This is a genomic window from Streptomyces sp. NBC_01334, from assembly GCF_035983595.1.
Classification (GTDB): domain Bacteria; phylum Actinomycetota; class Actinomycetes; order Streptomycetales; family Streptomycetaceae; genus Streptomyces; species Streptomyces coriariae.
In genome coordinates, this window is record NZ_CP130718.1 from 1 (window position 1) to 114513 (window position 114513).

Annotated in this window: 95 protein-coding genes and 8 pseudogenes (1 of these 103 only partly in view); 51 read left to right on the forward strand and 52 right to left on the reverse strand. The window is 70.5% G+C overall.

Annotation, left to right across the window (positions count from 1 at the left end; genetic code table 11):
• Positions 1–527 precede the first annotated feature (527 nt).
• From OG736_RS00005 to OG736_RS00045, 9 genes are all read left to right on the forward strand, one after another.
• A complete protein-coding gene (locus OG736_RS00005; RefSeq protein WP_327180482.1) occupies positions 528–923 on the forward strand; it encodes an ankyrin repeat domain-containing protein in 396 nt (131 codons plus the stop codon).
• Between the two features lie 43 nt (positions 924–966).
• A complete protein-coding gene (locus OG736_RS00010; RefSeq protein WP_327180483.1) occupies positions 967–1491 on the forward strand; it encodes an SMI1/KNR4 family protein in 525 nt (174 codons plus the stop codon).
• Positions 1492–1512: 21 nt separating this feature from the next.
• Positions 1513–3921, forward strand: coding sequence for a DEAD/DEAH box helicase (locus tag OG736_RS00015; RefSeq protein WP_327180484.1), 2409 nt, complete (start codon positions 1513–1515; stop codon positions 3919–3921).
• A gap of 190 nt (positions 3922–4111) precedes the next feature.
• On the forward strand, positions 4112–4786 hold the full coding sequence (locus tag OG736_RS00020; RefSeq protein WP_327180485.1) for a TnsA-like heteromeric transposase endonuclease subunit: 675 nt from the start codon (positions 4112–4114) through the stop codon (positions 4784–4786).
• A 53-nt stretch (positions 4787–4839) separates the two neighbouring features.
• Positions 4840–6999: a TnsB C-terminal domain-containing protein gene (locus tag OG736_RS00025; protein WP_327180486.1), complete on the forward strand. Its 2160-nt coding sequence runs from the start codon at positions 4840–4842 to the stop codon at positions 6997–6999.
• Positions 6993–8015: a TniB family NTP-binding protein gene (locus tag OG736_RS00030; protein ID WP_327180487.1), complete on the forward strand. Its 1023-nt coding sequence runs from the start codon at positions 6993–6995 to the stop codon at positions 8013–8015. The genes OG736_RS00025 and OG736_RS00030 overlap by 7 nt, the downstream gene beginning before the upstream one ends.
• 106 nt (positions 8016–8121) lie before the next feature.
• Entirely contained in the window at positions 8122–11064 is a 2943-nt protein-coding gene (locus OG736_RS00035; protein ID WP_327180488.1) for a Helicase associated domain protein, read from the forward strand.
• Positions 11065–11111: 47 nt separating this feature from the next.
• Positions 11112–13253, forward strand: coding sequence for a P-loop NTPase fold protein (locus OG736_RS00040; RefSeq protein ID WP_327180489.1), 2142 nt, complete (start codon positions 11112–11114; stop codon positions 13251–13253).
• A gap of 44 nt (positions 13254–13297) precedes the next feature.
• On the forward strand, positions 13298–13882 hold the full coding sequence (locus OG736_RS00045) for a hypothetical protein (protein WP_327180490.1): 585 nt from the start codon (positions 13298–13300) through the stop codon (positions 13880–13882).
• A gap of 531 nt (positions 13883–14413) precedes the next feature.
• Here the strand turns inward: OG736_RS00045 and OG736_RS00050 are convergent.
• Positions 14414–15124: a PRC-barrel domain-containing protein gene (locus OG736_RS00050; protein ID WP_327180491.1), complete on the reverse strand. Its 711-nt coding sequence runs from the start codon at positions 15122–15124 to the stop codon at positions 14414–14416.
• Between the two features lie 991 nt (positions 15125–16115).
• Positions 16116–16881: pseudogene (locus tag OG736_RS00055) on the reverse strand (transposase family protein).
• Positions 16882–17247: 366 nt separating this feature from the next.
• On the opposite strand from OG736_RS00055, the gene OG736_RS00060 reads away from it, so the two are divergent.
• Complete coding sequence (locus OG736_RS00060) at positions 17248–17757, forward strand: hypothetical protein (protein WP_327180492.1); 510 nt, start codon at positions 17248–17250, stop codon at positions 17755–17757.
• A gap of 58 nt (positions 17758–17815) precedes the next feature.
• Here OG736_RS00060 and OG736_RS00065 read toward each other — a convergent pair whose 3' ends face one another.
• On the reverse strand, positions 17816–18073 hold the full coding sequence (locus OG736_RS00065; protein WP_327180493.1) for a hypothetical protein: 258 nt from the start codon (positions 18071–18073) through the stop codon (positions 17816–17818).
• Positions 18074–18923: 850 nt separating this feature from the next.
• On the opposite strand from OG736_RS00065, the gene OG736_RS00070 reads away from it, so the two are divergent.
• Complete coding sequence (locus OG736_RS00070; RefSeq protein WP_327180494.1) at positions 18924–19838, forward strand: NADP-dependent oxidoreductase; 915 nt, start codon at positions 18924–18926, stop codon at positions 19836–19838.
• Between the two features lie 34 nt (positions 19839–19872).
• The gene (locus tag OG736_RS00075) at positions 19873–20352 is read left to right on the forward strand and encodes a MarR family winged helix-turn-helix transcriptional regulator (RefSeq protein ID WP_327180495.1); all 480 of its coding nucleotides are present in this window, start codon (positions 19873–19875) and stop codon (positions 20350–20352) included.
• A 345-nt stretch (positions 20353–20697) separates the two neighbouring features.
• Here the strand turns inward: OG736_RS00075 and OG736_RS00080 are convergent, their stop codons facing one another.
• From OG736_RS00080 to OG736_RS00090, 3 genes are all read right to left on the reverse strand, one after another.
• Positions 20698–21621: a hypothetical protein gene (locus tag OG736_RS00080; protein WP_327180496.1), complete on the reverse strand. Its 924-nt coding sequence runs from the start codon at positions 21619–21621 to the stop codon at positions 20698–20700.
• Between the two features lie 23 nt (positions 21622–21644).
• On the reverse strand, positions 21645–23237 hold the full coding sequence (locus OG736_RS00085; RefSeq protein WP_327180497.1) for a hypothetical protein: 1593 nt from the start codon (positions 23235–23237) through the stop codon (positions 21645–21647).
• A gap of 277 nt (positions 23238–23514) precedes the next feature.
• Positions 23515–24474, reverse strand: a complete 960-nt coding sequence (locus tag OG736_RS00090; protein WP_327180498.1) for a helix-turn-helix domain-containing protein — start codon at positions 24472–24474, stop codon at positions 23515–23517.
• Positions 24475–24710: 236 nt separating this feature from the next.
• Between OG736_RS00090 and OG736_RS00095 the strand changes: the two genes are divergently transcribed.
• From OG736_RS00095 to OG736_RS00110, 4 genes are all read left to right on the forward strand, one after another.
• On the forward strand, positions 24711–25556 hold the full coding sequence (locus tag OG736_RS00095; RefSeq protein WP_327180499.1) for an SDR family oxidoreductase: 846 nt from the start codon (positions 24711–24713) through the stop codon (positions 25554–25556).
• Between the two features lie 73 nt (positions 25557–25629).
• Complete coding sequence (locus OG736_RS00100) at positions 25630–26112, forward strand: nitroreductase family deazaflavin-dependent oxidoreductase (protein WP_327180500.1); 483 nt, start codon at positions 25630–25632, stop codon at positions 26110–26112.
• 400 nt (positions 26113–26512) lie between these two features.
• Positions 26513–27493 carry an aldo/keto reductase gene (locus tag OG736_RS00105; RefSeq protein WP_327180501.1) on the forward strand — a complete coding sequence of 327 codons (981 nt, stop codon included), beginning with the start codon at positions 26513–26515 and terminating at the stop codon, positions 27491–27493.
• 162 nt (positions 27494–27655) lie between these two features.
• The gene (locus tag OG736_RS00110; protein ID WP_327180502.1) at positions 27656–28195 is read left to right on the forward strand and encodes an NAD(P)H-dependent oxidoreductase; all 540 of its coding nucleotides are present in this window, start codon (positions 27656–27658) and stop codon (positions 28193–28195) included.
• 204 nt (positions 28196–28399) lie between these two features.
• On the opposite strand, the gene OG736_RS00115 is transcribed toward OG736_RS00110, so the two are convergent.
• Together OG736_RS00115 and OG736_RS00120 are read right to left on the reverse strand one after the other, a co-directional pair.
• Positions 28400–28642 (reverse strand): hypothetical protein, encoded by a 243-nt coding sequence (locus OG736_RS00115; protein ID WP_327180503.1) that lies wholly within the window; start codon positions 28640–28642, stop codon positions 28400–28402.
• A gap of 418 nt (positions 28643–29060) precedes the next feature.
• The gene (locus OG736_RS00120) at positions 29061–29774 is read right to left on the reverse strand and encodes a type III effector protein (protein WP_442816982.1); all 714 of its coding nucleotides are present in this window, start codon (positions 29772–29774) and stop codon (positions 29061–29063) included.
• A gap of 109 nt (positions 29775–29883) precedes the next feature.
• On the opposite strand from OG736_RS00120, the gene OG736_RS00125 reads away from it, so the two are divergent.
• From OG736_RS00125 to OG736_RS00140, 4 genes and pseudogenes are all read left to right on the forward strand, one after another.
• Positions 29884–30318, forward strand: coding sequence for an Hsp20/alpha crystallin family protein (locus tag OG736_RS00125; protein ID WP_327180505.1), 435 nt, complete (start codon positions 29884–29886; stop codon positions 30316–30318).
• 101 nt (positions 30319–30419) lie between these two features.
• Positions 30420–30815 carry a DUF2267 domain-containing protein gene (locus OG736_RS00130; RefSeq protein WP_327180506.1) on the forward strand — a complete coding sequence of 132 codons (396 nt, stop codon included), beginning with the start codon at positions 30420–30422 and terminating at the stop codon, positions 30813–30815.
• 151 nt (positions 30816–30966) lie between these two features.
• Complete coding sequence (locus OG736_RS00135) at positions 30967–31362, forward strand: DUF2267 domain-containing protein (protein WP_327180507.1); 396 nt, start codon at positions 30967–30969, stop codon at positions 31360–31362.
• A 972-nt stretch (positions 31363–32334) separates the two neighbouring features.
• Positions 32335–32796 (forward strand): annotated as a pseudogene (locus tag OG736_RS00140) (hypothetical protein); the annotation flags it as partial.
• 1015 nt (positions 32797–33811) lie between these two features.
• Here OG736_RS00140 and OG736_RS00145 read toward each other — a convergent pair.
• Positions 33812–34282, reverse strand: coding sequence for an SPW repeat protein (locus tag OG736_RS00145; protein WP_327180508.1), 471 nt, complete (start codon positions 34280–34282; stop codon positions 33812–33814).
• Between the two features lie 306 nt (positions 34283–34588).
• Between OG736_RS00145 and OG736_RS00150 the strand changes: the two genes are divergently transcribed.
• The gene (locus OG736_RS00150; protein WP_327180509.1) at positions 34589–35014 is read left to right on the forward strand and encodes an SRPBCC family protein; all 426 of its coding nucleotides are present in this window, start codon (positions 34589–34591) and stop codon (positions 35012–35014) included.
• A 331-nt stretch (positions 35015–35345) separates the two neighbouring features.
• On the opposite strand, the gene OG736_RS00155 is transcribed toward OG736_RS00150, so the two are convergent.
• The 4 genes from OG736_RS00155 to OG736_RS00165 form a co-directional block, all read right to left on the reverse strand.
• Positions 35346–36218, reverse strand: coding sequence for an SDR family oxidoreductase (locus OG736_RS00155; RefSeq protein ID WP_327180510.1), 873 nt, complete (start codon positions 36216–36218; stop codon positions 35346–35348).
• Positions 36218–36679: a DUF5133 domain-containing protein gene (locus tag OG736_RS47135; RefSeq protein ID WP_442816983.1), complete on the reverse strand. Its 462-nt coding sequence runs from the start codon at positions 36677–36679 to the stop codon at positions 36218–36220. Before OG736_RS47135 ends, OG736_RS00155 begins: the two co-directional genes overlap by 1 nt.
• Positions 36673–37551 carry a SigB/SigF/SigG family RNA polymerase sigma factor gene (locus OG736_RS00160; RefSeq protein ID WP_327180511.1) on the reverse strand — a complete coding sequence of 293 codons (879 nt, stop codon included), beginning with the start codon at positions 37549–37551 and terminating at the stop codon, positions 36673–36675. The genes OG736_RS47135 and OG736_RS00160 overlap by 7 nt, the downstream gene beginning before the upstream one ends.
• A 421-nt stretch (positions 37552–37972) precedes the next feature.
• Positions 37973–40246, reverse strand: coding sequence for a catalase (locus tag OG736_RS00165; protein WP_327180512.1), 2274 nt, complete (start codon positions 40244–40246; stop codon positions 37973–37975).
• 384 nt (positions 40247–40630) lie between these two features.
• On the opposite strand from OG736_RS00165, the pseudogene OG736_RS00170 reads away from it, so the two are divergent.
• From OG736_RS00170 to OG736_RS00180, 4 genes and pseudogenes are all read left to right on the forward strand, one after another.
• A pseudogene (locus tag OG736_RS00170) lies at positions 40631–40987 on the forward strand (integrase); the annotation flags it as partial.
• A gap of 47 nt (positions 40988–41034) precedes the next feature.
• The gene (locus OG736_RS00175) at positions 41035–41496 is read left to right on the forward strand and encodes an SUKH-4 family immunity protein (protein ID WP_327180513.1); all 462 of its coding nucleotides are present in this window, start codon (positions 41035–41037) and stop codon (positions 41494–41496) included.
• A gap of 159 nt (positions 41497–41655) precedes the next feature.
• Positions 41656–41889 carry a DUF5959 family protein gene (locus OG736_RS47140; protein WP_442816984.1) on the forward strand — a complete coding sequence of 78 codons (234 nt, stop codon included), beginning with the start codon at positions 41656–41658 and terminating at the stop codon, positions 41887–41889.
• Complete coding sequence (locus tag OG736_RS00180; protein WP_327180514.1) at positions 41802–42050, forward strand: DUF5959 family protein; 249 nt, start codon at positions 41802–41804, stop codon at positions 42048–42050. The genes OG736_RS47140 and OG736_RS00180 overlap by 88 nt, the downstream gene beginning before the upstream one ends.
• Positions 42051–42568: 518 nt before the next feature.
• Here OG736_RS00180 and OG736_RS00185 read toward each other — a convergent pair.
• The 3 genes from OG736_RS00185 to OG736_RS00195 all read right to left on the reverse strand — a co-directional run bounded on the left by OG736_RS00185 (position 42569) and on the right by OG736_RS00195 (position 43653).
• Entirely contained in the window at positions 42569–42850 is a 282-nt protein-coding gene (locus OG736_RS00185) for a hypothetical protein (RefSeq protein ID WP_327180515.1), read from the reverse strand.
• 129 nt (positions 42851–42979) lie between these two features.
• Complete coding sequence (locus tag OG736_RS00190) at positions 42980–43264, reverse strand: Lrp/AsnC ligand binding domain-containing protein (protein WP_327180516.1); 285 nt, start codon at positions 43262–43264, stop codon at positions 42980–42982.
• The gene (locus tag OG736_RS00195; protein WP_442817148.1) at positions 43192–43653 is read right to left on the reverse strand and encodes an Lrp/AsnC family transcriptional regulator; all 462 of its coding nucleotides are present in this window, start codon (positions 43651–43653) and stop codon (positions 43192–43194) included. Before OG736_RS00195 ends, OG736_RS00190 begins: the two co-directional genes overlap by 73 nt.
• Here OG736_RS00195 and OG736_RS47145 point away from each other — a divergent pair.
• Positions 43547–43849, forward strand: a pseudogene (locus tag OG736_RS47145) (EamA family transporter); the annotation flags it as partial. The gene OG736_RS00195 and the pseudogene OG736_RS47145 sit on opposite strands and share 107 nt — an antisense overlap.
• Positions 43850–43882: 33 nt before the next feature.
• On the opposite strand, the pseudogene OG736_RS00200 reads toward OG736_RS47145, so the two are convergent.
• The 7 genes and pseudogenes from OG736_RS00200 to OG736_RS00230 all read right to left on the reverse strand — a co-directional run.
• A pseudogene (locus tag OG736_RS00200) lies at positions 43883–43975 on the reverse strand (type B 50S ribosomal protein L31); the annotation flags it as partial.
• Positions 43976–44035: 60 nt separating this feature from the next.
• Positions 44036–44200 carry a 50S ribosomal protein L33 gene (gene rpmG / locus OG736_RS00205; protein ID WP_327180518.1) on the reverse strand — a complete coding sequence of 55 codons (165 nt, stop codon included), beginning with the start codon at positions 44198–44200 and terminating at the stop codon, positions 44036–44038.
• A gap of 392 nt (positions 44201–44592) precedes the next feature.
• Positions 44593–45807 carry an MFS transporter gene (locus OG736_RS00210; protein ID WP_327180519.1) on the reverse strand — a complete coding sequence of 405 codons (1215 nt, stop codon included), beginning with the start codon at positions 45805–45807 and terminating at the stop codon, positions 44593–44595.
• 252 nt (positions 45808–46059) lie between these two features.
• Positions 46060–46428 (reverse strand): annotated as a pseudogene (locus OG736_RS00215) (bifunctional 5,10-methylene-tetrahydrofolate dehydrogenase/5,10-methylene-tetrahydrofolate cyclohydrolase); the annotation flags it as partial.
• A 499-nt stretch (positions 46429–46927) separates the two neighbouring features.
• On the reverse strand, positions 46928–47425 hold the full coding sequence (locus OG736_RS00220) for a GNAT family N-acetyltransferase (protein WP_327180521.1): 498 nt from the start codon (positions 47423–47425) through the stop codon (positions 46928–46930).
• A complete protein-coding gene (locus tag OG736_RS00225; protein WP_327187475.1) occupies positions 47422–48720 on the reverse strand; it encodes an RNA-guided endonuclease InsQ/TnpB family protein in 1299 nt (432 codons plus the stop codon). Before OG736_RS00225 ends, OG736_RS00220 begins: the two co-directional genes overlap by 4 nt.
• A 227-nt stretch (positions 48721–48947) precedes the next feature.
• Complete coding sequence (locus OG736_RS00230) at positions 48948–49316, reverse strand: PPOX class F420-dependent oxidoreductase (protein ID WP_327180522.1); 369 nt, start codon at positions 49314–49316, stop codon at positions 48948–48950.
• 225 nt (positions 49317–49541) lie between these two features.
• Between OG736_RS00230 and OG736_RS00235 the strand changes: the two genes are divergently transcribed.
• On the forward strand, positions 49542–49664 hold the full coding sequence (locus OG736_RS00235; protein WP_327180523.1) for a hypothetical protein: 123 nt from the start codon (positions 49542–49544) through the stop codon (positions 49662–49664).
• Positions 49665–49697: 33 nt separating this feature from the next.
• Here the strand turns inward: OG736_RS00235 and OG736_RS00240 are convergent, their stop codons facing one another.
• Positions 49698–50939, reverse strand: coding sequence for a hypothetical protein (locus tag OG736_RS00240; protein WP_327180524.1), 1242 nt, complete (start codon positions 50937–50939; stop codon positions 49698–49700).
• Between the two features lie 233 nt (positions 50940–51172).
• On the opposite strand from OG736_RS00240, the gene OG736_RS00245 reads away from it, so the two are divergent.
• The gene (locus OG736_RS00245) at positions 51173–52222 is read left to right on the forward strand and encodes an aromatic acid exporter family protein (RefSeq protein WP_327180525.1); all 1050 of its coding nucleotides are present in this window, start codon (positions 51173–51175) and stop codon (positions 52220–52222) included.
• Positions 52223–52337: 115 nt separating this feature from the next.
• On the opposite strand, the gene OG736_RS00250 is transcribed toward OG736_RS00245, so the two are convergent.
• Positions 52338–53027: a GAF and ANTAR domain-containing protein gene (locus OG736_RS00250; RefSeq protein ID WP_327180526.1), complete on the reverse strand. Its 690-nt coding sequence runs from the start codon at positions 53025–53027 to the stop codon at positions 52338–52340.
• 220 nt (positions 53028–53247) lie between these two features.
• On the opposite strand from OG736_RS00250, the gene OG736_RS00255 reads away from it, so the two are divergent.
• The 3 genes from OG736_RS00255 to OG736_RS00265 all read left to right on the forward strand — a co-directional run bounded on the left by OG736_RS00255 (position 53248) and on the right by OG736_RS00265 (position 55376).
• Entirely contained in the window at positions 53248–54069 is an 822-nt protein-coding gene (locus tag OG736_RS00255) for an SDR family oxidoreductase (RefSeq protein WP_327180527.1), read from the forward strand.
• A gap of 187 nt (positions 54070–54256) precedes the next feature.
• A complete protein-coding gene (locus tag OG736_RS00260; protein WP_327180528.1) occupies positions 54257–54742 on the forward strand; it encodes a hypothetical protein in 486 nt (161 codons plus the stop codon).
• A gap of 91 nt (positions 54743–54833) precedes the next feature.
• Complete coding sequence (locus OG736_RS00265; RefSeq protein ID WP_327180529.1) at positions 54834–55376, forward strand: DUF1707 SHOCT-like domain-containing protein; 543 nt, start codon at positions 54834–54836, stop codon at positions 55374–55376.
• 69 nt (positions 55377–55445) lie between these two features.
• Here OG736_RS00265 and OG736_RS00270 read toward each other — a convergent pair whose 3' ends face one another.
• Together OG736_RS00270 and OG736_RS00275 are read right to left on the reverse strand one after the other, a co-directional pair.
• Positions 55446–56264, reverse strand: coding sequence for an SGNH/GDSL hydrolase family protein (locus OG736_RS00270; RefSeq protein ID WP_327180530.1), 819 nt, complete (start codon positions 56262–56264; stop codon positions 55446–55448).
• A 265-nt stretch (positions 56265–56529) separates the two neighbouring features.
• Positions 56530–58857, reverse strand: coding sequence for a coiled-coil domain-containing protein (locus tag OG736_RS00275; protein ID WP_327180531.1), 2328 nt, complete (start codon positions 58855–58857; stop codon positions 56530–56532).
• Between the two features lie 194 nt (positions 58858–59051).
• Here OG736_RS00275 and OG736_RS00280 point away from each other — a divergent pair, with 194 nt between their 5' ends.
• The 4 genes and pseudogenes from OG736_RS00280 (at position 59052) to OG736_RS00295 (ending at position 62861) form a co-directional block, all read left to right on the forward strand.
• Positions 59052–59198, forward strand: a complete 147-nt coding sequence (locus OG736_RS00280) for a hypothetical protein (RefSeq protein ID WP_327180532.1) — start codon at positions 59052–59054, stop codon at positions 59196–59198.
• Between the two features lie 837 nt (positions 59199–60035).
• Positions 60036–60245, forward strand: a pseudogene (locus OG736_RS00285) (hypothetical protein); the annotation flags it as partial.
• A 239-nt stretch (positions 60246–60484) separates the two neighbouring features.
• Positions 60485–62119: a type 1 periplasmic-binding domain-containing protein gene (locus OG736_RS00290; protein WP_327187878.1), complete on the forward strand. Its 1635-nt coding sequence runs from the start codon at positions 60485–60487 to the stop codon at positions 62117–62119.
• A gap of 469 nt (positions 62120–62588) precedes the next feature.
• Positions 62589–62861: a hypothetical protein gene (locus tag OG736_RS00295; protein WP_327180533.1), complete on the forward strand. Its 273-nt coding sequence runs from the start codon at positions 62589–62591 to the stop codon at positions 62859–62861.
• A 969-nt stretch (positions 62862–63830) separates the two neighbouring features.
• Here OG736_RS00295 and OG736_RS00300 read toward each other — a convergent pair.
• From OG736_RS00300 to OG736_RS00315, 4 genes and pseudogenes are all read right to left on the reverse strand, one after another.
• Complete coding sequence (locus tag OG736_RS00300) at positions 63831–64121, reverse strand: hypothetical protein (protein WP_327180534.1); 291 nt, start codon at positions 64119–64121, stop codon at positions 63831–63833.
• Between the two features lie 76 nt (positions 64122–64197).
• Complete coding sequence (locus tag OG736_RS00305) at positions 64198–65454, reverse strand: cytochrome P450 (protein WP_327180535.1); 1257 nt, start codon at positions 65452–65454, stop codon at positions 64198–64200.
• A 34-nt stretch (positions 65455–65488) separates the two neighbouring features.
• Positions 65489–66403, reverse strand: a complete 915-nt coding sequence (locus OG736_RS00310; protein ID WP_327180536.1) for an aromatic prenyltransferase — start codon at positions 66401–66403, stop codon at positions 65489–65491.
• Positions 66404–66680: 277 nt separating this feature from the next.
• Positions 66681–67505: pseudogene (locus OG736_RS00315) on the reverse strand (polyprenyl synthetase family protein); the annotation flags it as partial.
• 479 nt (positions 67506–67984) lie between these two features.
• Between OG736_RS00315 and OG736_RS00320 the strand changes: the two are divergent.
• The 4 genes from OG736_RS00320 to OG736_RS00335 all read left to right on the forward strand — a co-directional run bounded on the left by OG736_RS00320 (position 67985) and on the right by OG736_RS00335 (position 72285).
• Positions 67985–68884, forward strand: a complete 900-nt coding sequence (locus OG736_RS00320) for an aromatic prenyltransferase (RefSeq protein WP_327180537.1) — start codon at positions 67985–67987, stop codon at positions 68882–68884.
• Between the two features lie 281 nt (positions 68885–69165).
• The gene (locus OG736_RS00325) at positions 69166–69633 is read left to right on the forward strand and encodes a TetR/AcrR family transcriptional regulator (RefSeq protein WP_327180538.1); all 468 of its coding nucleotides are present in this window, start codon (positions 69166–69168) and stop codon (positions 69631–69633) included.
• Between the two features lie 72 nt (positions 69634–69705).
• Positions 69706–71250, forward strand: a complete 1545-nt coding sequence (locus OG736_RS00330) for a DHA2 family efflux MFS transporter permease subunit (RefSeq protein ID WP_327180539.1) — start codon at positions 69706–69708, stop codon at positions 71248–71250.
• 435 nt (positions 71251–71685) lie between these two features.
• Positions 71686–72285: a hypothetical protein gene (locus OG736_RS00335; protein ID WP_327180540.1), complete on the forward strand. Its 600-nt coding sequence runs from the start codon at positions 71686–71688 to the stop codon at positions 72283–72285.
• Positions 72286–72537: 252 nt separating this feature from the next.
• On the opposite strand, the gene OG736_RS00340 is transcribed toward OG736_RS00335, so the two are convergent.
• Positions 72538–73788, reverse strand: coding sequence for an AfsR/SARP family transcriptional regulator (locus tag OG736_RS00340; protein ID WP_327180541.1), 1251 nt, complete (start codon positions 73786–73788; stop codon positions 72538–72540).
• 330 nt (positions 73789–74118) lie between these two features.
• On the opposite strand from OG736_RS00340, the gene OG736_RS00345 reads away from it, so the two are divergent.
• Positions 74119–74682 carry a GNAT family N-acetyltransferase gene (locus OG736_RS00345; protein ID WP_327180542.1) on the forward strand — a complete coding sequence of 188 codons (564 nt, stop codon included), beginning with the start codon at positions 74119–74121 and terminating at the stop codon, positions 74680–74682.
• A 260-nt stretch (positions 74683–74942) separates the two neighbouring features.
• Here OG736_RS00345 and OG736_RS00350 read toward each other — a convergent pair whose 3' ends face one another.
• The 5 genes from OG736_RS00350 to OG736_RS00370 all read right to left on the reverse strand — a co-directional run bounded on the left by OG736_RS00350 (position 74943) and on the right by OG736_RS00370 (position 80817).
• Positions 74943–76529, reverse strand: coding sequence for a class I adenylate-forming enzyme family protein (locus tag OG736_RS00350; protein ID WP_327180543.1), 1587 nt, complete (start codon positions 76527–76529; stop codon positions 74943–74945).
• 434 nt (positions 76530–76963) lie between these two features.
• Positions 76964–77959, reverse strand: a complete 996-nt coding sequence (locus OG736_RS00355; protein ID WP_327180544.1) for a class I SAM-dependent methyltransferase — start codon at positions 77957–77959, stop codon at positions 76964–76966.
• Positions 77956–79113: a DegT/DnrJ/EryC1/StrS family aminotransferase gene (locus OG736_RS00360; RefSeq protein WP_327187476.1), complete on the reverse strand. Its 1158-nt coding sequence runs from the start codon at positions 79111–79113 to the stop codon at positions 77956–77958. Before OG736_RS00360 ends, OG736_RS00355 begins: the two co-directional genes overlap by 4 nt.
• 27 nt (positions 79114–79140) lie before the next feature.
• A complete protein-coding gene (locus OG736_RS00365; RefSeq protein ID WP_327180545.1) occupies positions 79141–79683 on the reverse strand; it encodes a cupin domain-containing protein in 543 nt (180 codons plus the stop codon).
• Between the two features lie 66 nt (positions 79684–79749).
• Positions 79750–80817, reverse strand: a complete 1068-nt coding sequence (locus OG736_RS00370) for a type III polyketide synthase (RefSeq protein ID WP_314225108.1) — start codon at positions 80815–80817, stop codon at positions 79750–79752.
• A gap of 449 nt (positions 80818–81266) precedes the next feature.
• Between OG736_RS00370 and OG736_RS00375 the strand changes: the two genes are divergently transcribed.
• The gene (locus OG736_RS00375; protein WP_327180546.1) at positions 81267–82586 is read left to right on the forward strand and encodes a multidrug effflux MFS transporter; all 1320 of its coding nucleotides are present in this window, start codon (positions 81267–81269) and stop codon (positions 82584–82586) included.
• Positions 82587–83278: 692 nt separating this feature from the next.
• Here OG736_RS00375 and OG736_RS00380 read toward each other — a convergent pair.
• The 7 genes from OG736_RS00380 to OG736_RS00410 form a co-directional block, all read right to left on the reverse strand.
• Entirely contained in the window at positions 83279–83890 is a 612-nt protein-coding gene (locus OG736_RS00380) for a hypothetical protein (protein WP_327180547.1), read from the reverse strand.
• A gap of 348 nt (positions 83891–84238) precedes the next feature.
• Positions 84239–85636: a helix-turn-helix domain-containing protein gene (locus OG736_RS00385; RefSeq protein ID WP_442816985.1), complete on the reverse strand. Its 1398-nt coding sequence runs from the start codon at positions 85634–85636 to the stop codon at positions 84239–84241.
• Positions 85637–86036: 400 nt separating this feature from the next.
• A complete protein-coding gene (locus OG736_RS00390; protein ID WP_327180549.1) occupies positions 86037–86393 on the reverse strand; it encodes a DUF3099 domain-containing protein in 357 nt (118 codons plus the stop codon).
• A 305-nt stretch (positions 86394–86698) separates the two neighbouring features.
• Positions 86699–88474 (reverse strand): cytochrome bc1 complex cytochrome b subunit, encoded by a 1776-nt coding sequence (gene qcrB / locus OG736_RS00395; RefSeq protein ID WP_327180550.1) that lies wholly within the window; start codon positions 88472–88474, stop codon positions 86699–86701.
• Between the two features lie 408 nt (positions 88475–88882).
• Positions 88883–90424, reverse strand: coding sequence for an FAD-dependent oxidoreductase (locus OG736_RS00400; RefSeq protein WP_327180551.1), 1542 nt, complete (start codon positions 90422–90424; stop codon positions 88883–88885).
• An 805-nt stretch (positions 90425–91229) separates the two neighbouring features.
• Positions 91230–92669 (reverse strand): nitrosuccinate lyase, encoded by a 1440-nt coding sequence (pcaB, locus tag OG736_RS00405; protein WP_327180552.1) that lies wholly within the window; start codon positions 92667–92669, stop codon positions 91230–91232.
• Positions 92666–94672 carry an FAD/NAD(P)-binding protein gene (locus OG736_RS00410; protein WP_327187477.1) on the reverse strand — a complete coding sequence of 669 codons (2007 nt, stop codon included), beginning with the start codon at positions 94670–94672 and terminating at the stop codon, positions 92666–92668. Before OG736_RS00410 ends, pcaB begins: the two co-directional genes overlap by 4 nt.
• Positions 94673–95067: 395 nt before the next feature.
• Here OG736_RS00410 and OG736_RS00415 point away from each other — a divergent pair, with 395 nt between their 5' ends.
• From OG736_RS00415 to OG736_RS00460, 10 genes are all read left to right on the forward strand, one after another.
• Positions 95068–95817, forward strand: a complete 750-nt coding sequence (locus OG736_RS00415; protein WP_327180553.1) for a hypothetical protein — start codon at positions 95068–95070, stop codon at positions 95815–95817.
• On the forward strand, positions 95814–96029 hold the full coding sequence (locus OG736_RS00420) for a hypothetical protein (RefSeq protein ID WP_327180554.1): 216 nt from the start codon (positions 95814–95816) through the stop codon (positions 96027–96029). Before OG736_RS00415 ends, OG736_RS00420 begins: the two co-directional genes overlap by 4 nt.
• Before the next feature lie 193 nt (positions 96030–96222).
• On the forward strand, positions 96223–97230 hold the full coding sequence (mvk, locus tag OG736_RS00425) for a mevalonate kinase (RefSeq protein ID WP_327180555.1): 1008 nt from the start codon (positions 96223–96225) through the stop codon (positions 97228–97230).
• A complete protein-coding gene (gene mvaD, locus OG736_RS00430) occupies positions 97220–98275 on the forward strand; it encodes a diphosphomevalonate decarboxylase (protein WP_327180556.1) in 1056 nt (351 codons plus the stop codon). Before mvk ends, mvaD begins: the two co-directional genes overlap by 11 nt.
• Positions 98272–99363, forward strand: coding sequence for a phosphomevalonate kinase (locus tag OG736_RS00435; protein WP_327180557.1), 1092 nt, complete (start codon positions 98272–98274; stop codon positions 99361–99363). The genes mvaD and OG736_RS00435 overlap by 4 nt, the downstream gene beginning before the upstream one ends.
• Positions 99360–100454 carry a type 2 isopentenyl-diphosphate Delta-isomerase gene (fni, locus tag OG736_RS00440; protein ID WP_327180558.1) on the forward strand — a complete coding sequence of 365 codons (1095 nt, stop codon included), beginning with the start codon at positions 99360–99362 and terminating at the stop codon, positions 100452–100454. The genes OG736_RS00435 and fni overlap by 4 nt, the downstream gene beginning before the upstream one ends.
• A complete protein-coding gene (locus OG736_RS00445) occupies positions 100451–101512 on the forward strand; it encodes a hydroxymethylglutaryl-coenzyme A reductase family protein (protein WP_327180559.1) in 1062 nt (353 codons plus the stop codon). Before fni ends, OG736_RS00445 begins: the two co-directional genes overlap by 4 nt.
• A gap of 3 nt (positions 101513–101515) precedes the next feature.
• On the forward strand, positions 101516–102685 hold the full coding sequence (locus OG736_RS00450) for a hydroxymethylglutaryl-CoA synthase (RefSeq protein WP_327180560.1): 1170 nt from the start codon (positions 101516–101518) through the stop codon (positions 102683–102685).
• Between the two features lie 143 nt (positions 102686–102828).
• Positions 102829–103806, forward strand: a complete 978-nt coding sequence (locus OG736_RS00455; protein ID WP_327187478.1) for a 3-oxoacyl-ACP synthase III family protein — start codon at positions 102829–102831, stop codon at positions 103804–103806.
• 150 nt (positions 103807–103956) lie between these two features.
• Positions 103957–104547 (forward strand): malonic semialdehyde reductase, encoded by a 591-nt coding sequence (locus tag OG736_RS00460; RefSeq protein WP_327180561.1) that lies wholly within the window; start codon positions 103957–103959, stop codon positions 104545–104547.
• Positions 104548–104789: 242 nt separating this feature from the next.
• On the opposite strand, the gene OG736_RS00465 is transcribed toward OG736_RS00460, so the two are convergent.
• The 8 genes from OG736_RS00465 to OG736_RS00500 form a co-directional block, all read right to left on the reverse strand.
• Entirely contained in the window at positions 104790–105110 is a 321-nt protein-coding gene (locus tag OG736_RS00465; protein ID WP_327180562.1) for a DUF6059 family protein, read from the reverse strand.
• A 247-nt stretch (positions 105111–105357) separates the two neighbouring features.
• The gene (locus tag OG736_RS00470) at positions 105358–105486 is read right to left on the reverse strand and encodes a surface protein (RefSeq protein WP_327180563.1); all 129 of its coding nucleotides are present in this window, start codon (positions 105484–105486) and stop codon (positions 105358–105360) included.
• A 20-nt stretch (positions 105487–105506) separates the two neighbouring features.
• Positions 105507–106970, reverse strand: coding sequence for an adenosylhomocysteinase (gene ahcY, locus OG736_RS00475; protein WP_327180564.1), 1464 nt, complete (start codon positions 106968–106970; stop codon positions 105507–105509).
• A complete protein-coding gene (gene metF / locus OG736_RS00480; protein ID WP_327180565.1) occupies positions 106948–107853 on the reverse strand; it encodes a methylenetetrahydrofolate reductase [NAD(P)H] in 906 nt (301 codons plus the stop codon). The genes ahcY and metF overlap by 23 nt, the downstream gene beginning before the upstream one ends.
• Positions 107850–111353 (reverse strand): methionine synthase, encoded by a 3504-nt coding sequence (gene metH, locus OG736_RS00485; protein ID WP_327180566.1) that lies wholly within the window; start codon positions 111351–111353, stop codon positions 107850–107852. The genes metF and metH overlap by 4 nt, the downstream gene beginning before the upstream one ends.
• Positions 111350–112333 carry a carbohydrate kinase family protein gene (locus OG736_RS00490; protein ID WP_327180567.1) on the reverse strand — a complete coding sequence of 328 codons (984 nt, stop codon included), beginning with the start codon at positions 112331–112333 and terminating at the stop codon, positions 111350–111352. Before OG736_RS00490 ends, metH begins: the two co-directional genes overlap by 4 nt.
• An 89-nt stretch (positions 112334–112422) precedes the next feature.
• Positions 112423–113631: a methionine adenosyltransferase gene (gene metK / locus OG736_RS00495; protein WP_327180568.1), complete on the reverse strand. Its 1209-nt coding sequence runs from the start codon at positions 113629–113631 to the stop codon at positions 112423–112425.
• Between the two features lie 494 nt (positions 113632–114125).
• Positions 114126–114513, reverse strand: the 3' portion of a protein-coding gene (locus tag OG736_RS00500; protein WP_327180569.1) for a condensation domain-containing protein. The gene runs 3215 nt beyond the window's last position; 388 of the gene's 3603 nt are visible here — the last part of the coding sequence; the start codon falls outside the window, past its right edge — the gene reads right to left on this strand; the stop codon is at positions 114126–114128.

Here is a 114513-nt window from a genome sequence, read left to right on the forward strand (position 1 = left end):
ATGCCTCGGCAAGCCGAGGCATAGAGCAGGAATTGCGCAAGCGCATTGGATTCCCGCGTAAACGTGGGAATGAATTCCGTAAACGGAATTCGAAAGCGTACCTATCCGCGCAAGCGCGGATAGGGGATTCCCGCAAGCGGGAATCCTGGGCGTCCGCTGCGCTCCCGCCCTACCGGCTTCGCCGGGCAGCAAGGGGTGAGGGTGCATCACATCGTCTGCTGTGTAGGGTCTGGGGATCCCCATCAGTACCCCGGTAGCGGATGTGACGGGCCGCTGGCCTGACTCGGTGTCAGTCTCCATCTCGGTGATGGGCTCCGCTGCGCTTCGCCCCAGAGGGTTCCTCGTTCTGGACGTCCGCCCGCTCAGCCTCTGCCGGAGTCCTGTGAGGTGTGAACTGGTGGTGCACTCTCAGTCCGCTTGAAGGGAACCGCAAAAGAGTATGCATCACGACGATGCACTGTGTAAGGTTTGGGGATGCTGCACCATGGCTCTCCGACGCGCAGTGAAATACCTCCTCTTATGAGTTGATGTTCGAGCATACGGCGGGAGAAGCCTTGGAAAGAGAATTCATCATCGCTGCGGTTGAGGGCATCGAGAGATGGACGCCTGTGCATCAGGCGGTAGAGATGGGTGAGTATGAGACGCTCGCCGGGTTGCTGGATGCTGGGGCTGACCCGGACGAGATGTGTTTCGGTCTCACGTTGCTTATCCATGCCATTGATGTCGAAGGAGACGGCCATCTTCAGTCGGGTCACCCGCTGAGCACGGCTGCTACGGCGATCGTGCTGGCTTACGGTGCTGATCCACGGTTGCCGGCCGAAGACGGTGAGACTCCGTTGCAGGTCGCGAAGTCCTACAACCATGAGCCGGCCGAGCGACTGCTTCAGCGCTTCCTGGCACCTGTAAAGCCAGTAGCTGGATGAAACGCCTTAGTCCCGCTGAGAGGAATTACCAATGCTGCACCCGGTGGTCGATCGTATCCGGCAGGTGCTTCCGCCCCCGCCGTCGGGCGGCGACATGATCGATTGGGAGATGCTCGCTCACTCTACCGGCTGGGAATTCCCGACGGACTACAGGGAGCTCGTCGAACTTTACGGAGGGGGAGAGATTGATGAGTATCTGTCCGTGCGTACGCCGCCTGTTGAGGGATCTCCCTTCGGGAGTCTCTTGGAGGGCGTGGATCCGGCTCTCCCCCCGGACTGCCGTGCCGAGCTGGCCCCCAGTCTTCCGGCTGATGAGGAGCCGAGGCTGCTGCCGTTCGGCACGACAGCAACCGGCGATGTCGTGTTTTGGCTGACCGAAGACGTTCAGGAGAAGTGGAAAGTCGTCATATTCAGGCGGCATGCGCTCTACGGGATGAAGCGATGGTCAATTTTTGACGGTGGCATGGCCGACTTCTTGTGGTCTCTCCTGAGTGGGTCTCTCGAGCCTTTCAGCCAGAACTTTTCGGATGGTGAGCCGCACACGTACCTTAGTTGGCGCGACGACTGAGGGAATGGCGGTAGCGCGAGGATGACAGTGAGACTGCGTGACCATCAGATCGAGGCCATCGATGCCATCGTGCGTGGCCTGGACGTTCCTGTGGGCGGTATTCCTGCTCATGGGCTGCGCGGGCAGGTACACGCCGCGTGTGGCACGGGGAAAACCCTCATTGCTGCGGCGTCGGCGAAGCGGCTTGTTCCGAAGGGACGCAAGCTCGTTCTGGTGCCGACGCTGGACCTTCTGTCTCAGACCGTGAAGGCGTGGCATGAGGCCGGGCACACGGGGCCGGCGGTTGCGGTGTGCTCGCTCCAAGACGACCCGGAGTTGTGGAACTTGCGGGTGCGCTCCACCACGAACCCCGTGCAGTTGGCGCTGTGGCACGGCCAGGGGCCGGTGACCATCTACGCCACGTACGCGTCGCTGGGGGTGCTGGCGGAGGCGTTCGAGGGTGTGTACGGGCAGCAGTTGGCGCCGGTGGACCTCGCGGTGGTCGATGAGGCGCACCGGACGTCTGGGTCGATGGGTAAGGCGTGGGCGGACATCCACGACCAGAGCGTCATCCCGGCGCACCGGCGGCTGTATCTGACGGCCACACCGCGGATCTGGGAGGAGCGGCTCAACCGGGAGGTCGCCGAAGGGGTGCGCGATCCGCTGCCGCGGGAGATGGCGGCCTCCATGGATGACGAGGCCGTGTTCGGGCCCGTCCTGTACAAGCTCTCACTCGCGTCCGCGGTCTCACGCGGGCTGCTGGCGCGGTATCAGATCATCGTCCTGGAGCTCCAGGACCCCCTCGTCACTCCGGAGCGGCTGATGGGTGAGGAGCGGCGTGGTGAGGAGGTGCGGGGGCAGCGGTTGGGGGCGCTGCAGGCGGCGCTGTTGCACGCCATGAGCCGGCATCAGCTCCAGACCTGCATCACTTTCCACTATCGGACGATAGAGGCGCAGGCTTACGCGGAGGGCCTCGAGCGCGTCGCCGCCAAGCTGCACGCGGACCAGCCGGGAACGTACCCGTCGAAGGTCTGGGCGGACTGGCTATGTGGCGAGCATGTTCCTGAGCGTCGACGGGAAGTTCTTGGTTCCTTCGGGTCAACCGCGCAGCAGGCCGTGCTGTCCAACTGTCGTGTCCTGGGCGAGGGCGTCGACATCAGAAGTGTGGACAGTGTTGCCCTGTTGGATCCCAAGGGCGCCCCTCATGACATCGTCCAGGCCATCGGCCGTGCTCTGCGGCAAAAGCCCGGGCAGGGGAAACTGGCGTCGTTGATCGTGCCGGTATTTCTTCAGCCGGGAGAAAAGCCGGAGGATATGTTCACCTCCGGGTCGTATAGGCCGCTTGTGCAGGTATTGGCTGGACTTCGGGCGCATGATGAAGAGGCCATCGAGTTGTTGGCCATTCCTCAGGAGCCGCAGAAAGATGTTGCGCAGCCTTCGGTGGATATTGGTGTGGCGCCGGAGGAGGGTGAGGAGGAATCACGGTTGCTGCTGCGTTTCGCGGCTCCACGTGACCCGGTCATGGTCGCCCGGTGGGTCTCTTTCAACGTGATCGACACTGAACGGCAGGACTGGGCCCGCGGCTGGGCCGCGCTGCGCCGGTACGTCGAGCGCGTAGGCGACGCACGCGTGCCCTACGACCACAAGGAAGATGCTCATCCGCTGGGGCAGTGGGTCGCGGAGCAGCGACGGGCTTACCGGGCTGGGCAGATGACCGGCCAGCGCGCCCGTCGGCTTGAGCAGCTCGGCATGGTCTGGGATGCCGCGGATGCCGCTTTCGAGGAGAACCTTGCTGCCTGCCGCGCCTACTTCGAGCAGCACTACACCCTCTGTGCGCCGCGTACAGCCGTTGCTCTGGGCAAGCCCGTCGGGCAGTTTGTTTCCAATCTGCGCAGGCCAGGTGTGTTGGACAGGCATCCTGAACGCGCTGCGGCGCTGGCTGCGATCGATCCCGACTGGAACCCGGCCTGGCCTGTCAGCTGGCAGCGCCATTACGCGGCGGTCCGTGAACTTCTGCGCGACGAGGGCGGCCAGACCGAGGTGCAGCCCGGCGTCACTGTTAGCGGGATGGACGTGGGGGCGTGGCTCGCCAGGCAGCGTCAGCCGACCGTCTGGCAGGCCTTGACAGGCGGGCAGCGCCAACGCCTGGAGCAGCTCGGCATCAAGCCGCCGGCCCAGGAGCCCGAGGCGGTGCCCGTGAAGGCACCCACGACGCCCCTGAGCACCTTCGAGAGGGGTGTGGCGGCCCTGGCTCAGTACAAGGCCCGCACGGGCACTTCGGGTCCTGTGAGCCGATCTCACGTAGAACGGCTTGAGGATGGGTCAGAGGTTCGGCTTGGGGTGTTTCTGAGCAACAGCAAGAGCCGCCGGGCCAAGCTGACAGCCGACAAGCTGGCCGCACTCGCCGCACTCGGGCTGGAATGGACCGTAGAGCAGCCCGAGCACGGCTGACAGAACCTCCGTGAGCCAGCGGGACCGACGGCCTCGGAGCCTCCGGCACGCGCTCCCTTTGGCTGGTTATACCCATTACCGGGTGAGTCGATAAGCCGTTGGGCTCTGTGTGCGAAGGAATCGGGATGCGGCAACGGCCGTGCCGGCCGATGTCGGAGCTGTGGAGGTCCGGTTCTTGGCTGCGGGCGGGATGACTCAGTGTTCGCCGTGGTCGGCAGCGGCCGCCGAAGTGGCCTTCGAGCAGTGTCCGCCGCTGAGGCCGTTTCCAGTCCGCAAGGGCAAGCGCACGGCGCCGGGATGGTGGTGGTCGGCGACCACCGGGCGGCTTGTGCACTACGGGTCAGGGGCGATGCGGCTCCATCTGATGCTGCTCGACCGCGATCCACGCGTCCAGGGTCTGGCCGGCCGACCACTGGAACTGCGGTGGCAGGCGCCTGGCGGAGTGCGTGCGCATGCCCCGCAGGTGATGCTCCGGCTCGCCGATGGCCAGGGGGTCCTGGCGGACTGCACCACCAGAGGAAAGCTTTCTCAGCGGCAGAGGTCCCTCGCGGCGGTAGTCGGCGAGGTGTGTGCGGCGGCGGGCTGGCGGTACTGGGTGCTGGGGCCGGTCGATCCGGTCTACCGGGCCAACGTGACCTGGCTGTCCGGGTACCGGCATCCGCGATATCGCGGAGGACAGCAGCTGGCCACGGCGTTGCGGAAGTCGTTCGCCAGCCGTACGCCGTTATGGGAGGGCGTGCGTCGGGCCGGGGATCCGATGGTGGTCCTTCCCGCGCTGTTCCATGCTCTGTGGGCGGGGCAGCTGTCCGCGGATCTGGATGCTCCGATGCATGAGCGGATGCCGGTGTGGGCGCGGGCGGTGTGATGGGGGCGAGCGGCCGGGGGCCCGGCGGGCCGGTGGTCGAGGTGGGGTCCCGGGTGCGGTTCGAGGGCCGGACGTGGATGGTGGCCGCCCTCGTCGGCGGGCAGGTGCGGCTGATCGCCGAGAACGGCGAGATGGCGGCACTGCTGCTGGGGCTGTTGTTCGGCGATGCGGAGTTTGAGGTCGTGGACGCTCCCGCCGCCTTGCAGGTGCCGCCCCTGGGCCTGCTGGAGTCTCTGCCGGCACCGGTGCGGGAGCGGGCGCTGGCGTGGGAGCGGCATGTGCGGGAGGTGGAGACGGGGCACCCGGACGGCTCCGGTGTATCCGGCCTTGTGCGGGCTGGCTACGACCCGGCTGTGCGGACGCTGGCGCAGCGGGAGGAGGCGAAGGCGGCGGAGTTGTCGGCGGCGGGTATGGCGACCAGCGCGGTGACGGTGCGTCGGATGCGGGCCCGCTACCGCGACGGCGGGGTGTGGGGACTGGTGGATCAGCGGGTTGCGCGGCCCCGTTCTGCGCTGGGGCGGGCGGATGAGCGGGTGGTGGCCGCTCTGCGGGAGGTGTTGGAGGTGGGGCGGGATCGCTCCAGCGGGACGCTGGGGCGGCTGCGTGTGTACACCGAGCGGCTGCTGGCCGAGCGGCACGGCCCCGGTGCGGTGCCGCTGCCGTCGACGGCGACGTTCAACCGGCTGGTGCACGCCCTGGCTGACGGGGGCGGGCTGTTGGGCAGTGCGCGCCAGCGCCGCTGGCGCTCTGCACGGCCGGCTCCCCCGTTCGTGCCGACGACAGTGATGGCGCCGGGTGAGCTGGTGATGATGGACAGCACCGTGCTGGATGCCTTCGTGGTGCTGGACGACGGGGTGGTGGAGCGGCCTGAGCTGACCATCGCGCTGGATGTGGCGACTCGCAGTATCTGCGCGGCTGTGCTGCGCCCGAAGGGGACCCGCAGCGTGGATGCGGCGCAGTTGCTGGCGCAGATGATGGTGCCCGCGCCGATGCAGTCCGCGTGGCCCGAGGCGCTGGCGATGCAACGCTCGGTGATCCCCTACGAGCGGCTGCTGAGCGTGGACGCGCGCCTGGAAGGGGCTGCGGCACGGCCGGTCATCACTCCGCGGATGGTCGTGGTCGATCAGGGCAAGGTGTTCGTCTCGTCCTCGTTCGTCGCCGCCTGCGGATCGCTGGGCATTTCTTTGCAGCCGGCTCCGCCGGGCAACGGGCCGGCCAAAGGGCATGTGGAGCGTGCGTTCTCCTCGATCAATACGCTGTTTGCCCAGCACGTGGCCGGCTACACGGGTTCCCACACCGGTGAGCGCGGCCGGAACGCGCAAGGCGAGGCAGTATGGACGCTCGCCCAGCTGGACGACCTGCTGCAGGAATGGATCGTCTGCGGGTGGCAGGAGCGCGAGCACGACGGCTTGCGGCACCCGATGATGCCCCGCCGTGCTCTGTCGCCGAACGAGATGTGGGCGGCGCTGGTCGGCGTTTGCGGGTATGTGCCGGTGCCGCTGGGCCGTGAGGATTACATCGAGCTGATGCCCCTTAAACGGCAGAAGATCAACGACTACGGCATCCGCATCGACTACCGCACCTACGACCATCAGGTCCTCAACCCCTACCGCGGCGAAGCCTCAACGGCGGCAGACGGGCTGTGGGAGATCCACTACAACCCGCACGCTCCCGACGAGGTCTGGGTGCGCCTGCCCAAAGCCGGCCGGCCGCAGGGGTACGGGTGGGAGGCGGTGCCGTGGATCCACCGCACCCTGGTCAGCGCCCCGTTCACCGACTTCACCTGGCAGCACGTCAGGCGCACCGTCGCCCAGCGCGGCAGCCGCGTGAGCCACGAACACGACCTGGCCCTTGCCCTGCGCGAGCTCCTGGAACGCGCCGCCGCCGGACACGGCAGCCGCCGGGACAAGGTCGTCGCCGCCCGGGCCCGCGCCCATGCCGTGAACGAGGGCGGTGCGGTGTGGGGGATCCTGTACGGCCAGCCACCGTCGGCCGCAGGCGGCGGCGCCGGCCGGGACGACGTCCTCGAGGGCGGGGAGGGCACCTTCGAAGACGAAGAGACAGCAGGCGCAACGGGCGGTGGATGCCAGCCCTTTGAGCCCGCCGCCACCGCAGGCGTGGCAGCGGCCGGGACCGCAGACGGCCAGGCACCTCCCGTGCGAGATTCCACGATCACGGTCTACGACCCCTTCGAGGAATCACTGCGATGGTGAGCGCCTTCTCCAACGACGCCGCCGGGTTCGCTCCCCTGGCCGCTCCGACTCTCTGGCAGGGCTGGGACGCTTTCGTCCACCGGGCTGCGGCGCCCGCATGCGACGCCGCGGACCCCGCCTGGTCGCAGACGGAGCGGGAGGACTACCACTCCGAACTCGCCGTCATGCGCACTCCGGCCATGGACAGCGTCTTCACCGCCGTGCGGCGGCTGTTGTTGGTCAACCGCCGCCAGCAGGCCGGCGCCCGGCGCGGCCTGATCATCTCGGGTCCGGCCACGACGGGTAAGACCACCACGATGATGGCGCTGGGGCGGTCCTTCCAACTGGCCGACGCCCGCCAGCACCCCGGCCAGGACGGCAGAAGGCCGGTGCTGTTCATCAGCGTGCCTCCGGCCGCCACCCCGAAGATGCTCGTCAGCGAGTTCGCCCGGTTCCTTGGCATGCCCGTCACCGACCGCCTGAACCAGACCCAGATCACCGGTGCCGTGTGCGACCTGCTGTGCGAACTGGGCACCCAGCTGGTCCTCATCGACGACGTCCACCTCCTGGACACCCAGCGGCGCGCCGGCGCGGAAACCTCCGACCAGCTCAAGTACCTCGGCGAACGCATCCCCGCCACCTTCGTCTACTCCGCCATCGACATCGAGACCTCATCCCTGCTCAGCGGAGTGCGCGGCGCACAGATCGCCGGCCGCTTCAAGATCTTCCGCCACCGCCCGCTGGCCTACGCGACCGAACAGGACCGGACTGTCTGGAACGACCTCGTAGGGGCCATGGAAGACCTGCTGCGGCTGCGCGCGCACCGGACCGGAACCCTGGTCCAGCACGCCGCCTACCTCCACGCCCGCACCGCAGGGCGGATCGGCAGCCTCTCCCACCTCATCCGCGAAGCCGCCCTGGTCGCCATCACCGAAGGCACCGAACGGATCACCAAGCAGCTGCTCGCCGAGGTCGAACTCGACGCAGCCGCCGAAACCCAGGCCCGGCCGGCCCGGCCCGCACGACGGAAGCGGTAGGGCATCCGCAATGGCGCACCGCTCCAGCACGCCCGCACCCGCCCGTCTGCCCCGGGGCAGACGGGCGGGACGCGAACGGGCAGCATCCGGCGGGATCGTGCCCACCATGGGTGGCGGCGCGGCAGAACGCATCGCTCCGTTGAGCGGGGAGCTGACGCTGTCGTTCCTGGCCAGGATCGCCGTCCGCTACCACCTCGGCATCCGTGACGTGCTGGCCGCCGTCACCGATGTCGGCGGCCTGCGCAACCTCACCGGGATGCTGTCCCCGGACAGCGAGATCCACCTCAACGCCCAGGCCCGCGCCCGCGTTTCCGCACTCTGCCACGTTCCGCAGCACGTGCTCGAGCAGGCACTGCCCGCATGGACGAGGGAAGAACCGAGCGGAAAGCACGGGACCGGCCCCGCCGGGCGACTGCTGCGCGGTGAGGAGGCCGTCGCCGCCTGGGGGCCGGCCTGCCCCGCATACACCGCCGCCCGCACCGGACGCGACGTGCCCGCCCGCCGGTACCTGGCACCCGAGCAGCAGGTCTGCGCACGCCACCGGTACTGGCTCCTCTACCTGCCCCACACCAGCGGGCTGCCTGTGCCCCTGGGCCGCTGCCCGGAGGTGATCGAGGCCCAGCGGCGGCACGTCCGGCTGCTGCACCGCTCCCCCGCCGCAGCGCCGGCCTTCGAAGTCGCCCGTGCCGTCACCGGGACCTGGTGGGAACAGCCCTGGCCCCACGAGGAACAGCAGTGGCCGGCACGCCTGGAGGCGACGCGTCCCATCGAGGCCGATCCCAACTGGTGGAAGGTGGTCGCCCGCGACCTGATCACCTATCCCGAGGCCGTCGCCCTCGCACAGGTCCTGGCCAGCCCCCGCCGGCAGCAGCACACCCTCACCCAGGCCCGCGGCCATCTGCCCTACCGCCTCGGCGAGATACCCACGCTGCTCGCCGAACTCGCCGACCAGCTTCACCGGCCCTGGCTCGCCCGCCACCTCGCCGACGTCACCCACGGCCCGCTGTTCACCTGGGCCCACTCCTTGGTACACACCCGCGCCGCCCCGACACCCGCGGCGCAGCGAACGCTGTGGAAGGTGCATTCATCGCACCGGCCCCGCCCTCTCAGCGACCTCCTCCCCCAGCCACCAGCTGCCGACGGCACCCCGCCAGCGCCCCAGCCGAAGCCGGCCAAACGGCTACGCGGCCACAGCCTCCAGGCAGAGCACGCCTTCGAAAGGAGCCTCGCGCACGCCCACGTCTACCACCAGCGGCACGGGCATCTGGCCGTCCCCAAGGAAGACGCTCCCGACGGCTACCCGCTGGGCGGGTGGTTGTCCGGCCTGCGCACCCGCCACACCCGCATGCCCGCCCACCAGGCCGCCGCCCTCCACGCGCTGTACCCGTGGTGGAACGCGCCCTGGAGCACCCTGTGGCAGCGCACCTGGCACCAGGCCCGCGACCACACCGACACCCACGGCCCGCTCCAGTCGGCCCGCGGCTTCCCCACCACCAGCTACAGCCTGGGCGAATGGCTGTACCTGCAGTGCACCCGCTACCCCGCCCTCCACCCCGAGCAGCAACACCTCCTCACCCAGATCGGCATCACCGCCGCAGCGGCCGCCGCCGCCCGCCCCAGACGACGCAACATGAGAGCTGGCGCTCAAGAAGCCCTCGCCCACGCCCGCTCCTACACCGCCGAACACGGACACCTCGCCCAGGTCAGCGCGACCACCGTGCACCACGGATACCCGTTGGGACGATGGCTCGCCGGCCAACGAAGCCAGCAGCAACGCAAAGTCCTGTCCCCCGAACGGCAACAGGCTCTCCATGCCATCGACCCCTGGTGGTGCCCGCCCTGGAACCTGCGCTGGCAACGCCACTACTACCGCGCCCGCGACGCCGCAGCCAGCCGCCCCCTCCATCCCGACAACGGCTTCAGTGACCTCGACGATTCTGGGACTGCCGACTGGCTGTGGCGCCAGTGCGCCACGTACGACGAACTCCACCCCGAGCAACGGCAACTCCTCACCGACATCGGCATCACCACCGAGGCAGCCCGCACCGCCCGGGAACACGCACGGACAGCCCCGAGAACACCCGCTGCCACCTCGGGCCCGGACGCGGACGCGGAAGGCACAACCGGCCAAGCCAGAAGGGCAGCAGATCCTGCACCCCCCACCAGTACGCGGCGCGCACGGCGTGCCGCCGAACCGAAGCGTCCCCGCGCCCCTCGCAGCCGCCTCGGGCACCGCCCCGATCTGAGGCCGGGCTTCGAAGCAGCCCTGGCACATGCCCGCACCTACGCAGCCCAGCACGGCCACCTCGCAGCCCCCCGCGACACCCTCCACGACGGATACCCCCTGGGCGCATGGCTGTTCAGCCAGCGCAACCGCGCCAAACAACGCGCCCGCGACCACCTGCCGCCCTCACCCCACCTCACCGAACTCACCGCGATCGATCCGTGGTGGAACCCACCCTGGGACACCGTTTGGCAGCGCAACTACTACCGCGCCCGCCACCACATCGAAGCCGGTGAACCGTATGACCCCGTCGCCCGCATCCCGGCACCGAGCACCGTCCTGGGCAGCTGGATCACCCGGGCATGCCTCCAGTACGACCAGCTCCACCCAGACCAGCAGCACCTGCTGAACACGATCGGCATCACCGCTCAGACAGCCGAACAGTGGCCGCCCAGCCCGCGCCCCCGGCCCCACGCCGAAGCCCTCACACACGCCCGTACCTGGGCCAGCGAACACGGCCACCTCTGCCCGCCGATCAAGACCGTCCACGACGGCTTCCCCCTCGGCGAATGGCTCAACCGCCAGCGCGAACTCGCCAAGAAACGCAGCAGCCCCTCCCCCACCCAGCAAGCACTCGCCACGATCGACCCCTGGTGGAACCCACCCTGGCCCATCCTGTGGCAACGCACCTACCACCACGCACAGGCCGATCCCCGCCACCCGACAGCCCGCCACTGGCTCCAAAACCAACGCCACCGCTGGCTACTCCTGCACCCCGACCAACAACACCTCCTCACCCGCATCGACGTCGCCCCACCGACCTGATTCGCCAACGCCCGTACCCGGGCCCAGCCTGTCCCGACAATGAGCAGATGGCCGACGCGCGCTTCTTCAACGACGAGCCCTTCCTCGACTACGAGGAAGGACCTGACCTGCTCGGACACGGACAGTACGCCCAGCATGTGCTCAGCCTGCTGGACCGGGTACGAGGCCAGACCGAAACCGGAGTCCTCGCGTTGATCGGTCCCTGGGGCTCGGGAAAGTCCAGCGTCCTGGGCAAGGTGACACGCCGGCTACGGGAAACGGAGAACGGTGAAGGCTGGCTGGTCGCGGAACTCAACCCGTGGCTGTACTCCGATCTGGAGTCGCTGACGCTGGCGCTGTTCAGCGAGATCCGCGAAGCCCTGCCGGATGACGGACGGTGGTCCGATGCGCGGGAGAAGATCGGCGGATTCGGAAAAGCCATCAGTCCTCTGGGGAAGGTCACTGCGCTCTTCGGCCTGGACTCGGAGGGACTGATCCAGGAGGTCAGCAACCGCATCAGCGGCGACACGAGCGCGTCCGCGGCCAAACACAAAGCCGAGGAAGCCCTGCGCAAAGTGGGCCACCCGGTCCTCGTCGTCATGGACGACCTGGACCGCCTCACCCCAGAAGAGCTCCTCGTCGTCTTCAAACTGGTACGCCTGGTAGGCCATCTACCAGGCGTGTACTACCTGATCAGCTTCGACGAACGGACCCTTCTGGACGTCCTGCAACGCAGTGAGCTCGTCGGCAACAGCGAGCCACGCGCACGCGACTTCCTGGAAAAGATCATCCAGGTCCGGCTGGATCTTCCCGCCTTCCGCGAGCGCGACGCCGACCTCCTGGTCGACCGCTCCCTCGCCGCAGTCCTCGCCTCGCACACCCTGGCCTTGACGCCCGGAGAGCAGCAGAGGCTCTCCGAGGCCTACTACCGGTACCTGCAGGCCCGGCTGCGCACCCCGCGCGCCATCAAACGGTTCTTCGGCCAGGCGGACGCCACCCTCGGCCAACTCACCGGCAACGTCGACATCGTCGACTTTCTGCTCGTCACCTTCCTGCGCACCAGCGAGCCCCGCGCCTACCAGTTGCTGTGGCAGCACCGAGCCGAACTCACCGGCACCAGCATGAACCTGCCCTCACGCCGCGACGAGCGGCCCGAACAACATCTCGAGCGCTGGCGTGCCAGGCTGCAGGAGGCGGGCGTCGCCGAGCAGCACCTGGACGGCGTGATCGGCCTGATGGGGATGCTGTTCGCACCAGTCCGGCAGGCTCTCGGCCATGGCATCGACTTTCAGGCCATCGCGCGACGGCGCGGCATCGGCAGCATCGACTACTTCGACCGGTACATGGTCTTCGGAGTCCCCGACGACGACCTTCCCGAGCACACCTTCGACACCGCCCTGCAGCAACTGGCCGACAACACCCCAGGCACCGAAGCAGATGAACTCCTCCTACGCCTGCGCGACGACACCCAGCGCATCACCCGCCGCATCGGTTACAAACGCGCCGCCGGCACCCCCCTGCCGGCGGCCGCGCTCCTCAAAGCCGCAGCCCCGCACTACGGCCACTTCACCGCCGCCCCTCAAGGGGCCCTCGGCCTGTTCACTGCGGACCGCGCCATGGACTTCCTCGCAAAAGACCTCCTGACCGACCTTGCCGAGCCCGACCGGCCCGCAATCCTCAAGACCATGGCCGAGACCCCTGCCGGAGCCGTCCTGGCTGCTCGCACCCTCCAACGCGTCACCAGCCGCAACGACTCCGATACCCCGGACCACACACAGGCAGCAGCCACGCCCGACTGGATAGGTGATGCCCGCTCACTGATCAGCCGCGAGATCGAACGGCACATCGCCCCCGCCGCAAGCCGTCCTGTCGACGAACTCACCGAGCTGGAGATCACCCTCATCTGGGCATGGCGCCACACCGCATCCGAAGCCACCCGGGTCTGGATCAACCAGCAGTTCGACGAGACATGGACCCCGCTCGACCTCCTCGCTGTGCTCCTCCCGCCCGACCGGGCGCCCTTCCCTGTCATCGACGACGCCACCGTGCAAAGCCTCGACGCGCTCATCGGCCTCGAAGCGCTGTACAGCCGCCTCGGCCCGCTCCTCGACACCCCCGCAGCAGACCCCGACAGCTCCCAGGACGAACACCGAGCGCGCATCCTCCAAGCACTGCGCGAACACCGCGGCAACGCCCCGAGCAGCGGCTGACGATCACCCGCCCCACACCTCCCGACAAGAGGGACTAGCAAGCCGTGACAGACAATCCGCTCGCCCTCGCGCCCGAGCAATGGCAGCGCCTCGCCGCCGCCCGCCAGGCCTACACCGACACCGTCAGCCCCTACTACGACGAGACCCTGCAAGAAGTGACACGACGTGCATGCACCAGCGGAAGCATCGGCAAAGCCGACATCGGAGCACTGCTGATGTGGAAACGGCTCAGAGCCGACACCCCCTGGGCGGCCGAACTCATGGCGCTCGCAGACACCGACGTACGCCGCGCTACCGCCGAAGCCACGACCGCCGCTCAGGACACCACTCTCAGCCGCTGCACGGGAGCACAAGCCGGCCGCGCCGCCCTCGCCCACCTACCAGGCTTCCGCACTGGTGACGCCCTCGCCTCCGCCGTCCTCACCGCGGCCGCACCAGACCGCATGGCCATCTACGACCGGCGAGCCCACAACGGACTGCGCACCCTCGGCATCACCCTCAGCCACGCACCCGGCCGCTACAGCCGCTACATAGCAACGATCGACCAACTCCTCGCAGCCGCCCCAGCCCCAATCCGCACCTGGACCCCACGCGACATCGACACCGCCCTGTACTGGATGACCGCATAGCAGCACTCAACGAATCTGATCAACACGCCCGGAAGATGCCCACACCTGACTAACGCCCGCTCCACCTGACAAAACAGCAGCTCAACGCAGAGAACTGAAACCCCGGTCCCCCATCACCAAGCCGTTACAGCTCGGCCTCGGAGCCCTATCGGCCCCAACACCAAACTGATCACCCCAGGCCAGCCCACCACCCACTGATCAGAAAAACCGCCCCTGGACAGCCAGCAGTTGGCGGATCTCGGCCTGTTCGACTGAGGGTCTGTCAGTGGCTTTTGTTCTCTTCTCGGATCATCCGTCGGAGGCTGGTACGTGCTGCCGGGATGAAGGAGTGGCGGCTCACTCAGCGCGCTGCCGCCGCACGTCGCGGAGCTGGCCCGGAAAGTCGCCGGGCACAGGTGCCACAGCCGGCACCCGGCGTCGTTGGACGATGCGCCCCCGAGTCGGGCCCTGGGAGTCATGACTGATCCCCGGGCCCGCGGTCCGGGGATCAGCTTTCTTGCCCCTCGCGTTGCGGTGCGCACCGATGCGACTTCACGGCATATCGGAGCGGCCTTGCTGTTCTTCGGTGATGTAGTACTGGCGCAACTTGGCCCGTTCGGCCTCTCCGCGTTCAGTGTCGCGCATCGGCTCGTCGACGCTCGTCGATGCCTCGCGGTCCCTGGGGCTGTCGGAGGCGGCGGAGACGGTGTCCTTCTCCTGCTCCTTGCCGCTGCGGGCGATGCCCGACGCGGTGGTGCCGTCGTAGCCGCTCTGCGGGGTGGCAGTGTCGGGGTGCTCTTCGCCGCTGCGGGCGATGCCCGACGCGGTGGTGTCCTCGTAGCGGCTCTCCGGCGCGCCGGCAGTAGTGGTGTCGGGAGAAGTCGTTGCGCCGGCGTGGGCCCAGCCGCCTTCACCTGGCTGGTTGGCTTGCTGCCAGGCGGCGTCCCAGGCAAGGCCGTAATACTCGTACAGGTGGTGCTCCTCCTGTACGGACAGGTGGCCGCCTGCGTCGACGTCGATGTGGGGCGCGTCTTTGACCTTGTCCTTGGAGTAGGGCACTTCCAGGTGGCCCTCGACCACTGCGGCGTCCTGGATGGGCACGAAGGACTCACTGGTGCCGAACAGGCCCGTTTTGACGCTCACCCATTCGGGACGACCGGTGTCATCGTCGAGGAAGACGTGCTTGGCGTCGCCGATCTTGTTGCCCTCGGCGTCGTAGACCGGATGATCCAGCACTGTCGGGATCTGCTCTCGCGTGATCATCTCTCCTCCCACTTCCCTGTGTGATTACCGGCTACCTTCCGTGTCCCAACCGTTCGTCTGCTCTCTGTTGATCATCGCGCTTCTCTTTCCATGCGCCTCCCCATCCGGCTAACCACAAAATGCAGCAGAACACACGAATCTTCGCTTTTGTCATGGATGCGTGTGTGGGGTGTGCGCGTCCCTGTACGTCCAGCTACCCGTACGACATGGTGCGAACGGTGCAACGCCATGCCACCGCGAATGCACTGGTCGAGGGCAGGCACGAGGTGGTCGTTCACGTCCGCAACCTGGCCCGCCTCGCCGAGACCGGACAGGCCGCCTGGTGGAAGGGCGTCGTCACCGGTGATCTCGCCGACGTGGACGAGATCGCCGAAGCGGCCTGCTGTACTCCTACCACCTCGCGGAAGCCCCAGGAATCAAGCTGGGCGGCTATCCGGGCTGGGCCCAGGAACCGGTGTGGCCCGACCGCGAAGGGTGCGGCAGCCGGATGGAGCACCTTTGACCGTGTCCAGCTGGGAATTCGATGGTGAGTCCTGGTGCACTTGGCTTCCCGTGGAGGACCGAGTCGACGAGAACTAATCGGGCGGCCGACGATGGAAGGGCGACGCCCACAACCCGGCCGGACTGTGCCTCGGCGACGCCGGAGGCGTCTACGTCTTCGAGTGCCGTATCTGTCCTGAGCGCCCCATCGGGCACTGGTTCGACTGCTCGTAACAGCCAGGCGGTCTCGGGCAGCTCCAACCGCTCCAAGAGCGCCTTCCGCTGCGAGTACGCAGCGCCTGGGTGGCCACCAAGCCGTGCTGGCAGCTGCCCGCGGACACGGCCCGGCCGGCTTCCTCGCAGGGCTCAGAGCGCGATTGGTCGGTACTTCAGAGCCTCATCGACAATCTGCTCCGCAGACGCGTCCTGAAGGTCGTCCGAGGGGTGGAAGACCAGGTCACTCACCCGGGGAAACACGTTCGCTTCCAGGAGCCTCAGACCGTGAGCATTTTCAGCGTTGCCTCTCCAGGGTGAGTACGGCCTTGGCGATTGACGTCATGCGGTTGGGGCTGATCCGGGATCTTCGGAAGATTCGCCAGGACTTCAGCAGTGCCATGCCCCGTTCGACGGGTGCCCGGGATGTGGCCAGTGCCCGGTTGACCGTCTGCTGTGTTGGGGAAAGCTGCCCGCCGGGCGGTCGTCTGCGCCCGGTGGTGACCCAGGGGCCGGCGCCCTGGTAGGCGCGGTCGGCCAGGACGGGGACACCTTGGCGTTCGCAGATCCGGATGATCCGGTGAGTGCGGGCCGCGGTCAGGTCGTGGCACCGGCCGGCAAGGCCGGCGGGATCCACAGCACCTGCCCGGTCGGGTCGGTCACGACCTGTACGTTCACGCCGTGGCGACGGTGCTTGTGCGAGTAGTCGGCCCGGCCGTCACCCACCCGGTCGCACTCGGCGAGTGTCCCGTCGAGCAGTACGTACTGCGGGTCGTGCTCGCGCAGGACCTTGAGCAGGCCCGGCGCCCGGGCGGCCAGGAGGCCGATCACCGCGTGGTGCAGGCGTGCGCGGTGCCGGCCGAGATGTCGAAGCCGGCCGAGATGTCGAAGCCGGCGGCTATCTGGGCCAGGGTGTCGTGCTTTCGCAAGTACACCAGAGTGACGAGCGCGCGTTGGTGCGGCGGGAGCTTGCAGCGGCGGTCACCCTCGAGGGTGACGATGAGCATGGTGACCCACTTGACCAGCGCATGAGGCAGGTCGAGTGCGGCAGGACAGGAGACCAACGAGGCGCCTGCGCTGATGAGTTGAGACTTCGAACACCTCCCTCAACGGCACGGGCGCCTCGTGCGTTGCGCTCTCGCCGCCGTCACCCCATCGGTGGCCACCCTGAAAACGCTCACTGCTCGGACCGTTGCCGGGTGCGGGCCTGCCGTCAGCGGCGGGCGTCGCGGAACGGCGTTACGGAAACGCCATAGCCGAACGCCTCGCGAACACCTCTAATAAAGCGTGTCGTACAACGTGATCAGCGCTGGCCTCCAGCCATGAACTTGCGCCATCAGAGTGCAACAACATCCTGCCTCGATCATGAGGAAGGAACCCGGGGGACACCCCTCCAAAGGCTAGTAAGTTGAGCGCCTCGGGAGGAAACCGTGGACAAGTCACTGTTGACCCACATCGACGCCGCCGCAGGCAGCGGCAAGGTGACGATCTCGGCGGACGATTCCACCATCCTAGGGATCGTCAAGGACGCCATCAAAAACGGCAGGACCGCTTCGTTCTACCTGACGAAGAGTCAAGCCGAAGCGTTCAAGCTCTGGTACTGGACGCCTGAGCGGATCAAATCTGCGGGGCTCCGGGTGGTGTCGGACGACGAGAAGGAACGGATCAAGTCCGAGTTGGGCGTCGATGTGGGCACCTTCCGGTGCAGTCGCATTGAGTGCGTGTGCGGACACACATATGGAGGTTTTGAATTTCTGCAACAGGGGATTCGCCAACATGGCCCTGACGCCGTGAGGTCTGTATTTGAGCTAAAAAACTCAAAACTCCTCCAAGTGAACACCACCCTCTTGGCGATCTGCCCAAACTGCGACGAGCTGCTGGGGCGTGGCATCACGTACGAGGGCGATGAATACGCAGGGTGCTCTTGCTGCCAGGAGTAAGCTCCTGCGCGGAAGAGGGTGAGAGAGAATCCATTGTCGTCAATCGCCGCCGCCGTCCTCACCCTGGAGCGGCAACGCTGAAAGAGCTCAGTAGTCGCTCCCCGCCGAACTCCTCCAGGCTCCTGCTGCCGTAGTACTCGGCGAAGTCGAGGGTCACGTAGTCGTGCCCGGTCATCGCGTTGAAGGCCTCGATCGCCTCGCCCGCCGCCTCCGGGCGGGCAGCCAACAGGTCAGCGATCCGCTCCACCTCGGCACACGGCTCGTCCAGCCGCTGCCGACTCACGGGCGGGGGCAACAACTCCGGTCTCAAATCCACAGCCGAATTATGTCCGTCCGTGCCGACACGCCCGAGCCGAGCCCTCTGGGTGCTGCCAGTTCCCGTCAACATTTCCGGACATCTCGATCAAGAACCGATGTCAGTCCCCGACATTCCCTCTCCGTCCTCGCCCACGAAGCCACACGGCAGTGTTCGTCGTCGGTTACAGCGGCTGCGCACGCACGCTGCCGCCTTGAGCAGGCTTTCACTGATCTCATCGACTGACACCCGACTGCTGCTGTCCCAGCGCCGCCCAATAGCGGCCTGCCTGCTGTCTTCCACTCGGCGGCACGTCTGGCTGGTGGTGGACGTGGGGCCGCTGGGCCCGGCGGGGCAAAGAGCCCTGACGGAGTGTCTTTCGGTGACTCCTCCCTCTCGTGGACGAGGGGGATTCTCGCCATACCGGGTTGGTGCCGCGACGGACCGGCCCGCGGCACGGCTGGAGCAGCCGGGCTTGTCGCTCTGCCGGCCGGGAACATCGGCTACCTGGTGCGGGCTGCGCGGCGCACTGCGCTCTACCGGCGGGAGCCCCGCCCGGGATCTCCGACGCTGTGGCTGCCGAACGGTGCGAACCAGGCGGCCGCCCTGAGGTCGCCCACGCCCATGGGCTGGTTCGCTCCATGTGCCACTGGACGACTGCCGGCGTTGCGTGCCCCCGCCGCCCGGGCCGGCTTGCCCCGGCGCCGGTCCTGGCCCAACTCGCCGATCACGCCCGCATCTACGACGACGGCACGTGCCTCGGAGATGTCACCGAAGCGATTACTTGGCTAGCCACCTATTCGGTGCTACTTTTATGTGGCTGGCCACAGAAAGTGGTCGGCGCGGCATCTCACCTGAGGAGAGCACCGTGATGAAGGCCATCGTTTTCGACGCGTTCGGCGGCACCGAGGTTCTGCACGAGGCGGAGATCGACATTCCTCGGCCCGGCTCCGGCCAGGTCCGCGTCCGGGTACAGGCTGTCGGCGTCAACCCGGTGGACGGCAAGATCCGCTCCGGTGTCATGGAGGCCATCTTCCCCACCACGCTGCCCGCCGTCCCCGGCGGGGAGATCGCCGGTGTGGTCGACGCCGTCGGCGAGGGCGTCGACCACCTGAAGGCGGGGGACGAGGTCCTGGGCTGGTCCGACACCGGTTCCTACGCCCAGTACGCCCTGGCACCCGCGGCCGTCCTCGCGCCCAAGCCGGCCGGCCTGGACTGGACACACGCCGCCGCCCTGCCCGTGGCGAGCGACGGTGCCGAACGCGTACTGGACCTGCTCGGCGTCACCTCGGGTGAGACGCTGCTGATCCACGGAGCGTCCGGCGCGCTCGGCACCATCGCCGTCCAGCTCGCCGTCGCACGCGGCGCCCGCGTCATCGGCACGGCCGGAGCCGCCAACCAGGAGTACGTCACCTCGCTCGGCGCGACCGCGCTGGTCTACGGCGACAACCTGGTCCAGCGGGTCCGCGAGCTCGCCCCCGAAGGCGTCGACGCTGTCTTCGACGCCGCGGGCAAGGGCGCACTGGAGGACTCCATCACCTTGCGCGGCGGCACCGACCGGATCGTCACCACCGCCGACTTCCGCGCCCGCGAACTCGGCGTCGTCTTCGCGGAGGGCCCGCAGCGCCGCTCCGCCGCGCGGCTGGCCGAACTGGCCGAACTGGCCGCCGACGGCACACTGGTGACCACGCTCAGCGCCACCTACCCGCTGGCAGAAGCCGCCAAGGCGCAGCAGGCCAGCGATGCCGGCCACAACCGCGGCAAGATCGTCCTCACCGTCAGCTGAGCGATCACCCCCATCTTGTGGGCAGGGAGCAGAAATGTCCGACACCACCGCATCGGGACTGCCGAACACGGCGTGCGACGGGCGAATGAGCTATGCCGTCTTCCAGCTCGCCCGCGCCCACCGCGGCCACGCCGCCGCCATGCTGCGCGCCCTGAACCTGCACCCGGGACAGGAACTGCTGCTGATGCAGCTCTTCGACCACGACGGCCAGACACAGGCAGAACTGCTGGAGCGTGTCGGCCTCGACCACTCCACCGTCTCCAAGTCGCTGCGCCGCATGCAGGAGGCCGGGCTGCTCACCCGGGAGACCGCTCCCCACGACCGGCGGGTCATGGTGGTCAGCCTCACCGATGCCGGCCGTGCCCTGCAGGAGCCCATCGCCGACATGTGGCGCACCCTGGAGCAGATCTCCGTACGCGATCTGACCCCTGACCAGGTCGAAATGTTCACCGCGTGTGCGCACACCATCGAGAAGTCGCTCAGGGACCACAGCCGGCAGGCACCCGTCGGGTGATCAGGCACGGCCAGGCGGTCCGCTCGCCAGGCCGACCGCCCCTGCCCCGCGCGCAGAGCCAGGGCGCCCCGAGGGCACCCCTCGCTCTGCGCGGGGCGGCAAGAACCTTCTGCGGACGCCCCGACGCCGTATCGGTGGCGCATCACCGCGGCGGTTGAGGAACGCACGTGTACGCACGTTGGCGCACCGTGCCACCAGCGCCGCACGGGCGCAGACCCCGCCGTTCGGCCGGTGCACAAGAAGCGCCTCCAGGGCGCGCTCCGTCCCGGCGGTGTCGGCCGCCGGTCGGCATCGGCGCATCACCCCGCCTGCGGAACTCTTGCCCGGCCTTACAGGAGGAGCGGTTCAGGGAGCGGGGCAGCTGCGCAGCGTCTCCAGTGGCGCTGTCACGCAGTACCGATCTCCTGTGGCGGTGACGGTCCCGGGGAGGGTGAACACGGCGATCCGCGAGCGGGGCATCGTCACCGCGCCGATCCGGCGCATCAGTTTGAAGGGCTGGGCTTGGCTCGTCCTGTGGTAGAGCCCGACCGGAACCTCCTGGTCCTGCTGGAAGCCGAAGATGACCAGCTGGTGCCTCCGGCCGCGGATCCAGCCCTGTCCGGGAGTGTCGGCCACGGTCACCTCTTGTCGGTACGAGGTGTTCGTTCCCGCCTGTACGGCGCTGGTGGTGACTGCGCCGGCCGTGACGAGGGCGTCGCGGGCGGGGGAAGGCGGTACGAAGTCCCACACATTGCTCTCCAGCAGGCCCTCGCCCGCGTCGAACACCTGCAGCTGACGTCCGTTGAAGAGCGTCTCCGGGGGTTCGAACCGGCCCACGGGGAGCTCGCCGGAGGCGGGTGTCACCGTTGTGCGGTAGCTGCGGGTACCGACTGTGACGGTCACGGTGACCGGCTGGTCCGTCGAGAATCCGTGCAGACAGAGCGCGACGGGGAACGCGAGCGGAACGTTGTCGGGGCCGTTCATTCCGCTCAGCCAGACCGCCGGCGAGGTGGCGAACGAGGACGGCAGCTGCGCCAGGTCGGAGATGCAGTCGGGACCTCTGCCGCCGCCTCCCGGGTGCAGCACGAGCTGTCCGGCCAGCACCACGGACTTCTTCTTTTTCTTCTTCTTGGTGGGGCGCGCGCCGATGGCCTGGTCTGTGGCCGGGCTCGCGGACCGGGCCGTTGCCGTGTCCGCGGTCCGGGCGGTGTCCCCGCTGTCCGTGCCGCATCCCGTCGCGGCGGCCATGCACAGCAGCGCGAGCCACCCTGCCAGTTGTCGACGTCTCATCGCGTGGTGTTCCCTTCTTCGGTTCACCCGCTGCTCCCTGCCCCGCACGTCGCGTGGGCCTTGGACAGCTGGTGTTCGTAGTCCGTCCGGTATGTGTCGTAGCGCTGCTGGGGCGCTGTGCCGGTGGTGATGGCACGGTCCAGCTGGCGCAGGGACTCCTGGTGAGCGGTGGCGGCTGTGGCGAAGTCGCACTGGGCGAGTGCCAGGACGGCCAACTGCGCCTCCCACAGGGCACGCACGGCGAAGCGCGCTTCCAGCGCGAGGGCCTGCCTGAGGTCGGAGATCGCCGCGCCGTACCGCTCGTACATCGCCTCGTGCTGGGCGGCGACGGACGCTGCGAACGCCACGAGCTCCTTGACGCCCTCGGTGCGCCGGGCGTCGCGCACCCGCCGCAGGGCGCGGTCGATCGTGCCGTCGTCGGCTACGAGCCCGGCGCTGACCCGGCAGTTCTCCACCTGGGCCAGGTCGACCGAGGCCTTGAGCCGGCCCAGCCGCGTGAAGGCGGGATCGTCCGCCAGCCGCCGGAAGGCCGCGGAGGCCTTGGCGAGCTCCGCCGCTCGGACGGTGCCCGGGGCGCAGCTGGGATGCCGTCCCAGCGCCCGCAGGTAGGTGTTGTAGGCCAGGCTGATCTGCCCGCGCAGCCGGATCGGGGACGAGCCCGAGATGGCCAGGTACTCGGCTCGGGCGGCGTCGAGTGCGGAGCGGCGGATGTTCTGCGGGTCCGTCACGGCGATGTCCTCCAGCGTGTGGCCCCGGAAGAGACGGACGAGGTCGGGGGTGACGAATCCGGTTCCGCTCTCGGACGTCGGGCTGCCGCCGCCCGGCAGCAACCGGGCGAGTGCACGGTCGGCCTGGGTTGCGTTTCCCTGCCGCCAGGCGTCCAACGCGTAGGTGAACTCGGCCAGGCCCCGGGCCCGTTGGACCAGTTCGGACACCATGGCCCTGCGGCTGTACGCGGACTGCCATCCCGCGTCCATGGGGAGCGGATCGCCGGTGTACCACCCGGCGAGCTCCGGCGCGTCCACCACCTGGTCGGCGCGGACGTAGACGGCCGGCCGCACCAGAGTCTGCCCGGCGTCGCCGGACGTGACGATCCCGCCGAGCAGGATCGCCGCGTTGGACTGGTCGACGAACTTCCTCGTCCGTGTCTCCAGGCCGTGATGGTCGCGGTGCAGGAGTTCGGCGAGCGGCAGGGAGTACTGCGTCGCGTAGTCGCGCACGGTCGTGTCCTTGAGGACCTTGCTCAGATCATGGGCGAAGGTCGCGGAGACGTCGTCCAGTACCCGCTGGTTCTGCCCGGGGCCGTTGCCTTTGAAGCCGACCACCGCCACATCCCGGGGGCCGGTGAGCCGGTGCGGTGGGGGCGGCGGCGCCTGGAAGCTGAGGAGGGCGACGACGGTACCGACGAAGATGCCCGCGATCCCGCCGGCGAACGCAGCACGCTTCCATCGGGGGACTCCGACGAACTTGTCCCGCAGCAACTGGCTGACCGAACCCAGGAAGCCGCTCACCCCGACCAGTACGCCGACGAAGGTCGCCACTCGCCCCGGACGCGCGCCGAGCGCGCTCGCCAGGGCGAGCGATGCCGCCAGCGCCAGGCTGATACCTGCAACCACCACCCATGTGCGTGAGACACGAGCGCTGGTGCCTGCATCCCCGTCTGACGGGTCGACAGCCGGGCCATGAGGATAGTTTCCGCCCATTTGTCCGGAATATTACAGAGAGTGTGCCCTGGTCGCCCGCAGGCGCTCCACTGCGCCCCGCGGCCCGCCGCAACGTCACCCCAGCGGTCTCGCGTTGACGGCCGTGCCGTTCCTGGCTTCGACGTATCGCTGGCGGGTGCTGCCACCGCTCCACAGAAGTTGCCGCAGATCGACTCGGGTGGCTCGTCGGTCAGTCGGGTGTCTCGCCCGAGTCGGCGGGCTGGGAGTCGCCGGCCGGCGCGGACCGCTCGATGTCGTCATTGGTCGCGGCCCAGCTGGCCAGCAGGTTCAGGGCGTCCTGCGAGGGTGAGCGGGGCTCGGCGGTGTAGGTGAGGAGGAACTGGCTGGGGCCGTCGGGGAGCGGGAAGGTTTCGAAGGGCAGGTCGAGGTCGCCGACGACCGGGTGGTGGAGGAGCTTCACGCCGGTGGTGTGCATCCGGACGTTGTGGGCCGCCCAGCGGTGCCGGAATTCCTCGCTGCGGGTGGAGAGCTCCCCGATCAGGTCCGTCAGCCGCCGGTCGTAGAGGTCGCGGCCGGCCTCGGCGCGCAGCATGGCGACGGTGTCGTTGGCGACTTCGTCCCAGTGGCGGAAGAACTCGGTCGCGTGCGGGCCGAGGAAGACGAACCGGGCGTTGTTCGGCGGCCGTGCCGGGTCGGCGTAGACCGGGGAGAACAGGGCGCGCCCGAGGTGGTTGGCGGCCAGGATGTCCCCGCGTCCGCTGAGGATGAACGCGGGTGTGCCGGCCATCGAGTCGAGGACGCGCTGCACCGCGGCCCGCACGCGCTGCTGGGCCGGGCGGCGGCGTGGCGGGCGGGTCGTGCCGGCGCCGCGCAGGAGGTCGAGCAGGTGGATGCGTTCGGCCTCGTCGAGCTGCAGTGCCTGTGCGATGCCTTCGATGACGCTCTCGGAGACGCCGGTGGCGTTGCCGCGCTCCAGCCGGGTGTAGTACTCGCTGGAGATGCCCGCGAGGAGGGCGACCTCCTCGCGGCGCAGCCCGGTGACCCGTCGGCGTTCTCCGCCGTAGAGGGGCAGGCCGGCCTGTTCGGGGGTGACCCTGGCCCGTCGCGTGCCGAGGAATTCCCGGATCTCTGCGCGGAAATCATCGCGGATGTCGCGGTTTGTGCCGTTGGGGTCGTTTCTGCCTGCCATGCGCTTCACTCTACGAGCGCATCCGCCGGGTTGGGGGTCCCTGTCAGTGACCCCCTCATCAGGGACTCCCGCCCTCGCGTGACAGCCGGTTCTGTTGGTGGTGCACCGCCCACGGCGGCGTGAACCGTCAGACAGACGGCGCTCGTGCCGCCGGTCCCAGCCCCCTCCGCGGCGCTGCATGCATCACCCCCGCACACAGCGGGTGCCGGATCACGGCGCCTGAAAGGAAAACCCCCATGAGCAAGGTCATTCTCGTCACCGGTGCCGGACGCGGTCTGGGCACGGACATCGCCCGCGAGGCCCTCGCCGCCGGCCACCAGGTCGCCGCCACCGGCCGCCGCCCCGAAGAGGTCGAGAAGACCCTGGGCGGGCCGCGGGACGATCTGCTGGTCACCAGGCTCGATGTCACGAGCCTGGAGGACGCCGAGGCCGCCGCGCAGGCAGTTGTCGACCGCTTCGGCCGGATCGACGTCCTGATCAACAACGCCGGGAACCTGTTCACCGGCTACTTCGAGGAGATCTCGCCCGCGCAGATGCGCCGGCAGTTCGAGACGAACCTCTTCGGCCCGATGAACGTCACCCGCGCCGTCCTGCCGATCATGCGACGACAGCGTGCCGGCCACGTCATCACCATCACCTCGACCGCCGGACTGGTCGGCATGGAGTTCACCTCCGCCTACGCCGCCTCCAAGTTCGCCGAAGAGGGCTGGATGGAGTCCCTGCGCTACGACGTCGAGCCGTACAACATCCACACCACGGTCGTGGAGCCCGGCTACTTCCGCACCGAACTCCTCGTGGACGGCTCCACCAACTGGCCCGAGCTGTCCATCGACGACTACGCCCCGCGCACCGCCCCGCGGATCGAGGGCATGAAGAGCATGAACGGCAGGCAGCCCGGCGACCCCGCCAAGCTCGCCCGCGCCCTGCTCACCATCGCAGGCCAGGACAGGCCGCTGCTGCGGTTCGTCGCCGGTGCGGACGCCATCGAGGCCGCCGAGGCCAAGGCCAAGGAGCTCCTCGCCCAGGCCGAGGCATCCCGCGAGCTGGGCGGCGCCCTGGCCTACGACGACGCCCACGCCTGAGCACCACGCCCCGCACCCCGGCCAGGGCGCAGGACCGCGCCGGGTGCGCATCGACAGCACGGAGAGAGCCAGCATGCCCCTCGAAGGCGAGTACGAGCCGAGCAAGGCGCAGTTTGTACGTGACCAGGTGGAGCTGTACGAAAGCTCCGGCGGTACGCAGGGAACGACGCTGAGTGTCCTGGTCGCCCGGGAAGAAGACGAGAGGCTGCGGGACCTGCCCGTCGTCATCCTGACCACCCTGGGCGCGAAGAGCGGAAAGATCCGCAAGACCCCGGTCATGCGGGTGGAGCACGACGGCGTCTACGCCGTCATCGCCTCCATGGCAGGAGCCCCCACCCACCCGGTCTGGTACCACAACGCGGTGGCCGACCCCCGGGTCGAGCTTCAGGACGGCCCGGTGCGCCAGGACATGCTGGCACGCGAGGTGACCGGGGACGAGAAGGCCCTGTGGTGGGCCCGGGCCGTAGAGGCGTTCCCCGACTACGCCGAATACCAGAAGAACACGGACCGTGAGATCCCGGTCCTCGTTCTGGAGCCGGCGGCCCACGAGCACTGACAAAGCGCAGCCGGTTCAGCCCGCGGATCCCCCGCCTCCTGGCCCTGGCAATACGGTCCCCGGCTGACAGCGGCCAGTTCGGATCCCCCTGGACGGCCAGTGTGCGCCCAGCCGCCTGGACGAAGTCATGTGCATTACCAACGAACAAGGCGTCGGTGTCGTCGGCAGCTCGGCCTGGGACGACGCCCGCGCTTGAGCGACACACCGCGCCCCGGCCGAGGGGACACCGCCGCCGGGTGCGCCTGCAGCAGCTGACCCGCTGCCTGAGGGACGGCGCCTGCGCCAGCGGCGCAGACCCCGAAGCACGGGTCCGCCATCTGGCAGCGCACCGCCTGGTCCTGGCGTTCGAAGTCCATGACCACCGGCCGGGCCTGACAGCCGTCACGACAAGGAGTACCTGATGAAGCACGTATCACTGGGCGGGCTCGATGTCTCCCGCATCGGCCTGGGAGCCATGACCATGGCCGGCACCTACACCACGGGCGGAGGACTCGACGACGCCGAGTCGATCCGCACCATCCAACGGGCGCTGGACCTCGGGGTCACCCACATCGACACCGCCGAGATCTACGGCCCCTTCCACAGCGAGAAGATCGTCGGCAAGGCCGTCAAGGGCCGGCGCGACGACGTCGTCGTGGCGACGAAGTTCGGTCTCGTCTCCCACTCCGGTGGCGGCCCCGGCGTCATCGACAGCAGCGCCGGCAACGTGAAGGCCGCCGTCGAAGGCTCGCTCCTGCGGCTCGGCACCGACCACATCGACCTCTACTACCAGCACCGCGTCGACCCGAACACACCCATCGAAGAGACGGTCGGCGCGCTGGCCGAACTGGTCGCCGAGGGCAAGGTCCGCCACATCGGCCTCTCCGAGGCCGGCCCCGAGACGATCCGCCGGGCACACGCCGTGCATCCGCTGGCCGCCCTGCAGACCGAATACTCACTGTGGACCCGCGACGTCGAGGCCGAGATCCTCCCGCTGCTGCGCGAGCTCGGTATCGGATTCGTGCCCTACTCCCCGCTCGGCCATGGCCTGCTGACCGGGCAGATCCGCACCGTCGACGACTTCGCCGACGACGACTGGCGCAAGACCAACCCGCGCTTCACCGGCGAGAACTTCCAGCGCAACCTGCGCATCGTCGACGAGGTGCAGGCCATCGGCGCCGAGATCGGCGCCACCCCGGCACAGACCGCTCTGGCGTGGCTGCTGACCCGCGGCAACGACATCGCCCCCATCCCCGGAACCCGGCGGGTCTCACGCGTCGAAGAGAACACCGCCGCCGACGCCATCGAACTCACCACCACGCAGCTCGACCGCCTGAACAGCCTCACACCGGCCGCGGGCGAACGCCACGACGAGGCGAACATGGCCACCATCGACCGCTGACCGTCAGCGCCGCCGCTCCCGGCGCAGCCCGCTCCCCCGCAGTTCGCGCAGGAGGGAGAAGGGCTGACGCCTGGCAATTCCCCGCGCCTACCCCCCCCGTCACACCAGACCGACCCGCATTCGTTCACCCACATCCCTGATCACTGAAGAGGTCTTCTCATCATGTCCAAGGTTCTCCTTGTCGTAGGCCACCCCGACCTGTCCCAGTCGAAGGCCAACGCGGCGCTCGTGGACGCCGTCCGCGACCTGGCCCATGTCACCGTGCACGACCTCTACGCCACCTACCCCGACTTCCAGATCGACGCCGGCGCCGAGCAGGCGCTGCTCGCGGAGCACGATGTGATCGTCTTCCAGCACCCGGTGTTCTGGTACAACACCACCCCTCTGTTCAAGCAGTGGCAGGACAAGGTCTTCACCCTCGGCTGGGCCTTCACCATGGACGGCTCCCCCTCACAGCTGGCCGGCAAGAAGGCCGTCGTCGCCGTCACCACCGGCGTCCCCGCCGACCACTACACCCCCGAAGGCGCGAACCAGGCCACCATCGAGACCCTCCTCAGCAACTGGCACGCGACCCTGCGGCTGTGCCAGTTCGACATCCAGCCGATGGTCAAGCTGTACGGCACCGCCTTCGGCCTCTCCGAGGAGGACCTGAACACCGCCGCCAAGCAGTACAACGAACTGCTCGCCTCCTTCGCCGCCTGACGCGCTCTCCCGCGGACAGTTCAACAGCGCATGAACCAAGTGGGACGGGTTCAGGGCTCTGCTCTCCGTCGCCGCGGGCCGGGTGGCGTTGCGCTCGAGGCACGGCACCGAATTCTTCAGGCGTCCACGGAGACTGGTGAGGGGCCCGAACCCTGCCCGGCCAAGGCCCCTCCTGCCGCCGCCCGGCCAGCAGCTGGCAGTCGCTTACAGGCGGCACCCGACCCCGGCGGGTTCCCCCGACGTTTCGGTGGCGGCCGCCAGGCACTGGGTGAGCCAGCGGTCTCGGTGCCGGGCGTCTTCGGGCCCGTCGGGGAACACGTTGACCTGAATGCCTCTGTCGCCCTGCTGGATCGCCGCGGGGGCGTGGAGATTGCCGGACACCTCGGCGTGCGCGCTGCCGAAGAACTCGCCAGCGGGGCCGCCCTCCCCATCGGCTTCATCCAGCATTCGATGCCGTCGCCTCACTGCCAGCAGGTCCCGTCGCAGTACCGCCCACGTCACCGGCCGCCCCCGCTCCGTCCGGGGGCTGCCGCGCAGGCTGCCTTCACGCCAGGGGGCACACCGGGCGAACGCTCACGCCCGCCACGGCTGTGCTGCCGAGGCCCTCCGCCCCCACTGCGGGCAGCGGTCCCGCCTGTTTGCCAGGAGGCCCCTCGGCCACATTCGCGCGCATCCCTTGTTGCGGTCTCGGGCTGCCGCAGCACGGCCGCTCGGTGTGCAGAGCCGGGGGTGCTTTGAAGCGTGAGGGACGCTCTCCGCCGCCTGGGCACCAGAGCGCGCCCTGCGGCCGCGTGGGCCCGGCGCCCTGCGGGCCGCGCAAGTGCGCCGGCCGCCGGAGGAACGGCTTGCAGCCTCCCGGCCATGCTCAGGGCCCGGGTGGCGTCCGAGGTTCGCGGCGCTGGTCGCCGCTGTTGCGGCGGAGCCGGTCGGTATGGCGGGCGACGTCGCCGACGCGCGCCGCGAGACCGGGGTGGCCGGATGCCAGATACGCATGGGTTCCCACGAGGGGGCTGACGAGAGCGGCAGCGTCATTGTCGGCAAGGGCGGCGGTGAGCTTGACCAGAGGGGTGCGGGCGGCGGCGGGGAGGTCGGTGAGCGCGGTGATCTGTCCGGCGAGCTGACGCAGATCTGCGGCATTGTCACGGGCCCAGGTCGTGACGGTGCGGTCGGCGGCGCGGCGGTTGCGGGTGGCCTGTACGCGCTGCTCTCCGGTGGAGCCAGGGTTTCCGGGGCGTACGCGCAGGTAGCGGCGTTCTGCGGCCTGGCGGCTGGAGACGCCGAGGGGGTGGGCGAGGTCGGCCCAGCTGGTGCCCGCTTCCCGGGCTTCTTCGATCAGGCCCGGTTCCCATCCGGCGAGCTGATCGCGCACTTCGCGGAGCAGCAGGAGAGCGGCGAGTGCCTGCTCAGAGCTGGTCTGGACGGGTGCGGACTGCTCGGCGTCCCGTGAGGTCTGAGCGGTGTGCAGGGCATCGCGCATCGTATTCAGGGCTGCGGCGGCGAGGAAGGACGTGGGGGTGAGGTCGCGGGCGCGGGGGGTGGGCTGATCGTCTTGCGTCACGGAGCCTCCAACGCTCGTCATCACTTCGATGACACTCTGCTTGTCATCCATTGGATGACATGTTACAACGATGGCAGGTGAAACGCATTGGCAGCACAGCGCTGACCCGAACACTGGAGGTGTTTTCCCGATGTTGATGCGCACCGACCCGTTCCGTGAGCTCGACCGACTCACCCAGCAGCTCCTGCACACGACCGGCACCTGGTCGCGGCCGTCGGCTGTGCCGATGGATGCCTACCGCGAGGGCGAGGAGTACGTGATCGCTCTCGACCTGCCCGGCGTCTCCCCGGACGCGATCGATATCGACGTCGAGCGGAACATGCTGACCGTCAAGGCCGAGCGGCGGCCCGTCGCCCCGGCGGACAGCGTGCAGATGGAGCTCTCCGAGCGGCCTCTGGGTGTCTTCTCCCGCCAGCTCGTCCTGGCCGACACCCTGGACACCGAGCACATCAGGGCGGACTACGACGCTGGGGTGCTGACCCTGCGCATCCCGATCGCGGAGCGCGCCAAGCCACGCAGGATCGCCATCGGCGGCGGCTCCGCGCACAGGGAGATCAGCGGCTGAGTCCCCCGCCGGCCGGGTGTGTTGACGGGATGACGGCCTCATCTGCAGCGGCCGTCTCCCGTGCTCCTGCACTGGCACGCCCTACACACCAGGGAGCAGCGATGGCCATGCGATGGGAGGCGTTCCTCGGCCAGGTCAAGGAACGCGGCAGGTACGAGACCACCGAGGAAGCCGAGCGGGCGGCCCGCACGGTGCTGGCGCTCCTGGGCGCCCACTTGGTGGGCGAGGTACGGGCGGAACTGGCGGCGCGGCTACCGGAGGCAATGGCACTCCTGCTGCTCAATCCGCTCCAGGCGCACGAGCCGCTCTCCCCCGAGCGGTTCGTGCGGGCCACCGCGGCATGGATCGAGGGAGCCACCGAACGGACCGCGGCCTGGGACGTGAGCGCGGTGCTCAGCGTGGTCTCGGACGCGGCGGGCGAAGAGCTCACTCGCCGGGTACTGCTCCAACTCCCGGTGGGCTACGACCTGCTGTTCGGCTGCTCCCGGCCCGTATGACCCCAGGCAACGGCACCCCTTCACCTGACCGCCCGACGTCGGCGGCCGGCGGGCGAGCTCCCCGGCCGCCGCCTCAGGATCACCTCAGACGAGAAAGGCGACCGCGTCACCGATGATTTCCCAGCTGAAGCCATGCCGGTCCACCGAGAGCATGACGTTCGAGCAGATGCTGGAAAGAGTGCGGTACGAAGGCGCGTACCCCACCCGCGCACAGGCCGAGAAGTCCGTCCACGCCGTGCTGTCCGCCCTCGGGCGCCAGCTCACGGGCGACGAGCGGGTGGAGATCGCGGCCCGGCTGCCACACGAGGCAGCCGTCAGCTTCACCTCCGAGATCCCCGCAACCGAGCCCCTCACCGGCTGGGGTTTCGTCAAGGACCTGGCATCCCGCACCGGCGGCACGATGGCCACCACCCGCTGGGACACCGGCACCGTCCTGCGCGTCGTGGCTCAGCTCGTCGGCGAAGAGCTCCTCAGCCGTGTCCTCGCCCAGCTCCCCTGCGGCTATGCCCTGCTGTTCGGCCGCGCCGAACTCACCCAGGCGGCATGATGCGCGCAGTGACGTGCCACCGCGGAACGGGACTGTGAGACTGCGGCTCAGGAAGCCGCACAGCCTTGCCTGAAAGGGAGTTGGGAAACGGTCGTTGAGGGCTGTCCTGTAATCGCCGGTCAGGCGTCGTCCGGTGATTCCTGACGCCGAGATGCGTCGCGCCATCGGATTTGCGGGGAACCGCGGGAGTGATCGTCATGGCCCGCCGTGTGCCGACGCGGGGCTTCAGCCGCCGGCCGGAGCAGGCCTGGGAATCCTCGTAGCCGTCTCACCGCCGTCCACGTGAGACGGCGGGAGGTGGCCGATGGCGTCACAGCATCCGCGGCCGCAGCACCGATGTCCGAAGAATTACAGGATCACCTGGCAGCAGCTGTGCAGGCGTACCACGCATGAACAGCGATCGTCGGGGTAGTCGGGCGCCTGTTGTGGGAAGGGCCGCCAACGCCTGGGGAGGTCGACGCGGCCCTTCCCCGCACATCGCCAGGTCACTGGATGACCTACCCGCGCACACAAGACGAACAGGTCGCCGCAGCGGTGATGGCCGGCCACATCGTCGTCGGGCTCGGCGCGGGGACCGCCCTGGGATTCGCCTTTCTGTAGCCGTACTCGAGGTCGGACTTCGGAGGCTGGCCCGCGACAGACGACTCGCAGAGGCACTGTCGCCGCGCGGATGCGCGCATGCGGTCGAAGACGTCGAGGTTCTCTGCCATGCGTTGGGTCGGGCCGGGACGCGGTACTGGGAACCCATCCCAGCGTGAGCGCCGCCGAGCAGCTTGCCTTGGAGCTGCGCAGCACCGTCACGAAAGCGAGGGTGTGTGCGGTACGGCGGGGGTAGGGCCTGCGCGTGCGATGGCGACGAGGGCGGCGGCGTCGCCGAGGTTTTGGCCCGTGTGGGCCAGCAGATCGCTGCACAGGTAGCGGAGAAGGTCATCCGGTCCATGCCCTGACCATGCGGCAAGCCGTTGGGCCAGCGGGACGCTGTTCGTCGGCTTCCACGGCACCTTCCTCGTCCAGCACTGGCTGGGCGCCGAGGGCATGCCGCGCCGCTACGCCGGCTACCTGGCCGTCGACGGTTTCACCACCCTGAACACGATCTCGACGATCAGCTCCTTCGTCCTCGGCCTGTCGATGCTGCCGTTCATGTACAACGTGTGGAAGACGAGCCGGTACGGCAAGCCGGTCGGCGTCGACGACCCGTGGGGCTACGGCCGCTCCCTCGAATGGGTGACCTCCTGTCCGCCGCCACGGCACAACTTCCTCACCCTGCCGCGGATCCGCAGCGAGTCCCCGGCGTTCGACCTGCACCATCCCGACATCGCGATCACCGAGGCCGAGGCCCACGGCGTCCGCGCATGTGGAGTGGCTGACGACGTCACAGCGCGCGGAGATCGAAAGCCATTACGTTGCCGACAGTCTTCGACGCGCCCGACGTGACCTCGAGCGCATCGCGGCGCGAAGCCTGTCCCTGCGTACCGAGTACGAGCACCGCTACCGCCAGTTGCGGCGCCGCTGGCACTGGCTGTCCGCGCAGTTCTCACCACGATGGCCACCCTGCTGTCAGCGCTTTGACCAGGAGCGGCCCGGAGCAGGGCCGGACCGATACGGCGATGGGCCGACTCGTTGCACCGGACTACCTGAGTCCTGGCCACGCACAGGCGAAGAGCCAGGGCAAACAGGCCTGTGTCTCGGCGTGGATCAACCACCCTCCTCCTGCGAGCCCCGGGGGGCTTCCCGGAGCGTTAGCCCCAGCCCATCCTCGGCCCGTCTGCCAGCGCCCCGTCCCCGCTGCTGTCCCGAGGTGACATCAAGTACCTGGGCACACAAATGGTGCTGCCCACCCGCCGTCGGCGGGCCGGGTACATAAATGGGGGCGTGTAGGGCGTCGATGGCTGGATTGCCTCGTCCGTCAGCCGTCCTCACCCCATGGCTTTGCGCACTGGGGTGAGGGCAGAATCGTCCACGCGCGCCCCGATTCGGGGCAAGCCAAGCTCAGCTGAGGAAACGGTGACCGACATCAAGCATGCAGACCGGGTCAGACCGGCTCTCCGTCGAGCGCCGCATGGTACGTCGCGTCTGCTGGAGCTGTCGCCTGTCGACGCCCTCATTCCCTGCCGCCACCTTCGAACAGGCCCTGAACACCTGAGCGCCCTCCCCGGGCTGGTCCCGGGGCATCCTCATGGCGTGGATGCCGCTGCATGGCGCCGCCCCCTTCCGGGTGACGCAGAAGCTCACGACAGACGCCTTCCAGCCCGTCAGGACACCGTCAAAGGGAAGCTGACGACATAGAGATCGACAGGCTCCGGCGTACAGGGGGTCGGCCGAACGCAGTCGGCACGCCCCCTTTACGCCCGGCGACCGAGGTGCCTTGAAGAAGGCGGTGTCCCGCCGATGCGCCACAGTCCCGCTGGTCGGGGATCCGAGCACTGAGTGCCACGGTGAGGTGGGGCGATCACCTGTGCGGGGACGAGCGGTCGCCGGAGGACTGGTCCACGGGGCGGGCGGCCGCGGCGGCCATGAGGGCCATCATGAGCGCGATCACGCCGACGATGATGTTGTTGACGATGGTCCTGGTGGTGCTGACGTCGCCTGCTACCACCCAGGGCGCGAAGATCGTCCACACGCTGAGCGCGCAAGCGGCCCACGCCATGCTGTGCGACCGCTCGTATGCCCGGCCGAAGCCACCGCTCATGATCACGGCGTATGCGATGCCGACGATCAGATTGTTGACCGCCAGGGTGGAGAACTCGTTGAAACCCGCGATCCACGGTGAGGCCGCCAGGTAGAGGCCTGTGATCAGGGCCATGGCCTCGACGGCCTGTGCCCTCGGAGTGGTCGCGACACGCTCGGCCATCTCGTGTCGATTCCGCATCGCGAGGATGTCGGGATGCGTTGCCATGTCCGACCGGGGCTGCGTCGTCATGCCGATACCTCCGATTTGACTCTTATGTGTGCATTACGTGAATCGAGTACCCCCCGGTGCCGAGGTAACCGTCGTTCGAGCCACCCGGGTCCGAAGAATTGCGCAGGCCTGCGGGACACCTCGCCAGCGCTGAGGGTCGCGCCGGCACAGGACTGATGGCGTCCGCCATGGGCGTGGCATGCCGAGCCTGCTCTCGTCTGTTGCCGCCCTGTCGGATCCGCGTCGTGTGCGCCGCCCCGGCGCGGGTATCCGCTCCGCATCGCAACCGTCGGGCAGGCGCCCAACCAACCGAAGGAGAGGTACCGCATGTCCGCGTCCCTCGTGGAAACGGTCGATATCGAGGCCCCCGTCGCTGTCGCCTGGGAACTGTGGAGCGATGTGGCCCGGTGGCCGTCCTTTCTGAGCCACGTACGCCTGGTGGAGAGGTTGGACGACCGCCGCTTCGCATGGCAGCTGCAACTGCCCGGCGCCGACAAGAACTTCGTCGCCGAGCTGACCGAGCTGATCCCGCAGGAACGGATCGCCTGGCACACCGTGGAAGGTGTTCACCACGCGGGCGTGGTCACGTTCCATCGGCTCACTGACACGACGAGCCGCGTGGCGCTGCAGATCGAGTACGACCCCGAGGGGTTCATCGAGCATGTCGGCGCGCTGACCAATCTGGACTCGACACTGGCCAACTACGACCTCGGCGAATTCCAGAAGCTGGCCGAGACCGCCGCAGCGTCGTGACCTCGAACTCGCATGCCGTGGTTCAGCGTTGCGGTACTTGGCGCGGTTGGCGTCCGGGAGTTGTCGTCAGATCTCGCGCCCACGTCAGAAGCGAAGGATGACGGCTGTTCGGTAGGTCTCGACGGTCTTGTCGTGGCGGATCGCGAGGGCGCGCCGCAGTCGTCAAGCGGACGATCAACCGCCCGCAAAGCTTGCTCGCCGACTCTGGTCGCGAGCATGGTCCGCTGGGCCCGGTTTCAGCGCCCGGAAGGGCGTCGGCCGTCCTTCCGCGATCACAATCATGCCGCCTGGCTGATCTGGGTTCCGCAGCCGGTGGCGGCAGACCCAGCTGTCAGGGCAGCGGCGTTCCGCCGGTGGCATTCAGAATCTCAGCCGTGATGAAGCTGGCGCGGTCGGACGCGAGGAACACGTAGGCAGGTGCCATCTCCGCGGGTTGTGCCGGCCGTCCCAGAGGTGCTTGCTTACCGAACTCCTTGGTGTCCGGCATCGTCGCAGGGATCAACGGGGTCCACACAGGGCCGGGAGCCACGGCGTTGACTCGGATGCCGTCGGACGCCACCATCTGGGCCAGCCCCTGGGTGAAGGTGACGATCGCGCCCTTGGTGGTGGCGTAGTCGAGGAGATGAGGACTGGGCTTGTACGCCTGCACGGAGGTGGTGTTGATGATCGATCCACCTGCTGGGATGTGGGGCAGGGCCTTCTTGCACAGCCAGAACATGCCGTAGAGGTTGGTGCGGATGACCCGGTCGAACTGTTCCGTGGTGATGGCCTGGATGCCGTCGGGCTGTGACATCTGGTAGGCGGCGTTGTTGACGAGGATGTCGATGCGTCCAAATTCGGCGACGGCGTGCTCGATCAGCCGGTCACACTGTGCTTCCTCACGGATGTCGCACGGCACCGCGATCGCCTTGCTGCCTGCCTCTTCGACGAGCCGCGTGGTCTCGCGCGCGTCCTTGTCCTCCTGCGGAAGGTGGGTGAACAGGACGTCAGCGCCTTCGCGGGCGAAGGCCAAGCACACGGCGCGGCCGATGCCCGAGTCTCCGCCGGTGACGACGGCGATGCGCCCGTCGAGCAGGCCGCTGCCTTCGTATGTCTCCTCGCCGTGGTCGGGAGGAGGGTCCATCGGGCCGGTCCAGCCGGGATACTCCTGGTCCTGCTGCGGGAAGTCGGGCTGGGGGTGCTTGTCGGTGGGGCGCTCGCTCATCACAAACCTCTCGTCCGGGTGTGCAGGCGCCTACGCCAGGCCGCGCTGGGTTCGTGGCAGGCGCGAGGCTCCCCAGTGGCTGGCCACGGTTCGCTTCGGGGGTACTGGAGGTCCGCTGCGGCGCTCCGGTGCGCGGCGGCTGCATCACTGGTCACGACGGATCGGCGCCGGCGCGAGGGAGTCTGCGGCTCGGAGCCGGACAGCCGGGCCGGGGCATCGGCGGACCGGGAGATCCGGGAAAGCACTCGACGGGCACGGGCCGGGCAGTGGCGCTGTCGAGGCAGGTGCGGGCGACCTGCAATGCCTCGTAGACTTCGCGTCCCGGTAGGCACGCACAGGGTGTAAGGGAGGTCTCGCAGCCTGGCACTCGACGTGGCGGCTGCGGCGACGCTCTGATGGGCGGCGCGGTCTTCGTAGTCCTTGACGAGGCGGCGCAGTGTCACGGGCAGAGGCGTCAGCATCGGACGGTCTCCTTAGACCGGGCGGCAGCCGGGGTCATGCGGGGGCCGGAGTCGGCCAGGGCATCGTTGCGGACACTGGCGCAGCTGGTGCTGATGAGCCGGGAGACGTGCATCTGAGAGAGGCCGAGCCGGTCGGCGATGCTGCTCTGCGTCATGTCCTGGAAGAAGCGCATGTAGAGGATGGCCCGCTCCCGTTCCGGCAGTCGGCGCAATCCCCTTTTCACCGACTCGCGGTCCACCACCCTGTCATAGGAGGTTTCCGCGACGCTGAGGGTGTCCGCGAGGCTGGCTCCGCCGCCGTCTGCAGTGAGCTCAGCGTCCAGGGAGAGGGCGCTGAAGCTCTCCAGCGCCTCCATGCCCGCTTTGACCTCCTTCTCGGTGAGACCGGTGTGGGAGGCAAGAGCGGCGAGAGTGGGTTCGGGGCTGCCGGGGTGCTGCATGAGTTCGCGGCGGGCCAACCGGACCTGGTTGCGCAGCTCCTGTACCCGGCGTGGCACGCGGACGGCCCACGTCAGGTCGCGGAAATGCCGTTTCACCTCGCCCGTGATGGTCGGTACCGCGTAGCTCTCGAAGGCCCCGACGGCCTGGTCGAACCGGTCGACGGCCTTGACCAAACCCAGTGCGGCCACTTGGCGCAGGTCTTCGATGGACTCTCCGCGGTCCCGGAAACGGCCGGCGATCCTGTGCGCCATCGGCAGCCAGGACGCGACCAGCTCGTTGCGGACGGCCTCCCGCCCAGGGCCCTCCCCCAGTTGAGACAGGCGGGTGAACAGGCAGGCGGTGTCGGGGCTGTCGTCGTGCGTGCGCCGCGACCGCGGGGCAGAGGTGGGCTCAGGCGCGCCGGGATGGCCTGTCGACGTGTTGGTCAGCATGCGGGATCGCTCCTGAGCTGTGGTCCTTCGGGCTCAGCCGGCAGTGATGTCCGGCCGGGACGCGAAGGGTCTGGTCAGGGATGCCACAGCGGGAAGAGCGTCCAGCGACCGGAGGAAGCCGACAGCCCGGATCCCGCCGGACGTGCGCCTCCAGTCCGAAGCACGAACTCCCGTCTGCCCCTCAGTGCCAGTACGAAACACCGCACCCGTGGTCCCCGGGCGCAGCCGATCGGGTCGCCTCAGGCGGCGACCAAGGGTAGGGGGTGGCTCACTCCAGCGTAGGTACGTCGTGCGCGTCGGCTGCGGCGCGCAACCTGCGTTCGCGACCCCGCAACGAAGCACTTGCCTGAAGCCTTCAAGCCTCGGAGGGCTCGGGCCTGCCGTCCAGGCGACGGCGGGCCCGAACCGTACTGGATGGGGGTCAGACGGCGGTGGGGAAACGGTCCCAGACCCGGTGGCGGGCCAGCAGCGGAGTCATCGCGGTCAAGACCGCCTCACCGCTGTCGGCAAGCACGACTCCAGGGGCATCGGACGGTACTGCGGCCGCCTGAAGGACGGCTTGCGCGCCGGCCCAGCCACCGATGACCTTGGCGTGCCGGAATGCCTCGGCGACCAGGAGCAGCAGGCGGGCATCGAGCCTCGCCTGGTCTGGTCCGGGTGCGCCGGCCTTGGCGTCCCGGGAGCCGTAGGAGTCGCCGCCCGGGGCGGGTGTTCCGGCGATGATGACGGCGTCGAACTCGACCGAGCGGGCGGTGGCAAAGGTCCGCTGGACGGTGATCGCGTCGCCGTCTGTGCCGAGCTTCCCTCCGGCCGGGGCAATGACCAGCGGGACCATGCCCGCGTGCTGCACGGCCTGGCGCAGGGCCCGTACGCCGTCGGCGTCGGCCAAGCCGTCGGTGACGATGCCGATGATCCGGCCGTCGGCAGGCCACTCCTGGCCGACCTGGGACAGGGCGGGGCTCGGCTGCGCATCGGCGAGTGCCTGAGTGGCTTCCGGGGCGGGCAGTCCGAGACCTTCGGCAACCCGAGCACACAGCTCGGCGTCGATATGGGCCAGCGCGCGCAGCTGCCGTTCCTTGATGGCGTTGCTCCAGCACTTGCCGAGCTCGAAGGTGTAGGCGGCGATGATGTGCTCGCGTTCCACCGCAGACATGCTCAGCCAGAACAGCCGGGGCTGACTGAAGTGGTCGGCGAAGCTGGCCGGGGCGTCGCGGACCTTGCGGCCGGCGGGCACTTCGACCGGTGTCTCGATGAAGGCACCGCTGTCTGCTCCGGCGAAGAAGGGGCAGCCGCCGTCCAGCGAGTTCGGCTTATAGGGTGCGACCCCGGTGTGGACGGCCTGCTGGTGAAAGCCGTCGCGCAGCATGTCGTTGACGGGCGAATGCGGCCTGTTGATCGGGATCTGGTTGAAGTTGGGGCCGGCCAAGCGTGTGATCTGGGTGTCCAGGTAGGAAAAGAGCCTGCCAGCCAGCAGCGGGTCGTCGGTGACGTCGATGCCGGGCACGAGGTGGCCGACGTGGAAGGCGATCTGCTCCGTCTCGGCGAAGAAGTTGCTCGGGTTGCGGTCGAGGGTCAGCAGGCCGATCGGCTGGACCGGGGCCAGTTCCTCGGGGACGATCTTCGTCGAGTCGAGCAGGTCGATGCCTTCGAAGGTCTGTTCCGGGATATCCGGGAACACCTGGATGCCCAGCTCCCACTGCGGGTAGGCACCGGTTTCGATCGCGTCGGCGAGGTCGCGGCGATGGAAGTCGGGGTCCACGCCGCTGGTGATCTGGGCTTCCTCCCACACCAGGGAGTGCACTCCCAGCTTGGGTTTCCAGTGGAACTTCACCAGCGTCGTGCCACCCTGCGCGTCGACGAGGCGGAAGGTGTGGACACCGAAGCCCTCCATGGTCCGAAACGAGCGGGGGATCCCCCGGTCGGACATATTCCACAAGGTGTGGTGCTGGGCCTCGGTGTGCAAGGAGACGAAGTCCCAGAAGGTGTCGTGGGCGCTCTGGGCCTGCGGGATCTCCCGGTCCGGGTGCGGCTTGCCGGCGTGGATGACGTCGGGGAACTTGATGGCGTCCTGAATGAAGAAGACCGGGATGTTGTTGCCGACAAGGTCGAAGACACCCTCCTCGGTGTAGAACTTGGTGGCGAACCCGCGGGTATCACGGACCGTGTCGGCGGAACCGCGGGATCCCAGCACGGTGGAGAAGCGCACGAAGACGGGCGTCTCGGTGTCTTTGCGCAAGAATGCGGCGCGCGTGACGTTCTCGGCGGTGCCGTAAGCCTGGAAGATGCCGTGAGCGCCGGCGCCGCGGGCGTGGACCACGCGCTCGGGGATGCGCTCGTGGTCGAAGTGCATGATCTTCTCGCGCAAGTGGTGGTCCTGCAGAAGAACCGGCCCGCGGGCACCCGCCTTGAGTGAATGATCGGTGTCGTAGAGCCGGGTGCCCTGGGCGGTGGTCAGGTAGGGACCGCTCTGCGCTTTACGGGTGGGTTCCGCGCCGGTGGGCTGCCCGGTGGGACTGACGGTCTCGGGGGTGCCTTGATCCGCCTTGGGCGGGAGCGGCCCACGCGGCTCGACAGGCTCTTCGACCGGCACCGGCTCCGGCGACGGTGCACCGGGCACGCCTTCGGCGGGGCCCTCCTCGCCCAGCGCTTGGGTCAGCTTCTCAGCTGCGGCTTTGATCGGGTTGGGCTTCGACATCGTTCCTCCGTGCTCGGGGACTGCCTACCTCGTCACGAGCCATGACCGCCGCAGACGGCGGCATAACGAGAGCATGAGGAACATCCGCCCAACGCCGCGCAGCCGTGTCCGGCCGCGCAAGTACCCCTCAGCAGACACAGCAACCAGGTGAGCCCCGGTTGACTGGTCGAGCGCGACTCCTCTCGTTCCGCGCGCTGTCACCGGTGGCGCGTACGAAGGGCCGCATGGGCCGCTGGCGGCGTGGTCGGCGTCATCCTCCGCTGCCGCAGTTCGTGTGCTGGGCGTTGCAGACTGTCGCCCCAACCCCTCCCCCGCCGAGTGGCCGCGCGGCCGCCTTCACACCCACTCGGTACTGCCAACAGCTGACGACGTGGGTCCGACTGCTCGCCCGAACACGCTGTCGCCCTGGCCGGTACCGCGATGCCCTGACGGGACTCCGCAACCGGACGGGCGGATTCTGGATCGCCGGGCCCGATCCGCAAGCGGCCGAACATGCGCTTACTGGGATGACGCCGCTGGACTCGCTGAAGTCCATGACCCTGCTCAGCGACGGCGCGACCCGACTTGTCGATTCGTTCGGCCTGATCACTCGGGAAGGGATGTTGACCCTTCTCAGCTCGTGGCGGACCGGATGAACTGGTCCGCCGGGTACGGAAGGCTGAGGCCAGTGACTCCATAGGCAGGCGCTGGCCGCGTGGCAAGACGCGCGACGGCGCTGCATTGGGTGTGGTGACGGCATAGGCGCACCGGCTTGGTGAGGTGCCGGCGGTACGGGCTAGGTTCTCGGCATGAACGACGCTGAACTCGCCTCCCTCTTGGCGGGGTGTGCTCGCTGCCCCTACGACGGGGAATGGCAGGCGCTTCCTTTTACGGAGCGCACGGTGGACGGTGCGCGGTACGCCCTGGTGGCGGTCGATCCGGGGCTGAGCGCGCTCGGCGTACGGCGGGACGACGGCTCACTGTGGGACTTGCCTGAGGGCAGAGCTCCGCGCCTCGTGAACTCCAGCGTTGAGGCGTTCGTCGCCTTCAATCGCGCGTTTGAGGATGCCGCTGTTGAGGCCGATGCATACGAGGGGCCAAGCGATGATCTCTCTGACGACGAGATAGTGGATGCGGCCGAGCGGGCTGCCGACGCACTCACGGAAGGGTTGCTCAGGCGGTTCCGGGCGGTTGATGCCGCTGCCGTGGCCGATGAGAACTCCTTCTGGCACATCGGAGCCGAGGAACTGGGCTATGGCATGAGCGTCTAGCCCAGACATCGGGGCGTGCTTGGAACTGAAACTCCTAACGAGATGCCTCGACGGAGTCCCACACCACTGGCCGGCTGAGCGGACGTACGTCAAGATCGCTTCATCTTCCTGGAGGCGACCTGGTGATGTCTGAGCAGTTGGATCTGGCTCTGCTGTGTGATGACGAGGGCAACTGTGTTCGCATCACGGTTGCTCGGTCCTCTGCCGGGTGTGGCTGGAGGGCTTGCCGCGGAGATCGTCGTCGACACACCGTCCGTGAGCGGTCGGGTGGATCTCACATTGCCGCGGTCGCGCCTGGTCTCGTGGTGGGAGAGGCTCTGGATCGTCCTGAGGCTGGCGAGGACATCGCCTGGTTGCATGTCCAGCGTGGCCCCTCCGTCTTCATCCATCTGAACGGGCAACGTGACTGCCCCGAGGTTGTAGTTGACGACGATCTCACCTCAATGGCGACCGTGCGAGTGCCCATCGACCTGCCGACCGACTGGATCGAAACTCATCGGCACCTGCTCGGCTTCGTACTCAGTGCTTGGGACGACCACCTGTCACCGGAGTGAGCGCAGTTTCCGCCAGCAGATGAGTGAGCATCTAAGGCTGAGAAATTGTCCGTACCGCCGGGGAGTTCTCAGAGGCTCTGCGGGTGGCCGGCCTAGGAAGGCGTTGCCGGTCCGAGGCGGCGGCGATGTGCTCGTTGGCGGCAGGTCGCTCCGCAGTAGCGGGCTGGGCGGCCGGTGGCGACATCGTCCGCGCTCACGTCGGTACGGCCCCGTCGGCCTGCTGGGCTGCTGGGCTGCTGGGCTGCTGGGCTGCTGGGCTGCTGGACTGCTGGGCTGCGCAGAGCAGTTCGTCTCCGACGCCGGGTGTGCAACCCGTCAGGCCGACACAGTGGGCGTGGGCGCCGCTGCCGCTGTACCGGCTCGGCGCCTGCGGCGCCCTGAAGCCCCTCACCGATGCACACCTGCCTCAGGCCACGCCCGGATCCGGGTGTGGGAAACCCGCATGGTCCCGGACAGCGGGCATCCCTCCGCCGGCGCCGGGTCCTGGGCCCGGTGCCGGCGGAGCGGCTTCGCCTCGTCTAGCGGGCGAGCGATCCGTTCTGAACGTCGGACGCGGACTGCCACGCCCGCATGCCCGCTCGGGACGCCTCCTTGGCCTGCTGCCACTTCGCGGCCGCCTGCTGGGTCGGGGGCACGTCCATGTCGCGGATCATGCGCCGACCTGCCGTGACCACGGCGAAGGCTCCGATGGCCATGCCGACGCATGCCACTGCGGCACCGGCCGCGGTGAGCACGGCACCGGTCGTGACGAGCCGGGTGTCGATCTCGATCGTCCGATGGGACTGGTGGTGCTGGTTCATGACTCCACCATCCAACGGGGGGAACGGCCTCGCATCCCAACAGGACCCCTGTCGGCTCTCCCCCCCCCGTCGGTGCCCGGCTCGACCGGTGGGTGAACCACGCACGAGGGGGAGCATCGAGGGGGCCGGTCAGCGGACTTTGCGTGCCGAGCGGGGCCGGTCCGGGCCGGCCGGCTCGATGCAGCGGGGCTGGACGTGTTTGTAGACCATAGTCGTCTGCACGTCGACGACTTCACGGCGTTCGGTGAGGCGGTCGATGACGAAGGCGTACACGCCGTCCGCATCGGGGACGGCTACGTGGATGAGGAAGTCGTGAGTACCCGAGGTGACGAACAGGCCGATCACCTCGGGCAGCCGCGCCGCCCATTCCCGGAACCCCGCGATGACGGGGCGGGCCGGAGGCCGGATGCGCACGGAGATGAGCGCCTGGACGGGACGCCGGCCGTATCGAGGTCCAGGGCAGCGTGGTAGCCGGTGATCACACCGCGCTCGCGCAGCAGTCTCACCCGCTCCAGCGACGTGGAGGGCGAGACCCCGGCCTTGCCGGCGAGGTCGCGGTTGGTCTGCCGTGCATCGTTCTGCAGCTCTCGGAGCAGGACCCGATCCATTGCATCAAGTTCCATAAAATCGACCCTATGCTGAATTAGATGTGGAAAGCAGGAAGTATGGGCGCACTTCTTCCTGCTCTCGCTGGTCATGGGCATACGAAAGAACAGTCCGGCGGCCGGCGCGATTCCGGTGCTGTCGGCGGCGGTGCTGCGGGGCACTGTCGGCCCCGCCCAGGTGCTGGCGGCCAGTCCCATGACGCCGGCGGCCCTGGGCGGGTGGCGGCTGCTCGCGGGCGGCCTGGTCCTCGGGGCGTTCACCATTCGTCCGCGGAAATTTCGGGCACCGACCGCGCGCAAGGCCATGGGTCCGCTGCTGATCTGCGCCTTCTCGACGGGCATCTACCAAGCGGCCTTTCTGGCCTCGGTGGCGCGGACCGGCGCGGCTCTGGCCACGGTGGTCGCCCTGGGCACCGCCCCCGCGGGCCGAGGCCGCGGTGGAGCGGGTGAGGAAGAGGGCGTCCGCGGCGCGGTCACGGAAGACGACCTGCCGGGATTCGGGATGGATGCGGGGCCTCATGGGGTTTCCTTCCTTATGACTGTCTGCCTTGTGGCTGCCTGCCCGGGGCGCAAGCGTGGTTCAGCGTTCCTCGCGGAAGGCGACGTGCTTCCCGGCGAGCGGGTCGTACTTGCGCAGGACGAGCCGGTCGGGGTCGTTGCTGCGGTTCCTGCGCGTCACGTAGGTGACGCCGGTCCCGGCCGTCGACTTCAGCGTGACGACGGGACGCGTGCTGTGGCGTGCCATGAGGTCCTCCTTTCACCCACACCCCCGGATTGACCGGAGCATGTCAGGTTCATGCTGTGCAACAACCCCTCAGGCCGCCTCATTCCCGGCCGGCGCGATGCTCCGGTGCCGCAGGCACTGCGGCACAGCTGCCTGCCGGCTTCCGCCGGGCCGCCCTCAGCGGGCCACAGCCCGGCCGGGCCACCCGTGAGCTGTACCGCGACGGCTTCCGGAGCCTCCCGCGCACCACCCTCCAGGGGAATGTGCTTGCTGTTCTTCGTTCCGGAGGTGCCCCCGGCCACCGGCTCGGCCCAGTGACGGGCGACCGGGGCCGGGCCTCCTGCCTCACGGCCCCGTGGGCCACGACTCGTTGCGGCCTCGTGGCCCGGTACCGCGCCACCGGGCACGCGTTGTCAGGCCGTCGGGATCTGCCGGGCCTCGTTCGGGGTCTCCGCTGCCGATGACGTGATCAGTTCGGAGGGCCCGGTCCCGCGGTCGGTGAGACCGGCGAGGAGCGCGAGGGCGAGGCCGGCGGCGGCCAGGGTCGCACCGACCAGAGCGGGCGAGGCCCAGCCCCAGCCGGCCGAGATGGCCAGGCCGCCGAGCCAGGCGCCGCCGGCGTTGGCCAGGTTGAAGGCGGAGTGGTTGGAGGCCGCCGCCATCGTCGGGGCGTTCTTCGCCTTGGCCATGAGCAGCATCTGCACGGGGGTGGTGACCAGCGCGCCCATCGCGCCCATGAAGGCGAGTGTCACCAGAGCGGGAACGGTGCTGTGGACCGTGAAGTAGAACGTCACGAGCGACGCACCCAGCAGAGCCAGCCCTCCGTACAGCGTCGGGCGCAGGGCGCGGTCGGTCAGCGGGCCCGCGATGAGCGTGCCCAGCGTCATACCGGCGCCGTAGAGCGCGAGGACCCAGGTGGTCGAGGAGTCGGAGAGGCCCGTCAGGTGGGTCAGGATCGGCACCAGGTAGCTGTAGACGGCGAAGAAGCCGCCGAATCCCACGACGGCGGTGGCCAGGCCGAGGGCGACCTGCCTGTTGCCCATGGCGCGCAGTTCGTGCCGGATGCCGGCCTGGTTGCTGCGGGGCTGGTGGGGGACGAAGGCGGCCAGCGCGGCCAGCGCGACGAGGCCGATGACGGCGACGGCGCAGTAGGCGTAGCGCCAGCCCAGTTGCTGTCCGAGAGCGGTGCCGGCCGGGACACCGATGATGTTGGCGATGGTGAGTCCGAGGAACATCCTCGACACGGCCCGCCCGGCGCGTTCGGGGGCGACCAGCCGGGAGGCCACGACGGCGCCCACGCCGAACAGTGCTCCGTGGGGCAGGCCCGCCAGGAAACGCGCGGCGAACAGCAGGCCGAAGCCGGGTGCGAGGGCGGACGCGACGTTGCCGATCACGAACAGGGCGGACAGCAGGAGCAGAAGCCGTTTGTGGGCGATGCGCGCGCCGATGCCCGTCAGGAGAGGGGCGCCGACGACGACGCCGAGCGCGTAGGCGGAGACGATGTTGCCGGCGTGCGGAACGGACACGCCGACCCCGTCGGCGATCTGGGGCAGCAGCCCCATCGTGGCGAACTCGGTCGTACCGATACCGAACGCGACGAGGGCAAGGGCCAGCAGGGCCAGTGGCATGGAGCGGAAGTACCTTTCGCGGGCGGCGGTCCGGATCGTGGCGGAGCAGGCGGCACCACGAGGTGTCCTGCTCCTGTGGCCATTCGCGCCGGCCACCGTTGCCCGGTGCGCCCCCCAGGGCAGGGAAGGCCCACAAGCAGTGCAGCGGTGGCACATGCCCACGCATTCCAAGATCGGCCGACAGGAATTATGGCCTCCATCACACCGGCTCCGGGGGCCGGTGTGATGCGGTGCCGATCACGCGGAAAGAGCTCAGTGGTGCGCGATTCCGAGTTGGTCCGCGGCGGCGTCGACGGTCTGTGCGAGCAGGACGGCGATGGTCATCGGGCCGACGCCGCCGGGCACCGGGGTGATCAGGCGGGCTCGGGTGAGGGCGGTGCCGAAGTCCACGTCGCCCACGTTGCCCGGGTTGCAGCCGGCGTCGATCACCACCGCGCCGGGCTTGATGTCCTCACCCCGGATCAGCCGGGGCCGTCCCACGGCCGCCACCACGACGTCGGCTTCCCGGACGATGTCCGGCAGGTCCGAGCAGCTGCCCCCGCACTGAGCGCGGGCAGCCGTGGGCGCGGGCAGGCAGTGCCGATCCATGCCCACGGCTGCGGTCAGAGCAGCCCAGAGCCCGGCCTGAAGGCCGGGGCACTCTCGCAAGATCAGAGGTAGACGCGCAGCCTGCTCACACCGGTCAATGTCCTGTGCCGGAAGGCGACTTGCCGGACCCCGCCGGCTCAAGCCGGGGCCAGAGCCGGGGGCGGGAGCGAAGGGTGTGGTCGTGAAGGGGCGGTCGCCTTCGCGGCGAAAGGCTCTGCGGGGCTTCAGCCGGACGATCGTCCCCGCAGGCAATAGGTGAGGCCCGGGGACACTGTCCCCCTCACGACCACATCCTGCACAACACCCGCCACCACAGCGGCATTCCCGCCCCCCTCAACCGGCCGGACGGGCTCCCGTCCCGGTTCGGGAGATGCACGAAACGGAAGCCCTGCTGTCGTTCCCTGCCGGGCGGGCGTACGGATGCGGCAGGCGCCGCGCGGTCTGCACGACGGGCGGCGCGGTCTCGCGCGTTCGGTGCGAGTGGCGGCGTCCGGTCTGCCGGTGGCAAGGGGCGCCCTGCGGCGGTGGTCTCTCACACGGTGCGCTCCATGCAGACCAGCCGGTCCCGGCTCTCCCACGACTCGGCGACGGTGAAGCCGAGCCGTTCGTACAGGGCGATGGCAGCCGTCCGCCATTCCCACACCGACAGCCGTACCGTGCCGGCGCCGTTCTCCGCCGCGTGCGCGAGCGCGGCGCCGATCAGGGCGGACGCGATGCCGCGGCCGCGGAACGCCGGGTCCGTCCAGAGTCTTTTGATCTCCGAGCGTCCGCCCGCGGGGCCGGTCAGGACGAGGCAGCCTGCGGCCGTGTCACCGCTCAGGGCCATCAGCACGGTGTCGTCGGCGAACGCGGCCCGCGGGCTGAGGATTTCCGTCCGGTAGCGGTCCGGCAGCTTGTCGGCGTCCGCGACGGCGCTGCCCTTCTCGGCCTCGGTCCGCAGGTGGTAGGCCGCCAGCAGTTCGGCCAGCCGATCCGCCGGGAGGCGCCGGCCCGGCCACTGGACGATGACTGCCTCGCGTGGATCGGTCATTGCTCCAGCATCCACGACCTGTATCCGGCACCCGACGCGGGGCAGGCTGGTGCCCGCACGGCACTGGGAAGAAGGTTCCAAGGCGATGAAGTATGCGGCTGGGTTGGGCTGCAAGGAGCTGGGGGCGCCGGGATCCGATGCCGGTGATGGCCTTGCAGCTGGTCCGGTCGATGCAGGAGCCTCGGGCCGGTACTTGCGCATGGCGCGTTTGACGATGCGGGGCCGACCCTGACGTCCTTCCCCGTCTGAATGGGGGATGCCAATCGATGGCCGACCACCACCGCCGGCCTGGTCTTCGACGTCCTCGACACGGCAGCCGGCTGGGCCACCGGGCAGATCGAGTGGTTGAGTCCGGCCTTGGAGGCGGCTCCGTTGGGCAGGAAGCTGCCCGGGGTCGTGGGGTCCGGCTTCGGGGCGGGAGCCTTGACCATATTGCGGATCTTGAGGTCTTCGTGCGCGATGAAGTCGTGTTCGCGCACGAGGTCGAGGGCGGTCTTGTGTGCGTGGTCGAGACGCTGGCACCGGACCTTACGGTGCAGGTCGGCGACCTTCTGAACGGCCCGCTGGTGATTCTTGGTGCGCTTGTCGCGGCGCACCCGGGGGAAGCGGGACAGAGCCCGCTGTGCGGCTTCGCGTTTCGCGGCGGCGCGGCGGCCGTGGCGCGGGTTGGCGACGTGCTCGCCGTTGGAGGTGGTGAGGAAGCAGGCGATGCCCAGGTCGATGCCGACCACGCTGCCCGTCTTGGGCAGCGGCTCCGGCTGGGACTGCTCGGCGCCCAGGATCACATACCAGCGCTTGCCTTCGCGCTTGACGGAGACGGTCTTGACCTTGCCGACCACGGGCCGGTGCTGGTCGACCTTGACGTGCCCGACGCCTAGGAAGCGGACACGGGTGAGGGGGTCGTGCGGGGTGGAGTCCCAGCGGCAGCCGTCGCCGTCCTTGGGGAAGTCCACCGTGTCGAACCAGTTCACACCCCGAAAACGCGGGTAGCCCGGCGTCTGGCCGGACTTGACCCGGCGGAAGAACGCGGCGAACGCCTTGTCCAGACGGCGCAACGTCGCCTGCTGCGACGAGAACGACCAGCGACCCTGACGCTCCGGGTCGAAGGAACGGATCTCCCTGAGCTGCGCGGACTGCTGCCCGTACTTGACGCTCGTCTTCGAGGCGTGCCGCCAGGCGTCGCGGCGTTCCTGCAACGCTCCGTTGCAGAGCGCGCAGTGATCGGCCAGCATCGCGGCGAGCGCGGCCGTCTGGCGAACGGTGGGCCGCATGAGGAACCTGTACGCACGGATCATCCGGCCCACCCCCTTCGGCCAATGTGTGATCAACCTAGCGGGGGCCACTGACAACGCAGTGAACTCCGGCGCTGCGCGCCTCCGGACCGAGGATGCGTTTCCCTCCCCGGGTGAAGCCGGGGATACCCACGCAAGATCAGGGATGGCAAGGATCGACCTGCCCGTGGCGCCGGCGAGGTCACCAACAGCAGCCTCCGCCGCCCACGACCGACTTCACGGCCCTGCGGCTATTCCTGGAGGCCCCAGCTGTGGATCCGCCTGGGGTGGACGCGGATCACCTCCTCGCTGAAGTGCGGGCCCAACTCGTGCGGGCCGACGAGGAGTTCGGCCTCTCCTCGGATGTCCACACCGCGCACCGTCCAGGGCCGCAGGCTCACGACGTCGTCCACGACGAGCGCGGCCTTCGGGTTCTTGCGCAGGTTGCGCCACTTCTTCGTCCGTCCCATGGCGAACCCGCCGATCAGGATCGTGCCGTCTTCTTGCAGGAAGAACCCCACGGGATTGGCCTGCGGCTGCCCCGACGGGTCGACCGTCGCGAGGCGCCCCAACCGCTGCGACATCAGGTACGCACGTTCGGTCGCGCTGAATTCGGTCATGGCAGCAGCCAAACATGTTCCCGGCCGCGCGCACATCGGGTCACCGACCTAGGTCCGGGGGCTGAGCCCGAGTCCCGACCCCTGCGTCGGCGAAGGCGAGGGTGGGGCCCGGAAAAGGGCTTTGACGTGTGGTTCGCGGTCGCCGATGGTTGGGCCGGACGTTCGGGTCGGGAGGGCACGAACCGCCGTGCCGGCGACGACTGCCGCGCGGTGAGGGAGTTGTGCATGATTGTCGTGTCGGCCGCCTCGGGGGCTTTCGGACGGCTGGTCATCGACCGGCTGGAGGCCGTCGCCACGGTCCTCGCCCCGCCCGCCTCGTCGGCCGCCGGTCCTGCTGTGCCGGGGTGACGTCCCCGGCCGGCGGTGCCGTGCTCAGGGGCGTCAGAGGTTGCGGAAGTCCTTCGCGTCCGGGTAGGTCACGCCGGTGCAGCCGCGCCGCTTGGTGATGTCGTCGACGTAGGCGCGGAACAGGGTGTTCAGCCGCCGGGAGCCGAGGATGTCGTCGTAGGTGTAGCTGGAACTGAGGGTGTGCAGGGCGGGCCTGCCGTCGCAGACGGAGGAGGCCCACCACGCTCCGTCGGCGTGTCCGGCCGTTCCCGCTTCGATGACCGCGTCCTCGGCACCGAGGAGTTCGTATCCCACGGTGTGCGCCTCCGGGCCGAAGTAGGAGGCGGTGCGCAGCCACCAGGGCGAGTGGGTGAGCGCGCTGCGGGCGTAGTCGCGCTGGTCGTCGTCGAGGCCGTCGGCGATCCGGCCCACCTGGTCGGGGCCGACCGCCAGAAGGCAGCCTTCGAGGGGGTTGGCGTCGCGGACGGGTACCGCGAGGGCGCGGTCGGGCAGCCGGTCCTGTCCCTGCTGCGTGAGGTGTGCGGCGAACCAGCTGCAGGAGCCGCCGGCCGTCTTCGCGGGGCGAAGAGCGACCGGCACGGAGGCGAGCCGGCGGGCGGGCAGGGCGGCCAGCCGGGCCTTGCAGCCGATCTGGCCGGCTGCCGCCTCGGCGGCGGTGCGGGCGAGGCGGGCGAGGCGTTCGCGGTCGGCTGCGGAGACGTCGTCGTAGTCGGCGCGGGCGGTGACGTTCAGCAGCTCGGGGGCCGTCGCGCGGCTGCCCGGTCCGCACTCGGCGCGGACGGTCGTGTACCAGTCCCCGTACCGGCCCAGGGTGCCGTCGCCCACCGGCCACGCTTCGGGGCGCCGGTCGGCGACCGCCGTGACATCGCCCTTCTCGGTGCCGTCGGTGTCGGGGTCGGTGTCGTAGAACGGCTCGAGTTCGCTGTCGTCACCGATCCAGTTCATCGGCTCGGAGGCGTCGCTGCGCCGCACCACCAGCGTGAACAGGCCCGTGGTCTTTCCGGGGCCGGGCACCTTGTAGACGGTGCAGGAACTGTGCGGTTCGCGGCTGTCGATCCGGTACTCGTCGTAGTCGCTGGCCTTCGCCCGGACCATCCCGCCCTGCAGGTCCATCACCGCGGCCCCCGACACGAGCCCGCCGCACGCCGCGCTGATGTCGCGCTCGCTGGACGCGCGGTCGCGGAGGTCGTCGGCCGTCAGCCAGCCCGCGTACAGGCTCAGCCCGATCCCGCCCCACGCCGTCCACCGCCACAGCCCGATCAACCCCGCGCGCACCGCAACTCCCCCGTGGTGAAACCGTCCGGCGCGATCCGTGCCGCGCCGGTGGACGAGCGTAGACGGCCGCCGGCCGGCACGTTGAGGGAGGGCGGGAGACACGTTCCGCACAGACCCGCGGGCGTGCGGGCGGCTCGTAATCTGGTCGGGTCTCATCGCCTGTGGGAGGAGAGTGTGCTCGTGCCGCCGTACAGGGATGGGGCTGCGGGCGGGGCTGCGCGTTGCCGTCGGCGGTGAGCGTCCCGGGCCGCCTCGGCCGTCCGGTGCCCGGCGGGCTGCGCCGGTTGAGCGTGCAGGAGGTGCGGGGCGGGGCCCGGATGGTGCTGTGCGCCACGCTGTCGTGGTACCTGTCGGTCGAGCTGGGCATCAACAGTGCCCCCATCGCCGCTGTGCTGCCTGCGGTGTTCACCCTGTCCGGGATCCCGCTGTGGGCCCCGCGGCTGGGGCTCTACCGTCTGGCCAGTGTCCTGCTGGGGGTGGGTATCGCGGCGGTCGCCCTGCGCTGGCTTCCCGTGTCCACGCTCTCCCTCGCCGTCGTGGTGAGCGCCGGATACCTCGCCAGTCTCCTGGTGCGTATCGACGGTGCTCCCAGCCAGCAGGTGCTCGTCAGCGCCGTGCTCGTCTTCGGTGTGCCCGTCTCCGGCTATCCGGAGCAGCGCGTTCTGGAGAATCTGGTCGGGATCGCGGTGGTCATCCTCCTGGGCCCCCTGCTGTGGCCTCCCGACCCCTGCCGTCTGCTGTCCGGCCGGCTCGACGCCTACCGCGACCGCCTCGACCGTCTGCTGGCGGAGCCGGTCCGCCACCCCGGCCGGGCCCCGCTTCGGCAGGAGGCCGGGCAGGCGGGGGGCCTGTGGCAGCAGCCCCATGACCTCGGGCGGGATCTGGACCGGGCCCGGCGGGCGCTGCGCTGGAGTGTGACGCACCGTCGTTCGGCCGCCGCGCTCGACGAGGTCGGACACCGCATCCAGCTGGCCGAACGCACCGCGGCTCCCCTGCACTGTCTCACCGCACAGCTGCAGGCCCCGGGCCGGGCGGCGGCGGCCGTCCCCGGTGACGCTCACGCCTGCGAGGGCCCGGGCCCGCTGCTGGACGCCGTGCGGCACGCGCTGGTCCGCGCGCTGGCCGGCGCCGATCCCGCGGAACCGATCGCCCGGGCCCGGACGATCGGCGAACAGGGCGGGCCGGCCTCGAGCGGCCGGCACGACAGCCTGCTTCGCGGCCTCCTGCTGCTGGTCCTCGACCGGCTCGACGACTACCGCGAAGCGCACTTCACCGGCCGATGACCTGCCGGCGGCCCGGCGGCAGCACGAGGGCCGGGTGCCGGCCGGCAGGGAGGCAGGCAGTCTCCCGCACTTACGGGAGTCGGCCTCCCACCGTCACGGCAGGCCGACTCGCACGTCATGGCAGGCCGCCGCCTGCGCAGACCTGGTGGGCGACTTCGCGGAGTTTGACGTTGTTCTCCTGCGAGTAGCGGCGCAGCACGTCGAAGGCCTGCTCCTCGGTGATGTGGTGGCGGCCCATGAGGATGCCCATGGCCTCGCCGATGGCGTGCCGGGTGGCGATGGCCTGTTCCATCTGGGCGTGGGTGCGGGCGCTGGAGAGGGCGACCGCGGCGTGGGAGGCGAGCAGCCAGCCGGCGGTCTCGCTGGCCTCGGTGAACGCGCCGGGCTTGCGGGAGTAGAGGTTCAGCGCGCCGAGGTTCTCGTCCTCGGTGAACAGCAGGAAGCCCATCATGCTGCCCACGCCGAGCGAGTGGGCCCTGGGGGCGTAGGCGGGCCAGCGCTGGTGCTCGCCGGTGAGGTCGGCGATACGGAAGAGCCGTTCTCCGCGCGCGCTGCGGGCGGCGTCGAAGCAGGGTCCTTCGCCGAGCTGTTCCTGGAGCCGGTCGCTGTCGACGACGAGCTGGCCGGTGGGGGCGAGGGTCTGCACCTTCGCGGCGTGCCGTACGAGAATGCCGGCCGCGTCGCAGCCGTCGACCAGTTCGGTGGCCGATGCCGTGATCCGCTCCAGCGTGTCGTCGACCGAATCCTGCGCCAGCAGATCACGCGCCATCGAGGCCATCTGCTGCGCGAACCGACCCCAGTCCACTTCGACTCCTGTCCATCGTCCGCCTGGACAAGCCTCCTACCCAGCCTTTCACGCAACCTGCACAGCGGTGCCGGTGAATGACGCTCCTTCTGACCGGAAGGCGACCTGCCCACGGTGCCGGAAGGTCACACGGCACGCAGGCCCGCGCGGCCCCCTGGCGCACAGCGGACGCCGCAGCGACGAGGGCGCGGTGACGGTGTGCTCGCTACCGTGTCGGTCCATGACAGTCCTGATCATCGGGGGCAGCGGTTTCCTGGGCGCCGCGCTGATCCGCCAGGCCGCCGCCGCGGGGCGGCAGACGTCCGCGACGTTCGCGTCCCGGCCCGGCAGCGCCTTCCACGGTGTGGCCTGGCATCCGCTCGACGTCCGCGATCCCGCGCGGGTCGTCGCGGTGATCGCCGGCGTTGCCCCCTCGGTCGTGGTCAACGTGTCGAGCGGCGGCGCCGACTGGGCGGTCACCGCCGACGGCGCCGTCCGCGTGGCGCTGGCCGCAGCCGAGCAGGGCTGCCGCCTGGTCCACGTCTCCAGCGACGCGGTGTTCTCCGGTGCGCGCGTCCGCTACGACGAGAGCTGCCCGCCCGATCCGCTCACCCCGTACGGCGCCGCGAAGGCCGCTGCCGAGACGGCGGTGCGGCTGCTGGTGCCGGCCGCCGCCGTCACCCGGACCTCGCTGATCGTCGGACACGGCCGGTCCGTGCACGAGCGCTTGGTGCACGCCCTGGCCGACGGCACCCGCGAGGGGGCCCTGTTCACCGACGACATCCGCTGCCCGGTCCATGTCGACGACCTGGCCGCCGCCCTGTGGGAGATCGCGCTGTCCGACACGGCCGGGATGTTCCACCTCGCCGGGCCGGACGCCCTGAGCCGCCACGACCTCGGTGTGCTGATCGCCCGGCGCGACGGCCTCGACGGTGCGCGGCTGCCCGCCGGGCGACGAGCCGGGTCCGGCCTGCCCGGGGCCCTCGACGTACGGCTCGACAGCGGCGCGACGCAGGAGCGGCTGCGTACCAGGCTGCGCGGCGCACGCGAGTTCCTTCGGTGAGGTTCCTCAGGGCGTGCCGCGGACGTCGGCGGCGCCGAGGTGCTGCGCGGCCCGACGCCGGCATGACCCGACCAGCCGGCCCAGCCCCGCCCTGGTCCCGCCGCACCACTGTCAGCACCCCTCGTTACAGTGCCGACCACCTCACTGTGCTGCGCCCCGCCGAGGGGCCTGGAAAGGACGTCACCGCATGTCCATGTGGCTCGCCCTCGTAAAAGTCGACCCCGTGCTGCTGTCCGCGGTCCAGGAGCAACCGGAGTTGGCCGGTGCCCTGTTCTTCGAGGACGACGTCCCGGAGCCCCTGGCTTCCGGCGTCCACCCGACCGGAGACTGCTTCCACTACGACTACCGCCTGCTGTCGGAGATGGCCGAAGGCCGGTCCGGAGCCGAGAAGGGCACCCCGAAGTGGCACACGGCGTACCCCTGGCTGGCGCGGGCCACGGGCGAGAACTGCTCCACCCTCGAGGGGTTCGAGTTCGGCTACGGTCCCGCGCACTTCCTGAGCCCGCACGAGGTCGGGCAGGTCGCAGCGGGGTTGGCCGGCGAACACTGGACGAGCCGAGCCGCAGCGACCCACTGGAACGCCGAGGCCGAGGAGCGGGACTTCGACGACCTCGTTCCGTTCTTCGCCAGGGCGGCAGCCGAGGGCAAGGCGATATTCGGCGGCGTGTACTAGGGCCTGTGGCCGGAGGCGGCCGGTGTCGGGGGTGTCCGGCGGGGCGCACCGGATCGTGTGCCCGTCGCCGGGCCGGCAGTAGGGTGCAAGGGTGACCGCTCTGCCGGACGACCGGCCGCCGCTGATCGGCGAAGAGGACCGTGACACGGCCGTGCGGCGCCTGCGGGAGGCGTACGCCGAAGGTCACCTCTCGCACGAGGATCTGGACGAACGCCTGCACCGGGTGCTCACCGTCACCACGCACGGCGAGCTCGTGGCGGCGCTGGCCTCGCTGCCGGAGGAGGACGCGGGCACCACGTCCACGATCGCCGCGGCCGGCGGCCGGATCAAGCGCAGCGGGGCATGGCGGGTACCTCGGTTCCTCAAGGTCGAGTCCGCGTTCGCAAGGGTGCGTCTGGACCTGTCGCGGGCGGTCATCGAGTATCCGGTGGTCGACATCGAGCTGCAGCTCGGCACCGGCCGGGCGAAGATCACGGTGCCGCGCGACGCGATCGTCGAGTACGAGGCGCTGCACACCGGGTGGAAGGACACGCGGTACCGGGCCCCGCGCAGTTCCCGCCCCGGCGGGCCGAGGATCCGGATCTCCGGGACCATGGGGTTCGGACGGCTGAAGATCCGTCACGCACGGCGCTGAGGTTCCGTCGGGCGCGGCGTTGAGGTTCCGTCGGGCGCCAGGCCTGCGCCGGCGCAGGCCACGCTGTCCCTAAGGGGCTTGCCGTTGGCCGGTGTCCGCCGCGGAGCCGGGCGTGGCATGCACGGGCAGGAGTTGGGGGCGTTTCGCGGTGCGGGCGTCGCCGGAGGACTTGCCGCGCAGACGGCGGCCGAGCCAGGGGCCGAGGTGTGCGGCCGCCCAGCGCAGTTCGGCTCCCGCGGCCTGCCGGCCCGTGGGAACCCTCCGGGGCGGGAGGGGGAGCGTCCAGGTGTCGCCGCTTCCGGGCAGGTCGACGGCTTGGGCGAGGGCCGCGGCGATCCGTTCGTGGCCGAGGGCGCTTGCGTGAAGTCGGTCCGCGGTCCACAGCCGGGGGTCGGTGGTGACGGCCTGCCGGCCGGTTTCGGCGACCGTGACCCCGTGACGGGCGGCCGCGGCGCGGATACGGGTGTTGAGGTCGAACACGCGGGACCTGACGGGCCGGGCGAGGGGCGCGATCTTCGCGATGTCGGGGAAGGTCAGTGTCACCACGTGGGTCCCGGCATCCGTGAGCGCGGCGAACATCTCTTCCAGGTGCCCGGCCACTTCTGCGGCGCTGTACCGCGGCCGGAGCAGGTCGTTGACCCCGGCGACGACGGTGGCCAGGTCGGGGCGCAGGGCCAGGGCAGGCCCCAGCTGTTCCGCGCGGACCTGGCCGGCGGTACGTCCGCGTACGGCCAGATTGGCGTACCGGAGGCCGGGGTTGAGGGCTGCGAGGTGCTCGGCGAACCGGTCGGCGAAGCCGCGCAGGCCGACGGTGTCGTCGCCGTCGCCCAGCCCTTCGGTCTGGCTGTCGCCCAGGGCGACGTAGCGCAGGTATGCACCGCTCGGCATGCGGCCCCTTCCCTCGTCCACCCCCTCATCATAGTCAAAAAAATGACTAATCAGATCCTTGTGTTCACCGGCTTCGTGCCCGGCGCAGCGCCGGAGCCTGACCGCCCGTCGAGCGAAGGCCGAGCACGGTCGGCTGTACCCGCCCGGGCCCTTTCACGGGTACGCGGCCACGGACCGTCGGCCACGGCCCGTACTCCCCCGGCGGATCCCGCCACGGAGCAGCGGCCCGCACCTGCCGGCGGAGTGCGCCGGTCAGCAACACGGCCTAGCCGCGTCGTGCCCGCCGGCCCGGCCGGTCGGAGAGGCCTAGCAGCCGGGAGCCGTTGTGGGGGTCGTTCACGCAGTGCTCGCCGCGCAGTTGGGCCCTGAAGTGCCGTCCGTGTGTCTCGTGGGCCTGGGCGGACAGATGCTCGGCGTGCTTCGTCAGGCCGGCCGCGTGCAGGGCGGAGAGCAGATCCGCCTGGTCGGACACCGGACGTCGGTGGACGACCTGGTCGATGATGCGTCGCACGACGCGTTCGCTGCGCGGTGCGGGGCCTCCGACCGCCATGATCCTGCTGACCAGCAGGACGATGTCGAGGACCGGGCAGTTCAGGCACAGGTCCTGGATGAGCGTGTCGAGGTGCACGTTCAGTGTGGCGGACTCCAGGGCGAGCATCAGGTGGGCGGCGGTCTCCACCCCCATGCCGTGGGCGTGTTGGCGCAGGACGTCCAGGCGGGCGTAGTGCGATCCGGATCTGCCGAGCGACTGCAGGAAGAGGCCGGCGTGTCCGACCAGATCGTCGTAGACCATGCACCGGAAGACGACGGTGGCGTGGTCCGGCAGCCCGCAGAACTCCAGGCAGGTGAGGAGTGCCGCGGCCCGGTCGGGGGCGAGGATGCGGGTGGCCGCGGCCATGATCGCCTCCGAGCCCGGAACCGGGCCGTCCAGCGCCGCGATCAGCTGCCGGATCTGTGCCGTGTCCCTGCGGTCCATGATCAGCATGAGGAGGTCAGTGGCCAGCTGGTGGCGTCCTGACATGTAGAGCTCGTCGATCAGCACGGCGATGTCGTCGGCGGGGCGGCTGTCCGCGGCCTGGGCCAGTACCGTCCAGGCGCGCTGGTCCCGCAGGGCATGCAGGAGGGGAACGAGATGTCCGACGCTGCGCTGCTGAGTGTGGGTGAAGACGGTCTCGGCGTCGGCTTCCAGGCCGTGTTCGGTCAGGGAGCGGATGAACTCGGCCACCTCGGCTGCGGAGCGGGTGGAGGCGGCCTCCGCCTGGAGGACGTCGGCGTATCTGCCCAGGCATGCCTGACGCAGTGTGATGCTCAGGGTCACCAGGTCGGTCAGGGGGCGCTGAGCGGCTGCGGCGGCCATGGCGGCCACGACTGCGTCGCCGAGCTCGGTGTCGGTGAGCTGCAGGGCGGCCGATACCAGGTCGGGCAGCGGGCGGACCACGGCCGCGGCCTGCAGCAGGCTTTCGGCGTAGCGGGGAAGCCCGCAGCGGTGCAGGGCGATGGCCAGCGCGGCCATGCTCTCGGGCTGATGGAACTTCACCGAGGCCTGGACGAGGATCAGTACGTAGTCCTCGAGGCCTTCACGGGTCAGTTCGCGGGCCAGTGCGCTGGTGTCGTCGATGGAGCGCACCATCACCATGGCCGGCAGTGCGGTCTGGGCGTGGGCGTCGAAGCCCGCCTGCCGCAGCGCCGCCAGGAGTCCCACCACTTCTTCGATCGTGCGTGACTGGCTGGCCGCTCTGACCAGTTCGCTCGCCATGGCCTGGCGGGTACGCAGTTCCAGGTCGCTGACGGCGCGGACCAGTTCGGGTACCGATGATCTGCGGTCGGCTTCTTCCAGCATGGCCATGATCGACGGAGTGTCGCCGTCCCGGTGGCCGTCCGAGCCGAGTTCCTGAACGGTTTCGAGCTGGATCTCCAGGCGGTGGCACCGGTCCTCGGCGGCGATCAGCTCGGCGCGGGCCACCGCCAGGGACTCCTGCAGGTAGATGACCTGCTCCTGCAGATCGCCGCACTCCTCTTGCAGCCGGGTGTACTCCCCCTGCCAGACCTCGAGTTCGGCGCGGTGGGTGAGCTGCTGCCCCTCGATGCCGTTCTCGAGGTTGCGGACCCGGCCCCGCACGTGCTCCAGCCGGCTCTCCCGGTCCCGCAGGGCCTCTTCCAGAGCCCGCTGGCGGGTGGTGATACGCCGGGTCTCGTCGTCGGCCTCGGCCAGTCTGTCCTGGAGTGCCTGGGCCTTGCTGCTGGGCCGGTGGGACTTCAGTGCCTGGCGGTGCAGGTCTCTGAGGGCTTCCTCGGCTTCGGGGGTGAGCGGGCACTGTGCGTCCTGTACGTCCGCGATCACTCCTGCGACGAAGTCCCACGGCGGGAGACGTTCACCGCTGAGGTAGCGGGTGACGGAACTCGCGTTGAGGAAGCGGCGCGCGGCGTAGCGGCGGACGCTGATGCCCAGGGCGAGGAAGACCTGCCGCAGGTCCTCCGCCAGGGCGCGTTTCTCGGGGGCCAGACCGTCCTTGAGCGGTGCCAGACGCACCTGTGGCCGGACCGCCGCGGTGACCGCCGTCTGTGCCGGGTTGGGCACCTGTCCGTTGTGCATCGGGTCAGTATCACCGAGTGGCAACTGCCCTGCCCGTCCTGTGGTGTTGCCGCTTCGGACGGCAACACCGCCAGGGGCTGCCATGGTGAACGGCAACGCCCGCAAGGGCTTTCCGTGCCGGTGGACGGGGTGGGGATCGGTCACCATCGCAGCGCAGGGCGCACCCGCCCGGCAATGGACCGGGAGGTACCGCGATGACCGTGCTCGACAAGGACCGACGCTCTGCCGCCGCGCGGGCGGTGTTCTGGCGCCGCCTGGGCCGGCAGGCCGCCCTCGGGGCGGCGGGCGCGGCCGGCTCCGGCGTCGTCAGCCTGGCGTTGTGGTGGCTGACGTCCCGCTGAGGCATCCCGCTGGGGACATGGCGTCCCGGTGGCCTCGCGGTGCGTTCTGTGGTGCGTTTCGTGGCGCGTTTTTCGGTGGCTTTCGTGGCGCGCGGAATCCTGTTTCTGTACACACGCAGGCTGCCGGATTCCCATGGCAGGTACCGGGGTTTCCGTTGGGCGAGGTCCCGTTCTGGCGGGGCGCGAGAACGTGCCAGGGGGTTCCTGCCGGTAACAGGAACCCCCTCGTTCCCCCGGTGGGTCGTGCTGCCGAGCCCAGGAAGACAGGACAGTTCCTGCGGGGGTGCGGCCGGGCCGCTGTCTTCCAGCTCATCACCGAACCGCCTCCGCCGCACGATCGTTCGCGTCTTCGGGAGCCTTCGGAAGGGGCGCCGGGGTTTCGGAACGCCGTCCATGCAGGTCACAGGGGCGCGGGTCGGGGCGGGGGGATTGCGCTGCGGCCGGGCGCGCCGGTGGCGGCGGTGGCTGCGGCAAGAAGCCGGTCAGCATGCGACACGGACCGAAGAATTCAGAAATAGATCGGAGTACCCGTCAGCCGGTAACGGAAAAGCGGAATCCTGACTCGGCAGGAGCATCCTCGTCCCTCTTGAGTTCCGCTCGCGCAACAGCCTTGCCGCGGAACGTCTTCGCATTTCAGGACCGGGGAATCCAGAACGCCTCGTGGACCGGCCGGTAACCGGACACGGGGTGCTCCGTGCGGCGTATGCGGCGCCGCGCCCAGGAAGACAGGAATTCGTTCATGCTGCATCGATACAGCCCTCGCCGCCGGCGCCGGTTCCCGGCCGGCGCGCCCGGCATCGTCACGGCCGCCGGCGCGGCCGCCGCGGGAGGTGTGTGATGGTGTGGGACCAGGTGCCCGGCGGGCGGCAGGCGGAGCACGAGACAGTGCCGCCGCGGATCGGCGGCCAGCAGCAGTTCCGTGAGGAACTGACGAGACTGCGCACCGGGCTCGGGGTGTCGCTCGCCCAGCTCGAGCAGGCCAGCCAGCGGCAGGGCAAGCGGCTGCCGCCGGCCACCGTCTCCAATGTGCTGTCGCGGGACAGGCTGCCGGAGTGGGAGTTCGTCGCCGATTTCCTGGCCGCGTGCGGTCTGGACGAGGCGCGGCGCGGGCCCTGGCAGCAGGCCTGGCGGGAGCTGGCCGCGGTGTCCGCGACCCAGGCTTCCGTCCCGGCGCCGGCGCCGGCACCAACCCCTGCTCCGGCTGGGGCTGGGGCGCCTGGTGGTTCGGAAGCCGCAGCGGCGTCTCCTCCCCCGGCCGCGTCTCCCCGGACCCTTCCCCTCCCCCGGTGCCTTCGCCGCCTCCGGCGGCGTCCCCCGGCAAGCCGCCGGGCAAGTCCCCGGACGACATCCCGCCCGCCGACGGCCGCCGGTGGAAGGAGTGGCGGGCCCGTCTGGCGGGGCACCGTGCCGCGGTGGCGGTCTGCGCCGCCCTCGCACTCGCGGCGGCCGCCGGCGTGTACGCCGTCGGCGAGCACCACGAGAGCGTGCGGCAGGAGCAGCAGCGCAGGCAGGAGCAGCTGCGGCAGGACAAGTACCGCAAGGAGCACTGCGGGACCATGAACCCGGCGCTGGTGACCGAGGCCGGCGGGGAGTGCACGGGAGTGACCGACGGCCTCGACCGCTCCGATGTGTTCGGCTCCGCCCTGGAGCCGGTGCTGACGGCCATCGGCGCGGAGAACCACCGGGCGACCCGCGACGGCCACTACGTCACCATCGCGTTCCTGGCGCCGCTGACCTCGGTGGGCAGTGCGGGCAAGGCCAAGGATCTGACGCTCGACCAGTTCGTGGGGGAGGTCGAGGGCGCCTACACGGCCGTCGAACGGGCCAACGCCGACGACGGCCCGCTGAAGGTCCGTCTGGTGCTGGCCAACATGGGCAGCGGCGAACTGCACTGGAAGAGGGCCGTCGACACGCTGACCGGGATGGCCGAGGCCGACAACCTGGTCGCCGTCGCCGGGATGGGGCTGAGCCAGCAGGAGTCCGTCGACGCCGCCCGCGCGCTCGGCGGGAAGGACATCCCCATGGTCGCCGACCTCATCACCGCCGACGGCTTCGACACCACCGGCCTCATCGACAGTCCGAAGAGCGCGCCGAAACGCATCAACGGGCTGGTCCGCGTCACCCTGACCAACGCGGCCCAGCTGGGGGCGCTCGGCGAAGAACTGGACGGCGACACGCGCACCGCCGCGCTGGTGCGCACCGCCAAGACCCCCAACGGCACCCGTGACTTCTACACCGACTCCCTCTACGAGGACTTCCGCACCGTCGGCGGGCTGAAGAAGCACCTCGACCCCACGGCGGACTTCTCCTTCGACCCCCGCGGCGGAGCGGAGTCGATCCTGGACGCCATCGGCCAGAACCTGTGCAGCACCGGGCGGCCCGTCGACACCGTGTACTTCGCGGCCCGGGAGAAGTACCTGCCCGGCTTCCTCCAGGCGCTCAGCCGGCGCAGCTGTCACCGCCGGCCCATCACCGTCGTCTCCGGATCCGACACCGCGGCGCTGGATCCCAAGACCCTCGCCGCCCTGAACCAGGACGGCGAGGCACCCATCGCCGTGCTGTACGCCTCCCTGCCCGGGGCCACGCAGCTGCGCGGCCCCGGCAACAGCGACCACAACCTGTACGAGCAGTTCCTCGACGCGTTCGGCGGCGACCACCACGGGCAGAAGTTCCCCGCCGCCCACGCCACCCGCGGCTACTGGCCCGTCCTCGCCCACGACGCCGTCCTCACCGCCACCACCGCCATCCGCAACGCCACCACCCCCACCACCGCCCGCCCCAACCGGTACGCCGTCCTCAACCACCTCTACGCCCTCACCGACGGCGCCGTCCCGGCCGCCACCGGACGCTTCGGCATCGACCCCACCGGGAACCGCACCAAGGTCCCCATCACCATCCACAGGCTCGGCACCACCACCTGACCCCCTGAGCCCGGTCCCGGGCATCCCGGCCTCGTCACTGCGGGATGCCCCCGTCATACGGGTATCCCGGCCCCGTCTGCGGCGCAGTCGGGCACCCGTCACGTCGGCGCCGGCCGGTGGGGTGATGCGGATGGCGGCGAGGACGGGGCACCGTCTCGGCGGCGGGCCACCGGATGCGAGGACCATGTTGCTGGGCGTGCAGGGCGCCGAGCCGTCTACGCGGCATCGGGCCTTCGGTATGCGGTCACGGCCGTCGTCCTGCCGGCCGCACACCTACGCAGCCAGGAATGAATGAACGGGACAGCCGCAGACGTTGCAACGCGTCCGGGCTGCGGGATCAGGAGGTTCTACGGCACAAAGCCAAAAAGGTTGAAGCCTTTAGTGAATGGGATACACCCAAGTGGCGTACCGCTGCGTCCGGAGTGACGATAGGAACTGACCCTCAGACATACCGGAAGGGGATATGGAGATGGCGGTTCTTGATGTGGGCTGGCTGACCATCGGCCCTAACAGCTCCGGCAGTTGGTTCAACCACGGCTACACGGCCCAGGACTCAGTGCACTACAGCATCGTGGTTTATGGAGTCGGCGGCTTCCCCACGCCCTTGGGGAAAGCAACGCTCACACAGGGCGAGGCATACGAGCATGTCGATGGCACAAAGGCCTACAAGGTGTACGTACAGAACAATGCACCGTTCAACTCTGTCAATGTCCACATCCTCGCTCAGGTCGAGTCCCTCTGAGGATCCGTGACTGGCTGAAAGGCGCGAAGTGCCATGGCAACTGTGCGGGTTTCAATCGTTCACGATGACACGGGGAAAGTCGTGTCGGTATCACGCCCCGCAGAGGGCGCGAACGTAATTGTGCAGAGCGGGGAAGGGCAGTCTGTGCTCGAAACGGAGGTCGACGAAGAAGGCATCCATGACCTGGTGGCCGGGAAGCACCTGGTCGATGCCGAGAACAAGAGGATCGTCGAGAACACCCCGTGACGCACGGGTGCATGGGCCCGATCGAAATAGCAGGGGGCCGGGCCACCCTTGCGGTCACTGCGCCAAGCCGGGTGGCCCGGTCGGTGTGATCGTTTCCGGCGGGAACGATCACCGGAACATCTTTGACGGAGCCTCAAGAAGTGGCGCCGGCACGGATCCTCAACTCTCCGGCTACGGCCTACGTGGGGCCTATGTGCTTCCCTGAAGCGACCGCTCGACGAAGCAAATTGGAGGCCGCCCGGGCTGCCGGCGTGAGTGAGCGCGTGGTCTCGTACCGCGCGAGTCTGGGTGTCCTGGAGCGGCCGCAGGTCACCTTCGAGGGCGTCCGCTGCCCCGGGTGTCCGAGTTCGCGGCACTGCGGAGCGCCTTCGGTGTGCCACCCCACCGGCACGTCGAGGTCACTCGCACGATGCCCGGCCCCGGACCGAACCCGGTTGCCGCGCACCGAAAGGGGGGTCCCGACCGCAGAAATACCGCCTGTGCGCACGCAGTTGCCGAGGCTCGGCTGCCGGCAGCGGTGCGGGCTCGGCGGCGGGTCGGGCCGTCTGCGGCGCAGCTGTTCACCCTCATGTCGGCGCCGGCCGTGGGGTGGGGTGATGCGGATGGCGGCGAGGACGGGTCACCGTCTCGGATGCGCGGCCGTCCCCGGGTCCGGTGCGGCCGCAGGGGCGGTGTCCGTGACGCCGTTCTCGTCTCCCCGGGCCGCCGGCCGGTCGTCGGTCGTCAGTGGCGGTCCCGGTCGGTCGTCGCGTCGTCAGGGTCGTGGGCGGCGTACACCGCGAGGAAGGCGGCGAGTGCGTGCACCGTTGCGCCGGTCGGGCCGAGGGCGGTGAGCGGGACGCCGTGGCGCAGTCCGGCCGACAGTCTGCTGTGCGCGCGCAGCGCGGCGGCCGCCAGGGGGGCGTGCTGCGGGCGGTGGGCGTGGCCGGGGCCGGTGCCTGCCATGGAGCGGGCCTCGGCCCCGGCCCGGGAGGTGATCTCGGCTGTCCGTGCGTGTGTCGTCAAGGTCGCCATGGCGGCACTCCTCGGCTTGTCGGGGCGCGCGGTCGGAGAGGGCGTGGAGCGTGGGTGTGGTCGAGGGAGGGGCGGGCTAGCGCGGCTGGGGGAGCATGTGCAGGCGTTGCGGGTGCAGTGTGGTGTGCGCCGCGGCGCGGACCCGGGTGCCGGGCGGGAGGGTCAGCTGCCATTCGCGGGCCACCGCGCCGAGCAGGATCTCGAGTTCCTTCCAGGCGAACGCCTCTCCGACGCATCCGCGGGCGCCGGCGCCGAAGGGGATGTAGGACGCGTCCAGCGCGGTCGGCCTGAGGGAGAGCCAGCGGTCCGGGTCGAGGCGGTGGGGGTGCGGATAGCGGTCGGGGTCTCTGTGCAGCAGGTAGGAGCTGAACATCACGTGTGTGCCCGCGGGGAGGGCGTGCTCGCCGAGCGTGACGTCGGAGAGGGTCTTGCGGCAGGTGATCCATACGGGCGGGTAGAGCCGCAGTACCTCCATCAGGAAGCGCAGGGCGTAGCCGGGCGGGCCCTGCCCGTGGCCGGGGCGGACGCCCGCGCCCGTGGCCGTGCCCGGGTGCGCGGCCGTGGTCTGTGCCAGGTCCTTGAGGACCTTCTCCTCGACCAGGGGGTCCTCGGCGAGCAGGTACAGGGCCCAGGACATCACCGAGGCGGTGGTGACGGTGGCCGCGGTCAGCATCATGACGGCCTCGTCGCAGATCTGATCGGCGCTCAGGGCGGCGGTGCCGTCGGGCCCGGTGTCCGCCAGCAGCGCCGAGAGGTGGTCGCCGCTCGCGGCCGGGGAGCCGAGCCGGCCGGCGACGCACGAGGCGAGCAGCGTGCGGAAGCCGGTGAACGCCCCGGCCAGCCGCTGGGAGGGCCGCGGTGAGCGGGCCGCCTTGCCGTACAGCGGCTTTCTGATCATTTCCCAGGACAGGGCCGCGAGGTGTGCGCCGAGGACGTTCGAGGTCTCGCGCGGCAGCGCGCCGAAGAGGGTGTTCAGCGCGATGCCGCTGGCCGCCCGGCACATCTCGGCCTGGACGTCGACGGGTTGTCCGGGACGCCACAGGGCCGCCGTGTCCCGGGCGATCTCCTCCATGACCGGGGCGTGGCCGGCGACCGCGGTGGTGCGCAGGTAGGGGTGGGCCAGTCGCCGGTAGTGCCGGTGCAGGGCGTCGTCCTGGGCGAGCAGCCCCGCCCTGCTGAGGATCCTGGCCTTCTGGAAGAGCTCGCCCTTGGTGTAGTGCTTGCCGTCCTTGACGAGGATGCGGCGCACCAGGGCCGCGTCCGTGACGAACTCGGCGCTCGCACCGTCCACCGAGACGGTGCGCAGCGGGTGGCCGCGCAGGAGACGCTCCATGCGGTGGAAGCGGAACTCGGCGGGGCCGCTCGCGCTACGCGGCGTCGGCGGCATGGTCGATCGACGGCATCAGGTCCAGCCGGCTGCGCGCCTGGAAGCGGTAGTACTGCTGGAGTTTGTAGTACTCCTCGCCCGACGAGGTCATGGCCGCGTACACCATCTTGGGGTCGTCGCCGCCGTAGGCGACGCTGTTGAGGAAGTGCTCGATCTTGGGGCCGAGCCGGGCGGGCAGCGCCAGCGGGTCGCGGGTTTTCACGCTGAAGGCGATGCGTTCGATGTCCGGGGAGTTCCAGCTCAGGGTGGCGTAGAAGCCGAAGGACTTCTCGCAGAACCTGAGCATCTGCTCGCTGGGGTCGGGCATGCCGGTGGCGCGGTGCATCGCCAGGACCTCGGAGGGCCGGCGCAGGTGGTCGGGGAATCCGGTGAAGTACAGGTTGACGGTGTTGTTGCGGTAGTCGATCGCGACGACGTCTATCTTGTCGGCCAGGCCGCGGTCGGCGAAGAAGGCGAAGTTCTCGGCGAGGCTCGGGGGCATGGAGGGCAGGTCGCGCAGTTCGGCGAGGCTCTGGCTGTGGCCGCCGGGGAAGTACACCCAGATCTTGCGGAAGCCGCCGACGATTCCGAAGTCGATGCCGTAGCTGTCGATGGGGCAGTGTTGCTGGATGTCGGAGAGCAGGGTCTCCGCGGGGCGGCCGGTGCTGGTGATGAAGCCGTGGTCGCGGGCGCGCAGGTAGGGGTCGACGTGCCGCGGGATGGTGAAGCGGCAGTCGAACTCCCCTTCGTGGCGGGCGTTGGTCGCCACCCGGAAGGCGATGATGGCCTGCGGGATGACGTCCTCGAACGCCTCGAGGACGGGCCAGACCTTCTCGCGTGAGCAGGCCACGTCGATGAGTCCCGCCGATTCCTCGACACCGGCGAAGAGGTCCGCCAGCTGCGTGGTTTCCGACATTCTTCCTCCAACTGTCGTACGGGGGCGGGTCACTTGTCGCGGTAGGCCACGCGCAGGGCCATGTTCGCCAGTTCGCCGCGCCACACCGGGTCGAGGGGGCGTCGGCGATGGCCGCGCGGCCCTGCTCGACGAGGGAGGCGATGTGGCGTTCGACGTCCTCGGGGACGCCGGTGTCCAGCAGGCGGCGGCGTATCTCGTCGGGGGTGTGTCCCGGCTCGGTGATGAGGTCGCGGATGTGGGCGTCGCGCTGCATGGCCCAGCCCAGCAGGAGGGTCATCTTGTGCTGGCTGAAGTCGAGGCCGGCCGTCTTGCCGGTCTGGGCGGAGTCGCCGAACGCGTCCAGCAGGTCGTCGCGGAGCTGGAAGGCCTCGCCGACCGCCTCGCCGTACTCCGCGAGGGCGGGGGCGAGGTCGGCGCGGCCCGCCGCGCTCGCGCCGACGACCAGGGGGCGGTGGATGGTGTAGCGGCCGGACTTGATCAGGGCGATCAGCCGGGAGAGGTCGGGGTCGACGCTGAACTCGGCGGCCGCGGCGACGTCCATGTACTGGCCGATCATCACCTCGGAGCGCAGGCGGTGCCATTCGGTGAAGGCGCCGGAGGGGGCGGTGGACATCAGCTCGTCGGAGTAGACCAGTGCGAGGTCGCCGACGAGGAGGGCGACGCCCTCGCCGAACCGGCGGGACTCGCCCTGCCAGCCGCGTGTGCGGTGCAGCGTGGAGTGCAGGAGGTGGACGGCGGGCTTGCCGCGCCGGGTGCGGGAGTCGTCCAGGACGTCGTCGTGGACGAGGGCGGAGATGTGCAGCAGTTCCAGGGCCGCGGCCGCGTCGATGACGGCGGGGTCGTCGGGGTCGCCGCCTGCGGCGAGGTAGCCGGTGAGGCAGAAGGCCGGGCGGACGAGTTTGCCGCCGGCGGTGGCGAGGTCGGACAGCGCGTCGATGGCGACGACGGCGTGTGCGTGCACCTGGGCGTAGCGGGCGCGTTCGGCGGCGAGGAAGGAGCTCAGCCGGTCCTCGACGCGCTGGAGCAGGTCCTCGACGGTGCGCCGTGCGGAGGCGGCGGGCTCCTGGTCGGTGGCGGCCCGGCGGGTCACTGCAGTGGTCACGACACATCTCCTTGGACGGGGCTGGTGCGCTGGGGCGCAGACACGGCGGGGGGTGGCTTGCGTCAGCGTGCGTGGTGCGGCTGCAGCGGAGGTGGAGCCTGCTTGGAGCGGAATCCGAGCGGGACGGCACGGAGCAGGTGGTTCCTGCTCCGTGCCGGCGCCGGCACCGCGGTCCCGGAGAGCGCCGTCGGGGCCGCAGTGCCCCCGGGCAGGTGGCCGGGGGTGGGGCGGCGCGGGTCGTGCGTCCCGCTCGCCGGCCGGTCGGGGTGCGCTGAGGCAGCGTCCAGCCGTTCCTCTTCGGCGACCTGGCCGACCGTTGCACTCCGGCGACCTGGCCGGCGGTCCTCGGCGGACGCGGGCTGCGCCGGCTCACCCGGGCCCGATGGTCGTACAAGCCTCAAGCGCCAAGCCGTCGCCAAGCGGGGTGAGCGACGGTGGTGGCGCATGCCGCACTTATAGGCTGACCCTTGGAGGAGCTCATGCCAGAACCCGCTGGATTGGATAAGGTCTATTCGGCGGTTGCGGAAACGGCCCGGCTGCTGAACGTGCCTTGTTCGCCCGACCAGGTGTCCCCGGCCGTGAAGGCATTCGGAGACGAACTCCCCGGAGCCCACATAGTTTTCAGCATGGCGGCCGGTGAACAGCACCGAGGAGAGCTCGACTTCGACTTCTCGCTGACTCCCAAGGGCCTGGATCCCTATGCCACCGCGCTGGCGAACGGTCTCATCGAGGAGACGGACCATCCCGTCGGCTCACTGCTGGCGGAGATCCAGGCGCGCTGCGCCATAGCCAGTTACGGCGTCGAGTACGGCATCGTCGGCGGCTTCAAGAAGTCCTATGCGTTCTTCCCGCTCGACGACTTCCCGCCGCTGGCGAAGTTCGCCGGTATTCCGTCCATGCCGCCCGGCCTTGCCGAGCACGTGGACACGCTGACGAGCCTCGGCCTGGACGACAAGGTGTCGGCCATCGGCATCAACTACGCCAAGCGCACGCTGAACGTGTACCTCGCCGTGGCAGCGGTCCGGACGGAGACCAAGCTCGCGCTGCTGCGCGCGTTCGGGTTCGCGGAGCCGGACGCTTCGGTCGCCGAGTTCGTCAAGCGGTCGTTCTCGGTGTACCCCACCATCGGCTGGGACTCCTCGGCGGTCGAGCGCATCTGCTTCTCCGTCAAGACGCAGAACCCGGGAGAGCTTCCCGCTCCCTTCCACCCGGAGATCGAGACGTTCGCGAACGGCGTGCCCCACGCGTACGAAGGCGGCCGCGAGTTCGTCTCCGCCGTCGCGCTGGCACCGTCCGGCCAGGCGTACTACAAGCTCGCCGCCTACTACCAGAAGGCGCGCGAGGCCTCGAACGCCGCTTTCGCCGCCACATCGAACTGACAGCGCGTCATGAGCCGGCCGCCGGCCTCACATCCGCTCCGGCGGGCGGCACGTCGTACAGCCGGTCCGCGAACGGGTCTTTTTTTGTGGCGCGTCGAACGCCGAGTCCGGCGGCGGTGACTGAATCACACCGGTTCGCCGGAAAGTCTCAGCTGCCAGAAATCTCAGACCGCGGCGGTGGCCTGAGGTTTCGTGAATTCAAGCGCCTTTCAAGTCTGCTGCAAGCGGGACGGGCGACCATACCCGCGAAAAGCCAAGGTTTTCACCCGGAAGGTAAACACATGTCTACAGCCACTGAAGTGGAAGAAGCGTCCGCCATCATCACCGCCTACGGGCAGGCATTCGCCAAGGCCGGCGCGGCGGCCTACCACGGGCCGCGCGAGAAGCTCGCCGAGAACATCGTCCGGCTCACCCTGGAATTCTTCGAGGACCCCGAGTGGCAGCCGCAGCTCCTGCAGGCCCTGCGGACCGCGACCACCGGCAAAGAGGGCGCGGAGCCGATGCGCAACCTCTTCTCCGCCCAGGTCTTCGCGCAGGCGGGCACGGCACTCAACGAGGACCCGCTGAGCATCGACGAGCTCGCGGGCAAGCTCAGCATCAAGGCGATCCACATCAACGCGTCGGCCGCGCAGCTGTGGGGCGTGTTCCTGATGCGTTACGTCCTGGGCGTGGAGCCGATCGCTTCGGCGTCGGTGGACGAGATCGTCGAGCTCCTCGCACCCACCGTCGAGCGCTACATCGTCGGCTAGCGACAACACCGGCCAGCGGAAGAACCAGCGGAAGGAACCGTCCAGCCCCGGATCGGGAGGACAACTAACGTCATGAGTACCCTCAAAGAATCACGAGACCAGGCCGGCGGCCCCACCGCCGGCGACCCCCGGCGCTGGAAAGCGCTGGCTGTACTCACCGCGGTGCAGTTCATGCTCATGCTCGACGTCACCGTGGTGAACATCGCGCTCCCCAACATCCAGACCGACCTCGGTTTCTCCACCGAGGGGCTCGCCTGGGTGGTCAACGGCTATCTGCTGATGGCCGCCGGATTCCTGCTGCTGGGCGGGCGCGTCGCCGACCTGCTCGGCCGCCGCAAGGTCTTCGTGGCAGGCGTCCTGCTCTTCGGCGTTTCCTCGATCATGTGCGGTGCCGCGAACACCCCCGGTCTCCTCGTCGCCGGCCGCTTCCTCCAGGGATTCGGTGAGGCGCTCGCGGCACCGGCCGCGCTCGGCCTCATCGCCGTGCTGTTCACCGACGCCAAGGAGCGGGCGAAGGCCCTGGGGATCTGGGGCGGACTGGCGGCGCTCGGCGGGGCGGTCGGCTCGGTCGTCGGCGGTCTGGTGACCGACTTCATCGACTGGCGCTGGGTCTTCTACATCAACATCCCCATCGTGGTGCTGGCGCTGCTGGTGATCCCGCGCCTGATGCCGGAGAGCCGGATGGCCCGCCGCGAGGGGCAGCGACTGGACGCCCTCGGGGCGCTCACCACCACCGCCGGCCTCGTGGGCGTCGTCTACGGCCTGCTGGAGGCCGCCGACAACCCGTGGGGCTCCTCGCACGTGCTGCTGCCGCTGCTGGGCGGAATCGCCGCACTGGTCTTCACGGCCGTGTGGGAGTCGCGGGTGCCCGAACCGATGATCCCCCTGCGGTTCTTCAAGAACCGCACGCGGGTGACGAGCAACGTCGTGAGCATGATGTCGTTCGCGTCGTTCTACACCTACGCCTTCGTGGCCACCCTGTACCTCCAGCAGGTGCTGCACTACTCGCCGATGGAGACGGGTCTGGCCTACATCCCCCTCACCATCGCGACGGGCCTCGGCATGGGCGTGTCCACCGCGCTGATGCCCCGCATCGGCGTCAAGCCCATCGTGGTCATCGCCTTCTTCGGCAGCGCGCTGGGCCAGTTCATCGCCGCCAGCGGCTTCGCTCCCGACGCCAGCTACGTCGGCGGGGTCATGCCCGGTCTCGTCGTGTTCGCCCTGTTCAACGGCATGGGCTTCCCCGTCCTGATCAACGGCGGCCTGCACGAGGTCACCGGGCAGGACGCGGGACTGGCCTCCGGGGTGCAGACCTCGATGCAGCAGATCGGCGCGGCCCTCGGCCTCGCGACCCTGGTGCCCATCGCCCTGCGCTACGTCACCGACCACGCGGCCGACGGCAACCCCGCCACGGTCGCCTCCGACGCCTTCGCGCTCGCGCTGTACGTCGCCGCGGGTGTACTGGCTGCCGCGGGTCTGATCGCCCTGCTCCTGCTCGGAAAGGTGAGCGCCGAGAAGCGCGACGCGCACGCCGAGGCCGCCGAAGTGCTGGCGGAAGAGCCCGCCCCCGCTCCGGCGCCCACTACGGCGCCCTCCCCCGAGGCCGCCAAGGCATGACCGGGGCCTGACCCCACAACAAGTCGACGCACCATCCCCGGTCCGGGGGTGGTGCGTCGTGCTGTGCGCCGCGCCCGGCGAGCCGTCCAGGCCGCCCGCGCGCGCCGCGGGCTCGGTGCCTACGTGACGGCCGCCGGGGCGCGGCCCGGCCCGGATTCCGGGTGCACCGCGCGTTCCGGCCGGCCTGCGCCGGCGCCCGTCCTGCGAGGCCGGCGCTCTCGCCCTCCGGGGCGGACTTCCAGAACCCGCTCCGGGGGCTGCAGTTCCTCACGGCGAGCCCGTCGGCGGGTACGGACCAGGGGCGCGGTGAACCCGTGCGGGCAAGGGGCAGCGGGAACCGCTGTGGCGCCGGATCAGCGTGCCTGTGCGAAACCGGCAGGCGCCCCAGGGGCGGGTCATGAGAGGGTGCGGTTCGATCCGGCACGGGGGGGAGTATTGGGGCTGATCTACAGCTACGACATGTACCTGCGTCCCCGCAACGTCGCCAGGACGTTGACCTGTCTGGCGGAGCTGGCGCCACCGAGTCCTGCCGTGCCGCCGCTCGAGATCACACTGCCCGGCGGTGACCGGCTCGCCCTGCCGTTCACGTCCCACTTCAGGAGCGATCCGGTCGACTGCTCCCTGAGCGGCACGCTCGAGCTCGACACGTCCCTCATGTTCGACGCCGACGACGCCCTGCGCGAGTACGCGCAGACGGACGGCCCTGAACCTGAGGCGGACGGGCGCGTCCGGATCGGCTACGTCTACGCGACGGTCCGGTTCGAGTCCTCCCTGCACCCCGGTTACGCGTCGGTGGAATGCTGGGCGGCGACGTCGTCGATGAGCCGCTTGTTCGCGCGGTCGGCCAGTATCAGGAAGGTGTTCACCGACCTCACCGCAGCCGGCGGCGGAGTGTGCTGCCTGTTCGACACCGGTGACGGCGGCCCCGAGCAGGTGTGCTGGCTCAACGGTGAAACCACCCAGGAGATGGTGCCCGGCCCCCGCTTTCCGGATCGGCGAGCCCTGGTGGCGACCTGGTCCGACCTCGAGAGCTGAGCACCGGCGGCCCCTGGCCAGGCCCGCCCGACGGGACCTCCCAGTGCAGTCTTCCCGGCGGGGCAAGTCCGTTCATGCCTCGGTCGCCGCCCATGGCGGGTTCCCCCCGGGACCGATCGCGGTCAAGACCGGGTCAGGAGCTCTCAGAGGCACAGCTGGAGCCCGAACTCCCGCAGAGCAGGGGGCTTGGTACCGCCCCCGCCCGGCCGGGCCGCGGGTGCGCGGCCCGGCGCGGGTGTGCGCCGCGTGCGGCTACAGCTCCGCCGGCAGGGGTGAGCGCAGGAAGTCGCCCCGCGGCAGCAACCCGTGATGGGCGGGCTGACGGCGGACGCTCCAGTGCGGTCCGCGCTGATCCGGCAGCGCCGCGGGGCGCCGGGCCGGCCTGGTGTCCGTCCGGGGCTGCGGTCGCCAGTCCAGGGACGGCGCGTGGTTGAGTATCTGCTCCTCCAGCAGCTGCAGCGCCGGCCGCGGATCGATCCCCAACTCCTTTGCCAGCCAACGCTGGTTGGTGCGCAGCACCGCCAGCGCGTCGACCTGTCGGCCCGCCCGGTAGAGCGCCAGGCTCAGCAGTTCGCAGCCGTATTCACGCAAGGGGTGGTCCTGGACGAAGGCCTCCAGTTCGGCCGCCGCGATCTCGTGGGCGCCGGCCGCGAGCAGGGCCGCGCAGCGTCCCTCGACCACCGACAGCCGCAGCTCCTCCAGCCGTGCCACGTCAGGCCGCACACAGTCGGTGTCCGCCACCTCGGCGTAGGCCGGCCCGCGCCACAGCGCCAGCGCCCCCTCGAACTCGTGCACCGCGCTGTGCGGATCGCCCCGGTCCAGGGCCTGCCAGCCGGCGACGGCCCGTTCGCTGAACCGGTGTACGTCGACCTCGACGGCCCGGCTGTCGAGCAGATAGCCGCGTCCGTAGGTGCGCAGCACCGTCGGCTGTGTCCGGGGCGCGCGGCCGGGCTCCAGCACCCGCCGCAGATTGGCGACATACGCGTGGAGCGAGGAGACGGCCGCGGGCGGCGGGTGCCCGGTCCACAGCTCCTCGACGATCACGTCGAAGGCCGTCGGCCGGCCCACCTTGCTGACCAGCAGCGCCAGCAGGGCGCGCTGCTTGGGCGCCCCCAGGTCGACCGGGCGGCCGCCGACGGCGGCCTCGATCGGGCCCAGGGCGCGGAACGCGACCGCGGGGCGCGGTGCGGGCGTCTGCGGCGACCGCTGGCCGGCCCGCCGGGCGTCCTCCGCTCGCCCGGGTGCCGCGGCCGCATTGTTCCGGCCCGCGTTCGCGGCGCCTTTCAGGACGCCGTTCGTGACACCGTTGGTGACGCCGATTCCTGCGACCGTCTGGCCGACCGCCACAATTTCGGAATCGAGTTCGAGCTGCCTGGCCATGCATATCCGCAGCGCCTTGTTGGTGCGGCGAAGCTCTTGTACCTCGCGCTCCAGCTCCGCGATGCGCCACGCATCCGAAGTGCCGGGGCTCGCGATACCGGCATCTAACCTCTCGTTCGCCATCCGTGAACTCTCCATTTCCACGGGCGCATTTCACCTGTCGTGGATTCTGGGCAGGCAATTCCTCGGCCATTGTGCGCGACTTCGGGCGGCGAGGGTCGGCGCGCCTAGCCGGCGCCAATCGAACCTCAAGCCAACTTCAAGGCGTATGGCCGATGATGGAGTGCGGGAAGCGGCGGGGGCCCGGGGCTGATGCGTTCTCAGGCTGCGAGATCGAGAAGTGCGGTGGCGTGACCTGGTGGCGCGTTGCGGCGGCGACACCTCGAGGTTCGCCGACCGTGCTCCGGGTAAAGCCGTTGAACTGCCCGCCCTGCTTTGGACATGATCAACTGTGTGGACACCTATCTGGAGACCGAGCGCCTGGTCCTGCGCCGCTTCACTGCCGGCGACGCGGACCTGCTGATCGAGTTGGACAGCGACGCCGCGGTGATGCGCTATCTGACCGGGGGCCAACCGACCGCCCCGGAGACTGTCCGCGAGCGCCACCTGCCGAACATCATCGCCGGCTACGAGAAGTGGCACGGCGATCTCGGCCTGTTCGCCGCGCACGAGAAGGACGGCGGCGCGTTCATCGGCTGGTTCTGTCTGCGTCCCGAGCCGCAGGGCCCGCCGGACGAGGCCGAACTCGGCTACCGGCTGCGGCAGGCGGCCTGGGGCAAGGGGTATGCCACCGAAGCCTCGCGGGCTCTGCTGGCCAAGGCGTTCACCGGGCTCGGTGTGCGCATGGTCTGGGCCGAGACGATGGCCGTGAACCACCGTTCGCGCAACATCATGGAGAAGCTCGCCATGACGCTCGCGGACACCATCCCCACTCCCCCCGACATGGAGATGGTCGAGGGCTCCGAGCACGGGGGCGTGCGCTACGAGATCACCAAGGAACAGTGGGCACCGCAATAGCCCCTGTGCGGACGGTCGTTGCGCATCCACGCCCGACGTGGCGCGGGCCTTCTCCCCCGGCCGGGCCGCCGTCGTCCCGGGGCGGTCGCGCAGCGTGCCGGCGGCGCCCGGCTCGAGGGTGGTCGGCGGGGTCGTGAACCGCGACGGTCCCGCCATGGGCTGGCGGGACCGGGCGGGTGCGGCCTGCAGGGGGAAGGGGATGCCCCTGCGGGTGAGGGGGATGGCAGCGCCGGGGTGGTGTGCTGATCACCGCTCGCGCTTCACGTCTGCTGCTGGAACTGCTCCTCGAATCGCCGGGCCAGCGCCAGGCGCTGCACCTTCAGCGTGGCGGTCCTGGGCAGCTCGGCCTGCGGGATCTGCACGGGGTCGGCGAGCTGGGGGAACGCGGCGACGGCGGCCCGCCAGCGGTTCAGGTCCAGGGGCTTGTCGTCGACGGTGCAGATCACCGGCACCGGTTCGGAGTTGGGGCCCTGCACCACGACCAGCTCGGTCAGCTCGTGCAGCCGGCCCAGCACGACGTCCTCGATCTCCAGGGAGCTCTTCACCCCGGGGATCATGTCGATCTCCCGGTCGAGCATGTGCAGGCAGCCGAACCTGGTGCGGTAGCCGACGTCCCCGGTGCCCCACCACTGGCCGTCGCGGTTGGCGTCGTAGCGGTCCTGCTCACCGAAGTAGGACTTCGCGATGCCGTCCCAGGCCACCTCGATGGCACCGGGGTTGGTCTCGGAGGGGGGATTGCCGTCCCGGCTGACCACCCGGATCTTCGCGGCGCCCTTCGGCATGGCCCAGCCGACGCAGCGGCCGTTCGCCTTGTGGGCGGAGTGGCGGAAGTAGGCGCGGCCGACGGCCGGGCCGACCTCGCTCTGCCCGTAGATCTGGAAGAACAGGGCTCCGCGCCGGTCGGAGGCGTGGAGCAGCTTGCTCATCGTGCCGGGGTGGATGGCGTCGAAGGTGCTGCTGAAGACCTTCACCGACCCGAACGGCGCCCGCGGGTCCTCGGCGAGTTCCTCCCACTCCATCAGCGAGTTGGGCAGTGCCTCGACGAAGGCCGGCCGGTGCTTGATGAACTGCTCGGCGACCTCGGCGGGGCCCGTCTCCCGCATGAGCAGGACCGGGTACTCCTTGAGCAGCGCCAGGGACATCGCCGCGACCATCCGCGAGTGCACGAAGGGCACGTTGATCGCGACGGTCTCCTTCTTCCGCATCAGCGACAGCAGCCGCCACTGCGGTACGAGGCGGATGCCCTGGGTGCGGGGGGTGTGCACGACGAGCTTGGGAATGCCGGTCGTGCCGGAGGTGTGGGTGATGACGGCGGCCTCGTCGATGGGCCGGACGACCGGCTTGACGCGCGGTGAGCCGGCGAGTCCGGCGAGCCCGATGGCGCCGGGCCGGTCGCCGGCCGAGGTGATGATCCGCCGGGTGAGGTCCGCCAGCGGCACGTCGGCCAGGACGTCGAGCTTGGCGCCGTCGGTGAGCAGGGTCGGCTGGTCGACCCGCTGCAGCAGGACGCCCACGGTCGTGGCGTCCAGGGCCGGTGAGAGGTTCACGACGATCCCGCCGATGCGGGAGATCGCCGCGGCGAGCATCCAGTGGTCGGCGTTGGCCGTCTTGTAGATGACGACCCGCTCGTCGGGCCGGACCCCGGCCGCCCACAGGCGGGCCGCGAGGTCGTCGACGTGATCGGCGTACTGGGCCACCGTCAGACGCCGTCCCGCCTCGGGCAGGACGCCCAGGTCGTGGTCGAGGCTGATCGGGGTCGAGGGGTTGACGGCGGCCGCCATCTCCGGCAGCAGGCCGATGTGAAGACCGCGCTTCTGAATCGAGCGGTAAGCCACGGAGCCCTTCATCGTGGGCTGTCTCCTTTGCGGTGGGCGGTGGGCGGTGGACGTTCAGGCGGTCGACGGCTCGGTGCGGGATGCGGCGTGCAGGATGCGGGGCGGGCCCCGGGAGGGATGTGACGTTCGGTCACATGCCTTTGTGCTCAGAAGCGTTCGTGTCCGAAGGGGTGCGGTCCGGCGGGTGAAGGAAGCCGAGATCCCCTCCCGGTGCGCTCCCCCGCCACCGCCCCGGAGGGCGGCCGGCCGCGGCCGGCGGGCGGGTCGCCGTACGCGGCCCGGGGGCCCTGGCCGTCTCCGGCAGGCAGGGCCCCCGGGCCGGGAGACCTCCCCCACGGCCCGGGAGATCCGCCCGGGTCGGCGGCCGGCCCGATGAGATCCGCGCCGTCCGGGCCGGCGGCGCGGATCTCGTCGGGTCGGCCGGGAGAGGGCCGGCCGGCGGCCTGCTAGCGGGCGATGACCATCGTCGCGGGCGGCGCGGCGTGGAACGAGACGTCCTCGAAGCCTGCCTTGATCAGCCAGTCGTGGTAGTCGGAGCGCCGCCAGGTGCCGCCCTCCTGGCTCTTGAGGAGCATTTCCAGGGCGAACAGCAGCGGGAACGCCGGGGCGCTGCGGTCGTCGTCGACGACGTAGTCGGCGACCACCAGGGCGCCGCCGGGCTTGAGGGCCTTGCGCAGCCGGGTGAAGACCTCGATGTTGCTCTCGGCGTTCTCCTGGTGGGCGATGTGGGAGTAGACCGCGATGTCGTACTCGCCGGTGCCGAAGTCGGTGCTGTGGAAGTCGCCGTTGAGGGTGGTGAAGCGGTCCCCCACTCCGTGTTCGGCGACCAGCCGGTGGGCGATCGCGTTGATCGGCTCCCAGTCGAGCTGGACCGCGCGGGCGGCCGGGTTGGCCTTGAGCCAGATCGACGAGTAGATGCCCGAGCCGCCGCCCACGTCGAGGATGGAGATCTCGCCCGCGTCCTCGATGCCGAGCGCCTCGATGCCGGCTTCCGCGGCCGGGACCGACACCGCGGCGATGGCGGGGACGATGCCCTCCCAGTGCGGGTTGTCGGCCACCTCGGTCTCGCCGCCGGACAGCGGCCCGCCGATGCGGACGACCTCGGGCAGGTCGATGAGGCTGCCGGTGTGCTGCAGCTTCAGCTTGGCGAAGCCGGCCAGGGAGGCGGGCTTGCCTTCGACGAGGAAGGCGGCCGCCTCGGGCGTGTTGCGGTAGCGCCCGTCCTGGAGGACCACCAGTTCCACGCTGACCAGGCCGTCCAGCAGGCCCTGTGCGCCCCGCTCGGAGATCTCGGCGCGGGCGGCGACCTCGGCGGCCGTGCCCGCGCCGTTGTCCAGGTGGGTGAAGACGGCGTGGGTGGCCGCGGCGCCGATGACGCCGGTGTTCCAGTAGCCGTTGATCAGCCTCATCACACCGTCCGGTGCAGGCTGGTTGTTCGTCATGCCGCTCCCTTCAGGGTCCGGGCGGGCTTCGCGTGGGTGCGCAGCGCGCTGCGCAGGACCTCGCTGACCCGCTCGACCTGGCTCATGGTCAGCTCGGCGTGCATGGGTATGCCGAGGTTGCGCTGGAATAGGTCCGCCGAGACCGGGCAGACCTGCTTGGCGTCGAACGCGGGCTGCACATGGCTGGCCCAGGTGCCGTGCAGGGTGCCGATGCCCTTGGCGCGCAGCTCGGTGGCGACGGCCCCGCGGTCGACGGTCGGGTCCAGGGTGACCAGGTAGGACTGCCAGGCGTGGGTGCGGTCGGCCGGTACGTGCGGCACCGTCAGCAGTTCCTCGTCGGCGAAGAGTTCGGCGTAGCGGGCGGCGACGGCGCGCCGGCGCTGCATGAGCTCTTCGATACGGCCGAGCTGGACCTGCAGGATCGCCGCGGCGATGTCGGAGAGTTTGAAGTTGTAGCCGATCTCGGTGAATGCGGGGATCGGCAGGCCGATGACCTGGCCCATGTCGAAGATGCTGCCGATGCCGAACGACGACAGCTGGCGTGCCTTCGCGCCGATGGCCGGGTCGGTGGAGATGAGGGCGCCGCCCTCGCCGCTGGTGGCGCCCTTGCGTCCGTGGAAGGACAGACAGGCCACCTCGGCCAGTGCGCCCGCTTCGCGTCCCTGGTAGGTCGCGCCGACCGCGCAGGCGGCGTCCTCGACGAGGAACAGCCCGTGCCGGTCGGCGATGGCCTGCAGGGGTGCGTAGTCCGCGGGCAGGCCGACGGTGTCGACGGCGATGATGCCGACGGTGCGGGGGGTGACGAGGTCCGCCACCGACTGCGGGTCCACGGTGCCGGTGTCGGCGCGCACGTCGGCGAAGACGGGCGTGCCGCCGACGTAGCGCACCGCGTGGGCGGGGGCGGGGAAGGTGTAGTCGGCGACGATGACCTCGTCGCCCGGCTGCACGCCGAACGCGAGCATCGCCAGGTGCAGGGCGGCGCCGCAGTTGCTGACCGCGACCGCGTCACCGGCTGCGTACCGTTGCTTCAGCTGGGCCTCGAGGGCCTTGCCCTTCGGTCCCTGGCCGGCCGGCCATCCCGAGGCGAACACCTCGGCGACGGCGGCCAGCTCCTTCTCCCCCAGGCTCGCGAAAACCAGGGGGATCTTTTCGATGTCACTCATCTCTGTTTACGCTCCGCGCTATTCGGAGGACTGGGGATCGAGAAGGACAGGCGGTTCGTAGCGCTGTGGCGTGATCTGGCTGACGTCATAGCGCTTGCGCATCTCGTCGATGGCGTCGGGGTTGATCCCGCCGGCCGCCCAGATCTCCGCGATCTCCTCGAAGTACCGCTCGTGAACGGGCGACGGATAGCACTGGAAGAGCATCCGCGCCGGTTTGTCGGAGGCGTTCCTGAAGGCATGCGGAGTTCCGGGTGGCACGAACATGGAGGCACCTTCGGTGGCACGGACGACCTTGTCCCCGCCGGGCGACTCCCATTCGTGCCAGTCCTGTGCGGTGCGCCGGGCCGGCTCGAAAGCCAGGAGCTGCAGCTCCCCCTCCAGGACGTAGAAGAACTCCTGGGCATCGCTGTGGACATGCGCCCCGACATCGAACCCGGGCGGTACGACCACCTCGAAGATCGATATGGAGGAGCCGTGCTCCTTTGTGGCCTTGAAGGTCACTTCCTGCGCCTTGGTGATCAGCTTTCGCCCCTGACCGGGCGGGAGGATGAGGCCAGTCATGTGGTCAGCTTCCTTTGTCCGCGCAGAGTTTCACTCGAGTGACGTTCGGTTGCCCTTGCGTCGGACTCAGTCCAGCTCTCGGGGGCCGTCGACGCTCCAGCGGCCCAGCGCCATCTCGGCGGTGATGCCGGGGCCGAAGCCCGCGATCAGACCGGTGGCGTCCTGGACGGGGGTGTCCTCCTCGAACAGGCGGCGGGCCGCGTCGAAGACGACGGCGCTGGCGATGTTGCCGTACTCGGTCAGCGTCGACCAGCTGTGGCGGAACACCGACCGGTCGACCTCGAGGAACTTGGCGAGGTCGTCCAGGATGCGCGGGCCGCCGGCGTGGACGATGTAGAAGTCGAGGCTGCCGGCGTCCCAGCTGTGGTCCTTGGCGAACTCGCGCAGCACCGGGGCGAGCGGCTCCATCGTGCCGGGCACGCGGCGGTCCAGCTGGAAGTGGAAGCCGGTGTCCTTGACCGCGTAGGAGATCCAGTCCTCGGTGTGCGGGATGAGGTAGGAGGCGTTGCGCTCCAGCTCGATGCCGACACCGCCGTTGCCGCGCACCACGGCGGCCGCGACCGCGTCGCCGAACAGCCCGTCGGACAGCAGCGAGCCGATGTCGTCGGCGTCGGGCTGGTAGCACAGCGAGCACAGCTCGCAGGAGACGATCAGGACGTTGGTGCCGGGGTGGGCCAGGCAGAAGTCGTGGGCCCGGTTGACCGCCGCGCCGCCCGCCGCGCAGCCGAGCTGGGCGATGGGTATCTGGCGGGTGTCGGAGCGGAAGCCGAGCGTGTTGATCAGCCAGGCGGTCAGCGACGGCATGCTGAAGCCGGTGCACGACACGTAGATGATCGCGTCGATGTCACGGGCCGCCAGGCCGGCGTTCTGCAGGGCCTCTTCGATGACCGGCGGGGTCAGCTTCCTGGACTCGGCCTCGTAGATGCGGTTGCGTTCCGTCAGGCCCGGGTGCTTGAGCGTCTGCTCGATGGGCTGGACGATGTGCCGCTTCAGCACTCCGGTGTTCCGGATCAGTCGGAGCGCCAGGGGAAGCTGCGGCTTTCCGGCATGGGCTTTCGCTGCGAACTCGAGAGTCTCGTCGATCGTGATGACGTGTTCCGGCGCGCTCACCGCGGGCTTGCACAACCTGGGCATATATGGGCTCTACTTTCTCTAGAGTCTGCCTTCTGTACGTGACGAATCTGCGCACAGCTTCCGGAGAGAGCGCAGCACACGGGAAAACACCGCGGCGCGCGGGGATTCGATGCGAGAGGAAACCTGTGCCGTACCGGGAACGGACGCGGTCTCACCAGTACAGAACCGGTGTACAGATGCTCAATCCCCCGCCCCGTAAATGTTTTCGGGCAGGGAAGGCGTGCGGAAATAGTGACACGGCCGAACTCTCCGCGCCAAGGCCGTTTTGAAGCGATCCGAGCAGTTCCGAGCAAAACTCGAGCAGCGCACTGACGAGTCTCGACCTCGGCGGACGAAAGGCCTGGCAGGAGTATCACCTGGCCTCAGGCGCCACCCGCGCGCTGCCGGTTCTGTAGCGGTCTGCTGCGAGCATCGGCCTTGGCCACGTAACGACTTGACGCGGAGGGCGCATGTCTCAGAAAGCCGAGGAAGCCACCGCCGGAGGCCGGCGGTTCCCCAGGGGGCGGTCCCCGGCGAAGGGCAGAGGAGACACGGCCGGCACGGACAAGTCGGTGCGGCGGACGGGGCTTCTGGTCACCTTCCTCCTCGGCGCCCTCGCCGCGGTGCCGCCGATGTCGATGGACATGTACCTCCCGGCCCTGCCGGAGGTCACCCGCACCCTGAACTCGACCGCGACGACCGTGCAGCTCACGCTCACCGCGTGCCTGGCCGGGATGGCGATCGGGCAGCTCGTGGTGGGTCCGATGAGCGACCGGTGGGGGCGGCGCAGGCCGCTGCTGGCCGGGCTGGTCGCCTACGTCGTCGCCGCCGTGATGTGCGCCTTCGCGCAGAACGCCGAGGTGCTGATCGGCTTCCGGCTGCTGCAGGGGCTGGCGGGGTCGGCCGGGATCGTCATCGCCCGGGCCGTCGTGCGCGACCTCTACGACGGTCTGGCCATGGCCCGGTTCTTCTCCACCCTGCTGCTGATCTCCAGCATCGCCCCGATCGTCGCGCCCGTCATCGGCGGGCAGATCCTGCACCTCACCGACTGGCGGGGCATCTTCCTCCTCCTCGCCGCGATCGGCGTCGCGCTCACCCTGCTCGTCTGGCGCCGGCTGCCCGAGACGCTGCCGCCCGAGCGGCGGCAGAGCGGCGGAGTGCGCGGAGCACTGTGGATCATGCGCGGGCTCTTCGCCGACCGGGTCTTCACCGGATACCTGATGACCAACGGCTTCACGTACGGCGCGCTGTTCTCGTACATCGCCGCCTCGCCGTTCGTGATCCAGGACATCTACGGGGCGTCCCCGCAGACCTTCTCGCTGCTGTTCGGCGTCAACTCGCTGGGGCTGATGATCGTCGGCCAGATCAACGGCAAGATCCTGGTCGGCCGGGTCCGCCTGGACAAGGCCCTCGGGTGCGGCCTGGCCGTGCTCGCCCTCGCCGGGGTGGCGCTGCTGCTGGTGACGGCAGGCGCCTTCGGCGACGTGGGCACGGTTCCCCTCGCGGCCAGCCTCTTCGTCATGATCTCCGCGCTCGGTCTGATCCTGCCCAACACCAACGCGCTCACCCTGATGCGCACCCCGCACGCCGCGGGTTCCGCCTCCGCGCTGGTCGGCACGTCCTGCTTCGTCATGGGGGCGATCGCCTCCTCGCTCGTGAGCATCGCGGGCAAGGAGACGGCGGTGCCGATGGCCGTGATCCAGCTCGGCAGCGCGCTGGCCGCGATCGCCTCCTTCCTGGGGGTGTGCCGTCCCTGGCAGAACCGGCCGGCGGAGAAGACCGGGCACTGAGCACACCACCACAGCCCGCACCCGCCCACGGCGGTCACCCCGGCCCGACGCCGGGGTGACCGCCGTCCGGCATGCACGGCACACACCGCCCGGACCGGGCGGACGCGGCGACACCACCACGGGCTTCGGGCCTCGGGCTTCGGGCTTCGGGCTTCGGGCAACAGGCCACGGCCACACGGGCTTACGGGCTTACGGGCTTACGGGCCTCGGGCTTCGGGCAACAGGCCACGGGCTTACGGGCTTACGGGCCATAGACGCGAGGGCGTGCCCGGGGTTCTCTGCCAACTCACCTGCGACGTCACTGGTTTCCCCTGCCCGGGGTGGCAACTCCCCCGGCCAGGGCAGGGGGACGGGACGCGCTCACACTCCGCCTCGCACGTGATGTGGCTGACGGGAACCGGGACCTGCGCGGTGTCCGCCCGCCGGCCGCGGCGCGGGAGCAGTCGTCACGAACGTTGCGACACGGCCCGCAAGGCCGCCGCCCGTCCCATGGGGGACGGGCGGCGGCCTTGCGGGATGCGGTCACACGGCGGAGCACCGCTTCGGCGCAGCGCGACGCGGCGGCCGTTGAAGTGGAACGAGGCTCCGGACACGGCGCTGAAGACGCCGATGACGGCAGCACCGTCGCAGATGACGGCAGTGCCCTCGCAGATGACGTCGTGTCAGCACATCGCGTCCGAAAGGCGATCCGGTCAGCCCGCCCACCGGGAGTCGAGCGCGATGGTCTGCAGGCGGTCGAGCGTGAGCGGGGGCTTCGGCCGCGTCACCGGGCCGCTCTCGGCGTAGGAGTTCACCTCCTGGACGATGACCCGGCGGCCGTCGGGGTGGAGGGTGTCGACCAGCCACACCACGGCGGATCCGCCCTTCTCCGATGCCCGCTTGGCCCGCTTGACCTGGGTGCCGTCGGCCAGGGTCAGGGCCTGGCAGGCGATGTACTCGCCCTCGCAGCCCATGTGCCCCTCGAGGACGTCGCCCATGTCGTGCTGGGCGTTCACCCCGATCATGCTCTTCCCGCGGCCGTCGTCCCAGACCAGAGCGGCGTAGCCTTCCTGGCTCTGCTCGTCGGAGACCTTCGCGCCCTTGGGCAGCAGGGACTTCAGCACCCGGACCATCTGACGGCCGGACAGCGGCGCGCCCGAGTCGGACAGCGCGGTCGACGGGGCCGAAGCCCCAACCGTGGCGCCGTCGCTCCGCGGAGCGGCGGAGGCCTGCGCCGCCGCACCGAGCCCGAGGGCCAGGACGAGGCCGGCGGCGACCGCCGCGCGGCGGCCCGGACGACGGCGTGCGGAGGTGTTCCTGTTCATGTGGTGGCTTCCTTCTCTGGTCCGAACGCGGGTGTTCTCTGCGTCGTGGGACGGCGGGTGGTGCCAGGCGCCGAACGCCGCCCGGACACAGGGGTGTCCCGGTGCACAAGCGCAGGGTGGTGGTCGTCGTGCCGGCCGGCAGGGCGGTCGTGCCGCCTCGGCCGGTGCGACATCCACAGATTCCAGGACGCCGGGGACCCCCGGCAACAGCTGCCCCCACACCCGGGACAGCGGGACCGTCCCACCCACGTTGAGCTGCGGAAACAAGGAGTCCCGGGATGCCGTCCCGGGATGCGGAGACGACTCGCGCCGGACCGGCCGGCCCTCGGACGCGGCCGGCGTCGCTCGTCAGCCGCCGGTTTCCGCGCCGTCGTCGGCGGTGGTCATGGGGACCCAGCCGACGGGGCTGCGGTACCAGTAGTGGGGCAGCCCCTCGATGCTGGTGGTACGGAACGGGCGGCCGTGGTCGTCGATGCGCAGCGTGCCGCGCCGGCCCTGCGAGGACCAGTCGAGGTCGAGGTACCAGTCGCAGGTGCAGGACTCGGTGCCCGCGGAGACCAGCAGGACCTCCGGCTCCTGCAGCGACACCCGGTAGGGGAAGTCGACCGCGAAGCTCGGTGAGTCCGGGCGGCCGGCCGGCACGGCACGGGGCAGGGGTCGGTGCGCGTCGAGGTTCACGGAGAAGTAGCGGGGCTGGAGGGTGGCGCCGCAGCCATCGGCCGTGGAATAGGCGATGCCCCGGCGGTCGGCGGGGACGGTGCGGCTGACCACGCTCACATGCATGGCCTCCAGGACGACGGCGGCGGAGCCACGTCCCTGCACCGTGATCCGCACATTGGTGTCGCGCCCGTGCACCGCGCCCTGGGACGCGGCCCAGGGCGCGGCGTCCGCCGGGTTCGGCGGCGGCGGGACCTGCTGCGGCGGCTTGTCGATGACGTAGTCGTGGTCGCATTCGAGTTCCCCCCAGACCTGGGAGTTGGCGGTCCAGGTGAGCGGGGCCGGCAGTGGGGCCGTACCGGCGTCCGTCCGGTTCTCCTGCGGGCCGTTGCCACTGCGCGTGGCCGACGCGGAGGGTTGCGGTGTGGCGGTGGGGGCGGAGGCCGACGGCGGGACCGCACCGGCGCTCGCCCGGCTCTTCCTCGGGCCGTTGCCGCTCTGCGTGGCCCACGCGGAGGGTTCCGGTGCGGTCCGGGCGGAAGCCGACGACCCCCCGCCGCCGGAAGGGGGGCCGGCGGCGGACGCGGTGAGGCCGGCGAGCGCGACGGCGAGCGAGGCCGCCAGTGCCATCGCTCGCACGGGCCGTCGTCGGGGGCGCCCGGGGCGGGGACCCGGCCCGCCCGGCGAGGCCGGCCCCGGGCGCGGGAGGGACGGCGGCATCGGCTCGGGTTCCTCGTCCGGCGGACTGCCGGGGCTCGGGGACGCGGCCGCTGCCGCGGTGCCCGTGGTGCCGTCGGGCGCCGGTGCCCGCCGGGCGTCGGACAGGCGTGGTCGTTGCCGTGCCGCGACCGCCAGGAGCCACCGGCGGTGCAGCTGCGCGCGTTCCTCGGGGGAGGCTCCGCAGAGTGCGGCGAACCGCTCGATCCCGGCGAAGTCCAGGGGGACCGCCTCACCCGTGCAGTAGCGGTGCAGCGTGGAGGACGTCATGCCCAGACGGCGGGCCAGCGCCGCGTAACTGCGGTCCGTGCGCTTCTTCCAACGCATCAGCAGGAGCGCGAACTCCACTACGTCGTCGTGCATTGCATCCATGCGGTCCGTACTCGCATCCATCCGTCGGCCTGTGCAGCCATGTCCCGGTCCGGGACGGCATCCCAGGCGCTCCCCCGTATCTGCACGTCGATACGGCCGGGATGGTTCCTGGGTTGCCGGACGTGCGCTGCATGGCCGCCCGGCGGATCGCGGAGGTGTGCACCGGGCCGGTGCCCGGGCCCGGGCACCGGCCGCTCCCCCACCGGCGACTCGTCCGCCTCACCACGTGGGGCACGGTCTGAGTCCCCGCCGTGGACGCCGGCTTGCGGGCCGGGTCGCGCCTCGCCGCCCGCGGGTCAGAGCCCGGACGGCAGGGCCGTCCGCAGGACCGGCGGCGGGTGCGGGAGGCGGCGTCCGGCACGCCGGGCGGGAGCCGGGCGCAGGCGGAGCAGGTGGCCGCTCAGGCCGCCGTGTTGCGTTCCGGCGGCAGGATGAGGGTGGGTTCGAGGGGCACGCGGGTGACGTTCTCTCGGGGGACCTCGACCAGCGCGATCCGGGTGCCGCGCTGCTGGCGCCATCCCGCCTGGGCGGCGACCACGGCGACGTAGGGGATGACCACCCCGGCGACGAGGGCGCAGACGGCGACGGCGGGCCAGCGGTTCCACGTGACCGCCATCAGGACCACACAGGCGCTGCGCACCAGCATGGCCACGATGTAGCGGCGCTGGCGCCCGCGCAGATCCTCCGACAGACCGGTGCGCGCCCGGGTGATGGACTCGGCCCGGGGTCCCGCCCGGTGCCATGGGGTTCGGCTCATGGGGGCCTCCGTCGGCGCTGCGGCATCAGCGCCGGAAAGTGAGTTCGGCCCGCCCGGTCGGGCAGGCATCGCGCGCTGTGCGGACGTTCGTCGGTGCTGCGGCCGCGCAGAATCCGTGGCGGCCCGGTCCGCGTCGTGGGGCCGGGTCACGGACCGCTGCCGCGCGGTGTGACGGCGACCGGCGACACAGCGGTCGGGCTGCCTTGCGCACCGCCGCCCCGGTGCGACGACGGCGGCGCGGGTGACCGTCCCCTGATCACCCGCGCCGCCGTGTCCGGCCCGGTCCTGTGCGTGGTGCCTGCGGGTCAGTGCAGTTCCTGGTCCGGCTCCCGCTCCTCGGCGGCGGGCCGCCTGCCGGTTTCCAGGTGTCCGTTGGACGAGGCGTGCCCGTTGGACGAGGCGTGCCCGTTGGACGAGGCGTGCCCGTCGGGAGAGGCGTGCCCGCCGGAGGAGTGTCCGAGGTGTTCCAGAGCCTGCTGCATCTCCTGCGGCGTGGGCTTGGCGATCTGCCCGCCGTACAGCCAGCGGCTGAGCCGGTGGCGCAGTACCTCCTTGCGGATCCGCGGGTTGGGCACGCCGTCCTGTCCGGCCGCGGGGGCGGGGAGCACTTCGGGCATCTTCCTGGACAGCAGGGTGTATTCCTGGTCGCGGTCCAGGCGTGCGTGGACCTCGACGAACTCGCCGTGCGGCAGGCGCTTGATCTTTCCGGTCTCGCGGCCGTGCAGGAGCTTGTCGCGGTCGCGCAGTTGCAGGCCGAGGCAGATCCGCCGGGTCACGATGTAGGTCAGCGCCGGGACGAGGAAGATCCCGATCCGTACCGCCCAGGTGATCTGGTTCAGGGACAGATGGAAGCGTTCGGCCAGGACGTCGTTGGCGCCGCCGAAGAACAGCACCAGGTAGAGCGAGACGAAGGCGATGCCGAACGAGGTGCGTGTGGGGTGGTCGCGGGGGCGGTCCAGGAGGTGGTGTTCGCGCTTGTCGCCGGTGACCCAGGCTTCCAGGAACGGCCACAGGGCGATCACCGCCATCATCACGGTGGGCAGGATGACGGCCGGGATCAGGACGCCCATGTTGACGGTGTAGCCGCCGGGCAGGACGAACTCCCAGGCGGGCATGGCGCGCAGGGCGCCTTCGAGGAAGCCCATGTACCAGTCGGGCTGGGAGCCCTGGGAGATCTGGTCGGCGCGGTAGGGGCCGTAGGTCCACACGGGGTTGATCTGGGCGGTGCCGGCCAGCAGCGTGAGCAGGCCGGAGACGAGGAAGAAGAATCCGCCGGCCTTGGCCGTGTACACCGGCATCAGGGGCTGGCCGACGACGTTGTTCTCGGTGCGGCCGGGGCCGGGGAACTGGGTGTGCTTGTGGTAGAAGACGTAGATCAGGTGGACGGTGACCAGGGCCAGGATGATGCCCGGGAGCAGCAGGATGTGGATGCTGTAGAACCGGGGGATGATCTCGTGGCTCGGGTATTCGCCGCCGAACAGGAACATCGTCAGGTAGGTGCCGACCACCGGGATGGCGAGGGTGACGCCTTCGGCGATGCGCAGGCCGGTGCCGGAGAGCAGGTCGTCGGGGAGTGAGTAGCCGACGAAGCCTTCCAGGGTGACCAGGACGAGCAGTGTGAAGCCGATCAGCCAGTTGACCTCGCGCGGCCTGCGGAACGATCCGGTCAGGAAGTGGCGCAGCGTGTGCACGCAGAGCGCGGCGATCATGACCAGGGCCGACCAGTGGTGCAGCTGTCGGATGAGCAGGCCGCCGCGCACGTCGAAGGTGATGTCGAGGGTGGAGGCGTAGGCCTGGGACATCGGGATGCCCTGCAGCGGGACGTGTGATCCCTGGTAGACGGTCTCCGTCATGCCCGGGTCGAAGAACATGGTGAGCCAGACACCGGTGAGCAGCAGCACGATGAAGCTGTAGAGCGCTATCTCACCGAACATGAACGTCCAGTGGTCGGGGAAGACCTTGCGGATCAGGAACCGGAAGTTGTAGATCCCGAGCCGCTCGTCCGCCCAGTCGGCGACGCGTTCGCCCTTCGGCGCCGTGGTGCGCGCGCTGTGCGGCGCCCTCTCCTCGGTCGTGCTCATACCCGCGCACCCTCCCCTCGCCGCTCGGCTGTCACAGGCACACCCGGTCCGGCCGGTGTGCGGTCGGTGGTGCGGGCGGCCTGCCGCGGCGCAAGCGGGCCCGTGCCCTGGAGCGGATGAAACGCTATCCACGCGGAACCAAACAGAACAACCGCGCTCAAGCCAGACTCAAGTGTGAACTCAAGTGATTCTTGAGTGAGTTGTGAGCGGCCCGGATGCGGGCCGTCGTCCTTCGTGTGCAACAGGCCTTGCCTTTCCGGCCGGTTGGCGGTGTGCGGTGGCTGCTTGTCGGTCAAGTAGGCATTGTTTTGCGGTAGTTGTGCCACTCCCGTCATGCCCGGAGCGTAAGGCAGCGTTTTTCGGCCCGCGACGGTGTGCAACGCGCCAGGTGGCTGGAAAGCGGGGTGTTCACGGTCGCTTTCGCTCGCCGGCCGGGGCTGCGGCCGGCCAGTGGGCCGAGGAGCCGCCGGGCCGCGGCCGGGTGGAGCCGGCGGAGACCCCGATGGCCGGCGGCGCCGGGGTGACGGGACGGCGCCGGCGGGCGTGGGGGCCGTGGGTGAGGCTGGGCGGCGGTGCGGTGGGGGCCGGGTCGCGCCGGGGGCGCAGTGCGGCCCGCAGCGCGTGCGTGCGCAGCGCTGCGGCGGGCGGGCCGAGCAACTGGTGCGGTTGGAGCAGGAGGGTCGCCGCGTGCCGGTCGGTGGTCGCGGCGACGGCGATCCGGGACGCGTACCGTCTGCCGAGCCGGGCGCGCAGCCCGGCCGGCGGGTCCTGGCCCGGGCCCGCGTGCAGGGTGCGGGTGCTCAGCCGCCAGGCGGGGGCGAGGCGGTGGGCGAGGGCCCGGCGCAGGCGGTGGCTGATGCCGACCGCGGTGCCGTGGGCGGTGAGCATGTCGTCCAGGACGAGGGCGCACTGCACGGCGAGTGTCATGCCGTGGCCGTGGGCCGGGTCGAGGGCGGCGAGGGCGTCGCCGACGACGAGGAACTGGTCGGGCCAGCGGCGCAGCTTCTCGTAGTGGCGCCAGCGGCTCTCGGTGCGGCTGCAGCCGTAGACGGGGCCGAGCGGGGTGGCCGTCTCGATGAGGTCGCGCAGCAGCGGGCTGCGCAGGGTGCCGGCGGCACGCAGCAGTTCCTCGTGGTCGGCGGGCGGCGGTGTGCCGTCGCCGGTGCTGAGCGACACCGACCAGCGGCCGCCTTCGACGGGGTGGAGCATGCCCTGGCGGGGGTCGCCGGGCGAGGCCATGAGCATCAGGCTCTTCCAGTCGGCGACATGGCCGACGGGCGGCGCGTACACGGTGGTGGCGTACGCGGTGCGGGTGTCGGCCACGGTCTCGGCGGGTGGTTCGTAGCCGAGTTCGGCGAGCCACTGGGGGGCGCGGGAGCCGCGTCCGGAGGCGTCCACGACGAACTCGGCCGGGATCAGCCGCCGGGGGGTGAAGCCGTCGGGTGCCTTGCGGTCCCGGCCGCGTGCCCATACGCCGGTGACGGTGTCCTGGGGGCCCGGCTGCAGGGCGACGACCTCATGTTCCGGCAGGAAGGTCACCTTGGGGTCGGCGCGCAGCCGGTCGCGTATCACCGAGTCGAGGAGGTCACGGCCGGCGCTGAGCATCGACAGGCCCGAGTCGAAGCGGGGCAGCCAGCCGGCCGGGCCGAGCAGCAGCGCGTCCTCGGGGAGGCGGACATGGACCGCTCCGGCCCGGGTGAGGTCGCGGCGGATGCCGGGGAACAGCTGTTCCAGGCCCTGGTGGGCGGCGGTCGTGAGGCTGTGGGTGTGACGTGCCTGGGGCACGCCTCGGCGGCGGCCGGGTCCGCGGGGCAGCCGGTCGCGCTCGATCACGGTGACGTGGTCCATGAAGTTGGCCAGGGCCCGCGCCGCGGTGAGCCCGGCGACGCTCGAGCCGATCACCACGGCACGGCCGTGGCCGCCGCCCCCGTCGACAACACGTGCGTCCATGCTCAACTCGGCCGCCTCCCCTGTGCGTTGTGGTTGCATCATGCGGTGCGGGGCCGTCTGCGCGGCCAGGCTGTGCGGCGCCTCGAGCGGCCTTCGAGGCGGACGCGAGGAGGACTCGAGCGGGGATGCCGGACGGGCGCCGCGCCAGGAGCGGCCGGACCTGGGCGGCAGACGCCGTCTCGTCGGCGAGGCCGGCCGGCAGCCGCCGGCGCCGGCCCGACGCGCCCGGAGCCGGGTCCGTGGACGGCACAGGTGCCACCGGGGGCGGCACGGCACGGCGTGAACTCCGGCCCCGGCGGCGGCCGGCGCGTGACCGGCGCAAGACGCCCTCGGTCACGGCGGGCTCTCCCCCGGCCCGGGCGAACGCCCGCGAGCAGCGGCACCCGGCCGCAACGGCGTGTCCGGCCCGTGCCGGGTCGGCTGCACTGCGGCCCGCCCGGCACGGCAGACACCCGCCCGGCACGGCGTGCCGCCCGGCCGAACGGCGGGTGCTCGCCTGCAACGGCAGGTGCGTGTCCGGCCGGAACGGTGCGGCCGGCCCGTGCCGGTCGGCTGTTCTGCGGCCCGCCCGGCACGGCGGGTGTTCGGCGGTAACGGCGGGTGCTCTCCCCGTACGGGCGTGCCCTGGCCGGAACGGTGTGGCCGGCCCGTGCCGGTCGGCTGTTCTGCGGCGCCGCCCTGGACGTCAGGTGGCCGGGCGGACGGTGTGTCAGGCCCGGGCTGGTGGGCTGAGCTGCGGGTGCCCGGGGTGCGGCCCGGGCTGGTGCGTGTGGCGCCGGTCGGTCTGCGGACACCGGTGTGCTCGTCAGGGCGGTGGGGTCCGCAGGTGCCCCGGTGGGGTGAGTGCCCGGTCCACCAGTGGGCCGGCGACGCCGGTGTAGCCGGCCGGGTCGAGCAGCGCGGTCACCTCCTCCCGGCTCAGCACGCCTGCCAGTTGAGGGGTCTGGACGAGTACGTCGGCCAGCGGCAGACCGGTGCGGGAGGCGAGCAGCGAGGCCTGGGTGAGCAGTTCCTTGGCGGCCGTCTTGCCGATGCGTGGGGCCAGGACGGCCGAGACCCGCTCGGAGACGAGTTGTCCGCCGGTCGCCTTGAGGTTGGCGCGCATGCGCTGCGGGTGGACGGTGAGTCCCCGGGCGAGTTCGACGGCCGTGTGCGCGGCGCCGCCGGTGAGCCGCAGGGCCTCGCGCAGCGGCTGCCACTCCGCGTGCCACATCCCGGCCGAGCGCTCGTCCTCGGTGGGCAGACACTGCATCAGTACGGTGGCCAGGGCGGGCACCTGCAGGGCGGCGGAGCGGATGAGGGTGGCGAGCACGGGGTTGCGTTTGTGCGGCATGGCCGAGGAGGCGCCCCGTCCGGCGACCGCGGGTTCGGCCACCTCGGCGACCTCGGTGCGGGTGAGCACCAGCACGTCCGCGGCGATCTTGCCGAGGGCGCCGGTGGTGTGGGCGAGGGCGGCCCCCAGGTCGGCGACGGGGGTGCGCAGGGCGTGCCAGGGCAGGACGGGGGCGCTCAGTCCCGTTTCGTCGGCGAACGCGGCGCCCAGTTCGCCGGGCAGGGCCGCGGGGTCCGCGTCCTGGCCCGCGTACTGCAGATAGCCGGCCAGGGTTCCGGCCGCGCCGCCGAGCGCCACCGGGAGGGTGCCGGCGACCCGTTCGAGACGCTCGACGGCGTCCAGCACGAGCTGGCGCCATCCGGCCGCCTTGAGCCCGAAGGTCGTGGGCACGGCGTGCAGGGCCAGGGTGCGGCCCGCCATCACGGTGTCGCGGTGGGCGGCCGCGAGGCCGGCCAGCGCCTCGGCGACGGCCCGCAGGTCGGCGGTGATCAGGCGCAGGGCGCGCTGGGCCACCAGCATGGCGCCGGTGTCGAAGACGTCCTGGCTGGTCGAGCCGCGGTGCACGTACTCGGCGGCCTGCGGGCAGCGTTGCGCGACCACCGCGGTCAGTGCCTTGACCAGGCCCACGACCGGGTTCGCGGTCTCCCGCGCGGCCAGCGCCAGTTCGCGCAGGTCGAGCAGGTCCGCGCGGGCGGCGGCGGTGATGGCCGCGGCCGCCTGGGCGGGAACCGTGCCGCAGCGGGCCTGGGCGCGGGCCAGGGCCGCCTCCGCGTCGAGCATCGCCTGCAGCCAGGCGCTGTCGCCGACGGCGGCCTCGACGGGGGTGCCCGCCCGGACCGGGGAGAGCAGCCCCGCGTCCAGGTGGGCGGAGAGGGTTCCCGTCCGCGGGGACGACGCGTGCACGGCCGTCATGTGCGTGCCTTCTCACTCACGGTGTCCCACTGCGCCACGGGGGCGGGAAGTCCGGGCAGGGCCAGGACCGCCGCCGCGATGGCGTCGGAGTCCTCGAGGGTGACCGAGCCGACGCCTGGCCTGATGCCGGCGGCGGTCACCCAGTGCACGGACTCGGTGGGCACCCCGTAGGCGAAGCGCCGCGGATGCGGCACGCCCTGGGCGTCGATCAGGTGGTAGGGCCGCTCGGACACGGCGAGGCCGCCGGTCTCGTAGTGCGCGCCGCCGCTGCCGTCGCCGGGGATGCGGTACGGACGGCACCCTCCGGTGCGCAGCAGCCGGCTCATCAGCGGGTCGGCGGTGCGCCGCAGGTCGATCTCGGGCAGGCGGGCCTCGATGAGGACGGTGGCCCGGACCTCCACGTCGGCTATCTCGCTCGACGTGGCGGTGAAGCAGGGGCCGTGCGGGTCGGCGGTGACGCGCAGGCCGGGGCCGATCACGTCGAGGATGCCCGCGTCGATGAGTGCGGCCATCTCCTCGATGCGGGAGGCCGGGGGGCCGATGGACAGATAGGCGTTGAGCGGGGTGTACCAGCCGTCGAGGTCGTCGCGGTGGGACGCGGCGGTCAGTCCGGCGTGGTCGACGGCGAGCCGCAGTTCGTTGCGCAGGTCGCGCAGGACGTCGAGGGCGGCTTTGACCGGTCCGCTGACGTTGCCCTGGCGGGCCAGGCGGACGTCGTCGTCGAGGTGGGCGCGCAGCCAGCCGCGGAAGGCGGCCTGGTCGGGGAAGACGCGGTCGCCGTAGGGGCGTGCGACGCGTTCCCAGTCCCAGCGTTCGGCGGTGTCGATCCCGTTCGCGTCGAGGAGCGCGTCCTCGTCCGGTCCGGGTTCGGCTTCCAGATAGGCCTCGACGAACTCCTCGACCTGGTCGGGGAGTTCACCGCGTGCCGTGAGCAGGGCCGCGTAGTAGACCCCGCACACCTCCTTGGAGACGAGCGGCCACAGGTCGGCGGCGAAGTCGATGGCGCCGCGGCGGGGCGTGCGGGCGCGCAGGTTCGCGATGTACCCGGCCGTCAGGAGGCGGGGGTAGTAGCGGCCGTGGGCGCCCTTCTCGTTCTCGCCGCGCGCCTGGTAGGGCACGCCGCGCCGGGAGCCCGCGTACAGGCGTGGTTCGCGGCCCGAGGGGCGGTAGGCCAGCCGGCCGTCGACGCGGGTGAAGACGCCGCCCCTGCCGTGGGTGAACAGCGCCAGGTAGTCGAAGAAGTTGAGCCCCAGTCCGCGCAGCAGTACGTGCTCGCCGGGCCGGATGCCCGACAGGTCGACGTCGGCGGGGTTGGAGGGGGCCAGGTAGGTCAGTGCGTTGCGTTCGGCGTACAGGGCCAGCTCCCGCTCGGTGCGGGTGGGCTGTGCCGGTACGTGGCCCTGGGCGAGGACGACCGCGGACAGGCCGGTCAGGCGGGTGCCGTCCTCGAGGACGACGGTCTGCGGTCCGGGCTGCCCGGCCGGGGCGCCGTCGTCTTCGAGGGCGACGGCCCGCAGGGGGTGGGTGCGTACCCGTACGTGGGCGGCGGTGCCTGCGACGACCCGCTGGAACGCCCAGGTCAGGTAGGAGCCGTACAGGGCGCGGGTGGGGTAGGTGTCGGGGCCCAGGCGGTGTGCTTCGGCGAGGACCTGGTCGTCGTAGCCGGCGTCCGGGGCGGCCTCGAGGGTGTGCGAGACCAGGGCCTTGGCCCACTGGTACAGGCTCGGTCCCTCGTCCAGCGGGCCGTCGATGCGGACGCTGGCGTCGGTGTAGACCGTGACCTGGCAGGACACGGTGTTCATCAGCAGGTGCCGGGACTGCGTGGGGCGCCATACCCGTCCCGAGCCCGGCGGGTCGGGGTCGACGACGTGCACGGTGACGGTGTCCCAGCGGGGCGACTTCCGTTCCTGTGCGCTGAGCCGTTCCAGTACGGACAGGCCCCGCGGCCCTGCGCCGACGAGGCACACCTCCAAGTGCGTCGACGCTTCGCCCCGGTGGGACAGGGCGGATTCCCCGATGTCCGCGGAGCCGGGTGAGATCGGGTCGTCCAGAACGTATTGAACGGCCGCCGTCTCGGGCGGCCCTGCGGTGCGTACGGCGCTTACTGCGCGTTCGCCTCCATGCGTACCGTCCACAAGTGCCTCCTTCCTCCGCCACGGTCGGTGCAGGCGCTCAATCAGTGCTCGGAACCGGATGGACCCCGGCTTGAGAAGCGGGCGGGAAAGGGGCCGGCGGATCGGGGCGGACCGGACGGGGCATCTCCGGCGGGCCCCGAACGGGGCTGTATCGGGACTCCAGCACCGGTCGGTACGTTCGTCGAAAAGCATCACCGGACCTTTAGCGGGCCGGGAACCACGCCGACACGACCGGGATATGGAAAGGAACGCCGAGTTCCCCCATGGCCGCGATCGATGACGAGTTCGGGATTTCCACACTCCGGAATTACCGGCAGCGCTGGGGAACCCCCGTGCGGTTCGTGACGGTTGCGGAGGGCGAGCCGTCCCATGAAGGAGATTCGATGAAGAGCGACCCGTGCCCCAGAGCGCACGCCCGGGCCGGCCGCGCCGCCGCCGGGTCCGTCCTTTGTGCCGCCTGCGTCCGTCAGACGGCACGCGATCTGCGTACGCTTCCCGGCCTCCACCAGGAGTCCTTGCACCAGGTGTCGCCTGCGTCCCGGCGGTCCAACCCGACCAGGGTCTCGGGGAGCCGCAGGCGCGATCACCTGAACATCTCGGTTCTCGACGCCCGGCACAACATCCTTGCCACGCTCGAGTCCTGGTCGGAAATCGTGGTGGAAGAGCTCGGCATCGCGTCCCCGGCCCGTTCGGTTCCCCAGCTGGCCGGGTTTCTGGCGCAGCACCTGGAGTGGATCGTGTCCCAGCCCCCGGCTGCCGACTTCGCGGACGAGATCGAAAGCCTCGTCGGGGAAATGCGCAGCACGATAGACCCCGATCCCGGCAGCCTCCACACGCTGATCCGCAGGTGTGTCGTGGACGACTGCGGCGGGACGATAAGCGCCTCTGTGAAGAACGGTCAGGACGCGGGGAGCAGAAGCATCGAGTGCTCCGCCGGCCATTCCTGGGAAACGCACGAATGGCTGCGCCTGAGGCAGCTCATGGAACGGCAGCGAAAGGGTGTCGACGCATGACGAAACCGCCACGCCACCGGCTTGTTCCCACGAATGTGGCCGCGCTCGCCGCCGGGGTGTCCGAGGCGACCATCCGGAAGTGGGTGAGCCGCGGGAAGATCACCCGCTACGGCGCGCCGAACTGCCGCTCGGAGTTCGACATCGACGAGCTCACGGAGATCGCCCTGCGGCGCCGGCCCGGTCCCCCACCCGGCCGGGGCGCGGGCCGGTGATGTTCCCGGGCGCACGACGGGCGTTGTCCTCGCCGGGATCGGGCAGCCGCTCGGTCGCCGCTGTGGGCGGGGTGCCGGTCACCGCCGTGCGGCCTGCGGGGAATCCGCGCCGGCCCGATGCCCGGCCTCATTCCTTCCTATCGATCTGGACGATGCGATCTCTATGCAGAAACGACAAGGGGAGCTGAGTGCGTTGACTCTACCGACCTCAGTGGAGGGGGTCTCGGAAAACCACCGGGTTCGCTCGGTCGGCATCGGCCGCGCCCACGCCAAGGCCATTTTGCTGGGCGAGCACGCGGTCGTCTACGGGACGCCGGCGCTCGCTCTGCCGATTCCGCAGCTCACGGTCACGGCCAGCGCGGGATGGTCTTCCCACGCCGGCGACGCCCAGGGCGACTTGTCCTTCACCATGACCGGTTCCGCCTCCAGGGCGGTGGTGACCCAGGCCTCCGACGGTCTGCGGCGGCTGACGGCGGCCTTCAAGGCGCGCATGGGCGTGCCGGGCCGGCCGCACCTGGACGTGATTCTCGACGGCGCCATCCCGCCCGGGCGCGGGCTGGGCTCCAGCGCGGCGAACTCGCGGGCGATCGTCCTCGCGCTGGCCGACCTGTTCGGCCGCGAACTGAGCGAGAGCACGGCGTTCGACCTGGTGCAGACGGCGGAGAACGTGACGCACGGCCGGGCCAGCGGCGTCGACGCCATGACCGTCGGCGCGTCGGCGCCGCTGCTGTTCCACGAGGGCAGGGCGCAGGAACTGAGCGTCGGCTGCGAGGGCTTGTTCATCGTCGCCGACAGCGGCACGGCCGGCAGCACCAGGGAGGCCGTGGAACTGCTGCGGGAGGGGTTCAGGAGCGAGGCCGCGGCGCAGGAGCGGTTCCTGCGCGCCGCGGCGCGGCTCGTCGACGAGGCCCGGCAGGCCCTCGCCGGGGGCGAACCGGCGCAGCTGGGCGCGCGGATGACGGACTATCACGAACTGCTGCGGGCGGCCGGCCTGAGCACCGACCGGATCGACACGATGGTCGAGGCCGCGCTGGGGGCGGGCAGTCTCGGCGCGAAGATCACCGGCGGTGGCCTGGGCGGCTGTGTCCTGGCCCTGACCCAGCCGGAGCGGGCCAGGCAGGTCGCCGGGCAGCTGCACGAAGCCGGCGCCGTGCAGACGTGGGTCGTGCCGCTGAGGAGGCTCGCCGATCATGCGCTCTGAACAGCGGACCGCGCCGGTGCGCCCGCGCGAGGACGGCGCGGTCACCGTCACCGCCGTCGCACATCCGAACATCGCACTGGTGAAGTACTGGGGCAAGAGCGACGAGCGGCTGTTCCTGCCCCGCACCGACAGCCTGTCGATGACCCTGGACATCTTCCCCACGACCACCCGCGTCCGGCTCGCCCCCGGCGCGGAGCACGACACGCTCACCTTCAACGGCGCACCCGCGACGGGAGAGGCCCACCGGCGGATCGCCGCCTTCCTGGACCTCGTACGGGAGCGGGCCGCACTCGGCCACCGGGCCGTCGTCGACACCGAGAACACCGTCCCCACCGGGGCGGGTCTGGCGTCCTCGGCCAGCGGTTTCGCCGCCCTGGCCGTCGCCGCCGCCGCCGCGTACGGGCTCGCTGCGGACGCCACCGCCCTGTCGCGGCTGGCCCGGCGCGGTTCCGGATCGGCCTCGCGGTCGATCTTCGGCGGGTTCGCCGTGTGGCACGCCGGTGTGAGCGGCGGCACGGCCGAGCAGGCGGATCTGAGCTCGTACGCCGAACCGGTCGACGCCGCCGCGCAGTTCGACCCGGCGCTGGTCATCGCGGTCGTCGACGCTGGCCCCAAGGCGGTCTCCAGCCGTGAGGCCATGCGCCGCACCGTCGACACCTCACCGCTGTACGAGCCGTGGGCGCGCTCGAGCAAAGCCGACCTGGCCGACATGCGGGCTGCGCTGAGGCGCGGGGACCTGGACGCGGTCGGAGAGGTCGCGGAGCGCAACGCGCTCGGCATGCACGCCACGATGCTGGCGGCGCGTCCCGCCGTGCGGTACATGTCGCCGGCCTCCCTGACCGTGCTGGACCGGGTGCTGCAGCTGCGGCGGGACGGGATCGCGGCCTACGTGACCATGGACGCCGGGCCGAACGTCAAGGTGCTGTGCCGGCGCGCGGACGCGGACCGGGTGGCCGCGGCCGTCCGCGGCGCCGCCCCGGGCCGCGCGGTGCACATCGCCGGGCCGGGCCGGGGCGCCCGTCTGCTGGCCGGGGACGCACGATGACCTCCCGGCGGACGGTCGTGCGGCGCGCGCCGGGCAAGTTGTTCGTCGCGGGCGAGTACGCGGTGGTGGACCCCGGCAACACGGCGATCCTGGTGGCGGTCGACCGGTACGTCACCGTCACCGTGTCCGGCACGGACGGTACCGGTGTGGTGATCTCCTCCGACCTGTATCCGCGGGCGGTGCGCCTGCAGTGGCAGGACGGCCGGCTGAGCGCGGGCGGCGAGGAGGCGGCGTATGTGGTGGCCGCGATCGAGACCGTGGGTGAGCTGCTGGCCGAACGCGGCCTGCCGGTGCCCGCGTTGAGCGTGTCGGTCACCAGCACGCTGCACGAGGCGGGCCGCAAGTACGGCCTGGGTTCCAGCGGCGCGGTGACCGTGGCGACGGTCGCCGCCGTGGCGTCGTACTGCGGGCTTCGGCTGTCGCGTGAGGACCGCTTTCGTCTCGCCCTGCTCGCCACGGCCCGGATCGATCCCAAGGGCTCCGGCGGCGATCTCGCCGCCGGCACCTGGGGCGGCTGGATCGCCTACCGGGCGCCCGACCGCGGCCAGGTCCTCGGCCTGGCGCGCAGCCGCGGCGTCGAGGCGGCACTGGCCGCCGACTGGCCGGGGTTCGCGGTGCGCCGGCTGCCGCCGCCCAGCGGCCTGCGCCTGGAGGTCGGCTGGACCGGCAGCCCGGCCTCCACCACCTCCCTGGTGTCCGGCCTGCACCGGCGGGCCTGGCGGGGCAGCTCCTTGCACCGCACGTTCGTGCAGAACACGAACGGCTTCGTCCGGGCCGCCGTCGACGCGCTCGAGGCCGGCGACGGGCCGGGCCTGCTGCACCAGATCCGGCGCGCCCGCCGGGAGCTGGCCCGCCTCGACGACGAAGTCGGCCTGGGCATCTTCACCCCCGAGCTGACGGCTCTGTGCGACGCCGCCGAGGAAGCCGGCGGCGCGGCGAAACCCTCGGGGGCGGGGGGAGGCGACTGCGGCATCGCCCTGCTGGACGCCGACGCCGCACACCACCTCTCGCACGTACGGCAACGGTGGGCCGCGGCCGGGGTGCTGCCCCTGCCGGTGAGTCCCGCCATGGAAAGGAGCCAGGAATGAGCAGCGCCCAGCGCAAGGACGACCACGTCCGGCTCGCCATGGAGCAGCAGCACCTGCACAGCGGACGCAACCAGTTCGACGAGGTGTCGTTCGTCCACCACGCCCTGGCCGGCATCGACCGGCCGGACGTGTCCTTGGCGACGACCTTCGCCGGCATCACCTGGCAGGCGCCGCTCTACATCAACGCGATGACCGGCGGCAGCGTCAAGACGGGTGCCATCAACCGGGATCTGGCCGTCGCGGCCCGGGAGAGCGGGGTGGCCATCGCCTCGGGCTCCATGCACGCCTACTTCAAGGACCCCTCGTGCGCCGGCACCTTCCGGGTGCTGCGCGAGGAGAACCCGGACGGGTTCGTCATGGCGAACGTCAACGCGACGGCGTCGGCCGACAACGCGCGGCGTGCCGTCGACCTGATCGAGGCCGACGCCCTGCAGATCCACCTCAACACGGCGCAGGAGACGCCCATGCCGGAGGGGGACCGCTCCTTCGGGTCCTGGGCGGCGCAGATCGAGCGGATCGCGGCGGCCGTCGACGTCCCCGTGATCGTCAAGGAGGTCGGCAACGGGCTGAGCCGTCAGACGATCCTGGCGCTGCCGAACCTGGGTGTGCGGGCGGCCGACGTCAGCGGCCGCGGCGGCACCGACTTCGCCCGGATCGAGAACGGCCGGCGTGAACTGGCCGACTACGCCTACCTGCACGACTGGGGGCAGTCCACCGCCGCCTGTCTGCTGGACGCGCAGGACGTCGGCTTCCCCCTGCTGGCCTCGGGCGGTGTGCGCCATCCGCTCGACGTCGCCCGCGCCCTCGCGCTGGGCGCCGGTGCCGTCGGATCGTCCGGCGGGTTCCTGCGCGTGCTCCTCGACGGCGGCGTCCATGCGCTGATCGCGCAGCTCGCGGCCTGGCTCGACCAGCTGGCGGCCCTGCAGACCATGCTCGGCGCCCGCACCCCCGCCGACCTCGCACGCTGCGATCTGCTGATCCACGGCGCGCTGAGGTCCTTCTGTACCGACCGGGGCGTCGACACGCGGCGCCTCGCCCAGCGTTCCAGCTCCATCGACGCCCTCCACGAGATGACGGGAAGCACACGATGACTGATGCCCACGCGATCGCCGGCATCCCGATGAGGTGGGTGGGCCCCCTGCGCATCTCGGGGAACGTCGCCGACACCGAGACCCAGGTACCGCTCGCCACCTACGAGTCGCCGCTGTGGCCCTCCGTGGGGCGCGGCGCGAAGGTCTCCCGGCTGGCCGAGAAGGGGATCGTCGCGACCCTCGTCGACGAGCGGATGACCCGCTCGGTGCTCGTCGAGGCGACCGACGCGCAGACGGCGCTCGCGGCCGCGCGGACCATCGAGGCCCGCATCGACGAGCTGCGCGAGGTGGTGCGCGGCTGCAGCCGGTTCGCCCAGCTGATCGGCATCCGGCACGAGATCACGGCCAACCTGCTGTTCCTGCGGTTCGAGTTCTCCACCGGCGACGCCTCCGGGCACAACATGGCCACGCTCGCCTCCGACGCGCTGCTGGGGCACCTGCTGCAGACCGTCGCGGGCATCTCCTACGGATCGATCTCGGCGAACTACTGCACCGACAAGAAGGCCAGCGCGATCAACGGCATCCTCGGCCGCGGCAAGAACGTGGTCACCGAACTCCTCGTGCCGCGCGAGGTGGTGGCCGACGTGCTGCACACGACGGCCGCCAAGATCGTCGAGCTGAACATCCGCAAGAACCTGCTCGGGACCCTCCTCGCCGGCGGTGTCCGTTCGGCGAACGCCCACTACGCCAACATGCTGCTCGCGTTCTATCTGGCGACCGGCCAGGACGCGGCCAACATCGTCGAAGGCTCGCAGGGCGTCGTCATGGCCGAGGACCGCGACGGCGACCTCTACTTCTCCTGCACCCTGCCGAACCTGATCGTGGGCACCGTCGGCAACGGCAAGGGCCTGGGGTTCGTGGAGACGAATCTGACCCGGCTGGGCTGCAAGGCCGACCGCGAGCCCGGGGAGAACGCCCGCCGGCTCGCCGTCCTGGCCGCGGCCACCGTGCTGTGCGGTGAGCTGTCGCTGCTCGCGGCGCAGACCAACCCGGGTGAGCTCATGCGTGCGCACGTGCAACTGGAACGCGACAACACGACCGCGAAGGTTGGTGTATGAGGTATGTCCATATCCATCGGAATCCACGACCTGTCGATTGCGACCGGCGAGTTCGTCCTGCCGCACACGGCGCTCGCCGCACACAACGGCACCGAGATCGGCAAGTACCACGTGGGCATCGGCCAGGAGTCGATGAGTGTTCCCGCCGCTGACGAGGACATCGTGACGATGGGTGCGGCGGCGGCCGCGCCGATCATCGCCCGGCACGGCAAGGACCGCATCCGCACGGTCGTGTTCGCCACCGAGTCGTCGATCGACCAGGCGAAGGCGGCCGGGGTGTACGTCCATTCGCTGCTCGGGCTGCAGTCGGCGACCCGTGTCGTCGAACTGAAGCAGGCCTGCTACGGGGCGACGGCGGCCCTGCAGTTCGCCATCGGCCTGGTGCAGCGCGACCCGGCCCAGCAGGTCCTGGTGATCGCCAGCGACGTCTCCAAGTACGAGCTGGACAGCCCCGGTGAGGCCACCCAGGGTGCGGCCGCGGTGGCCATGCTGGTCGGGGTGGACCCCGCCCTGGTGCGCATCGAGGACCCCTCCGGCCTGTTCACCGCCGACGTCATGGACTTCTGGCGGCCGAACTACCGCGATGCGGCCCTGGTCGACGGGCAGGAGTCCATCGGCGCCTACCTGCAGGCGGCGGAGGGCACCTGGAAGGACTACGCCGAGCAGGGCGGCCGCTCCCTCGAGGAGTTCGCCGCGTTCTGCTACCACCAGCCGTTCACGAAGATGGCCTACAAGGCCCACCGTCACCTGCTGAACTACTGCGGCTACGACACCGACAAGGACGCCATCGCCCGCGACCTGGGGCAGACCACGGCCTACAACACCGTGATCGGCAACAGCTACACCGCCTCGGTGTACCTGGGCCTGGCCGCGCTGCTGGACCAGGCCGACGACCTGACGGGCCGGCCCGTCGCCTTCCTCAGCTACGGCTCCGGCAGCGTCGCGGAGTTCTTCGCCGGGACCGTGGTCGCCGGCTACCGCGAGCAGCTGCGGACCGAGGCGAACCAGGAGGCGATCAGCCGGCGCACGCCGGTCGACTACGCCGGCTACCGCGCACTGCACGAGTTCAAGTTCCCCACCGACGGCGGCGACCACGCCGCCCCCGAGCAGACCACGGGGCCGTTCCGGCTGGCCGGGATCAGCGGCCACAAGCGCCTCTACCAGCGGCGCTAGCACGCCCGGGCCCGCACGGGCAGGCGGGCGGCCCTGACCCGGGCCGCCCCCTGCCCGGCGCCCTGTCCGCACTGTTTTCCAACATCACCTGAGGGGAGGGCAGCCGCATGGAAGACCTCACGATCCTCGGTACGGGCAGCCCCATGAAGGACGTCAGGATCCTCGGTACGGGTGCCTACGTGCCGGACCGGATCGTCTCCAACGACGAGGTGGGTGCGCCGGCCGGCGTCGACGACGCCTGGATCACCCGCAAGACCGCGATCCGTGAGCGGCGCTGGGCCGCCCCGGAGCAGGCCACGTCGGACCTGGCCACGGCCGCGGCGCGGGCCGCGATGGAGTCGGCCGGCATCACTGCCGAGCAGCTGTCCGTGATCGCGGTCGCCACGTCCACGCCGGACCGTCCCCAGCCGCCGACGGCGGCCTATGTCCAGCGCAATCTCGGCGCGTCCGGCACCGCGGCGTTCGATGTCAACGCGGTGTGTTCGGGCACCGTGTTCGCGCTCTCCGCGGTCAGCGGCGTCATGCTCCGGCGGGGCGGCCACGCGCTGGTCATCGGCGCCGACGTGTACTCGCGCATCCTCGACCCGGCCGACCGCAAGACGGTCATCCTGTTCGGGGACGGCGCCGGTGCGATGGTCCTGGGTCCGACCGGGCGGGGCCCGCTGGTGCGCCATGTCGCCCTGCACACGTTCGGCGCTCTCGCGGACCTGATCCAGGTGCCCGCGGGCGGCAGCCGGCTGCCCGCCGACCCGGGCGCCCTCGACGCCGGGCTGCAGTACTTCGCGATGGACGGGCGTGAGGTGCGCCGCTTCGTGGTGGAGGAACTGCCGCAGCTGGTCAAGGGTTTCCTGCACGAGGCTGGCGTCGGCCCCGAGGACATCAGCCACTTCGTTCCGCACCAGGCCAACGGCGTCATGCTCGACGAGGTCTTCGCGGACCTGTCCCTGCCCCGCGCCACCATGCACAAGACGGTGACGCAGCTCGGCAACACCGGAGCCGCCTCCATCCCGATCACTTTGGACGCGGCCGTCCGCAAGGGCGCCTTCCGCCCGGGCGAACTGGTCCTGCTGGCCGGCTTCGGCGGCGGCATGGCCGCGAGTTTCGCCCTGGTCGAGTGGTGAGGCCCTGCCCCCACCGCGGGCGGGCCCACCGCGTGGCGTGCCCGCCCGTGCCGGCACCGCTGAACCCACCCGAACCCCTCAGCCCGGGCGGCCGAGGGTTCACGCGTCCGCCGCACCGATCCGCCCTCTTCCCGGGAAGGTCACCGACCCATGCCGCTCGTACTCGACGCCGCCGCCCAGGACCTCCTCTTCCGTGAGGCCCGCACCGCCAGCACCTTCACCGACGAGCCGGTGACCGAGGAGCAGATCCGGGCCGTCTACGACCTGGTCAAGTACGGCCCCACCGCCTCCAACCAGAGCCCGCTGCGCATCACCCTGGTCCGCTCCCCCGAGGCCCGTGAGCGCCTGGTGCGGCACATGGCCGAGGGCAACCGGCCCAAGACCGCCGCCGCCCCGCTGTCCGCGGTCCTGTCCACCGACAACGAGTTCCACGCCCGGCTGCCCCGGCTGTTCCCGCACGCCCCGCAGGTCAAGGACGTGCTCTACGCCGACCGCGCGGGCCGTGAGAGGTCGGCCCTGCTCAACGGGGCCCTGCAGGCCGCGTACTTCATCGTCGGCGTCCGCGCCGCCGGCCTCGCGGCCGGCCCGATGAGCGGCTTCGACGCCGCCGGCGTCCGCAAGGAGTTCCTGGACGACGACCACACCCCGCTGATGGTCGTCAACATCGGCCGGCCCGGCCCCGGCGCCTGGCGCCCGCGGCTGCCCCGCCTGGACATCGACGAGGTCATCACCACTGTCTGAGCCCCGCCCCGCCCGCCCCCGGCAGCCCTTGGCCGCGCCCCACGCCCCACGCCCCACGCCCCACGCCCCGCGCCCCGCGCCCCGCGTCCCGCGTCCCGGCCGAGGGCTGCGGCGCGCGGCGGCGGGGGCCGGCGCGCAGGGCCGCCTGCGCGTGCCGTGCGGGGTCGCCGAGGGCCTGCCCGGCGGACCGGGGCACGGACGCGGGGTCCGCACACTGATCGGCCGGACAGGCCCTGAGGGATTCAGCTGCCGTCGCGGACGTGGTCGTGGGCCGGCCACAGTTCGCGGGCGAGCAGCATTTCCTGTTCGGACAGCGGGATGTCGCCCCGCAGCCGCTCGGGGTGGGCGGGCGGCGGCCCGCCGGCCCCCGGCGGCAGTTCCAGGAACCGTGCCTGGGCGTAGCGCACGAGGCGGCTCCTGGGGCGTGCGGCGGAACGGGACGGGTCGATGGCCTGAACCGCCTCGGGGCCGACATAGACGGCTCCCAGGCACGCCAGTGCCCGCCCCGCGGCCCGCAGCAGGCCGTTGATCAGCCGCAGACCGCCGCGCAGTATCCGAATCATGTCTGCACCTCCGCACCTCCACTCGTCGTTGCCTACAGAGACTGGCAAGGTTCACTCGTGGACCGATCGAGGAGGCGTGGCGCACGGCGGTGCTGTTTTCGGCCCGCCGGGTGCCCTGGACGGGGCACGGCCGGCGCCGGCTGCCGCGGTTCGCGCCGCCGGGGCCGGTGCGGGCGCGGCAGGGTGCGGGCATGACGACGAGGCGCGCTGCAGCGGGTGTGCAGCGCGCCTGGGCGGAGCGGGGTCTTCAGTCGATGCCGCGTACGAGGTGGGACTCCGCGGTGTCGTCCTCGTCGATGCCGGCGAGCCGGAGCGGCGGGGCCAGGGCCGGGGTGTCCTGGGGCTGTCTGTGGTCCTCCTTCAAAGGGTCGTGCACCTGGTCCTCCTTGGGTCGACTCAGTAGCGGTAGTGGTCCGGCTTGTAGGGGCCCTCGACCTCGACACCGATGTACGAGGCCTGCTCGGGGCGCAGGGTGGTCAGCTTGACGCCGAGGGCGTCCAGGTGGAGACGGGCGACCTTCTCGTCGAGGTGCTTGGGCAGCACATAGACGTCGACCGGGTACTCGTCCGGCTTGGTGAACAGCTCGATCTGGGCCAGGGTCTGGTCCGCGAAGGAGTTGGACATCACGAACGACGGGTGACCGGTGGCGTTGCCCAGGTTCAGCAGGCGGCCCTCCGACAGCACGATGAGGACCTTGCCGTCGGGGAACTTCCAGGTGTGGACCTGCGGCTTGACCTCGTCCTTGACGATGCCCGGGATCTTCGCCAGGCCGGCCATGTCGATCTCGTTGTCGAAGTGACCGATGTTCCCGACGATCGCCTGGTGCTTCATCCTGGCCATGTCGGCGGCCATGATGATGTCCTTGTTGCCGGTCGTGGTGACGAAGATGTCGGCCGTCTCGACGACCTCGTCCAGCGTGGTCACCTGGTAGCCGTCCATCGCCGCCTGCAGCGCGCAGATCGGGTCGATCTCGGTGACGATGACCCGGGCGCCCTGCCCGCGCAGCGACTCCGCACAGCCCTTGCCGACGTCGCCGTAGCCGAAGACGACCGCGGTCTTGCCGCCGATCAGGACATCGGTGGCACGGTTGATGCCGTCGATCAGGGAGTGCCGGCAGCCGTACTTGTTGTCGAACTTCGACTTCGTGACCGCGTCGTTGACGTTGATCGCCGGGAACAGCAGGCTGCCGTCACGGTGCATCTCGTACAGACGGTGGACACCCGTCGTGGTCTCCTCGGTCACACCGCGGATCTCCGACGCGAGCTGCGTCCACTTCTGCGAACCCTCGGTGATCGTGCGGTTCAGGAGCTCGAGGACGACCCGGTGCTCGTCGTTCTCCGCCGTGTCGACCGAGGGAACCTTGCCGGCCTTCTCGTACTCGACGCCCTTGTGGACCAGGAGCGTGGCGTCACCGCCGTCGTCGAGGATCATGTTCGGGCCGCCGGTGGGGCTGTTCGGCCAGGTCAGCGCCTGCTCCGTGCACCACCAGTACTCCTCCAGCGTCTCGCCCTTCCAGGCGAAGACCGGGACGCCCTGCGGGTCGTCGGGCGTGCCGTTCGGGCCCACCGCGATCGCGGCGGCCGCGTGGTCCTGGGTGGAGAAGATGTTGCAGGACACCCAGCGGACCTCGGCGCCCAGGGCGACCAGGGTCTCGATCAGCACGGCGGTCTGCACGGTCATGTGCAGCGAGCCCATGATCCGGGCGCCGGCCAGCGGCTGCGCCTCGGCGTACTCCGTGCGGATCGCCATCAGGCCGGGCATCTCGTGCTCGGCGAGGGTGATCTCCTTGCGGCCGAAGGCGGCCAGGGAGAGATCGGCGACCTTGAAGTCCGTGAAGTCAGTGCTGGGCTGCGAGGACATGCTGGGTACTCCTTGAGTTCGCTACGTTGCGGTGGATTTCGAGCGTCGCCGTCGAGCGGTTCAGCGTGATGTAGTGCAGTCCGGGGGCGCCTTCGGCGAGGAGCCGCTCGGCCATCGCGGTGGCGTGCTCGACGCCGATGCGGTGGCCTTCGGCGGGCTCGTCGCGCACGGTGTCCAGGCGGTGGGCCAGGTCCTCGGGGAAGGCGGCGCCGCTGAGGGCGGCGAAGCGGGCGATCTGGCGTACGTCGGTGGCCGGCATGATCTCCGGGATGATCGGGGTGTCGCAGCCCGCGGCGGCCACCCGGTCGCGCAGCCGCAGATAGTCCTCGACGTCGAAGAACATCTGGGTGATGGCGTAGTCGGCGCCCGCCCTGCACTTGGCGACGAAGTGGCGGATCTCGCTGTCCCAGTCCGGCGAGCGCGGATGGCGCTCCGGGAAGGCCGCCACGCCGACGCTGAAGTCGCCTGACTCCTTGACCAGAGCGACCAGTTCATGGGCGTGGGTGAAGCCGTCGGGGTGCCGCTTCCAGGGGGCGTTGGGGTCGCCGGGCGGGTCGCCGCGCAGGGCGAGGACGTCGCGCACGCCGGCGTCGGCGTACTGGCCGATGATGTGGCGCAGCTCCGCCACCGAGTGGCCGACCGCGGTCAGATGGGCGACGGGGCGCAGGGTGGTCTGGGTTGCGATCCGTTTGGTCACCTCGACGGTGCGGTCCCGGGAGGAGCCGCCGGCGCCGTAGGTGACGGAGACGAAGGCCGGTGCGAGGGGTTCGATGCGGCGGATCGCCTCCCACAGCGTCCGCTCGCCCTTGGCGGTCTTCGGCGGGAAGAACTCGAAGGAGAACGACGGGGTCCCCCGGCCGAGGGTGTCGCGCAGGGTGGTCATGGGCGGCCTCCGGCGTTGAAGTAGCTGGCCTCGGGGTGGTGCACGACGATGGCGTCCGTGGACTGTTCGGGGTGCAGCTGGAACTCCTCGGACAGGTGGACGCCGATGCGCTCGGGCCGGAGCAGGCCGGCGATCTTGGCGCGGTCCTCCAGGTCGGGGCAGGCCGGGTAGCCCAGGGAGTAGCGGCAGCCCTGGTACTCGGTGCGCAGCATGGCGTCCAGGGAGTCCGGGTCGGCCGAGGCGATGCCGAGTTCGGAGCGCACGCGTGCGTGCCAGTACTCGGCGAGGGCTTCGGCCAGCTGCACGGACAGGCCGTGCAGTTCGAGGTAGTCGCGGTAGGAGTTCGACTCGAACAGCTTCGCGGTCTCCTCGCCGATGCGGGAGCCGACGGTGACGACCTGGAGGCCGACGACGTCGGTCTCCCCCGATTCCTGGGGGCGGAAGAAGTCGGCCAGGCACAGGCGGCGGCCGCGGTGCTGGCGGGGGAAGGAGAACCGGGTCAGTTCGGAGCCGTTGTCGTCCAGCAGGATCAGGTCGTCGCCCTTGGAGACGGCACGGAAGTAGCCGTGGACGACGGCCGCCTCGAGGAGGTTGTCGGTCTGCAGGCGGTCCAGCCAGCCGCGCAGCCGGGGCCGGCCCTCGGTCTCGACGAGTTCCTCGTAACTCGGTCCGTCGCCGGCGCGGGTCTGCTTCAGGCCCCACTGACCCTTGAACAGGGCGCTCTCGTCGAGCCAGGAGGCGTACTCCCTGAGCGGGATGCCCTTGACGACGCGGGTGCCCCAGAACGGCGGTGCGGGCACGCGGTTGTCGGTGGCGACGTCGGAACGTCCGCCTTCTTCGGGTCGCTCCTGTACGACGAGGGCAGGCGCGGTGGTCTTGACCCGGCGCTGCTTGAGCTCGGGCAGCTTCGCGCCGGGCACCTGCCGCTTGACCGCGATGAGGGCGTCCATGAGGTACAGGCCCTCGAAGGCGTCGCGGGCGTAGCGGACCTCGCCCTGGTAGATCTCGTGCAGGTCCTGTTCGACGTAGGCGCGGGTGAGGGCGGCGCCGCCGAGGATGACGGGGTAGTTCGCGGCCAGGCCGCGGGAGTTGAGCTCCTGCAGGTTCTCCTTCATGATCACCGTGGATTTGACCAGCAGGCCCGACATGCCGATGACGTCGGCCCGGTGCTCCTCGGCGGCCTCCAGGATCGCGGAGACCGGCTGCTTGATGCCGAGGTTGACGACGTTGTAGCCGTTGTTGGACAAGATGATGTCGACGAGGTTCTTGCCGATGTCGTGGACGTCGCCGCGCACCGTGGCCAGCACGATGGTGCCCTTGCCCTCCGCGTCCGACTTCTCCATGTGCGGCTCGAGGTAGGCCACCGCGGTCTTCATGACCTCGGCGGACTGCAGCACGAACGGCAGCTGCATCTGGCCGGAACCGAACAGCTCACCGACCACCTTCATGCCGTCCAGGAGCGTGTCGTTGACGATGTCGAGGGCGGGGCGGGTCCGCAGGGCCTCGGCGAGGTCGGCGTCCAGGCCGTTCTTCTCGCCGTCGATGATCCGCCGCTTGAGACGCTCGTCCAGCGGCAGCGCCGCCAGCTCCTCCGCCTTGCCCGCCTTCAGCGACTTGGTGGTGGCACCCTCGAACAGCGCCATCAGCTTCTGCAGCGGGTCATAGCCCTCGGCCCGGCGGTCGTAGATCAGATCGAGGGCGGTGGTGACCTCTTCCTCGCTGAACCGGGCGATGGGCAGGATCTTCGACGCGTGCACGATCGCCGAGTCCAGGCCCGCCTTCACACACTCGTCGAGGAAGACCGAGTTGAGCAGGATCCGCGCGGCCGGGTTCAGACCGAAGGAGATGTTCGACAGGCCCAGGGTGGTCTGCACGTCGGGGCGGCGCCGCTTGAGCTCACGGATCGCCCCGATGGTGGCGATGCCGTCGCCCCGGGACTCCTCCTGACCGGTGCAGATCGTGAACGTCAGGGTGTCGATGAGGATGTCCGACTCCTGGATGCCCCAGTTCACCGTCAGGTCCTCGATGAGCCGCTCGGCGATGGCGACCTTCGTCTCGACCGTGCGGGCCTGGCCCTCCTCGTCGATGGTCAGCGCGATCAGCGCGGCACCGTGCTCCCGCGCCAGCTCCGTCACCTTGGCGAAACGCGACTCGGGGCCGTCACCGTCCTCGTAGTTGACGGAGTTGATGACCGCGCGGCCGCCGAGCCGCTCCAGACCCGCCCGGATGACCGGGACCTCCGTGGAGTCCAGGACGACCGGCAGCGTGGACGCCGTCGCGAACCGGCCCGCCAGCTCGTCCATGTCCGCGACACCGTCGCGGCCCACATAGTCCACGCACAGGTCGAGCATGTGCGCGCCCTCGCGGATCTGGTCCCGGGCCATCTCCACGCAGTCGTCCCAGCGGCCCTCCAGCATCGCCTCACGGAACTTCTTCGAACCGTTGGCGTTCGTCCGCTCACCGATCGCCATGTAGGCGGTGTCCTGCCGGAACGGCACCGTCTGGTACAGCGAGGCGGCGCCGGGCTCGGGCTGCGGCTGCCGCGGTGCCGGGGCCATGCCGCGTACCCGCTCGACGACCTGGCGCAGATGCTCGGGCGTCGTGCCGCAGCAGCCGCCCACCAGCGAGAGGCCGTACTCGCGGACGAAGTTCTCCTGGGCGTCGGCCAGTTCGGAGGCGGTCAGCGGGTAGTGGGCGCCGTTCGTGCCCAGCACCGGCAGCCCCGCGTTGGGCATGCAGGACAGCCGGATGCGGGAGTGGCGGGCCAGATAGCGCAGGTGCTCGCTCATCTCGGCGGGTCCGGTCGCGCAGTTCAGGCCGATCATGTCGATGCCGAGGGGTTCCAGCGCGGTCAGCGCGGCACCGATCTCGGAGCCGAGCAGCATCGTGCCGGTCGTCTCCACCGTCACGGACACGATGAGCGGCACGTCGAGGCCGAGTGCCTGAAGGCCGCGGCGGGCGCCGAGGACGGAGGCCTTGGTCTGCAGCAGGTCCTGGGTGGTCTCGACGAGCAGCGCGTCGGCGCCGCCCGCGACCAGGCCCTCGGCGTTCTGCTGGTAGGCGTCGCGCAGGACGGTGTAGGGGGCGTGGCCCAGGGTGGGCAGTTTGGTGCCGGGGCCGATGGAGCCCAGCACCCAGCGCGGGCGGCCGTCGCGTGCGGTGTACGCGTCGGCCGTCTCGCGGGCCACGCGGGCGCCGGCCTGGGACAGTTCGTGGACGCGTCCGGCGATGTCGTACTCGCCCAGGGCCGCGTGGTTGGCGCCGAAGGTGTTGGTCTCGACGCAGTCGACGCCCGCGTCGAAGTACTCCTCGTGCACGGAGCGCACGATGTCCGGGCGGGTGACGTTGAGGATCTCGTTGCAGCCCTCGAGCTGCTCGAAGTCCTCGAGGGTGGGCTCCTGTTCCTGGAGCATGGTGCCCATCGCGCCGTCGGCGACCACCACGCGGGTGGCGAAGGCCTCGCGGAGCGCGGCAATGCGGGTCCGGTGGTCAGCGGTCATGAGTGTTCTCCGAGGACTGGCGCGAGCGGGGCGGCCGTACCGGGGCCGTAGGCTCGCTCGACGACGGCGGACAGCTGTGCCAGGTCGACCTCGTAGGACTGCGAGCCCACCGCGCCGAGGACCACGGAGGCCAGCGCGCAGCCCAGTCGGGCCGCGGGTTCGAGCGGCACGCCGTGGCTGACGGCGGCGAGGAAACCGGCGCGGAAGGCGTCGCCGACGCCGGTCGGGTCGGCCGTGTCGGTGTCGGGGATCGCGGGGACGTCGAGCGGGGGCTGTCCGGCGCTTTCGATGCGCACCCCCTTCTCGCCCAGGGTGGTGACCCAAGTGCCGACGACCGCGAGGATCTCGGTGCGGCTCCAGCCGGTGCGTTCCTTCAGCAGCGCGGCCTCGTACTCGTTGGTGAACAGCCAGGCGGCGCCGTCCACCAGGTCGCGGACCTGGTCGCCGTCCAGGCGGGCCAGTTGCTGCGAGGGGTCGGCCGCGAAGGGCAGACCGAGGGTCCGGCACTCGGCGGTGTGGCGGAGCATCGCCGCCGGGTCGTTGGGCGAGACCAGGACGAGGCCGGGGCGGTCGGGGCCGGTGACGAGGGCGCGCAGGTCGATGTCGTGGGCCTCGGTCATGGCGCCCGCGTAGAACGCGGCGATCTGGTTGGCGTCCTCGTCGGTGATGCACATGAAGCGGGCGGTCTGCCGTTCGGCGGAGATGTGCACTCCCCCGGTGTCGACACCGTGCTCCTTCAGCCACACCGCGTACTCGGCGAAGTCCGTGCCGACCGCTCCGACCAGGAGGGGCGACAGGTCGAAGCCGCCGAGGCCGAAGGCGATGTTGGCGGCGACGCCGCCCCGGCGCACCTCGAGACGGTCGACGAGGAAGGAGAGCGAGATGTGGGCCAGCTGCTCGGGAAGCAGCTGGTCCGTGAACCGTCCGGGGAAGACCATCAGATGGTCGGTGGCAATGGATCCTGTCACCGCGATGCGCACGGGAACTCCTTCGGTCGCTTCGGTCGCTGATCGCCGGTGTGGCACGGCGTCGGGCCGCGACCGTCGGGCCCGGCCGTCAGGTGTCGGGCTCAGCTGCCCGCGGCTGCCTTGAGCTGCTGGGCGCGGTCGGTGCGTTCCCAGGTGAAGTCGGGCAGCTCGCGGCCGAAGTGGCCGTAGGCGGCGGTCTGGGCGTAGATCGGGCGCAGCAGGTCGAGGTCGCGGATGATCGCGGCCGGGCGCAGGTCGAAGACCTCCCCGATGGCCTGCTGGATCTTCTCCACCGCAACGGTGTGGGTGCCGAAGGTCTCCACGAACAGGCCCACCGGCTCGGCCTTGCCGATCGCGTACGCCACCTGCACCTCGCACCGCGAGGCCAGGCCGGCCGCGACGACGTTCTTGGCCACCCAGCGCATCGCGTACGCGGCGCTGCGGTCCACCTTGGAGGGGTCCTTGCCGGAGAAGGCGCCGCCGCCGTGGCGGGCCATCCCCCCGTACGTGTCGATGATGATCTTGCGTCCGGTCAGGCCCGCGTCGCCCATCGGGCCGCCGATCTCGAAGCGTCCCGTCGGGTTGACCAGCAGGCGGTAGCCCTCCGTCTCCAGTTTGATGCCCTCGTCGGCGAGCTGTCCCAGCACATGCTCGACGACCTCCTGGCGGATGTCGGGCGTGAGCAGGGACTCCAGGTCGATGTCGGAGGCATGCTGCGAGGAGACCACCACGGTGTCCAGGCGGACCGCCTTGTCACCGTCGTACTCGATGGTGACCTGTGTCTTGCCGTCGGGCCGCAGATACGGGACGGTGCCGTCCTTGCGGACCTGCGTCAGACGGCGCGACAGCCGGTGCGCCAGCTCGATGGGCAGCGGCATCAGGTTCGGCGTCTCGTCCGTCGCGTAGCCGAACATCAGACCCTGGTCACCGGCGCCCTGCCGGTCCAGCTCGTCCTCGTCGCCCTCGACCCGTGACTCGTACGCCGTGTCCACGCCCTGGGCGATGTCCGCCGACTGCGCGCCGATGGACACCGACACCCCGCACGAGGCCCCGTCGAAGCCCTTGGCCGACGAGTCGTAGCCGATGTCGAGGATGGCGTCGCGCACGAGCTGGGCGATCGGAGCGTAGGCCGAGGTGGTGACCTCACCGGCGATGTGCACCTGGCCGGTGGTGATCAGCGTCTCCACCGCGACCCGCGAGGCGGGGTCCTGACGCAGCAGCGCGTCCAGGATCGTGTCGCTGATCCGGTCCGCGATCTTGTCGGGATGTCCTTCGGTCACGGACTCCGAGGTGAAAAGACGACGGGACATGACTCTCCAGATGGTTGAGGGCCCAGAGGCGAAGGGCGTCCGAGGCGGGCGAGGGGCCGCCCGTGTCACAGCCACGATGTGCGACCTCGAACGAGGAGCACTTGAAGGGCGACGGAACAGCAGCGGAGTGGATCACTCATGCGGTGTGCTCCGCCGCGCCGGAGCTGCCGTGCGCGGGTGGGGCGGTGCCGTGGCGCCCCGGATCCGCCCTGCCCCGGATCCGTTCCCGCGGCCCGTTCCGTCCCGCGACCGGGCTCCGCGATCGGTCCCGTCCTGCGATCGGTCCCGCCTCGGACCCGCCTTGCTCCGGATCGGTCCCGTCTCCGACCCGTCCTGCGGTCGGGTTCCGTGATCGGTCCCGTGATCGGTCCCGTCCTGCTCCGGATCCGTTCTGTCTTGGTTCTGTCCTGCGATCCGTCCCGGGCGGGATCGGTCCTGCACCGGTTCTGTCCCGCGATCCGTCCCGGGCGGGATCCGTCCTGCGGGGTCTCGCCTCAGCCGTCCGGTGCAGTGGCGTCCCGGAGGGCACGGGCGAGTGCGGGGGCCCGCTCCCGCTCGTCCGCGAACGCGCCGGCGAGCACCACGCGGGGCGGGCGGGCGCCGTCGGCCGCGATACGCCGGGCGATGTCGCAGGCGAGGGCGCCCGCGCCGGAGAACCCTGCGAGCAGCAGGGGTTGGCCGGCCGCGCGGGCGGCCAGGGCGGGTCCGGCGTCCTCGGCGTCGGTGCCGCCGGTGAGCACCAGCAGTTCCTGCGGGCCCGTATAGGTGGGGGGCAGCAGGTCGTAGCAGGTCGCGGCCGCACCCGGCGGCGGGATCAGGCAGATCGTGCCGGCCTGTTCCTGTCCCGCCGCGCGCAGGGTGACCAGCGCGTTGTCGCGGCCG

Excerpts from the sequence above, each read along its gene's own strand:
- OG736_RS00005 (WP_327180482.1), top strand. The coding sequence starts at position 528 with ATGTTCGAGCATACGGCGGGAGAAGCCTTGGAAAGAGAATTCATCATC.
- OG736_RS00120 (WP_442816982.1), bottom strand. The coding sequence starts at position 29,774 with ATGACGAGCGTTGGAGGCTCCGTGACGCAAGACGATCAGCCCACCCCC.
- OG736_RS00400 (WP_327180551.1), bottom strand. The coding sequence starts at position 90,424 with ATGGACGCACGTGTTGTCGACGGGGGCGGCGGCCACGGCCGTGCCGTG.
- OG736_RS00375 (WP_327180546.1), top strand. The coding sequence starts at position 81,267 with ATGTCTCAGAAAGCCGAGGAAGCCACCGCCGGAGGCCGGCGGTTCCCC.
- OG736_RS00040 (WP_327180489.1), top strand. The coding sequence starts at position 11,112 with ATGGCCGACGCGCGCTTCTTCAACGACGAGCCCTTCCTCGACTACGAG.
- OG736_RS00280 (WP_327180532.1), top strand. The coding sequence starts at position 59,052 with ATGACCGTGCTCGACAAGGACCGACGCTCTGCCGCCGCGCGGGCGGTG.
- OG736_RS00185 (WP_327180515.1), bottom strand. The coding sequence starts at position 42,850 with ATGAACCAGCACCACCAGTCCCATCGGACGATCGAGATCGACACCCGG.
- OG736_RS00300 (WP_327180534.1), bottom strand. The coding sequence starts at position 64,121 with ATGGCGACCTTGACGACACACGCACGGACAGCCGAGATCACCTCCCGG.
- metF (WP_327180565.1), bottom strand. The coding sequence starts at position 107,853 with ATGACCACCCTGCGCGACACCCTCGGCCGGGGGACCCCGTCGTTCTCC.
- OG736_RS00145 (WP_327180508.1), bottom strand. The coding sequence starts at position 34,282 with ATGACGACGCAGCCCCGGTCGGACATGGCAACGCATCCCGACATCCTC.
- OG736_RS00415 (WP_327180553.1), top strand. The coding sequence starts at position 95,068 with ATGGCCGCGATCGATGACGAGTTCGGGATTTCCACACTCCGGAATTAC.
- OG736_RS00325 (WP_327180538.1), top strand. The coding sequence starts at position 69,166 with ATGTCTACAGCCACTGAAGTGGAAGAAGCGTCCGCCATCATCACCGCC.
- OG736_RS00235 (WP_327180523.1), top strand. The coding sequence starts at position 49,542 with ATGATTGTCGTGTCGGCCGCCTCGGGGGCTTTCGGACGGCTGGTCATC.
- OG736_RS00455 (WP_327187478.1), top strand. The coding sequence starts at position 102,829 with ATGAAGGACGTCAGGATCCTCGGTACGGGTGCCTACGTGCCGGACCGG.
- OG736_RS00310 (WP_327180536.1), bottom strand. The coding sequence starts at position 66,403 with ATGTCGGAAACCACGCAGCTGGCGGACCTCTTCGCCGGTGTCGAGGAA.
- OG736_RS00305 (WP_327180535.1), bottom strand. The coding sequence starts at position 65,454 with ATGGAGCGTCTCCTGCGCGGCCACCCGCTGCGCACCGTCTCGGTGGAC.
- OG736_RS00340 (WP_327180541.1), bottom strand. The coding sequence starts at position 73,788 with ATGGCGAACGAGAGGTTAGATGCCGGTATCGCGAGCCCCGGCACTTCG.
- fni (WP_327180558.1), top strand. The coding sequence starts at position 99,360 with ATGAGCAGCGCCCAGCGCAAGGACGACCACGTCCGGCTCGCCATGGAG.
- OG736_RS00035 (WP_327180488.1), top strand. The coding sequence starts at position 8,122 with ATGGGTGGCGGCGCGGCAGAACGCATCGCTCCGTTGAGCGGGGAGCTG.
- OG736_RS00380 (WP_327180547.1), bottom strand. The coding sequence starts at position 83,890 with ATGAACAGGAACACCTCCGCACGCCGTCGTCCGGGCCGCCGCGCGGCG.
- OG736_RS00080 (WP_327180496.1), bottom strand. The coding sequence starts at position 21,621 with ATGAGACGTCGACAACTGGCAGGGTGGCTCGCGCTGCTGTGCATGGCC.
- OG736_RS00020 (WP_327180485.1), top strand. The coding sequence starts at position 4,112 with ATGACTCAGTGTTCGCCGTGGTCGGCAGCGGCCGCCGAAGTGGCCTTC.
- OG736_RS00350 (WP_327180543.1), bottom strand. The coding sequence starts at position 76,529 with ATGAAGGGCTCCGTGGCTTACCGCTCGATTCAGAAGCGCGGTCTTCAC.
- OG736_RS00030 (WP_327180487.1), top strand. The coding sequence starts at position 6,993 with ATGGTGAGCGCCTTCTCCAACGACGCCGCCGGGTTCGCTCCCCTGGCC.
- OG736_RS00320 (WP_327180537.1), top strand. The coding sequence starts at position 67,985 with ATGCCAGAACCCGCTGGATTGGATAAGGTCTATTCGGCGGTTGCGGAA.
- OG736_RS00075 (WP_327180495.1), top strand. The coding sequence starts at position 19,873 with ATGTCCGACACCACCGCATCGGGACTGCCGAACACGGCGTGCGACGGG.
- OG736_RS00160 (WP_327180511.1), bottom strand. The coding sequence starts at position 37,551 with ATGCTGACCAACACGTCGACAGGCCATCCCGGCGCGCCTGAGCCCACC.
- OG736_RS00465 (WP_327180562.1), bottom strand. The coding sequence starts at position 105,110 with ATGATTCGGATACTGCGCGGCGGTCTGCGGCTGATCAACGGCCTGCTG.
- OG736_RS00195 (WP_442817148.1), bottom strand. The coding sequence starts at position 43,653 with ATGGGACTGGCCGCCAGCACCTGGGCGGGGCCGACAGTGCCCCGCAGC.
- OG736_RS00255 (WP_327180527.1), top strand. The coding sequence starts at position 53,248 with ATGACAGTCCTGATCATCGGGGGCAGCGGTTTCCTGGGCGCCGCGCTG.
- OG736_RS00370 (WP_314225108.1), bottom strand. The coding sequence starts at position 80,817 with ATGCCCAGGTTGTGCAAGCCCGCGGTGAGCGCGCCGGAACACGTCATC.
- OG736_RS00070 (WP_327180494.1), top strand. The coding sequence starts at position 18,924 with ATGAAGGCCATCGTTTTCGACGCGTTCGGCGGCACCGAGGTTCTGCAC.
- OG736_RS00275 (WP_327180531.1), bottom strand. The coding sequence starts at position 58,857 with ATGCACAACGGACAGGTGCCCAACCCGGCACAGACGGCGGTCACCGCG.
- OG736_RS00445 (WP_327180559.1), top strand. The coding sequence starts at position 100,451 with ATGACTGATGCCCACGCGATCGCCGGCATCCCGATGAGGTGGGTGGGC.
- OG736_RS00095 (WP_327180499.1), top strand. The coding sequence starts at position 24,711 with ATGAGCAAGGTCATTCTCGTCACCGGTGCCGGACGCGGTCTGGGCACG.
- OG736_RS00385 (WP_442816985.1), bottom strand. The coding sequence starts at position 85,636 with ATGGATGCAATGCACGACGACGTAGTGGAGTTCGCGCTCCTGCTGATG.
- rpmG (WP_327180518.1), bottom strand. The coding sequence starts at position 44,200 with ATGGCACGCCACAGCACGCGTCCCGTCGTCACGCTGAAGTCGACGGCC.
- OG736_RS00135 (WP_327180507.1), top strand. The coding sequence starts at position 30,967 with ATGACGTTCGAGCAGATGCTGGAAAGAGTGCGGTACGAAGGCGCGTAC.
- OG736_RS47135 (WP_442816983.1), bottom strand. The coding sequence starts at position 36,679 with ATGCTGACGCCTCTGCCCGTGACACTGCGCCGCCTCGTCAAGGACTAC.
- OG736_RS00225 (WP_327187475.1), bottom strand. The coding sequence starts at position 48,720 with ATGATCCGTGCGTACAGGTTCCTCATGCGGCCCACCGTTCGCCAGACG.
- OG736_RS00230 (WP_327180522.1), bottom strand. The coding sequence starts at position 49,316 with ATGACCGAATTCAGCGCGACCGAACGTGCGTACCTGATGTCGCAGCGG.
- OG736_RS00130 (WP_327180506.1), top strand. The coding sequence starts at position 30,420 with ATGGCCATGCGATGGGAGGCGTTCCTCGGCCAGGTCAAGGAACGCGGC.
- OG736_RS00420 (WP_327180554.1), top strand. The coding sequence starts at position 95,814 with ATGACGAAACCGCCACGCCACCGGCTTGTTCCCACGAATGTGGCCGCG.
- OG736_RS47140 (WP_442816984.1), top strand. The coding sequence starts at position 41,656 with ATGACGAGGGCAACTGTGTTCGCATCACGGTTGCTCGGTCCTCTGCCG.
- OG736_RS00210 (WP_327180519.1), bottom strand. The coding sequence starts at position 45,807 with ATGCCACTGGCCCTGCTGGCCCTTGCCCTCGTCGCGTTCGGTATCGGT.
- OG736_RS00165 (WP_327180512.1), bottom strand. The coding sequence starts at position 40,246 with ATGTCGAAGCCCAACCCGATCAAAGCCGCAGCTGAGAAGCTGACCCAA.
- OG736_RS00460 (WP_327180561.1), top strand. The coding sequence starts at position 103,957 with ATGCCGCTCGTACTCGACGCCGCCGCCCAGGACCTCCTCTTCCGTGAG.
- OG736_RS00110 (WP_327180502.1), top strand. The coding sequence starts at position 27,656 with ATGTCCAAGGTTCTCCTTGTCGTAGGCCACCCCGACCTGTCCCAGTCG.
- OG736_RS00115 (WP_327180503.1), bottom strand. The coding sequence starts at position 28,642 with ATGCTGGATGAAGCCGATGGGGAGGGCGGCCCCGCTGGCGAGTTCTTC.
- OG736_RS00435 (WP_327180557.1), top strand. The coding sequence starts at position 98,272 with ATGACCTCCCGGCGGACGGTCGTGCGGCGCGCGCCGGGCAAGTTGTTC.
- OG736_RS00090 (WP_327180498.1), bottom strand. The coding sequence starts at position 24,474 with ATGGCAGGCAGAAACGACCCCAACGGCACAAACCGCGACATCCGCGAT.
- OG736_RS00365 (WP_327180545.1), bottom strand. The coding sequence starts at position 79,683 with ATGACTGGCCTCATCCTCCCGCCCGGTCAGGGGCGAAAGCTGATCACC.
- OG736_RS00125 (WP_327180505.1), top strand. The coding sequence starts at position 29,884 with ATGTTGATGCGCACCGACCCGTTCCGTGAGCTCGACCGACTCACCCAG.
- ahcY (WP_327180564.1), bottom strand. The coding sequence starts at position 106,970 with ATGTCCTCGCAGCCCAGCACTGACTTCACGGACTTCAAGGTCGCCGAT.
- OG736_RS00260 (WP_327180528.1), top strand. The coding sequence starts at position 54,257 with ATGTCCATGTGGCTCGCCCTCGTAAAAGTCGACCCCGTGCTGCTGTCC.
- OG736_RS00390 (WP_327180549.1), bottom strand. The coding sequence starts at position 86,393 with ATGAGCCGAACCCCATGGCACCGGGCGGGACCCCGGGCCGAGTCCATC.
- OG736_RS00330 (WP_327180539.1), top strand. The coding sequence starts at position 69,706 with ATGAGTACCCTCAAAGAATCACGAGACCAGGCCGGCGGCCCCACCGCC.
- OG736_RS00155 (WP_327180510.1), bottom strand. The coding sequence starts at position 36,218 with ATGAGCGAGCGCCCCACCGACAAGCACCCCCAGCCCGACTTCCCGCAG.
- mvaD (WP_327180556.1), top strand. The coding sequence starts at position 97,220 with ATGCGCTCTGAACAGCGGACCGCGCCGGTGCGCCCGCGCGAGGACGGC.
- OG736_RS00105 (WP_327180501.1), top strand. The coding sequence starts at position 26,513 with ATGAAGCACGTATCACTGGGCGGGCTCGATGTCTCCCGCATCGGCCTG.
- OG736_RS00050 (WP_327180491.1), bottom strand. The coding sequence starts at position 15,124 with ATGATCACGCGAGAGCAGATCCCGACAGTGCTGGATCATCCGGTCTAC.
- OG736_RS00270 (WP_327180530.1), bottom strand. The coding sequence starts at position 56,264 with ATGCCGAGCGGTGCATACCTGCGCTACGTCGCCCTGGGCGACAGCCAG.
- OG736_RS00220 (WP_327180521.1), bottom strand. The coding sequence starts at position 47,425 with ATGACCGATCCACGCGAGGCAGTCATCGTCCAGTGGCCGGGCCGGCGC.
- metK (WP_327180568.1), bottom strand. The coding sequence starts at position 113,631 with ATGTCCCGTCGTCTTTTCACCTCGGAGTCCGTGACCGAAGGACATCCC.
- OG736_RS00100 (WP_327180500.1), top strand. The coding sequence starts at position 25,630 with ATGCCCCTCGAAGGCGAGTACGAGCCGAGCAAGGCGCAGTTTGTACGT.
- qcrB (WP_327180550.1), bottom strand. The coding sequence starts at position 88,474 with ATGAGCACGACCGAGGAGAGGGCGCCGCACAGCGCGCGCACCACGGCG.
- OG736_RS00175 (WP_327180513.1), top strand. The coding sequence starts at position 41,035 with ATGAACGACGCTGAACTCGCCTCCCTCTTGGCGGGGTGTGCTCGCTGC.
- pcaB (WP_327180552.1), bottom strand. The coding sequence starts at position 92,669 with ATGACGGCCGTGCACGCGTCGTCCCCGCGGACGGGAACCCTCTCCGCC.
- OG736_RS00355 (WP_327180544.1), bottom strand. The coding sequence starts at position 77,959 with ATGACGAACAACCAGCCTGCACCGGACGGTGTGATGAGGCTGATCAAC.
- OG736_RS00150 (WP_327180509.1), top strand. The coding sequence starts at position 34,589 with ATGTCCGCGTCCCTCGTGGAAACGGTCGATATCGAGGCCCCCGTCGCT.
- metH (WP_327180566.1), bottom strand. The coding sequence starts at position 111,353 with ATGACCGCTGACCACCGGACCCGCATTGCCGCGCTCCGCGAGGCCTTC.
- OG736_RS00450 (WP_327180560.1), top strand. The coding sequence starts at position 101,516 with ATGTCCATATCCATCGGAATCCACGACCTGTCGATTGCGACCGGCGAG.
- OG736_RS00295 (WP_327180533.1), top strand. The coding sequence starts at position 62,589 with ATGGCGGTTCTTGATGTGGGCTGGCTGACCATCGGCCCTAACAGCTCC.
- OG736_RS00015 (WP_327180484.1), top strand. The coding sequence starts at position 1,513 with ATGACAGTGAGACTGCGTGACCATCAGATCGAGGCCATCGATGCCATC.